This is a genomic window from Cryobacterium zhongshanensis, assembly GCF_022760445.1.
GTDB lineage: Bacteria > Actinomycetota > Actinomycetes > Actinomycetales > Microbacteriaceae > Cryobacterium > Cryobacterium algoricola.
This window is the reverse complement of record NZ_JALGAR010000006.1, coordinates 1-113,223: the sequence shown is the minus strand read 5'-3', so window position 1 is coordinate 113,223 and position 113,223 is coordinate 1. Positions and strand designations below refer to the sequence as shown.

The following is a 113,223-nucleotide window of genomic DNA, read 5'->3' as shown; positions in this document are numbered from 1 at the left end:
TACACGCAGCAAGGAAAGAAGCCACCATGACGCAGCTTGACGCCACACTCACCCAGATCAAGACGCTCCTCGAAGACACGACCCTCGACGCAGCTGCCAAATCGGCCTCAATACACGCGCTGACCGACCCCGCAAAGATCGCAGCCCGCGCGCTGCGCACTGACATTGTGGCCGACGGCCTCGGCGACGCTCTATCGGTTCTCGACGCGATAGGCAGCGCGTCGGGCCTGTCGCCGGCTGAGTGGTACGCCGAGGTCAAGGACGAACTGACCGGCCTCGCCGACCGCTATTGGAACTGGCTCGACGCCCCCGACGCAGATGCCAAATGGGACGTGACCATTTCCGCACGCGAGGCAGTCTTCGCCACGCTCCCGGCTTCCGGTGAGGCCGTCGAATTCAGCCAGCTCGCGGCGAAGCTCAGCAGCCTCTCCGCTGCGGCGATCAGGGCTGGACTCATCGCCCTGAACGAAGAGGGTCTCGCCGACCTCAAATACGGATCCGGCTGGTTCCGCGTCATCGCTACCGGCAAGATCCCAACCACCTAGACCGTCTCACAGAGGAATCCCTCATGCGCTTAAGAAAGTCGCGTCGAACGACGCAGCCGCAACCCCGGCTGCTACCCCTCGACGCTTACCCGGACACCATCGACGAAGAAGGGCGTGATCGCATCGACCGGCGCCTGCGTCTGCAGCTGGCCTCCGTCCCGATCGAACCCGGCCCGTATCTTGACCCCGAGAACGAGCCGTGGACGCTCAACACCGACGGTTCGTGGACCGACAAGAACGGCACGACGCGCTCCAAGCTCTACGCCCCCATGCTGTCGATGTACGCGCCGTTCACGAGGGTGTCCCCCGAACCAGAACAGGCCCCGGCCAATGGGTAAAGCCGAGTTCTACGTTGAGGGTTACCTCGTCCGCCGCGTCAAGGCCGCCGGCGGAATGTGCCTGAAGTTCCTCTCCGGCATCACGGGCGTCCCCGATCGAATCGTCATCCTTGCCGGCCGCACGCTCTTCGTGGAGACAAAGGCGCCCGGAGGGGTCCCTAGCCCGCTCCAGCGCGTGCGTATCCGGGAGATGCGCGAAGCCAGCGCGGACGTCCGCGTCATCGACACCCGCGAGCAGGTCGACGACCTCGTTACGGAGCTGCTCGCTAATCAACAACTCAAGACAGAAGTGGAGGCCGCCTGATGGCTGCACAAATTACCGCTGAACCCGTGACCGCGAGAACGTTCCTGGCCATGCATTCGGGCACCTGCTCAATCTGTGAAGAGCGGTACGCCGCGGAAACGCCGATCATCTCCACCCCCTACGGGTGGGCGCACGACGTCTGCCCCGAACCCAAGCCGCTGGGTGCTGTCTGCGCCGGCTGCTTCACCGAGATTGCACTGAACGGAGAATGCCTCTGTTGAACCTCGGCCCACCACTCCCTGAATAACCACCTCGGGCTCCAGCCATTGCTGCGCACCGTACGAAAGGCATCTCCCCAGTGTTCTGCATCGCAGCATTCATCGTTCTCCTGTTCATGGCGGCCGTCTCCGCCCGCTACCGCAAATACCTCGCGAAGGCGTGGAACTGCACCTTCCGCCGGATGACCTTTCGGCCCTGTGACACCACCTTCAAACAGGACATGAAGGATCACCTGCTGGCCCCGATCGCCGCGCGCAGGCCCGGCCTGGTCAAGCCCGCGAGCATCGGCCTCGAGGTCGTCGCCGTGCTGATCATCCTGACGACCATCTGGAGCGGGTACGAGGTCGTCAAGAGCGGCGTCAACCTCTACGTCTACGGAACCTGCAACAAGCAGGACTCGGCGTCCTGCAGCCTCGGCGCGGAGGCGTGCTCAATCCCCGACCAGACCCCGGGCTTCGGCGATTCCATCGCGGCCTGGGACATCGTCGGTGCCTTCGGCAACGAGTTCGCCAGCCTTGGTGAGACCTTCTCCGCCATCCCGAGCCGGATGCAGAACTGGGGCGCGACGACGTACCTCCCGGCCAACGCGAGCTACCTGAACGGTTTCGACTCGGGCAAGGAGACAGCGCTCGAGGTCATTGACCCCGGCTGCACCTACTGCCTGCAGCTGTTCCAGAACATCGAGGCGAGTGGCTTCGACAAGAAGGAGAACCTGACCTACATCGCATACCCAATCCAGTCGGCGACCGGCTACAAGTTCAAGAACTCGCTGCTCGTCACGCAGTACCTCGAAGCGCTGCGCCTGAACCCGCTGGACAGTGCGGCCACCCCGGTCGACTGGCAGATCCTCAAGCGCATCTACTCCGAGAAGAACGACGCGGGAGTTTCCTGGCAGAGCGTGATCAATGAAGCAGAGCCGGCGGCGGCCGACGCGCTACTCCAGGGCTGGTCAGCCGAGTTCGGCCTGAGCCCGGCGCAGGTTGCCTCGATCACCTCCGTCGCGGCATCCGACAAGATCACGCAGATCATCGCGGCCAACAAGAAGACGGTCGAGGAGAGCATCCACACAGTGAAGATCCCGACGATCATCTTCGACGGCCGCCGCCACGACGGCCTCGTCTCCGTCGGCGACCTGAAGTAAACCAGCCGGATACCGCACGCCGGCGCCGAACCCGATGAAAGGACCCGTATGAAGACCCAAGAGGTCTACTCCGCCGCCATGAACGAATGGCTGTCACACAACGGGAGCGCACCGATGCTGGTGGGCTCCGGCTGGGAAGCGCACGCCGTCGGCCTGGCTGCCGTCGCGTCGACCGCAAAGGCCGAGGTGCTGGCTGAAGTCAGAGCCAACCTGTCCAGAACAATCGGGCCCGTGAACTGCGACGCCAATGAAACCGGCACCTTCCTGGACGGAATGGTCCGGATGCGCGAGCACATCGAAGCAGAGCTCGACTCGCGCGTCGCCGAGTTCCGCGCGGCTTCGACCCCAGCCTGATCGTGACTCGTAAAATGCTCGTTTACGAGTAGATAGACTCGGTGAGCAGGAAATCCCTGCATCCACCATGGAAGGAATCATCTATGACTGCCGACACCGGCGTCACAGTGGAGGCACCCGCCATCACCGTCACCATCTTCAGCAAGAACGACTGCACGAACTGCACCAACACAGAGAAGCAGTTGGACCGCCGCGGCGTCCCGTACAGGGAGATCAACGTCCAGGAAGACACGGCACCCCGCGAGGAGTTCGGCGGCCGGACCCCGTTTGAACACGTCGTCGAGACGTACGGCCGGCAGATGCCCGTCGTTGTCGTCAATGACCACGCACGAATTGACTGGTGGGCAGGAGCCCGCATCGACAAGATGCTCGACCTGGTCAAGCAGTTTGACGAGGTCGGACAGCTGATCCCCGAGGACCAGCGCGTCGCCCGATGAGCGTCGAGCGACTGAGTGACGGGCTGATGCCCGCCTAGCAGTCGCTCGCCCTCCGTCTCACGCGCTAGACCCAAACAGCCAGACTGCTGCGCCGGGCACTCCCCTCAATACAGGGAAGCGCCCGGCGCTTTTTCGCGCCCAAAACCCGTCCCACCGTGCGCCCCGTGCGCGGCACCTTCAGCGCGCCCAAAAACCGCCCACTCATCACATCTGACCCGAGAGGAGTCGCCGCATGGCATTCACCATGCCCACACTGATGCCTCACCAGGAGGTCGTCAAAGACTTCATCATCCAACATCCGAAATGCGGGATCTGGCTCACCATGGGCGGCGGGAAGTGCTTGAGCACCCTGGCGGCGCTGGCCACCGTCCGACCAACCGGTCACATCCTCGTCGTCGCCCCCGTCAACATCGCGCGGTCCACCTGGGTCGACGAAATCCAGAAATGGGGGTTCCCACTCCGCACGCGGAGCCTGATCGTGAACGAGCGAGACAAGAAACTCACCCGGAAAAAACGCCTTGAGCAATACGAGCAGATCTTCTCAGATCCGCCGACGATGTATTTCATCAACGTCGACCTCATCGACGACCTCATCAAGGAGTTGCCGCGACAGAAAGTTGGCCGCGACGAAACCATACTCTGGCCGTTCCAAACGGTGATCATCGACGAGTCTCAGACTCTCAAGGGCTATGCAGGCGTCCGGTTCAAGGCTCTCGCACAGGTCGCGCCGGCCGCCGTCCGCATAATCGAACTCACCGGAACGCCGACGCCCAACGGGTTGATGGACCTGTGGAGCCAGATGTACCTGCTCGACGGTGGCCTCGCGCTAGGCAAAAACATCACCGCGTATCGCGAACGGTTCTTCTACGAAGTGCCCATCCGTGGCACCACGCGGGTCGCGTACGAGCTCCGGCCGGGTGCCGACGAGTTGATACACGCGCTCGTCAAGCACAAGGTGATGAGCGCCGAGAACACAAAGATCCCGATGCCCGTCGTCTCCATCGACGACGTGAATATCACCCTCGACGCCGACACCATGGACGCGTACAAGGACTTCACCAAGCAACTGGTGATCGACCTGGCGAGTCCCGACCCGAGCAACCCGGGCACGGTGACGATCACGGCCGACAACGCCGCGATTCTCTACGGCAAGCAGCTCCAGTTCGCCTCGGGGACCATGTACACCGACGCAATCCACAACTATGCGGTCATCCACGAAGAGAAGCTCTCCATGGCGGAGTACCTGATCCGTAACAACGGCGGTTCACCCGTCATCATCGCCTACAAGTTCAAGTCCGACAAAGCACAGCTGCTCAAGTACCTGACGGCCGCCGGACACAACGTCCAGGGATTTGACGGCAGCAGGGACATGATCCAGCGATGGAACGCCGGGAACATCCCCGTCATGCTGCTCCAGCCCGCCAGCGCGGGCCACGGCCTGAATCTTCAGGACGGCGGCCACACGCTGATCTGGTACACCCTGCCCGACTCGCTGGAGCACTACCAGCAGACCAACGCGCGCCTCGCGCGCATGGGTCAGCTGCACCCGGTGCAGATATGGCGGCTCATCACGAAGGGCACCCGCGACGCGAAGATGCCTGGCGTCCTCGCTCGCAAGAAGCTCGTGCAGGACGGCCTGCTCGATGCGGTTCGTGTCGAGATCTACGACTTCGACGACGACATCCGGGAGATCCTCGGAGACCTTGACCTCAGCCCGGTGTAGGCGGCTCAACAGGCCAAATCCGCGCGCGAGAACCCACGACGGCGCCACCTATCAAGGTGGCGCCGTCACCGAACCATCAACACGTAGAAGGGCATTCATCATGACTGACACCGCCACGAACCAGTACCTCGTCCGCGTGAATGGAAAGAAACGAGGAGGGCCTGTCGACCGAAGCACCGCCGAGAGGATGGCCGAAGCGGAAGCCGCGAACAGACCTGACGCCAGCGTCACGGTCCGACCCGCCAAGGCGTAGGTCAAACGTGCACAGTGCCCGCCACACCAGCGCCGATGACGACACCGGAATCGAGATCCTGCCGGGTCTCGTCTGCGTCGATCTCACCGTCGCCGACGTGTCTGCCCTGACAGTTGGCGCCTTGGGAGACGCCCTCGCCGAGGCAGACGCCCAAGAACACGCGTCGAGCCTGGAAGCCACCGAGCTTCTGGGAGATCTCGACCTCAACCCGCTGTAACCCGCCCGAACATCATTCGACAGACCGGCACCAGCAGAACCAGGAGACACCGATGGCCGAGAGGCTCATCATCGCCATGACCGGGCTTGCCCAATCCGGAAAAGACACCGTCGGCGAGCACCTCGCCGCCGTGCACGGCTTCACCCGCGAGGCCTTCGCTGATGACATGCGCAAAGCCCTGTACGCCATCAACCCACCGGTGATCAGCACCGGCAACCCCTCCGGCGCGCCCTTTGAGATGCTCGCTGATTACGTTGATCGGGTCGGCTGGGACGAAGCACGCAAGCACGCTGGCGTCCACGGCCCTCTCCGCCGCACCGGCACTGAGGGCGGCTGGATGATCCACGGCGAACGCCTCTGGATCGACCGCGTCGAAAAACGAGTGCAAGCCCTGCGCCGCGGCATCCCGGTGGTCATCACCGATTGCCGCACCCCGCAAGAAGCCGCGTGGGTGCGAGAGCATGGTGGATTCATCTTCCGTGTCGACCGGGCCGGCCAGGCCTGCGAGCACGGCGAACTCGCCGTGCACAGCGCGGAGATCACCGCAATCGGGCACGATTTCCTGATCGTGAACAACGGCTCGCTCGCGTCACTACACGCGCAGGTCGACGCCGTGCTGAGCATGACCTCTGACCGGCACAAGGGGCGCCGCTGAGCGCAACGCCCGACACGCAAAAGCCCCCTTCCCCGCTGTGGCGGTGAGAAGGGGGCGGCTGCTGATCTGCGACGAGATCAGCTGGCCGGGCTACCTGCCGCCGGTGGAAGGTAGATGAACGGCACCCTCAGAACAGCTCCTTCGGAGATGACATTGACATCGCGTACTGCGTTGTAGTTGGCGATGTAATCAATGCTCATACCAAAACGAGCGGACAGCGACGTGAGGGTGTCGCCGTCCTGGATGTAGTAAACCTGATCCGCTTGTGCGGGTACCCCGGTCTGATCGCTACCGCGATCCGGGGGTGTTACGGGAGCATCCGTCCCCGGTACTGCGGTCCCGGGAACAGTTGTCGGCGGAGCCGTTGTCTGCGACTGGGAAGCCGGTGTTGGGGCTACGGCGGTCATCGCGCTCGTCGCGCCGACCCCGCCCAGAATCAGTACCGGAATCAGGACAGCTGCGACGAGAACGCCAGCCACCAAGGGGCCTTTTCCGTATCCCAGTGAGCTGCGTGTGCGGACTGGTCCAACCGGCTGTACCTCGGTGTTCAAGTCGTTGGCCATCTGCATCCCCATGCTCTTTCAGGAAGGAGCAAGACTGCCTCGTTGACACTCGATTCTGCTCGTATTCCAGTCTAATACACAATATGCTGGCATGGTGAGCCCGCAATAGTAAACCCAAAAGTAAACCCAGCAAAGCCATATCTCGCAACCACTTAGAAACCCAAAGAAAGCAGGCTCACAATGAGCATCCCCGCAGAGCGCCTTCGCGAAGGCCAGCAGATTCTCGTTCGCGGCAAGGTCTCCTTCTCGCGCCTCGCCCAGCTCGTCGACGGCGACGCCCTCCTCAGGAGCATCGAACAGGCCAAGCAGCGCGGCCAGCTGTACCCGACCAAGGTCCCGCACACCACGGTCAACCTCGTCGACGTGCAGGTCCTCGCCGCCAACCCGGCCGCGCCGACCACCGAAGAGCAGTTCGTCCAGGAGAAGACGTACACCGTCAAGAGCGGCGACAACGCCGGGAAGACCGGCTACAGCCTCGACAACAAGTCGGCCTACCTACCGACCGTGCTCGAGATGGACCCGGAGAACCCCGGCCAGTACCGCCAGCTCGTGCTCGAGCGCGACCTCGCCAGCGGCATCGAGGTGACCCTCGTGCTCCAGGTCTTCAAGAACGGCGACTACGAGAAGCGCGGCATCGGCCTGCAGCAGATCGTGCTCTCCGAGCCGGTGCGCTACTTCGCCTCCGCGGGCCTGGACGTCCCGGCCCTGGCGGCCCGTGGCATCGTCGTGAACGGCCCGATCCGCGCCATCGCTGGTGCGGACTCGACCGCCGTGGCCGCCGCGTTCCCGTCGAACGACGCGTACCCCGAAGCTGCCGTCCCGGCCAACAGCCAGGCAGACAGCCACGGCTACGCCGTTCCGACCGCCGGAGCGCAGGGAATCGTTCCCGTCCCGAGCCTCTCGGCGCAGGCGTTCCCCCTGAGCGCGCCGGTTGCCGTTCTGGCACCCGTCGCCGCGGCCCCGGTCGCAGCGCCCGTCGCCGCGCCGGTGGAGACCCCGCAGCAGCAGATCGCCCGTCTCCAGCAGCAGATCGCTGAGCAGGCAGCTGCCCAGAACGGCTCCGGCGGCGGTTCGCCGTTCGACGCACCGGTGCCTTCCGCGCCGGTCGGTGCCGCGGGTCCGTGGGACGTCCCCGGACAGGCCGCTGCCGCGTACCAGGGCTAGCACACCCGCATCACCATGAAACACTGAAGGGTCCGGGGCATTCGCCTCGGGCCCTTCTTCATACCTCACTCCAGCGATGAGCCGGGTGCGACGAGAAAGAGCCACGCAACCATGTCGAAAGAACCAAGCGCCGATGCCGATCCGCGGATCGCTATACCCCTCAGGGTCGCCCTGTTTGCCAGCAAGGAAATGGTTGCAGTAGTCGGATTGCTGGGTATCACCACCGTGATCTTCTTCGCCATGTTCGTCTACGCGGCCAGCTTCCTGCCGCAGGCGTCTTCTCAAACACCCCATCGGCTCGTCCTCGCGATCGCCTTGTTCACGGCCGTCTGCTCGCTGGCAACCGGCGCGACCATCGCCCAATATGCAATTCGGAAGAACATCGCGACCTACTGTCGCGACCACCCACTCCCCGTCTAAACAGGCCCTCACTTACCTCTCACACCAACGTCCCGGTCATCACGGCCGGGACGTTTTTTGCGCATTGCCTGGGCGAACAGGCGGCCACGCTTGCAGAAATCCCCGCGATGAAGCGGGTGACTCTGCAGCCGAATACACTCAATAAACACTCGAAAACCAGCAAACAACGGAGGCACGACCATGGTCGACATGAAAGAGGTCTGGACGAGCATTATCGTGTCATTGCTACTCATCTGCGGAATGATTTGGGCGCTGACGCTTCACTCAGCCCAACTCTCGCACAGCCAGATTTCCGATCCTTTCTGGTTTGCTACCAGCATTACGTTGCTCGCCCTTATCGGAATGATCGTTCTCGGTCTCGTGATCCTGTGGGCCGTGACTAGGAAACCGAAATTCCGATACACCAGCGTGACGACAACTGATGTTGATGGCGTGCTCAGTGTCTACGGACACCGCAACAAGCGCTCCAAGTTGATCACCAAGATCAACCTACGGGGGGTCGGCTTCATCAAACCGGACGTCGACTACCGGAATGGTGATGACTTCTTGGCCCTCTGGACGGCCAACCCACAGCTCGAATCAGATGACAGACTCGTCAACCCACGAGCTAAATATCTCAGGGACGCTGAGCTGCCGTGGCTTGAGCGTGACTTGGTTGACGCCGCAATTGTCGAGGCGCTCGCGCCATATCTTCGGTCCGGCCAAGTGGCCGGGCTAGTCGAAAACCAGTCACTCAGGTGGGTAGCCGCGCCGACGACGGCCACGCCCCCGATCGCCGCCGCCTGATCGCCACTCTTCGTCCCCTCACCCACCAACCACCGACCCCTCACACCAACGTCCCGGCCATCACGGCCGGGACGTTTTTCGTACCCCGAACGACCCACCACTCAGACCAAGGAGTCACCCTCGTGAACGACACCATCAAGATCGAGGACGCTCTCAAGGCGGTTCTCGACGAAGCGCTCGTGCAGGGCTTTCACGTCTTCGTGACTCGACCCACCGGCGCGGCCGCAACGCGCTTTGCCTACGTCTGCCGGGACCTCGACGGACCGTTCGCGGTCGTCAACGCGCCCCAGTTCTTCGGGCCGCCCTCGATTCAGGCGCCGATCAAGCCCTCACGCAAGTACGGGTCGTCGGTGCAGGTCAACTACGACGGCACCATCGCTGACGCCCTGCGCGCGCTGGAGCAGGTATGCGCTTCCGAGAACGTCACCGTCCTCTACAGCGGCCTCCCCGCGCCCGTGGTGCCCAACCACAGGGCCCGCAGCATCACTTCCTGGCCCGGCGGCGCAGACCGCTTCGTTGACCTCGCTGCGTGAACCCGCACCCACTCGCCCCACCTCACAATCAACCTCTTCCAAGGAGCCTCGAAATGACGACCACGACCACCACGAAGCCGCTCTCGATCATCACCATCGCGATGACGCAGACCATCACGACCACCTACCGCCTCACGGAGGCGCAGCTCGAGGAAGCCGGCCTGCCGACGACCGTCGAGGAACTCTCCGCGCTCGAGACCGACGTCCTCGGCGTCACGCTGCTCGACGAGGTCAACGAGCAGGATTATGCCGTCACCGAACGGGACATCGAGATCACCGCCGAGACCCTGACTGCCCCCGAGGTCTTGGCCGGCGAGTAGTCCGCACTTCCGATCACAGCGAAGGGTCCGGGCACACCTCGGGCCCTTCGCAGACTCTCCCCCGGTGTGGACAACGCACCGCCACGCCAGAAAGCAACCCCGCTCATGCCAAACACTCTGAAAATCCGCGACACCGCAAAACCACTCGTGCCTCTCAAATTCGCACTGTTCGGCAATGCACTCACCCTGACCGGGAACCTGTTCCTCGTCAGCCTCGTGGCATATATCGTCCTCAACGGTTACGCCGGCGACCTGGAATTCTGGGACACGCTTCCCGCTATCCTCCCGGTCATGATGGTGATCTTGCTCCTCATGATTTTCGCCAGCTCATTTGGCTTGATGATTCGAGAGAACGTCGACAAGTACCGTCGCGAGCACGTGCTCGCACGCCGAACTGCACACCCGGCGGGAACCCGGTGACCGATACCCGCAGACCAAGAACGACGTCCTGAACGAAGCGGACGAGGCAACGATCACTATCGTGGTCTACGAGGAGACTTTGGCGACCTATCGGTTCCCGTGGTGCTCCCCCGCGACGTGAGGCTTCCCACGACGAGCGAAGATCTCCCAATCGCTGTAGTCGGGCATCGTCGAAGACATCGACCTGTCCTACTACGCCGTCCAAGAGCGTCGGATCAGCCTCCGCACCGACGCAAAGCAACTGAAACGAGAAGGCCCATGCCAGACGAGAACACCCCTGAAAACACGCGGGCCGCCTTCCCGGAGTTCTACAGCAACCCCATCATCAACGCGATCGCCGACATCCCCCGATGGACCGTCTCGGACAACGAGAAGATGCCCATCAACATGCGCGAACTCATGAAGACCGGGCGCATCTGGGGCGCGCACGAGATCAGCGACGAGTGCCTCGTGACGCTGGACAACATGGTCGACTTCCTGCCCGCCGCGGCGAACAACGCGTTCTACCTACGCGCTCAGACCGATGGCTTCGTGGTGCTCGACATCGAAAAGACCTGCCCGCCGGACATCGCCCTGGAGCTCCTGAAGCTCCCCAACTTCTACTCCGAGCTGTCGATGAGCGGCAAGGGCTATCACCTGGTTCTCCCACTTCCGACGAACTTCTGGGAGTACCCGATCGCCACCGGCAAGAAGGTCCTGAAAGAAGAGCACGGCTGGTACGAGATCCTCCTCGACCACTGGGTGACCTTCACCCGAGTCCCCGTCCCCGCCGGTCGGCTGCACCCTGACCTGGAGCCCGGCGCGTGGGAATTGCTCTACGCGACGCTGGCCGAAGGCGCCATCGAAGCGCCCACGTCCGAGTTCGACCTCTCGGCCGAACGCCCGGAGATCCCGCGGCTCGAACAGATCCTGGACCTGATGACGCGCAAGCCTCTGGAGAAGTCTCTCGAGGACTTCAACTCGGACTACTCGCGGTTCGAGTTCTCGGCCCTCGGCGTGCTCTACAACCGCATGAGGCCGATCCTCGTTGCCATTGCCGACGCCGAACCTGACGCGGTCCTCGATGAGTCAGTCAAGTCCTGGCTGATCTACGAGGCTGCGACCCGCATTCTCCCGCACCGTGAAAAGCACGACGAGATCCGTAACGGGCTACCCCTGCTGCTCAACGCAGCGGTAGCTCTCGTGGCACGTCGCCTCGGCGACCAAGCCGCGGAAGACGCTCGCGACTAGCCCCTTGAAAGGAGGCGCCCCTTGGACCCCATCACCCGCGCCATCCTCATTACAGCCATTGCAGTCGGCATCCTCATCATCGTGACCGTCGCCGGCTCGCTGTGGATGCTCAAGGGCGGAGCGCAGCGGCAATCGCAAGCGCGCATGCCGCAAGCAACCCGCCGAGCAGCACCCACTCACCGGTCCCCCCTGCCTGATACAGAGCCACGTGTCTTCCCGTCTGCCCCACGGAGACCTCGCCACTAGGCAAGCGGACAAGCCGGTACCGCCCGAGCGGATAGAAACGCGCTCGACCCGACGCGCTCAGCCCATCCATCGCGCAATGCAGCCACGCCCCGAGCCAGAGCCAGACGATCAGCCGGGTCGGCGGGGCGAGCGCTACGACGAAGAGCGCAATCAGCGCCCAGTCCGTGTGCAACAGGCCGCGATGCGGCCCCGGCATGCCAAAAGGCAGCCAGCGACCGAGCATCGAATGCTTCGAGTCGAGATCAGGGACCAGCGTGCCCAAAGCGAGCAGCAAGACCGCAGCGACGAGGTAAACGACCCCGCCGGCGCCCTCATGGGGAAACAGCCATGCCCAAATCCATTGCGCTGCCCCACTCACCGGGTGATCGCCCACCCAGGCGGGGATCCCCTGCCCGATGATGCTCGTCGGCCAAGACGCCACCTCGCGGATCCAAGCATCTGAGGTGACGGCCGTGGCACTCGTCTGATCGCGCAGCGCGCCGAGCCAGACGAATGCGGTCGCCGCGATCGCACCGTTCGCCACTAGGTGGCTGTGCCCCATCATCCAGATCAACTCTCAATCACTGCGTATGTGCTCGTTTACGAGCATTTACCTAATCCTATCTGAGGAGGCTCCATGCCTATCAGCACCGAACTCGAAACCCCCGTCGCCGCGACCGCCGCCGCAGAGCCGGAAGGAGCGCTCGAGCCCGAACTCGACGCCATCAACGCTGTCGTCTACGTCATCGAAAGCAGCTACAACCACCGCGACCAGGACAACCGCCCCGCGTCTGAAGAGGCTCTCGTCGTCGACGAGGGTTGGTTCGCGGACCATGCATCCGCTGACGCTCGATGCGTGCAGCTCAACGCCCGGAACCGGGCGTACTACGACACCTCTATGGCGACCAAGGAACGCAACCACAACGCCCTGATCCGGGTTGCCGAAAAGAAGAACCTCGAAGCCGCCGCGATTCGCTCGGCAGGGTTGCCCAAAGCCGACGTGGCTGTGCCGCCGGCCTTCGCGCCCGAAACCTTCGAGAAGTTCTTCTCCGGTTCCAACCACACCACCTACGCGCCGATCCCGATTCGTCGTTCCGACCACGACGGCATTGCCCGAGCGGCAACCGTCTAGGCCACGCGCTACGCGCTACCACCCGCTCACCTGAGCGACCAATTCTCAAAGCTCGGGCTCCGGGCAGAACGGACCATCATGACCGCAATCAACGATGCGCTTCCCACCAACGAGCGTGAAGCCCGGATCGCCTGGTCCCTGCTCACGGAGCCGGGGGACGTGATCGCCCACCGTTACCGCAACCACTTCGACACCACGCTGGAGTCTGTGCTTTCGGTCATCGAGCCGAATCTTCAGGGCTGGCCGTGGGTCTCCGCACCGCGCGCTGACGGCCTGGTCGATGCCGTGCTCGACGCCGAGGACCTCGAGTACCGCGTCGGCATGGCGCGCTGGCTTCCTCGCCACGGTGCCGCCGAGTTCGCCGCCGTGCTCGCGCAGCTCACGGTGCACAACATCCAGACCGTGATCCCCGGCGACGACAACTGGCCCGGCGAACGCTTCGAGTCCCGCCTGGGAGAAACCGTGCCGGTGATCCTCTACGTGCGCGGTGACGCTGAACTGCTGAACCAGCAGCGCAACATCGTCGGTCTGACTGGAGCTCGCGCGGCCACCGGGTACGGCGAACACGTAGCCATGGAGCTCGCAGCTGGGCTGGTCGACCGCGGGTACGTTCTGACGGCCGGAGCCGCATACGGCATCGACGGCATGGTTCACAGGACTGTGCTCGCGAGCCGTGGCAAGACCATTGCCGTCCTCGCCGGCGGAGTGGATCGCTCCTACCCGTCGGGCCACGAGGCCCTGCTGGAGCGAATTGCAGACGACGGCGCAGTCGTGTCCGAGATGCCCCCGGGCACCTCGCCGACTAGATGGCGCTTCATGTCCAGGAACCGCATCATCGTGGCGCTGGCTGACGCCCTCGTCGTCGTCGAGGCCGGATTCCGATCGGGCTCTCTCAACTCGGCCTCACATGCCTCCGCTATGGGCGTCCCCCTGGGCGCCGTACCGGGGCCGATCACCTCACCCGCCAGCGCGGGATGCCACCGCTTGATCCGGGAGTCTGGTGCGGCCTGCATCACGTCCGTCGGCGAGATCGTCGAGCTGACCGCATGAGCACGCCCGATCTCTAGACGCTGACCGCGCACCTGTCCCCCAACACCAACCCACCAGAGGAGCCCACCATGGCCCGAACCACCCGAACCACCCGAACCACCCTCGCGTTCACGCTCCTCCGTACGGGAAACGAACGTGAAGACCTCTCCGTCGTCGCCGCCAAGGCCGGCGAACTCCACAACGAGCTCCTGGACGGCAGCGGGCTGTCGGAAGGCGTCATGCGAGATGACGACGGCTTGCTTGCTGTCTGGGAAATCCGCACCGACGACACTCCCTAATGCTGACAGCGGCCGAAACGCGCTGCGTTGCCCGTGCCCGCACAGCGGACCCCGGGGATGACCAAGGTTTCGTGGTGAAAAGCAGCACAAGAGAGGACGCCGACAGAGGCTCGGCGTCCTCCACTGCGTGAGCATGGCGCGAATGCGCTCTGCCCTCGTTGCGGCCAGAGCAGCTGCGCAGGGCGCAGCCGGGGGAGGTTGCGACTGCCGGTGCAGGGGCGTGGGCCCTGCCCGGCCTGCCGCTAAACGAAGGCTCTTCCCACTCCTGTGGGTTCCGAGCCGATACCGGTGACCCAAAAAAACACCCCGAGAACACCCACCAGACCCTGAGGAGAGATCGTGACCAGCAGAACCGTCATGGCTGCCCGTGTGAGCCACGCATCGCTACGCAGCGGCGGCCGGAGCGTATATATCTGCGCCCCGGTGGCCCAAGCCACCAGCCCGGAGTACGAGTCGCGAATCGACGCCGTGCTGGCGAAACTCATCCGGTTCGACGACCGGCTGCTCTACCCGAGCCAGCCGGGAGACACCCTCAGCGCCGACTCCGTGGTCGCGTTCGGTGAAAAACACGGCCTCTTCACCTACCCGATGAGCGGTGAAAACTCACCGCCCGATCTCGTGATCGTCATCGTCGACCCCCTCGGAGGGAACCCGCTCAGCGCCGCCGCCCGCTTGCTCGCGATGTACCAGCGCGCAGACCTTATCGTCTCCGAACTCCCCGTCCACTTCGACTGAGCCTCGCTCAACGACCACCCATTCACCGGTAGCGACAGCGCCGCGAACAGACAAGGAAATTACCGTCATGAAGTTCAACGAAACCCTCACCGAGATCATCCGCATCGACCTCGAGATCGGCTCCGTTCCCGCCCTGATGGGCGAGCCCGGAATCGGCAAGTCCTCCTTCGTCGAGGCCCTGGCCCTGGCCATGGACACGAAAGCGTTCGTGCTGCCGTGCAACCAGCTCGCCGACAAGGCCGACCTCACCGGCGCACGCCTCGTGCCCACCGATGACGGCAAGAGCTGGAACCAGGTCTTCTACCCGCACATGGTCGTCCAGCAGGCAATCGAGTATGCCCGCCTGAACCCGCGCGAGTGGCCCGTCCTGTTCTTCGACGAGATCAACCGCACGACGCCGGACGTCACCTCCGCGGTGCTGACGATGATCACCCTGCGCCAGCTGGGCAAGGAGATCCTCCCGGAGAACCTGCGCATCGTCGTCGCCGGAAACGACAAGGGCAACGTGGTCGCCCTGGATGACGCCAGCGTCTCGCGCTTCTCGATCTACCACGTCGAGCCCGAGGCTCAGACGCTGATCGCGATCCTCGGCGCAGAGCTGAACCCCTACGTGAAGAACATCCTGGTGCGCTTCCCGCACCTCGTCTTCGAGAAGGGTGCGCCCAACGCCATCTTGGTCGACGGAACCGACGACGACGATGACGACGCCACCAAGGCCAGCTACAGCGACCTGCTCGACTCCGGCGAAGAGATGCTCCAGCTCACCACGCCTCGCACGATCCAGAGCATCAGCCGCTGGCTCAATGCTGTGGACCCGACGAAGCTCCAGGAGTACCTCCAGACCCAGATGATCACCAACGGTCGCGAGACCACGATGCTCAACGAGGTCATCGAAGCGCACATCGGCAACACCGAGTTCGCAACGCACCTCGTTGCGGAGATCGCCACCGGGATCAACTCCGGTGCGGCCGCCCAGATCCAGTCCCTGACGGCCCCGAAGCCGAACTGCTTCGCGAGCCTGAAGCTGGCCCAGTCGGTCACCGACCTCGAGGACCTCATCAGCGGTCTGACGCTTCACGAGAAGTCCGGATCACTGCTCTACGCACTGTACGAGCACGCCGACAACAAGGTCATCATCGAGCAGCTCTCCCAGCAGACTCCGACGATTGAGGGCGACCACCTCCGCCTTCTGGTGCAGCTCGCTGCACAGTCAATGCTCGACGACACGAACGTTCAGGCGCTCTTCGGCACGACCACCACGGTGAGCGAGTCGACCAAACTCATGCTCAGCGCATTCATGCCGTAACCAGCACTCACCGACGGAAAGGGATCCTCTGCAACCTGCAGAGGGTCCCTTTTCTACACCCACACGAAATTTAGGAGGAGCCGTGGCTCTCACGCTCGGCGGGCAGAAACCCGCCATCATCAATCCGGTGCACACCCTCCCCATCAACGGGGACTACGACCCCGTCGCCGCCATTTTCAAGTCGATCGTCGAGCCACTCTTCGAGCCCCTCACCGCCGGAGGCACCGTCTCCGTGACGGACCAACGGAACCACGCCGTGGCCGACACGGACGTCCTCGGGCTCATCCTTCGCGCCGTGGGTCCCACTGTCGATGCGCAGGCGGAGGGTGAGATCAAATCACTCCTCCAGCAGGGGCTGGTCAACTATGACCAGAACACACCACTGCTCGTGAACGAGCTCTTCGTCGTCCAGGCTGGGCACTCGCACCGACTGCCCAACCCCGGACCGCGCACGATCTACACCGCGGCTCACGACGTGATCCCCACAGCCAAGAGCCTCCTCGGCGGCCACGCCAAGGACGACGGCGAATTCTTCGCCAGCATCGCCTACACGTACTCGCCGGAAGCCCTGGGCTTCTGGTTCCAGACAGCCGGCGCCTTCGACGACTTCACCGCCTGGCTGATGCTGCAGACTGCGAACCTGTCGGCCGTCCTGCCCGGAGCTACCCTGAAGCTGCTCAACGACTTCGCCCAGACAAACCTGAAGGGCCTCGCCGAGGGCTACGTCCTGCGCAAGGACGACTCGGACGCCAATGAGGAGTACTCGTTCGCCCGGATCATCGTTCACATGCTGATGCAGTACCAGCAGCAGAACGCCACCGTGTGGGGCAACCAGCCGTTGGCCGGCACCCTGCCGTTCGTGATCTCGGAGCTCTACCTGCCGCGGACGATCATCCTCGTCAACGTCGAGGCGCACGCGCGCGCGACGCCGAAGAAGGTCGATAACGAGTGGAGGCTCATCAACGCCTCCGTCGCCTCGCCCATCAAGGTGATCTCGAACAGGGCGCTGAGCAAGCTCACCGCGATGCCCCGCGCCATGGCGAAAGCCGCAGCGCGAGCAGCCAATGCCCAGAGCAACAAGGGCGCGCTGACCGGTCGTTCGGCCAAGATCACCTTCCGCAAGCAGGCCCCGACCAAGGTCGAGATCGAAAAGGGTCTCCTCCGGGTGCTTCGCCGGATGAAGGAGGTCAGCCGCTCGCAGAACGTGCTGAAGAAGACCAAGACGACTTTCTCGAAGGCGAATCGTCGCGATCCGCTGGACTTCAACCGGCCCGGCAAGATCACCTCCACGCACTACCTGCCCGACCTGCACATCTACATCGACACCTCGGGATCCATCTCCGAGGCGAACTACCAGCAGGCCGTCCTGATGCTGATCAAGCTCGCCAAGAAGCTCAACGTCGACCTGTACTTCAACTCGTTCTCGCACGTCATGTCCCAGGAGATCCTTCTCCGCACCAAGGACAAGTCCGTGCTGCGGATCTGGGAGGAGTTCCGGAAGCTGCCCAAGGTCACCGGGGGCACCGACTACAAGCAGATCTGGGAGTACATCAACGTCTCAGAGAAGCGCAAGCGCCGGCTCTCCCTCGTCGTCACTGACTTCGAGTGGTCACCGTCAACGCAGCGCGAGCAGCATCCGGCGAACCTCTACTACGCGCCGTGCTCGAGCATGAACTGGAAAACCATCGTCCAGTCCGCCGGGTACTTCTCGAAGTCGATGCGTCACATCGAGCCGGCCATCGCGCAACGGCTCATCGGTCTGGTCGCCTGACCTGTCCGAATGACTAGGGCGTGCCTCGACGCGAATTCCATCAGGGATTCAACTCGCGTCGAGGCACGCCCCGTCACACTCACTCGAACTACGAGAGGAAATCACCCACCATGGGACTCAGCGACTACACGAACCCGAACGACGACGACACCACCGGCAACGGCGGCGGCAACGGCGGCGGCAACGGCGGCACCGGCGGCGGCAACATGCCTCCCTACCCCGGCATGGGCGGCGTCACCGGGCAGCTCGACGACATCAAAGAGATGCTCATCGACTACAACGAGCGTTTCAAGAACGCCGACCCCACCCTGTTCCGCGATGCGCTCATCTCGCAGACAGTCTCGGTGCTCATCGGAAAGAACAAGCCGAACCCGCTGCTCGTCGGCCCCGCCGGCGTCGGCAAGACTCGCATTGCGGAGGAAATCGCGCGGCTCATCGTCACGAAAAATCCCCTGATTCCGGCGCAGTTGGCCGGGTACACCGTCTACGAGCTGCCGCTCAGCAACCTCGTCGCCGGAGCAGGCATCGTGGGCCAGCTCGAGGAGCGTCTCGCAGCGATCGTCGACTTCGCCACGAACAAGAAGAACAAGGTCATCTTGTTCATCGACGAGATCCACCAGCTCCTGGACAAGCACGACCCCACCCTCAAGAAGGTGTCGCAGATCCTGAAGCCCGCACTGGCCCGCGGGGACATGCACTTGATCGGCGCAACGACGATGAACGAAGCGCGCGCCTTCGACAACGACCCCGCCTTCCAGCGACGCTTCTCCCGCTTGATCGTGGACGAGCTCACTCGTGAGCAGACGGTGGCGGTCCTGTTCTCCGCTCGGGCCTCGTACCTGACCCACTACAAGAACAAGGTCTCCGTCTCCGACGACGTGCTCACCAAGCTCGCCGTCATCGCTGATGAGAACTCCCGTGCGTCCTCGCACCGACCGGACAACGCCCTCACCCTGCTCGACCGCGCGATGGCTGACACCGTCGTTGCGCACAGCACCGCGATCGCGAAAGCGACTGCCATGGGCAACCTCGCCGCGGCGCAGGCCATCCAGAGCGTAGCGACGATCCCCCTCGGGGAATCGAAACTGCGCGCGGTGGCTGTGCGGCTGATGACGGGCCTGGCTGCGAAAGAGTCCTACGACGAAACCCGCGTTCTCACCGAACTCGGGCGTATCAAGGGGCAGGACGAGATCGTTGCCGAACTGATCGACGCGCTGCGGCGTGACGACCTGGGTGCGTTCCCGCGCAAGAAACCGATGGCCTGGATGTTCGCGGGCCCTTCGGGTGTCGGCAAGACCGAGGTCGCGAAGATCATCGCTCAGGAACTCACCAACCAGCCGCCGATCATGCTCAACATGGGCGAGTACCACAGCGAGTACGACGCGTCGCGTCTGATCGGTGCGGGGCCCGGCTACGTGGGCAGCGAATCCGACAAGGAGCTGCCGTTCGACACGCTGGAGTCCAACCCGTACCGGGTGATCCTCCTCGACGAAATCGAGAAGGCGCACAAGGTGATCCACCGTCTGTTTCTGACAGCCCTCGACGAGGGCTGGATGCGGATGGCCAGTGGAAAGGTGATCGACTTCTCCAAGACGATCATCATCTCCACCACCAACGCCGCACGCGAGTCGATGAACAAGCCGCTGATCGGATTCACGGCTTCAAACGGTCCCCGCCGCCTCACGGCGCAGGAGCTGACCAAGGCCCTTCAGGAGAACTTCGACCCGGAGTTCCTGGGTCGGTTCTCCAAGGTGATCGCCTTCGCCCCGCTGTCGCGGGAAACCTACGAAGAGATCCTCGTCGCGAGCTACACCCGCGAGCGTGAGCGCATCGTCGAGTCAGACCCTCTGACTGCGATGCTCATCCCGACGTCGATCGACGCGGACCTCCTGGCCCGCACTGTGCAGGAGACCTTCCTGGTCGACCAGGGCGCCCGCCCGGCAGAACTTGCCGCGCGTCTGCTCATCGAAGACGCGGTCCTCGCCGCGCGCTTCCCGACTGCACCGGCCATTCCGGTCGTAGGCACGGCGGCGCCGCTGGATGAGGATCTCGTCACCGCATAACGCGTCCCGTTGGGAAAAGAAGGGGAGGGGTGAAAACTCCTCCCCTTTCGCGTCGAATTCGCCGTATCAGCCGCGCCGTACCACGCAGCGCAGCGCCATCCCCAACGCAAAGCCATCCCGCTCGCACCCCTCCGGTGCAGAGCGAAAATAACCAGAGAGAAGCCAGACGATGCCTATTCAGCTCGATGACCTCACCACACTGTCCTCGGCCACCGCGGTCAAAGCACTCACCCCGAAATACTTCAGCAGCGAGCTCACCGGTTCGGGCAAGACCGTCGGTCTCCTGAACCAGTACGTCCGCCCGAGCCGCTACCAGTTGGGCTCCAGCGCACGGACCATGTCCACGACCGCTGTGACGGCCAAGACCAAGAGCTCCGGCAGCAACGTGACCACCTTCACGATCCCGATGGGTCTGCTTGCGCAGTACTCGGTCGAGCACAACGCCGCCAAGGGCCTGGGCTACGCGGTGCCGTTCGACACCGACCGCTACGACGTCACGAACAACGCGACGACGCTCGACTACGACGTGTTCCTCGACATGACGCCCCAGGGCATCGTGCTGCACAAGGACGAGAACGGCGACAAGATCAGCAAGGACCTCAACGTCCTCTACCGGATGGAGATCTACGTCCTCGCCAAGGGGTCGACCACGCAGAAGGTCCGCATGGTCTCCTCGGCGCCCTACAGCCACGGGGCGTTCAAGAGCACCGACGAGTTCTCGATGATGCGGTGGAGCTACGCCCCCCTCGACGACATCGAAGAGTTCATCAAGGACGCCACCCACAACATCGCCGCCAACGGCGCCAGCGTTTTCGTCGACATCGACGAGATGGCCGAATGGATGAACGACTACGACGTGTACGAGCGCATCTGCCGGCTGGCAGATGCCTGGTCGGGCGATGGCGTCGCTGACGCCCTCTCGGGTCACATCACCGAACTGTTCGCCAACGGACAGCCCGACGACCAGACGCTGCATCACCTCGCGATGCAGCTGCGCTACCTCGAGACCTACAACGTCTCGCTGGCCGCGTACCGCTCCATTCATGCCACCATCAACGGTGTGTGCCCGCCGGCCATCGCCAGCACCCTGAGCAAGCAGAACCTGAACCTGCTCATGTCGCACACCCTGGAGCACCTCAACTCCATGAAGGGGCAGCTCTCGACCCCGCCGGCCGGGCAGAACAGCGCCTGGGTCATGCCCGGTCACTTCTCTGCTCAGCAGCGCGCAGCGATCTCCACATCGGAAGAGCTCACGCTCGTGCAGGCCGGGGCGGGCACCGGCAAGTCCACTGTGATCCTGGGGCGCATCGAGCACCTCACGTCGCAGGGTGTGGACCCGCGGGACATTGCCGTGCTGTCCTTCACCAACGCGGCCGCGGACAACATCACGGAGAGGAACCCCGCCGTGAAGTCGATGACCATCGCGCGCATGATTCACGACATCTACTCGCTGAACCACTCGACGCACGAACTGTCCTCGATCGACACGATCTTGAACAGCATCGACATCTTCTACCCGAACAGCGACATCGCACGCTCCTTCCGGCGCGTGATGATGGACGTCGACAAGCTCCAGCCCGGAGCGACGACGCTGCTGAACGCGTTCATCGAGAAGTACGAGACCGAGGTCATGGAGATCCTTGACCGGATCGGTCAGACCTGCCTCGAGCTGGAGATCGTGATCGCCTACCAGCAGATCGACACGATGGTCGAGCCACCGCACGTCCATAGCAAGTACCTCATCATCGACGAGGTGCAGGATAACTCGATCTTCGAGTTCATCTACCTGCTCAAGTACGTGGCCAAGCACCGCGAGAACATGTTCATCGTCGGCGACGCTTCGCAGACGCTGTACGAGTTCCGTGCGTCGAACCCGAAGGCGCTCAACGCGCTCGAGGAGTCCGGCGTCTTCGCGACGTTCCAGCTGACGACGAACTACCGGAGCAACCAGGAAATTCTGGACTTCGCAAACGTCCACCTGGCGGACATCGAGGCCAACGCCGCGGCCCAGCTGCGTCTTCAGGCCAACTCGCTGGCAGTGCCGACCGCAGCCTCCTTCCAGGAGAAGGTGACGGTGAACTACCAGCACTTCCAGTACCTCACGAAGTTCCGTGACGAGCTGGCTGGCTTTATCGCGGTGGACGTGCGTCCGTACATCGAAAAGTGCCTCGCGCGCGGGGAGCAGGTCGCCTTCCTCGCGTATGCCCGCATGGACATCAGCATCATCGAGAAGAAGCTCCAGGAGATGTTCCCGAACGAGAACGTCGCCAACCTCGTCAGCGACAAGACGTACGCCACCACGGTGTTCAGCCAGTACATCAAGATGTTCTGGAACGACGTCCTCCAGGTCGACCCGTCCGACGCCGCCTTTGTGATCCACAAGGGCATCAACGACAACCTCGACCAGCTCACCAAGAACGCTGCGAAAGCAGCTCCATCGGTGGCCCGGATGACGTCGGAGTGGTGGATCGCCAGCGCCAGTGACATCAACGGATGGCTCGGTCTGTTCCAGGCCGGCCAGATGACGGCTGACGCCTTCTTCGGGCTTCTGCGCGACAACGTCCTCGGCTACGAGATCCGCCACAACGGGGTCAAGCAGTCGCTGATGAACCAGAAGAACCGTGAACGGAAGGAGAAGAACCTCAAGGCGAAGGCCAACCTCGTTGTGAGCACCATCCACGGCGCCAAGGGTCTCGAGTTCGACAACGTCGTGGTCATCCACAAGTTCGACCCCCAGATGAAGGAGGCCGACAAGCGCATGTTCTACGTCGCCTTCACTCGGGCGATGAAGAGCATGTACGTGCTCTCCTACGGCAACGCCAAGAAGCCTCGCATCGAGGCTGACTACGAGATGCTCGTCGGCGCGCTCGAAAAGCGTGACGCGCTGACCGTGCTGCGTTCGCAGGGCGTGAACACCGACATCATGTCGGACGACGAGGTCGAGGCCGCGCTGGCCATCCTCATGGGGGCAGCGACGTCGAACGACGACGCCGTCCAGGGCGACGAGGAAACCGCCGACCCGAGCGGACACGTCGAGGCATTGGCACGCCTCGACAGCGAGCTCGAAGCCGGTATCTCCGACGACGAGTCTGACTCCGTCACGGACGACTCGGCGTTCACCGCGGTCACGGTCTAACCGCTCGCCAGCACCACCGCACCACCAGCACGACAGCGCCACTGAGTGAGGGGCGATCCATACGGGTCGCCCCTCTCTTCTCAGCGCGCCCAAATACCTGAAATGAGAGGAAAGTCATGCCCACGTATCGCATCGTCGTGCAGACGAAAGTCTCCCCCGGCGCCAAGTTTCGCTCGCCCCGCTCCACCCCGCTCGGGGACACGGAAACGATCGAGATCGTCTCGACCAGCCTCACCACCGCCCTCCTGAAGGCTGGCATCCAGTTCGGCCGCGAGAATCGTTCACCGCGCATCGTCTCCGCCGAAGAACTTCTCGAACTCGATACCAGCGAGATCACCGACGCGGACATCACCCACGCCCTCACTGTCGGCTACGAAACGCTCGAACCCAACGACTATGCCGGCCTCAATCTGTACGACCAGAACGACTTCGAGTGGACCGTCAACAAGGTCGTCGAAGCCCTTCGCGAAAACGGCCTCGTGCCGGGCCTCAACCTGTCGATTCTCATGAACCCCGAGGGCTACTGCGACTACACCATGGTCGAAATCCGTGACAGCGCGAGCAACACGTACCGATCCGTGGGCCGCGACCCCAAACGGCTCATGAACGACCGGTCCTTGACCGGGTGGGACGGAATCCTGTCCATCGCGCGCGCCCTCATTGAGGTTGTCGCCGTAGAAAAGCTGCTCTGAAACGGGCTGCGCCGCACACGCCGACCACACCAAGAGACTCTCGGGCTCGCCCCAACCAACTGAAATCAGAAGGAGAACCACCGATGACTGCGAACAAGACCACCGTCGCCAGCGACGAGACCCCCGCCCGCGTCTACGAGACGGCCTACACCGCGGTTGTCTTCGACGACCTCGAGGCCGTTCTCGATGAGAGCTACGCCACAAAGTCCGAACGCCGCGACGCGGTCGTTGGACTGCTGCTCGTCAACCACGACGAGGTGCCCCGCTTCTTCGTCGACGACATTCTCGTGCCCTTCGGCGGTGCGAATGCCGACGTGGCCCTGGCCCAGGTCGTGGAGCTCTACTCCGAATGCGGCGTGGACGTCCACCTCGGTGAGCACCTCCGTGATGCCGGCCCCGCTGTCCTCTACAGCGCCTTCACCGATTACGGCGACGGCACCACCTTCGCCGAGCACTACGGCTCCCGCGGCGAACGCCTCAAGGAGCTGCGCCAGCGCGCCGCGAACCTCGCCGAGGGCTACCCGGGCGAGTTCTTCGACAACGCGGACGAGGAAACCTGCAAGAAGGTCATCGAATACCACCTCGCACCCACCAACGGACGACTCCACCTGTTCGACGCCAAGCGTCAGGACGTCGGAGACGTCTACATCACCCACGCACCGGAGGCATAACCATGTACAAGCACCTGCTGATCATCGCCGACGCTGAACTTCTGGAGAATACCCTCCACACGAGTGTCCGCACCCGCGCCGAACGCCTCATCGTCCTCCTGTCGGACGGCACGATCACAAAAGAGATCTCCGACGAGGTCGTAGAGGCCATGCGCGAGGCCGACCTCGAAGCGGCCCAGGCCGACTATCCCGAAGGCACGCGCATCCACCCCCTGGATGCCGAGGATTACCTGGACACGATTCGCGACGTGCTCGCGAACAACGACATCGAGATCTACCTCGACGAGTTGGAGACCCCGGACGAGATCGAAGCCGCCACGCAGCGGGCCGATCGCGAGAGCGAAGCGATGCGTGCAGCATGACGATCACAGCGCCCAACCCCGCCACCATCATTCGGTCGCCTGAGCCGCCACACGCGTCAGCGCGCCCGAGAATTACACCCGAGCTGAGGCACCGTCGCGGCGACATCTGGATGGTCGCCGCCGATCCCGGCAAGCCGGCCGTCGGAACAGAGATCTGGAGCGATCGACCTGCAGTGATCGTCTCGAACAACGTGCTCAACGCGCGCTCGGGATTCGCGCAGATCGTGTACCTGTCGACCGCCGCACGCAAGCGCAGCGGCCCGACCCACATCCCGGTTCCAGCCCCGGACGGCAAAGGCGACGCCATGGCTCTGTGCGAACAGATCCACACCGTCGACGCCTCACGCCTGCGCCGCAAGATGGGCGCCATCCCCGAGGATCGCACCCGCGAAATCGACGCGGCACTCTCGCTCTCGCTGAGCATCGGACGCAATCCCGACACCTACAGCGCCTTCCACAAGTGGGAAGAGCACATCAAGCTCCACGGCATCGACATGGCTGAGGAGATCCGCGCCCTGGCCGGGCAGACGACTGATCAGCGGGTCGAAGCGCTGACCCGGGCACTGGAACTCATCACCATCGAACGCGATTCCTACAGGAACCTCTTCGAGACGTCCCAGATTCGGCCCGCCGCCATGCGCGAGGTTGCCGATGCCCTCGAAACCGGCGCTAACGCCTAGTTGGCGCTCGTCAACTGACAGCACGACCTTTCCCGCGGGGGTGGCCACGCGCCACCCCCGCATCCAAATCAGAAACGGCGGGGCCCCATGGACAGCGGCGACAACACCCCCGCGCGACACCAAGAAACTATCCGACGTCGGCTCGTGGATGCGACCGGCACAGTCCGCCGTCTTCGGGCCCTCGTGGCCATCGGGTACTCGCAGACTGACCTCGCATTGCGCCTTGGCCTCTCACCCGTGGATCTTTCGGCATTGATCAACGCGAAACGAAAGCGGGTGCCCGAACGGACATTCTCATCCACGTGCTTGATTTTCGCTTCGCTCTGGGACATCCCCGTCTTAGATCCTGCCGGCGAACGCCTACGCAGAATCGCCAAGGCACGAAAATGGGCTGTTCCGTTGGCCTGGGACGACATCGACGACCCCGCCGAAACGCCCAACGTGCGCGGGGTCAAGTCACACGACCTCGATGAGATAGCCATCGAACTCGCGACTCGCGGCGAACGGGTACGACTCACGCCCGCCGAGCGCCGCGTCGCTGTCGCCCAGCTCCACAGCCGGCGGTGGAGCGATATGCGCATCGCTGTCACCCTCCACATTACCGATCGAACGGTCCTGCGTATCCGGCAGGAACTGGACCTCCAGGCTTTCGATTTCGGACTTCTCAGACAGGCAAACGCAGCATGAAAAAACTACTCGAAGCCAACGCGTCCTATGGGCGCCGGCGCATCTCGCAGGTGTTCGCGGACTTCTGCGAACTGTCCGCCCTAGCGATTCGCAATAGCGTCGACCACGACGGCTGGGACGAACGTGAAGCGCAGTACCTGCGCGTCATCAGCGGCTACACCCCTGAAGAGGCCGACCGCTTCGCGCACCTTCTCGCGAAGCTCAGCCTCGAGTTCGAGGACGACTTCTCGGACGTCCTCGGGAAGCTCTACATGAGCTTGGACCTCGGTAGCGATCACCTCGGCCAGTTCTTCACCCCGTACGAGGTGAGTTCGATGATGGCGCAGATGACCATCGGCAACTACACCGAGAAGCTCGAGGGGCAGGAATTCATCACGGTCAACGAGCCCACGTGCGGCAGCGGCGGCATGATCGTCGCTCTCGCCGCTGCGCTCCGCGGAGCCGGAGTGAACTACCAGCAGTCGATGCATGTCGTTGCTCAGGACATCGAAGCGACGTCGGTTCACATGGCCTACGTGCAGCTTTCGCTACTCAACGTTCCGGCAATCGTGATCCACGGCAACACCCTCACCCTCGAACAGCTCGACGCCTGGCCGACACCCGCACACATCCTCGGTGGATGGGACGCGCGCCTTCGCGACAGGGCCGCCGGCGTTCTCCCGACGCCAAAACCAACAGAGGCTTCGGTCACCTCGATCCACTCGCCCGACATCGACATTGAAGGAGCAGCATGAACGCCACAGACAAGAGCGTGACCCTGGCCGAGACGCCCGCAGGTGTCCCGTCCCACACCCCCTCCAGCACCTACGACCGCCAGAGCCGCACGATCACGACCCGCTATTTCAGCAGCGATCGACTCTCGGCCCTGGACGTGGTGACCTACCACGACGCAGCTGCCAAGGAGTACCGCACCCGCGTGCAGGCCGTCACCAATCACCTCAACGGCGGTGAAGGTTACATCCACGACAAGCGCCGGTGGAACTCGACTCCGATTGCTCGCCACTCCGAGAAACTACACCTGGCAGTCGCCGGTCTCGTGCTCCTCGCCTTGACGCCGGAGCTGCCTGCACTGCTCGTCTGGGCGGGCGTCGACGCGGAGCCCTCGAGATGAGCTACAGCGAATACGGCCTGGCCAAGATCCCGGGCACCCTCGGGATGACCAAGCTCAAGAACGCGTTGGTCAAGATTGACCCAGCGCTCACCGTTGCGTTGAAGAACGAACGCGTGAACGGCCAGCTCCAGGGCTGCTCCGGCTTCGTGACGAACCCCTCTACCGGGAAGATCGTCTACATAAGCACCGACTGCAACCACGGCACAAGCCGCGGCGCGCTCTACCGAACCGCCACAACCACCCGCGACTTCAGCGGGGGTGCGAATCGCTTCGCGGCCTACGACGAGCTGCCGCGTGCAGTCGTCGAGCTGTTGGCTAAGTAGCTCGGCCGTGTCGAACAACCAGCGCAAAATGATGCGCAGCATGAGGGCCGCCAGCGGCGGAATGCACGATGCGCCTCTCGCCCGAGGGCTACGCAACTCCGCCCAGATGCGTGCCACCAAACGCGCGGCCAAGAAGCAGATCAAGACCCGCGAAGAGCGCGCCTGGCGCGACGACTCTTCCCCCGACCCGAAAGAAGCGCAGTCATGACCACCTCCCGATACGACGCCAAGGACGACCAGCCCTACGGCACCTGCCAGACCTGTGGCATCGAGATCGCGACCGAGACGATGAAGGACGAGCACTTCGCCTCGACCATGAAGGACGACGCGGGCAAGACCGTGCGTCGCAGCCACAGCATCCTGATCACCAACCCGGGGCGCGCCGACCGTGTTGAGAGTGCTGTCGGCGACCTCGTCGACACTGCCATCACCGACGCTCTCGACGAGCTCGAGGGCCTCATCGCCGACGAGCACATCACGCGCGAGGAGGCCACCGCCGCCATCGCCCGCTGGTCCGAATTCGCCGACGAGTGGAGCCGGGAATAGACCGGCCGAGTCGCATCGAGACTCTGGCCGGTCGCACACCCGGCGGCCCGTAGTCTGAAATCATCTCGAAGTATTTGGGGCGGGATTACTGCAATACGAGAAGGAATCAACATGTCGGATGAGACTCAGGGGACCCAGCGTCCCGAACGTGCGCGCGCAAACCGCTTCGCGGGGCTTGTGGCCAACACTCCCAGACCCACACGAATTGCTGTAGCCATCACCGTGGTCGCGGTCATGGTCGTCGGGGTAACGGCCGGAGCATCGGGTATCGTCCAGGCCGTCAACAAAGCCGCGCACTCCAGTGCGCTGACGGCCAACGACCAGGCAACCGTGGCCCTGGCGACGGCCCGCGAGACCAACGCTGCCACCAGCACGACACTCTCCGCTGGGATTGTGGCCGGAGCGGCCCTCAGTGCCAAGGTGACCGCCCTGGTGGGCGCCGCCGCGGGTCTCGCTGACCCCGGTGCTCTGACGGCGCTCGAGGCTGCCAGCAAGCGCCTGGGCGACACGGTGGCGAGCATTGCCGCCGACCGCCGCCTGGACCTTTCGACGGGCGTTTCGATCGTCACCGCGGTTGCAGACACAACCGTGCCAGCCCTCCCGCCAGACGCCGAGACCGACGCCATCGCGTCAGCCACGTCGTACATCAACCGGCTGACGGCAGACGCCAGTGGTTCCGTCAAAGGCAACGCCTACCTGACGGCCACCATCGAGAAGGCGACGAAGGCTGTTCATGATGCCTTCGCACCCGTCGTCAACTCCGTCCCGGCCGGCGGCCAGGCCCGTCTAGATGCGTCCGCGTCAGCAGGCACTCCCGAACGCGATGCCCTGACTGCAGCCATCGCCGCGGTCAACAACGACGACTCTGCGCTTGACACGCTGTGGGCGTACACGCAGGCCGGTATTGCCGCCAAGTCGTCCCACGACGCCGTCGAGGCGCAAAAGGCGGCTGATGCGGCCGCAGCGGCCCAGAAAGCTGCCGAGCAAGCCGCTGCCACCGTGCAGGCCAAGAGCCGCTCTTCGTCTGGCGGCAGCGCAAAGTCCGGTAGCACCAGCGGCTCGTCTTCGTCTGCCGGCGGTTCGTCGTCCAGCGGAAGTTCATCGTCGTCGGGCGGGTCCGCGTCTTCCAGCACCGCCCCAAAAGACGGTTCCCCAACGTGGTACCCACTGCAGATTCATGCTGGCGGCTCGGACTGTCAGGGTGCAGGTGGCGGCCAGCAGGTCAGCTACGGCAGCACATTGCAGCCGCCGGCCAACGCGTTCAGCGTCAACACCTACGAGATTCCAGGCTACGGCTGGGGCGTCAAGTGGACCTGCGACACAGGCTGGTAACCGACGCGGTACCTGCGGTGCCGCTACGGGGTCTATCGGCTCCGCCGCAGTGCGCGGATCATCGCGCTCTAGACGAAAAACCTCGCCGTCAACAACGCCCCTACTCGCGACGCTCAATGCGTCCGGGTGGGGGCGTTTCTGCATTTCCCCAGCCACGCACAACCGGGCGCCTCACCGTGTCCGCTCACTCATCAACCGCGAGAAAGCGAAAATCATCATGACCAACTTCCCCACCACCGCGCCCGCCACCCTCGATGAGCCTGAAGCGCCCATCGCACCGACAGCGGCCCCCGCCGCGCCGCGCGCCAAGCGCGACAACGAGTACGCCGGCGCCTACGCCAACTTCATCGAACAGACCAAGAACCACGTTCTCACCGTTGGCATGGACAATGGCCTCAACCGCCAGATGCGTGTCGGAGCGCCCGGCACCGGCATGTGGTCCTGGAACGTCATCACCTGGCCCCACTACCTCGCCACCGTCGGCGACATTGCTGACGGCTTCACGTTCTCGCGCGTCACGGACATGATGGACTTCTTCGATCGCGAAGGCCACGGCGACTACTACTCCGACGGCGCGCCGAGCATCGACTTCCGCTACTGGGCCGAGAAGCTCAGCGGCGGCCGGTCGCAGGAAGTGCGCGAATACTCGGACAAGATCTTCATCCAGCACGTAAAAGACCACCTGGAGGAGGACGAGGATCTCGGCACCGAAGCCCAGGACGAATACGAGAAGGTCGTCACCGTCTCCAAGCGGGTCTGCGCGCGTCACGGCGTCGACTACGACGAGTGGCTTACCGAGCTCCGGAAGAGCAACCCCGCAGCCACGTATCTGGAGATCAACGAAGACGACGCTGAAGAGATCGAATTCTTCGGCATGCCCATTCCCGAACGCTCGCCGGCTGAACGCAGTGCAGAGATCCTCGAGGAAGCGCACAGATACGCCGACAACGAGGTCGAAGCCCACGACTGGCTTCGGGAGAACCAGGTGACCTTCGGCCAGGACGCCTACTGGGACTGGTCAATGAAGGACTACAACGTTCACTTCCTGTTCGCATGCTGGGCGATTGAGCTCACCGTCAGGCTCTGGCGCGAGTACGAGGCATCCCCCGAGGCCGAGGCTCACCGCAACCCCGGTGACGGCTATGTGCTCGTCGAGGGCGGCCTGGTCCAGAACAACCCGGCGCTGCCGGTGTTCGACCTCGACGTGCTCGACACCGATGCGCCCGATGAAGAGACGGCTCATGAAGTGCTCGACCTCTACGAGCGCATCAACGCCCACCCGACAGCCCGCATCGAACGAGCCAACATCCTCGTCGGCGCGGCGAAGTTCGTAGCGAGACACGGTTCCGCCGCGGACAAGGCCGCCGTCGCGACCCTCGAGACGGCCCGCCTGGCCGAAAAGCCGGCGGCTCCTCGGCCCATCGAATAGTCGACGCTGCGACCCGGAGAGTAGGAATCACCATGTCCAAGGCTCATTCCCAGTACAACCCTCTTCGCCTTCCCAAGACCCCGGCCGATTTCGAGGCGATTCGACGCGACAAGAAACGCCCCTCACTCGGTATCACAGGGACCTCGTTCGCCGCCGAAGAGGCCACAGTTGTCATCTCCACGGAGACGACAGGCTGGCACTACATGGACGTCGAGTACGCCACGTTCCTCCACAAGATGCTGGGCGATTCAATCAAGTCCGCAAGACGGCACAACCGGTCGCTCTCCAAATAAGGGTTCAGCGACCGGTTGGATGCCGGCACTCCCCCTGAGTGCCCTCTCCAAGCTGATCCCCCAATGAAGAAACGAGCGCCACAACATGCCAGCACCCGAAGAACAGCCGGTCCATTCGACACCGCGCGCCGACTACGGGCAGGCCAGCGTCGACGAATCTCACCCCGCCTTCGGCGTGGCGGTTGTCAGCCGCGGGCACGGATCGTCACGCTCGCTCTTCCAGAGCGACGTACTGCACCACGACAGCATCACCTTGTCCATCCAGACCGCGACGCGCGCCCGTTACCTGAATCATGACTCTGTCTTTCCGAGAAAGACTCTCGTCGAGGTGGAAATGAGCCTCGCGCAGTGGGGTGCCCTGGTGTCCTCCATCGGCATCGGCTCGGGCATCCCGGTGACCATCCGTCGCACCGAGAACGAAACATTCGTGCCCACTATCCCGTACCAGCCGCGCATCAAGGAGAGCCTCGCTGAGGTGACTGGATCCATCAGCAAGCTCTTCGCCCAGGCCCGAGAAACTCTCGCTGTGCTCGAGGACGCTTTCGAGACCAAGAAGGGCGTCCGCGCGATGCGTGACGCGCTGCGAAATCACCGCGGCTCGATTCTCCACGCATCGGCCAACAGCGAATTTGCGGTGGCCTCGCTGGCCGCAGCCGGGGAGAAAGTCACCTCGCAGGTCCGTGCCGACATCGAGTCGCAGATACTCAACGCTTCGAGGCTCACCAGCTACCAGGGCGCGATCAGCGCCCCGGAGATGCGCTTCGACGAGATCTCGGCGTCGGGTGAAAAAGCGGCTCCGGAAACGGAGCATGACGACCACGACGCCTGAACAATCCGAATTCGAGTCGCCCCACCTACGGTTCCTCGTGCGCGACAAAGAAAGTGAGACCGTATGACCATCCAAATCGAACTGAAAGTCATCGTCACCCTCGAGCACGTCACGGGCAAGTTCGCTTCCCGTGACGACATGATCGAGAAGCTCATCGAAGAACTGGAGGGCGCCGAGCTCTCGAGCTTGGACGACCTCGGCGAAGACGGAGTTACCTCGTACGAGGTGGCCTCTTGGGAAATCGAAGAGATCGAACGCCCGGCGCCGGTGCGACGTCGTCGGGGCCAAGGCTCTCGCTCCCAATGACGCTTACACCCCGTCACCCAGAGCTGCAAGGCACGTGCCGCGCGGCGGCCGAGAGCCTCGTCGCGGCCGACCACTCGCTCGCACTCGTGCGCGGATGGTACATCGACGTCGTCTGGGGCCCACGCGAACACTGGTGGTGCACCCGCACTACCGGCGAGATCGTCGACCCCACGGTCGAACAATTCCCGACCGGGCATATACCCGAGCTACGGGAATATGTGCCGTACGAAGGCATCCACCCCTGCCCTGGCTGCAGCGTCGCTGTGCGCGAGGGGGAAGGCTACGAGGGCTTCTGCTGCGCCGAATGCTACGGCTCCACGGTAGGCATCCCCATCGGCCGTTGCCGGTGCTGAGCACCAGCCCGCCATCGCAAGAGAGACACCTAGAGCCCAGGAGGCTGCCCGCATGACCACGGAATCAACCGCTCCAAGCAAGACGCTGCCCGCCGGGTCGATGAACGACGGCGAGCCGATCAAATTTCCGCTCGCCCTGCCATCGACGTTGGGCGCCGACGCGCTCTACATCTACAAGCACAGCCAGGGGCAGAAGAAACTCGATCGGGACATCTTCGATCCGTCCTCTGCGCGGTTCAAGACGGGCGAAGAGCGCGACGCTTTCGTGCCAACAGAGCGCATGCTCACGGCAATCGCCGAACTCGAACGAGCCCATCTGGCCACCTACAACCTCCGATGGAGGACCCTCCGTGTTCACAAAGTGCACGAGCACTACACGTTCGCCCAGGGTCGTGGCTCGCAGCTCATCCGTGTGAGCGTCTTCGACGAATACCAGGACGAAGCGCAGCTGCTCGCGGTGCTGGTGGGCGGAGACTTGGAGAGCCGCACCAGCGACCGCGGTCGCAGCGAGATCGCCGTGCGCGCCCGCCACGAGGACGCGACCGACGTCGAGCACGACGCTAGCAGCACCGCTTTGCTGCTCGTGCGGAACGCCTCTGAGCCGGTCTTCACGGGCTACGGCACGATGTCCTTCACAGGCGTGCTCACCTCGGCTCAGCTCTATCCACTCGGCGTTGATCCGCTGGCGGCAGACGGTGACGAGACTCGCCCCGGCGAGATCTGCACGCAATGCGAGACGCCCCACCCCTTCGCGCCGTATCAGCCGCCAACCGTTGCCGGTCTCGGGGGCCTGCACTTCGTCACCATCGAAACGCGCCCCTTCCGGCCGTACCTCGTCGCTGCGCCGTAGGTCGCTGGCTCGAGCACCAGTCACGACGGCATCCGCCCCAACCCGAAAGGACACCACCTCCGTGTCAGGAACTAACTACTCGGGCGCCGCCCCAATCACGAACCTCTGGGTTCTCGACAACGGAGGTGAGCTTCGATACTTCCTCAGCGTGGAGACTATGGCTGAGGCAGTGCTCAATGGCTATGCCCAGTCCGCCGAAACGATCTACCAGCTGCGACCGGCGAGCATCCTGCACTTCTCCGATCGAGGACTCGCAGACTGCTCGGCATTCATCGACCTGGCGGTGCCGGCTGGCAACCCAGACCCGAATGAACACTTCGGCGCCCTGCAGAACTATCTGGCTGGCGACAAAGCCGAATGGCTGGGCCTACTCAAACAGGCCAAGACTCAGCGCCGAGTCGACAAGGGTGTTCTTGCCGAACGACTCCACGAGTACCGCGACGCCGTTCTGGCTAAGACGCCCCTTCCGCCTGTGAACCCCTGGGCGGCTACGCGCCCGCTGATCGACAGAAAAGAGATCCGCCGATGACAGTCGAAACCATCACCATGCACCACGCCCGTTGCGACGCTCCCGGCTGCAAGATGCTCTCGAGCGACTACGAGAACGGCAATCACCAGGTCTACGACACCGTCGACCAGCTGACTCAGCAGTTCATGGACACGCGCGAAGGCAGCCTCAGCGACGACTACGGTTGGCTGCGCGTTCCTGCCAACGAGCACGACGGCCCCGATGCCGTGGACAGGCACTACTGCGGCGAGCACACGACCTGGGACGAGAACTTTGATCAGCGTGTTCCGGCGCTCGACGCGGCGGTCACCGCCGACGTCGCCTTAACCACCACCATCTAGGAGATACCGTGACAATGGCAACCAAACCCGGCGAGAAAGACGCAGTTGTATTGCAGGCCGAGGTCCTGATGAACGCGACCATGAAACGGTGCGTGAACGCACCTGAGACGACTCTCCCCGTCCTGAGCATGATGCTTATCGCCGCCGGCTATGCCCTTCAGGTAGCCCGCGGCGACGAAGACATCCAGCCGCCTCAGGCGGTGAGCACCACTAAGGCTGAGGGCCTCCGTGCCGTAGGCCTCGGCTTCATAAGGAGCTGAGAAACACACACTGCCGTGGGTGAGCCCCGCTCCTGAAATGCGCCCACCGCGACCGACTCTCCCCGAAACGAAATCACCGAAAGTGAGACCGCATGACCACCCACACACTCGTCGGCTACACGCTGCCCATGCAGCGAGATGTAGCTCTCTTCCACGACGCCTTCGGCCACCCGAACCTCATCGCAACACCCGGGCCCCTGCCGCTCGATCGCATCGAACTGCGAATCGGTCTGATCAACGAAGAAGGGGTCGTCGAACTCCGCCAGGGAATCGAGAACAACGACCCGGTCGAGATCATCGACGCACTCATCGACACGATCTACGTCACGCTCGGCGCACTCACCGAGATGGGCGCCGACGCCAGTGGCATGCTCAGCCTCGAACACGACATCCACCACGCGGTGCCCGAGGCATCCCTCCTCGTCACCGCGAAGGACAGCCTGGCCGCGAACAAGGTGTTCCTCGTCATGCTGGTGAAGGCTTTCAGTCGCCAGCAGACTGCGTACTCCATCGAGATCCTCCGTGCCATTGCACTCCGCGCGCTTCTCGCGCTGACCCACGCGGGCATCGACCCACAGCCGTTCTTCGACGAGGTACAGCGCGCCAACATGTCCAAGCTCGGTGCCGACGGCAAGCCGGTGCATTCTCGCGGCATGGAGCTCGATGGCGCCCCAGAGGGCAAGGTCCTGAAGGGTGCGAACTACTCGCGCCCGGACCTCGCCTCGGTGTACACGCGCCTCTACGCGTGAGCGCTCGGGCACGCGCCCGGCGAAGCAACAGTCATCGACCAACCGGTCGATGACCGCACCCACTACCTGAAACGGAGACCATCCACATGGCCACGAAACCCAGCCGACCCGCAGCACCCGCCGAACAGACCGAGCCCTCGATCAAGTCCGATTCCGACCTGGCGATCGCGCCAGAAACGGCCGTTCAGTCGCTCGCCTCCGTCGAGTTCGCAAGAGGCGTCCGCGCCGGAGCCGAAGCGATGCGCTTCTACTTCCTCAACGAGGACGAGGCCCCGATCTACGACGTCTCGGCCAACGAGCTCGAGAGCTTCGAGAAAAGCGCCGTCGAGGACTCCCTTCGCGACGAGGGATACCGCATCAAGCGCGACGGAATCTAACCCGACGGCGAACCGCTCGCAATCAAAAGGAGATCCAGAAGTGACACACGGCCAGCACCAACCGACCTCTGATCGCGGTCATTCGTGACTGATCCGGGCGCCGAGACCCTGAGGGCATGGGCCGAGCGTGAGGCGGCCAAAGCGCCGCCCCTCCGCCCCGAACAGGCGAAACTCATCGCTGACCTCCTTCGGTCGGCCAAACCCGAACCAACGGACCAGGAGACCTAGGCCATGACCATCCCTTCCACCACGCTCGCTGGCAGAAGCGCAACCGACGAAGCCGCAATGACTCAGAAGGCCGCGGACCTATCGGCGGCAGAGGCTGCCATCCACGACGCTGTCGACGAGTACCGCCGTGTACTGCTCGAAGGGCCCGTGCTCGACAGCAGCGAGATCATCTACCGAAAGTCGAAATCCTTCATCGACAGCAGCACGTTCGTCATCGACGTCGTCAACACCATGGGGCCGTATGCCCACGACGGTGTTCTTGCGAACGCCGCGAACGCGGAACTTCCAACTCTCGAGGTCACTCTGCTTTCGTTCTCCCCGCATTGGGAGGACCGAATCCGGGCCGCAGCTCTGAGGGCCTCGCTTCGTGATGAGGTCACGATGCCCGACGGCTTCCCGTGCATCTTTGAGCCGGCTGACTCACCCAAGAAGGCCGACGTCTTGAACCCGCAGCCGTTCGTCTGGGTGGCCTCCCCGGACGAACGAATGCTCCATGAGCTGCTGCCGCTCTACCGAGAGCTCTGGGGTGCCTACGAGAACCAGTGGCCCCACAGCCCGCATCGCACGTTCGAGGTCGGTCTCCTCGACGGGGTCGCGACGCACGGCGTCTGCCGGCCAGGAACAACGCCCGCCCAGGTGATTGGCCAGACGATGCTCACCCACCCCGATATGCAGCGCACCGCACCCGCGCACCTCCGTGCGATGCACCCCCTTGAAGGGAGGCGTGCCGCCACGCGCTAAATCAGAAAGGTACGACATGGCTCTCGCCAGAATCCACGCTAGAGCCGACCCGCTGACAACGCGCAAAGCACGTGGAGCGCGTAAACGGCTCCGGCGTCGAACGCTGAGGCTGATCGCCGCGGCGGCCGCCGTCGCCGGCCTCGCGGCCGCGGGCCTCGTCGTAGCCGATGATGCGCGCGCGTCCACTCTCGACGCTGCTGTTGCACGCTACGCGACGGCCGTGGCCATCGTCGCCGCATCCGAGGTGCACGCGGTCGGCACGATCACCGAGGCCCAGCTGGGCATCGTCACCGCCAATGCGACGTTGGTCAACAGCGTCGGACGAGTGCTGGGCGAGGGCGAAAGGGCTGAGCTGTCGGCCGGGCTTCACAGCCTGACCGCGAACGTCGCGAACGCCGCCGATGAGCTGAGGCGCGCACGTCGCACGGTTGTCGACCAGACGCCCACGTATTCGCCCTTCGGCGAAACCTACGACAGCTCGGCCGCCGACCTCGATGAGATTCACTTCGCCGCGGCTGCGCTCTTGCCGACCGGAACAGCCGACCTCGCTGCGGCCGGTGAGCGGGTAAACGCGGCTGTCGCAGCATGGCAGGTCGAACAGGACCGCCTGGCCGCGGTGGCTGCCGCTGAGGCCGCAGAAGCGGCACGAGTCGCGGCGGAGAAAGCTGTAGCAGCCACCGCGGCCGCGCAAGACTCCTCGTCGGTCCCAGCCGCCAAGGCTTCAGGCTCCGACGCCGGCTACCACAAGAACGTGTGGACGTCCGGATTCCAAAGCGAGATCGACCGATGCAATGGCGCGGTCGACGTCTCGGCGCACTACGGTCCTCGGACCATCGCCGAACACTGGTCCTGCGGCGGGAGATCGTTCCCGACAAGCGTCGGCGCCGTAATCACAATCACCGGCCAGGACGCCGGCGTCTATCGCGTCGTCGGTGTCGTCGCAGTTCTGAACGTGGACGTCAACGGAACGGGTGATGTCCCCTCCGGCTACGACCTGCTCTATCAAACGTGCATCAACGGGTCTAGCGCCCGTATGTCGTTCACGGGACTCACCCGCATCACCTGACGCGAGTATCCGAGTAGAGATAGTCGCGCGCGGACACTAAGAAGCCCCGGGGGTCATTCCCTCGGGGCTTCTTTTTTCCCAAATACAAGACCTCTGAGCCAGGTCAAACCTTCGTGGAGTCGACGCCGACTTTTCGATTCACGGAACGCGTCGCGGAGAACTTCAAGACGGCATAGTCGTCAATTTCCTCCTTGCCGTTTTCATCGGCAAAGCGAACTCGGTGGCCTTTGTGTTCTTGCGGGTAGAACTTGCCAAATCCGGTGAGCGTTAGTCGATCGCCGTTGCCAACAATTGAGAGAAGTTCCTCAATTATCGCTTCGTAGAGGACTGAAGCCACACGGACGGGTACTCCGGCGCGACGAGCCACGCGGCTCACGAATTCACGCTTGCTCACGCGCCCCTGCACGCGTTCAATGCTGTTACCCATTCATCGACCTCCACTTGCTTTCTTTTTTGCTCATAAACGAGTATATCTAGCAATGCCCCAACCGGTCAAAGTTGACAGGTCAGGGCATTGGTGGAATCGAACCGATTCTATTGCGTTAGAAGCCCATCTCATGTCCACTGGCACTCGTGGTGCCGGCCGAGTCCTTATCGAAGAAGCGGGTGCGCTTTCGCGTCTCAGTGACTTCCACTTCCTCCTCGCCTTCCTTCCGACGCCGTTCACGGTCGGCCATCTGTTCACCATGCATCTGCGCATTGATGGACTTTTCGGCCATGCTGATCGCGGGAGCCGCCGACTGAGAAGCCAAGCCCCTGGCTGTCAAGCCATTCCGAGAATTCTCAATCTGCTTGTCCGATGATGCCTTCATTCGCGCCCACTTGTCGCGATCTTCATCGGTGACGTATCCCATCATCGAAGAAAGTTCAGTTTCGCTGGGGAAGCCCAGAATGCCCATGTCGCGCTTCTTTCATTGTGCTGTTCGTTGACTCTGATTTGTTCAGGCGACTTGTGCGTTTTTTACTGGTCTACCTGTAGATTACACCGGTTGAGGCTTATTCAGCCAAGCTCAAAATCGACGTCCTGCAGGGGCTCGGCAGCGTCGCTGCCGATACCCGTGATGCCGCCGGTTTCGATCTCGTTGTAGTGCTGATTCACCCGTGCACGACGAATGCGCGACGCGGTGCTCTTCAGCTCGACGCCCCGCTCGTAGTCGGACTGTGGTGAGGTGCTGCGCACCCCGTCGACGATCGTTTCTCGAGCGCGTCCAGACTCAAGTGCAGGGTCGTCGATGAACTCGCCGTCGATGACCTCGCCCTCCTCGGACGCGTCCTTCGGCATCACGAAGCCGTCATCAACCGTGAAGTCCATATAGTGCGCGTAGTCGTCGTCGGCCGGCTCGGCCTCAACGGTGTCACTAGAACTCTGTGCATTACCTGCTGAGTTCCTATGAGCGTTCGGCGTCGAACTGAAGTGCGTTTCCGAAGCCGGCTTTCCCGACTTCGGATGCTCCGCCTGAGCACCCATATCGTTGTACGCCTTCATCGACTCAGCGACCTTCTCGCGCCACTGATCGCCGTACTCAGCCGCCCACTTGTTGCCGAGCTCGGGGTTCAGGCGCTGCACGACCTCGACCGCGTCGACATACGCCGCGCTGTACGCGAACTGCTGCTCCTGAGGAGACAGACCGTCCGCCGACATGGAATTGAACATCGTCTTGGCCTTGGCAAAACGACCCCTCGCGGCAGGATCTTCGATCTGGTCGACCACGTTGGGATACTGGGCCACAGCGGAGGCCACCACGTACTGCGAGAGCACGTCGTTCAGCTCACCCACTGACTTCGCCGAGGTCATGTCTGCGGACAGGGTCTCGGCAGCCATCATGCGGTGCTCGCTCACACCCACGACCGGCCGAAGCCGGAAGGATCCCTTGGAGATCGTCCGGTCTTCGTAGGAGTCCACAAAATCGCCCGTCCAGACCGTGGCCCGATCCGTGGTCCCGTTGATGTAGACCTCACGCGGCTCGCTCTTGGTGAACCGTCCGTGGCCCAGCTCGGTGAAGACGTTGGCGAGCGTCGGATCCTTCTCCAGACGCTGACCGACGATGACGCGCATGGAGCGAGACACGTCCTCACGGTTCAGCCCGTCGGCGTCGACGAATTCGTAGAGCGCGGACAGCGCTGAATCGTAGCGATCCTGCACCATGCCACGATCGGCGCCGGGTCGGCGCATATCGGCATACGCGGACTCGGCCAGGGCGACCTCGGTCATTGCCGCGCTCTGGGCCGTGAAGGGCAGACGGTGCCCGCGCTCGGCGTGCTCGATCTTGTCCAGACGCTTCTGCCAGCGACTCGCGAGCTGATCGGACTTGCCCTTGCTCGCGAGAGAGTCGAACTTGTCCTGCGCCTTGAGGTCCTTCTTCGTGCCGCGGCCGTCGATCTTGGACTGGATCGCCTCGCGCATCTGGCCGGCAAACGAGCCGGCCTGAGTGCGGAAGTTCGGTGAGAGCATCCACATCGACGCGCCCATGCCGAGCACGGAGGCAATGTTCTGACCGGTGAGACCCTGCTGGAGCGGCTGCACGCACTGGAGAACCATCATCGAGGCGTACACCTGGTGCATGCCGCTGAGCTGCTTGCGCTGGGTCTCCTTGGTCTCGCCCGCGTCGAGAATTCCCGACATCCGCAGGCTGTTCATGTAGCTCTCACCGGCCTGCACCGTGTCGAGCTTCAGCTTGGCCAGAGGATCGAGCTTGGCCTCGCGGTGGAGATTGTCCCGCGCGGTCCGAGACTGCTTCGTGGCCGAGGCCTGTTCTGAACGAGCGCGTGCCTGACCTTCACGTCGAGCGCGACCTTCCTGGCGCGCACGGACGCCCGCGCTGCCGGCGCCTCGAGCCTCCCGCGCTGCATCCGCCGGCTGGGTGAAGAAGGCGTCCTTGACGCCGTTCGCACGGACATTGCGAAAGGTGCCCGCGGCCGCTTCTGCATCACGCGTGGCCCGCGACCTCACCCGTTCACCCAGATTGGGTCCGGCGTCGATCACCTCCGCGTCGATCAAATCCTCACCGAGGAAGGCCCCTTCGGGAGCCAACCCCTCATAGACCGGGATGTTCAGGTTGCGTTTCGGCTCTGCCATGTCGTTGTCCTCTACTTCGTCTCTCGTGGCTCTAAGCCACTTCGGGCTCAGCAGCAAAATCCTGCGCTGCGTCACCTGCGGCTGGATGGTATTGCGTCAAGGCGTCGATAACCCGCCCCTGCGATCGAACTGCTTCACGCCGTGCTCGAGTCGATCCTGACGACGACTCCCGACCCGGTTGACGAGCCTCGGCATCACGAGAGAAATCGACCAGGCGTGGTGCCATCTGAGTCAAGACAGGGTTCGCTCTGAACGACGTGCTCGTGTTGACGCCCATCGACTCGCTCAGGTATCCGTCGTGGTCCAGAGCAATCACCCAGGCGCACGTCTCCGGCACCAGCGGCGCCTTCGTCGACTCCTGGGCCGCGCGCAGAGCACTCGCGAAATCGGTACGACCGAGGTCGTACCGGTCCGACATCGTCTGAAGAATCGCGTCGCGCTTCCGGGCTGCGTCCGTCGCGCCGACAGGGTCAAGCCCGTTCGCCGCGTGGTTGGAGCGAACCCGCCATGCCTCGGCCGTTTTCAGGCCGTCAGCGCGTCCCTGCCAAATGTCGACGGCCTCGTTTTGCAGTGCCGCATTGATGTAACGTGCGACGTCCTCGTCAGAGAATCCCGCCTCGTTATCGAGGAAGCCGTGCACCACGGAACTCATCGTCGACTGGTCACCAAAATGGGTGGAATCCGGGAAACCCGACTCCCCCCCGAGCCTTTCGGTGAGCCATGACTGTTCAAGCATCTGTAAAACGTCCCCCCTCGCTTTTGTTCGTATATCAGTCAATTCTATGTGTTTATTCGATCCGAGAGGAGCAATTTCCCTGCGTGTATGCCCCGCATCAACGGCGCAGAAAAGCCCCACCCCGTAACGGGGTGGGGCTTCTTCTCTTGCGGGCTACAGCTGGTAGTCGTCGACCAGCTCAGCGTCCGCCGCGTCGTCCGGCACCTCGACGAATGCCGGGCGCGGGCGCGGGGCACGAACCGTTGCAGCGACGGGCGACTTGCGGCCTTCACCACGGGCGCGGGCACGGGTGTCGCTCTCGGCGAGCACGTCCCGGTTCACGAGCAGCTTGACCTCGGGGGCCTCAACATCAAGGCCCGCCTCCGTCGCCTTCTCCCACTCGGCGATGGCGTGCTGGTTGCTGCGCACCGCGTACGGGGCGAAGTGCCCGTTCTCCGAGCCCGCGAAGATGTTCTCGCGAGTCGTAGCCGCTGCCAGCACATCATCGAACGTGCCGCCGTAGGCCAGGCGGTCCATGGTGGATCCCATGGTGTCGAGGCTCGCGTCCTGCGGGTCCTCGATGTCGATGATCAGGCCGGTCGGGCCGGTGAGGGCCGCCGCGACCTTGTCGACGTTGCGCAGGTTGACCGTGACGTTCAGCCCGTCCTTCGAGGTGTACAGCTCCACGAACTGGCGCTTCCACGTCTCGACATCGGCCTGGATCTCCTTGCTGTTCTCGTCGCGGGCGACGGCCCAAGTACGCTCGCCGTCCTCCCCCACGATGGCCTCGAGCTTGCGCCCCTTCCAGAGAGACCGCGCCGGACCCATGAGCATGTTGTACTTCTGACGGGCCTCTTCGGGGTCGTGCTTGGCCTGCAGCACCGACTGCGTCACCGGGTAGGTGAGCTCAAGAACAGCCTTCAGCTCGGCGTTGCGCAGTGCCTTGACACCGCGCTGGGAGAACGTCCCTGCGATGCCGGTACCGTGCGACTTGACGGCCGTGGCCATCATGACACCCTCGTCCTCGAGACGGGTGTGCTGGGTGTCGCCCAGGTCCGCCATCGTGACCGGGTCCACGCCGACGTGGCGGCAGTAGTCTCCGATCTTCGCCATCGAGCCCTTGGCCTCGGTGTCGATGCATGCCTCGATCACGCTCTTGACGTGGTCGCCGGCCTCGCCGAAGCGGAGGATCGCGTCGCCGTACTGACCCTCCATGGCCTCGCGGTAGTAGTTCGAGAGGTCGCCGACCAGTTCGGTGCGCGACTCCCACGCCTCGAAGTCGTTGATTGCTCCGTCCTCGAGGTCGCTCTGCACCTCGTTCGCCCGCATCTTGAGGTTGGCGAACTGCTCCGCCAGGCGGGGCGCGATGTGCTGGGACACCTTCACGTCGAGTGAGTCCTGCATGGCCAGCGGGTGCAGCGAGTCCTCGCCGAACTGACCGAGGTCGAGCAGGTTGGCCTCGACCGACAGCTTCTTCAGCGCCTGCTCGCGGGCCCCGTCGCTCGTGAGGCGCACGACGGCAACAGAGTCGCCGTCGAAGTCGCCGTCGAAGCACTTGTCCATCGCGGGGTTGATCGCCACGCCGGTGAGGCGCTCGTCGACCTTCACGCGGAGGTAGCGAACACCCGCGTCGCGCAGCACCGGGTCACGCCAGACCAGCGCGTAGTCGTTGTCCTGGAGGCCCAGGGCTTCGGCCATTGCCGGCCCCATGGCGAGCTGGTCGATGTCCAGGCGCGGGTCGCTCGTCCACACGGCCGTGGCCGAGTTGGGCAGACGCGACGACATCAGGCCTTCCTTGAAGACGTTGCGCTTGCCGGAAAAACGCTTCTGCTTCAGGTCGTCCGTGATCGTGTCGAACGCGGCCTGCGCGCGGCGCGGAGCCTCGGCAGCCATGTCCTCCAGGTCGCTGCGGCGCTTGGGCGTGAGGGCCTCGCCGTTCTTGGTCAGCTCTTCCTTCGCGGCCCGGTAGCGAGTCGCCATCTCGTACACGGCGAGGTACTGGTTCGTGTAGTCGTGAGCGGTGCTCTGACCATCGTCCAGATCCTGACCGCTGCGGAGGTGGGAACTCATCACCGGGAGCTTCCAGGTGGAATCGCTGGCCGTCGGGATCCGCTCGCCGGTCGGGAAGCGCAGCGGGAACGGCAGTTCCAGGTCGCCACCGCGGTCTCCGATGAGCTGACCGAAGTCGCCCTTCATCTTGCCCGCGTTCAGCGTGCCCTTGGACGTGAACGACAGCTCGGGCATCGGGAACAGCCGGCGCTCGGAACCCTCGGCCATGTCGTCGTAGCCGACGCGCATGGTGCCGTCCGCTTCCAGGTCGAGACCCATCGTGACGAGCATCTCGCGGAAGTTGGCCACGGCCGAGTTGTTCGGGCCGTAGAACTCGCTCATCACCTCGTCGCAGCCCTGCGAGCCGAGGGCCCACGCCAGCTGTGAGGAGGCCTTGCGGCCGCGACCCTCACGAAGAGCAGCCTCGTCGTAGACGCGCGTGCCGCGCTCGACGTCCTTGTGAGTGACGACGAGACGCATCTTGCCCATCGTGTTCTCGGTCATTCCCTTCCACGGCAGGGCAAGGTCTCCCGGGTCCTGCATCAGTTCGCGAGCGGTGCCGCCGTTGAAGCGCGACACGGCGCTGAAGGGGCTCATCACCACGTCCAGCTCGGGGTTCATCTTGAACACCTGAACGGCGTAGTTCATGCTCTGGTCGTGGGCGTCGAAGTCCTCGCCGATGACCGCGTCGCGGTCCACAACGAGCGAGATGACGCCCTTGTTGCCGTGCATGTCGCTGAGCTTGTCGCCGGGGACCAGTGCGCGTGAGCTGCCGTTGGCACCACGGATAGCGTGCTTCTCGGCGAAGTTCTTGCTCACGACCATCGGGTCGTCGGCCGTCCAGCCGCCGAAGGTCATCATGGCCACGCCGACCGGCTCCGTCACCGCAGCGGCGTTGAGCAGGTTGGATGCGGACATCTGCTGGCGGTCGTACGGGTCGTACTTCATCATCTCGGTCTCGGGCAGCTTCATCAGCGGGGCCCGGTCCGACAGGTCGGCGCTCCGGATGATCTTTCCGGTGGCGGGGTCAACGCTTGCACCCTCGACGAGGTAGCGCGTGATGCCCTGGTACACGGCACCGTTGGTCATCACCGGGTCGAAGAAGCCGTCGGCCTGGTTCGTCATGATGGCCATGTTCCGGCCACCCGTCAGGATCCACGGGTCGAAGCGGTTGTCGTTGGCGGGGTCGGCGGCCAGGGAAGAGTTCTCCGCGCGCCAGGCGGCGTGGACGGTTGATCCCGACGCGATCTCGCTCGGGTAGCGCACCCTGCGGGACTCGGTGGAGAGGATGGCTTCCACCCACTGGCTGTCCAGGCCCTCGTCGGAGGACCGGTCGATGAAATCGACGTCGTGACGCACGTCGTACAGGCGGCGGTAGACGCTGTTGAGTGAGGTGGGCTCGCCGACCTCGGTGCGCATCACGAGCATGTCGTTGGCGATCTGGTACTCGACCTGGTCACCCATCGTCTGCTCGTAGCCACGCAGCAGCGTGCGCTCCTCGACGCTCAGGTCGTCACCGGCAGTCTGCGACGCGATGCGCGCCTCATATCCGGGGGCGAACAGGTAGTTCTCGCCGCCCGCGAACCGGGTCACGACTTCGCCGTGCTCGCCGCGGCCGAAGAGCTGGCCGATCTGACCCTTGACGGATTCAGCGACGCCGGTGCGTCCGTACCGATCGGCCTCCCAAGACGCAATGCCGTTCTTGTCGATGAGCAGGCTCGTCACCTTGCCACCGTTGCGTTCGATCGCGTAGCCGATGACGCTACCCATCCTGCTGACAAATGCGTCCTCGTGCATGCTCGGCTCCACGGCGCTCGCCTCGTCGAAGCGCACGAGACGGTCCTTGACGGCGGTGGCGTAGAAGCTCGAACCCATGAGGTCGTCGCCGTCAATACCGGTGACGCGCAGCGCCGCGACGATGTCGGCGTTGTTGCGCCAGGTGCCGAACTCGCTGGTCATGTGCTTGGCCACCCGCACCGGGTCGAACCGGCGCATGACGACTTCACCGTCAGGCAGGGTCTGCTCGTGCTGGTCGTAGCTGCCGATCAGTTCGTCGACGACGTCGCCAGCGTGGTCGTGGACCTTCTGCTCAGCGGAGCCGACGTAGGCGAGGTCTTCCACGAGCATGTCGTGGTAAACGCGGGCCACATCCGTGTCGACCTGAAGCTCGCCGATCACGCCGACCTTGGCCTGGTACTCGTCCTCCGTCGCGCCGGAGCGCAGCAGGGTCGTCTGTGCGTCGCGCAGCACGTCCCAGTAGGAGCGCTGGATGGCCGCGACCTCAGCGTCACCGCTGAACTCGGGGAACCAGTCGCCGTCCTTGGCCTCCTCGACGTGGGCCTCGTGGTCGGCCACCAGGCGTTCCACGTCCAGGGATGCCACGAGGTTCTCGCGGGCGCTGTCTACGGACTCCCGAAGGTAGGCCTCGCCACGCTCGGCGTTGAGGAAGAACAGTGCCGTCGCGGTGCGGGCCTTCGCCGAGCGGCGCACGAACACCTTCGCGCCCGGTTCCGGGATCTTGCCGTCAATGACCAGGTCGCCCATGACGGACATCGAGGTCCGGTCATTCTTCGTGTGGTACGAATCCTGCACCTGGATCGGGACCCGGCGGCCCTGCTCGCGGTTCCACTCGCTCTCCGCGTGGGCGCCGACCTTGCCGACGAGGCCCTTGCCGTCGAAACGCTCAACGGGCTTGCCCTGAGCGATGCGCAGCAGCGACACCGCCTCCGCGGCGGTCGGGGTGTACGGCACCGTCTTCAGCGAGCGATCTGCGGCCTTGACGTTCGTCGAGTAGTGCGTCGAGACGCCGTCGTCGTAGACGCGTCCGACGAAGTGTTCCATGTGGCGCGGTTCGGTCAGTCGGACGGAGATCTTCGTGCCCTCGAGCTCGACCTTGATCTGGCCAGGGTTCCGATCGCGACGCACGGTGTAGCCAACGCCCTGAGCACGCAGTTCGTCGAGGATGGCCGCCGAACGGCCCAGCGCCTCGTCGCTCATGAACGCGCGGGGGTTCAGCTGGCCGTCCTGGCCGCGTGCGCCGTCGATGACCCAGTCGCGGACGTTGCGGTATTCCTGCTCGCTCATCCGTCCCATCAGCTCGGTCATTCCGCTGGCGTCGTCGTGGCTATATGCCTCGCCGGCCTCGACCAGCTTGGCTTCCTCGTCGATGGAGTACAGGTGGAGGTCCGTCGTGCGCAGTTCCGCGATCCGCGAGACGTTGCCACCGACGTACTGTTCGATGTCCTGACCGAGCACGAAGGTCAGACGCGACCCGGCTTGCTTGACCGTGCTGCGCACCGCCCAGCGCGGGTCGTACGGAGAGATTGGCAGCCGGGCGCCGGCCGCACCGGTGCGGGCCTGCACGACGGATGCCCCGTCCGCGCTCTTGCGGGCGAATCCCGCCATATCGAAGAACTTGTCCTTCATCTGGATGTACGCGGGAGAGGTGGGGCTGGTGTCGGTGAAGACACCCTGGTAGCCCGTGACGTTCTCCTGCATCGTGGATTCGATTGCTCGAAGCACAGGCGGGATCCCCAGATCCGCGTCGGCCATCGAGCGCCCTTCGGCGGCGAGCTTCTGCTCCACCTTCGCGCGGAGATCGCGCGCCGCGGAGACCATGATGATCTTCCCCGTGGCGTCCTGCGTCCGCTCGATCGTCTGCTGGAACAGGTGTTCGTACAGGTAGCGACGCATTCCTTGACTACGTGGATCCATTGCTGAGTCCCCCCTTTTTTCAGTAGGCCAGTTGAAACTGGCCTCGGTAAGTGTGTAAACTTTCTCTATCATGATAGAGGTTTTTGAGCCTCAAACACGAAAGGCGCGGCGACTTTTCAGTCTCCGCGCCTATTCTTTTTTGCTCGTGAACCAGTAGTTTATGCATCCTCCCTGTCGCGCATGGCCAGCATCATGGCCCGATCGAACTCTCCGCCGGCAAGGTCACGCCAGGTCTCCAGAGAGGCGAGGAATTCGTAGAATTCGCTCGTGACGTCGTAGCCGATCAGCCCGCTGATGTCTTCTTCCGCATAGACGCCGCTGGTTTCGCTCTGAGCTGCGTTGTTCAGCGCCTGCATCGCCGCGGACTCGTCGAGCTTGTCGATGTAGAGCGTCTGCCCGTCCGCTGAGCGCAGCGACCCGCCGGCGCCGACGCTGAAGTGCCGAGAGTCACGCTCCATGTAGGCCCGAGCAGCCTTGTACGCTTCCACGATCTCGCGGTCGAGCGTGTTCTGAAGTGCCCGCCCGTCTGCCCGCACGAGCATGTCCCGGCTGATCTGCTTACCTGCGTAGATCGGCTCCTGACGAACCGCGGCGTTGGCCTGGGCGGCCGCGGCGGCCTGCTGCATCTCGATGTCCGCTTCCCAGTCACCGTTGTCGTAGAAGCCCTCGGGGGCATCGTCGAGGTCAACGTCGTCGGCCTCGCCCCCGGTCTCTTCGGCGACGCTCTCGCGCAAGGACGCGTCGATGAGTTCCATGACTTCGTCGCTGTACACGTCGGGATCCAGGCGGGCGATGTCGACGTCCTTGTAGTCGTAGGCCACGCGATAGACCTTCTTGCAGTCCGCGGCGTTCTCGGCCTGCAGCACGCGCTTGGCGAGCATCTTCTCAAAGTCCGGCTGATTCAGCCGCACGTCGAACTCCAGCGCCGAGCCGAGCGTCGGGATTGTCTGGAGCGAGTACTCGTGGCCGGGGTGCACGATCGTGTCCTGGAACAGGCGGTAGGACATCGGCAGGATCGTCTCGTTGCGGTTCCAGACCGGTGCGTCGCCGGCCCGGAAGACGATGCTGTTGCGCTCGGAGATGAAGGCCATGTCGTTGTACGTGATGACCGGCTCCTCCTTGGTGTTCATCGTGTAGGAGACCTTGCCCTCCACGTTGAGCCCCTTGATCATCCGCTCGGTGTCTTTGGTCACCGTCTTGGAGTCGCGGTAGGTGACGTGGCGCGTGCCGCTCATCTTCTGGAGAGTGTCCAGCATCGAGTCGTCGGTGGACTTCAGGAACACGATGTTCGACGTGTTGCCCTGCACGATCTTGTCCACGGATTCGCCGTAGACGTCCCGCAGCTGCTGGAGCGTCTGGAGGATGATCGTGAACTGCTGCTCCTGGCCGAGGCCGATCGACAGCATCGTCTCGAAACCAGAGATGCCGTGCCCTTCGGACTGCAGGTTGCCGAGCTCGTCGAGCATGAACCGGGTCTTATAGAGCGGCTTCTGGTTGCTCTTGGTCATATATGACTTGTCGAAGTTCAGGTCGACGAGCTGCTTGACCAGGATCAGGATCAACTTGGCGTACTTCATCAGGTGCGGCGGCGTCACCAAGAAGACGACCTTCGGGTTCTCCGAGTAGCGCACCATGTTGGAGATGATCGCGTGGGCCTGACCCATCTCCTTGTCGGGCAGCCCGTTGGCAATGTTCGTCAAGCGCATCTGCGGGTAGGTGGTGTGGCCGGGTTCGTATGCCTTGACCACTGGCTCGACGGGGTTCCTCTGCCGGCCGGTCTGTCGTCCGATCGCGCGCAGATTTGACCGCTCGTCCGACGCGGTGGAGGGTCGGAAACTACGGAACAGGCCCTCCCCAGCATCGCTGCCAACGGTTTCAGCTCCCGCGTTCCCCGCCCCTGCGGCCTCGAAGTCTGCGTCCCACTGCTGGGCCGACGTAGCCTTCTCGTCAGTAACGGGCTTCAGCTCAACGAGGATGCCGTTCTTGACGATCTTCGTCTTCGTGATCGGGTCGCTAATGTACTGGCGGCCGTTGAGCGAGGTCTGGTAGTCCTTCGTGAAGCGGAAGTAGAACGTCCGGATGAGAGTGCCGGTCTGAGCGTTCACGAGCCGCAGCCGGATGTAGGCCACGTCGCCGTCGAACTTGCCCTGGAAGTAGTACCGGGCCCAGCCCTCACGAGAGACGATGTCCTCGTGCTCGAAGTCCTTGCCGAGTGAATTCTCGAACATCGGATCCCCGAAGGCATCCCACTTGGCCTGGGAACCGATCAGGTGATCGCGCTTGAGGTAGTTCATGCCGAACCGCACACCCATTCGCCGCGGGAACGAGAGTCCGCCGAGGTCGGTGTTCTGCGAGGGGGCGCCTGAGGTGAGTGTGGAGATGGTCGGGTCGGTGAAGAACGACATGGCCGTCAGCGCGATGCCGTAGACGGAGGCCAGCATCTTCTCGGCCGCGCCCATCGCGCGCAGCGCGTTGTCGGCGTTGCCGACGAGCGTGCGCATCGCGTTCTGCGGCAGATTCTGAGTGGCGTTGAAGAAGAGCGTGAGCAAATCCACCTCGTCCTTGTCTTCCCAGAGGACCGCCTTACGCAGAGCCACCTCGCGCTCTTCCTCGTACTCATCGGCACGGAAGTCATCGCCCTGGGGGTCGCCGAACTCGCCTCGCTTGGCGCGGGACTCCAGGTCCTTCACGGGGTTCTTCTTCTTCTTCGCCGTGAGCTGCACGAACAGCTGGTAGCAGTTGTAGAGCGTGACCTTGCCCCACATCTCGTCCAGGCGCTTGTCCAGGATCTTCGGGTCCATGTCGGTGCGGGCGGCGTAGGCGCGCAGCTCGCGCTCTTCCTCGAGGTAGAAGTCGATCAGGCCGTACGCGGCACGCTTGAACGCGTTGTTCGCGGCGTTGGGCCACACCGGGTCTTCACCGCCGTCGGTCGGGAAAAACACGTCCGCGATGTTCTCGACATACAGGGCGCACTTGGTTGCGTCGCCTTCGCGAGCCGCATCCGCCGCCATGCCGAGCGGGTTGTAGATGTCGGTCTTCATCGAGTTGATGAGGTTGAACTGAACGACCTGGAAACCGCGCATCGTGGCACGGACATAGTTCTTGACGAGCAGCTCGCCCTTGGGGTCGTTGATCACCATGTTGCTCGGGCGCTTCTCCCGCAGCCACATGTCGATCACGGGCTCGATGTAGGTCTGGCCCTTACCACCACGGGTGATGGCCAGCACCATCGTGTTCACCGGTGCGGTGTCCACCAGGTAGGCGCCGCCGGGGCGCTGCACTTCGTATTCGGGCAGGGTCCAGTCACTGTTGATCAGGTCGGCCACGGTCTTGTGCTTGCCGAGTTTGTCGCGGTCACTGCCATCTCCGTTGTAGGGGATCAGCGTGGTGTCGTAGGTCTTGCGCAAGGTCTTGCTCGCGGGGATGCCGGATGCGTCGAAGAGTGCGCTGCCGAACGCCTCGTCGATCATCGGCATCGGCTGCATGATGGCGTCCTCGTTCTCGTCGCGAAGGATCTCCCCCTTGAGGTAGTCGACGTCGCCGTCCTCGTCCAGCACGTCCTTGTCGGCACGCACGGCCGTCTGGATCTTCTTCAGGCCCTTGTTGGTGAGCATGACGTGGCTGATCATCGAGCTGAACTGCACGTCTGAGTGCGCTCCCACGTCGGGGAACCAGTCGAACTTGCGCATGACCTCGTCAGGGAGGGCGATGTGCTGGTCACCGGTGTACTGGTTGATGTCGCTGGTGTCATTCATCAGGTTCTGTGCGTCCAGGTTGCGCATCAGGACCGAGTAGAGAAGCGAGAACGTGCCCAGGCCGGCGAGGAGGGAGATGAGAAGCTTCCACCATCCGAAGGTCAGCAACTCACCCACGAATCCACCAGCGGGCGCCACGGACGCCGTGCCGCCGCCATCTGCAGCGGGCGCGTCAGTCTGCGCCGCGGCGGTCTTGTCCGTCCACCAGGCGGGCGGGTTGGCGATGGCCTCCGCCTCGGTGTCGTAGCAAGGCGTACCGGCCAGCGCCTGACCCGTCGAATCGTTGATCTGGTAGCAGTGGAAGACCGTGGACCCGTTGATCTGTTCGATCGAGTAGTACCCGTTTGAAGAGCTGCTCGTGCCAGCGGCGCTGCCCCCGATGCCGAGCATCCCGAAGACCATGAGCACCACGGAGACCACCACCCAGGCAACGAGCGTCACAACGGCACCGACGATGATTGCCACCGTCCGGCGGCTGGTCTTGGTCTGCAGCCCGTCGATACTGGACCGGTCGAGCTGCTGCCCCTCGAAAACGTCGCGGTTCTTCAGGGTCTGATCGTCGCTGCGTCCCGAGAGCTTTTCCCAGTTCGTCGCCTTCGGATGATTGGCCTTCTTCGCCACGCCGAACCCCTATCTGTGTGTGATTTTATGCTGGTTTACGAGCGTTATCTAACTACTACTCTAATGCAAAAAGAGCGGGGCACGCCGCCTCGAAAGGTGACATGCCCCGCTCTTTTTTAGACAGGTGAATGGGGGATCAGGTCCCCATCCATCCCGTCGGTCCAGTGAGGAACGAGCCCAGCACGGCAAAGCCGGCGGGTGCGGTTCCATGAGTACCCGCGGCGCCCCAGGCCCAGCCGGCGATGACACCGACGGCCAGAGCGGCGATTGCGAGGATGACTACGAGCAGGACCATCGTGCTGTTGGCCCGCTTCTGCACCTCGCTCGCGCGGTTCAGCTCCTCGACGTACGACTGCTTGTCAGCCTCAAGCGTGGAAATCTTGCCCCGGTACTGCTCGTCGTACTTCTCGCCGAGGGCAACCAGCTGCTGGGAGAGCTGGCTCGTCAGCGCACTCGTCGAGCGGGTACGCTCCTTCTCCAGCGCCAGGGAGCTGTCCCATTCGGTCGAACGAGCGTTCAGCTGAGCCAGCGCGTCTTCGCGGTTGCGGATCAGCTGCGAGTTCAGACGTTCTTCGCGATCCGCGTGCTCGGTACGCATTTCCTTCAGGCGAGCGGCATGCTCGACCTTCAGGGCGGCGACCTGGTTGTCGCGCGCAAGCTGCTCGGCCAGGGTCAGGGCCCGGGACATGTCGTTCTTGCGGTTCTCGTCGATGAAGCGGGTGAGCTGACCGTTCCAGTGCTCGAGCAGTTCACGCTCGTCTTCACGCTGGGCGGCCTGACGCTCGCGCAGGAGCTCGAAGATCCGGTTCGTGCCGATGTCCATGCGGACGTTGGCGTCCTTGCGGCGCATCTCCAGAACCGTCTGGCGGTCGTGCGCGTACTGCTCTTCGTGGCGACGGTCCAGGTCCAGACCGACCTCGGCGAGGTCGCGCTCCAGCTTGGGTCGGTTCTTGTCCTCGTACACCGCACGGGCGTGAGCAGCGGCCTGAGCCGAGCGGCTGACAGCTGCCGTCTCGAAGCGGGCGGTGATCTCCCGGCGCTGCGAGGACACTTCCTGAGGCGCGGCCGCGCGTTGGGCCTCGAAGTCCTTCTTCGCCCCCGCCATGAGACCGAAGTACTGCGACCCCTGCGCCTCAGTTGACACCACGGCCATCGTGTTCTCGACGTGCAGTGCCATGGTCTCGACGAACATCTCGCGCAGTTCGTCGGTGTTGCCCTGGTGAAGACGCGCCAGTTCGGCGTTGGCCTGTCGGCTGAGCTGGGCGACCTGTGAGCCGAGCCAGTCGGACGGGTCATCCGCGATCCCGATCGAGATTGCAGCCGCCTCGGTGGCGAACGTGCGATCGAACTCGGCCAGGTCGACCACAAGGTCGAGGTCGTTGCTCAGGAAGCGACGTGCGATGGTGTCGCGGACTTCCTGCTCGTCGACGACGCGGTCCTTGTTGTCGGTGACGTACTGGTAGTAGCCGGCGGTGGCTTCGTCGGCCGAGGCGGACTGCGCCGGAGCCTCGTTGGTGTCGATGCCCTGCCACGAGGGTGCCAGGTCGTCTTCGTCATCGTCCTCGTCGAGGGCCGAGGACGAATCGTTGAACTCGGCTTCGTAGCGGGCCGTGTCGAACTCGAGCTGCGGCTCGGGGTCCGCGTCATTCTCGGCCATGGAGGCGTAGTCCACGCCTTCATCACCAAAGTTGAACGCATCGCTCATCGGGTCGCTATTGACCGCAGGAGCCGACGTAGCGGCCGGAGAGCCCTCCGAGTAGGCCATTGCGCCTGCGAAGACCAGTTCGGGCTCTACGGGGGCGTGAGCGGTCAGTACGGGCTCAGTAGTCCCGCCGCCCCACGCCCAAACCTCGGGCAGCAAGGCACTGACGGTCGTCTCGCCGCGCGCCACGGAGAGGGCTTCTGCGTAAGAGGCCGTGGAACCCTGAACGGCGTCGGCCACCAGGTTCTGGCCGTTGTTCTCCGAGCGGAAGACCGCCCAGTAGTAGTGAGCCTCGGTCAGCAGGCTGTATTCGTTCATCCGGCTGAGCGTCTCCACGCTGGGGATGATGCCAAGGAACTCTTCGTCGAGCATGGCCTTGGTTGCGACGACCTGGATCTTGTCGGCTGCGATGAGTTCGATGATCGAACCCTTGGTCGCGTCGCCCTTCTGCTTCTGGCTGAGGCCGCCGATCTCGTCGGCGGAAAGGAGCAGTCCGACCCAAGCGGTCCCGTTCGGGAGAGCGAAAGAGGCGTTCTGCTTCATGAGGTCGATGGCGGCGCCGACAGCGCTCTCATTCACGACGCTCGAGAGCAGTTCTGCGGGCTTGCGCTTCTTCTGCTGTGACGGCTTGGTGGCCTGTGCTGCGACGACCTCGGCCGGTGCTTCCGCGCCTGATTCTTTGCTTTTCCTACGACCGAATGCCATGGGCTTGTCCTTTCCTGATCTGCTCGTTTACCAGCATACATGAATACTTGCGGGTGCTACATATTGGGGGTGATGTGTCTCAAAACACCATCTGTGGAAGTGACACCACGACCTCGGCATCGCTCTTGAGACGGTCCTTATCTTCGGTCTTCAAAACGCCGCGAATGTCGACCTGGAGAGCACGCTCGCCGGGGTACTTGTTGATGAACGCCGCGACGTTGGTAGCCACCTCATCGGTCAGCAGCGCGATGGCCGCACGGGCGCCGCCGGCATTCGATTCAGTGTCACCCCTGTCCTCCACCAGGAACTCGATCACGCGCTCGGCAATGAGGACGCGCACGCCGTGCTTGCTCAGCACCTCTTGGACGAACTTCTTCAGCTTGGACGTCACGATCTTGCGCTGAGTGCCACGGGTAAGCGGCTGGAAGGGCACGATCGCGTCGATGCGACCAAGTAACTCCGGCGGGAACTTGTTGTCGCCCTGCGTGCTCGTGATCGAGCGACGGATCTCCTTCATCTTGCCCAGCAGTTCCTTACCTGAGCCGGTGTCATCGCCGTTGTACTGGGCGATGGTCTCGAAGATCTCCGAGCCGGCGTTGGTGGTCAGCACGATGTAGGTATTCAGAAACGACACCTGGCGCCCGTTGGCATCCGAGAGGCGCCCGTCGTCAAGCACCTGGAGCAGCATGCGCGTCACCAGGGGCGATGCCTTCTCAATCTCGTCGAGCAAGAGAACCGCGTGGCTGGTGTGCCACACGCGGCTGGTCAGCTCGTTGCGAAACAGGTCCAGGGACTCGTCGCGCGCGTACTCCGACATATCGAAGCGGATCAGGTGCTGCTGGGCGTCCCCGAACATCAGCAGGGCCAGCTGCTTCGTCAGCTCAGACTTGCCCACACCGGTCGAGCCGGTGAACAGAAACGAAGACGCCGGCTTGGTCTTGTCCTGAAGGTCGGCCACACAGAGCTGAAGACGCTTGGCGACGACAGAGGTCGCCCAGTCTTGGCTGAACACCTTGCTGTCCAGCTGCTCCTTGATCTTGACCGCATCGACGCGGAAGGCAACGTTCACGCCGACGGATTCGTAGAGCACGTCGGCGAGCAACGCACGGTCCATCGCGCGGTTGGTGTGCTTGTGCCAGCCGACCATCGAGTCGAGCACGAGGATCGACTTACGTGGCTGGGTGGAGGCGGGGATGTACCGCTCGGTGTACTCGTGGATCAGCTCGAAGATACGGTCGTCGTAGAACTCGTCAGCGACACCGTAGCGCTCCGCCATGCCCTTCATGATCTTCACCGTGGTCGCCTTGTCGGGCGGGCTCACAATGATGCGCTGAAGGCGCTCCACGAGCGGCTGGTTCGGTTTGATGAACGTATCGAACTCGTCGTTGGTTGTCGCCGCGATCACCCGGATTCCGCGAGCCCCGGACGCAGCGAGCACAGGCTTCAACGCCTCTACCGCAGCGGCGCTGAGCTGAACGATCTGGTGGAACTCGTCGATGAACAACACCAGTTCCTTGTGCTCGTCATGGCTAAATATCTCGGCCTCATCGAACAGCCCCTTGAGCAATGCGGCCATCTCGTCAGGGTTCTTCAGATTCGCGATCATGCGCGCGAGGTCGACTTCCATATACGTGCGGCCGGTGTCCTTGAGCGCCGCGGCCTGAACGAGAGCGGTCTTGCCCGAGCCGGGCGGGGCCAGCAGCAGTGCGTTGCAGAGCTCAGGTCGGCACATGGCCGCCATCAGCTGGGAGATCTCATTGTCGCGACCGACGATCTCTCGCTCGGGTGTGTTCAGGGGTGCGCTGTACGCGGCGAGGGTCTTGTACTTCTCATTGAGCTCGATCTCTGCGAACAACTGTGCCTGCCTCGAATGCTTATTGGATCAATCCCGGAACCCCGGAATCTGCTGGTAAACCAGGATTATCTTACCATGACGCCATGATCGCCAGACAGAAAAAAGGCCGCCCCGTCCGGATGGTCCGGATCGAGACGACCTTCATTCAGACGCGGATCAGCGCTGGTATCCGCCGTCCTCTTCCTGTTCCGGCGTGTCCGGTCGCGGGTCCGGCTCGGGCGGCTCCGCCAGCTCGGGGAAGCGCGCGGCGTTACCGGTGAGCACTTTCACGTTCTCCAGCTCAGGGAAGCGTTTCATGCGCGCGTCGACCGACTGAGCGTTCTCGGCGGCCTCCGCAACCATAGCCAGCGCGCTCAGAGGTGACCCGGCCGGCAGATCCAGGCCCGCAACACCTGCGGCGCCTGGCGCCGAGTCGGCCTCTGCGTCCTTGGTGGTCGAATCCCCCGCACCCGGACGAGTTCCTCCGGCCAGACCACCAACGAATCCGTTGGTGAAGCCCTGGGTGGACGCCTTGACGACGGAATCCTGGTCAACCGGCTGCGCCGGCGCCTGGTAGCCAGGCATGCTCTGCGCGTCGATCAGGCCCTTCACCGGGAGCTGGCGTGCGGCCGCCTGAGCGGCGGATTCCCGCACCAACGGGTTGCCGAGCGATCCCGGCTCGTTCCCGCTCTTCACGTTGGGGTTAGCCCGCGTTCCGGGCGCAGCGTTTTCACGTCCACGCACGATCGGGTTGCGCATCGACCCCGGCGGCGGGCTGATGGGCGGCCCGCCCAGGTGCGCCGGCAACTTCGGCGACTGAGACTGTGGCTTCGGTCGCGGCGGGGTCCCCGCTCCGGGGCGCATGGGCAGGTTCATGCCGATTCGGCGCACGTTCTCCAACCGCTTCGATTCAGCCCACTGATCGTTCTCTGCTTCGGTGTACTGCAATGACACGTCAATCTCCTTCTATCTCCCCCCGGACGAAGTCCGAGTCTTGGTCTCTCTGCGTTGGCTCCCCTTCCGTCCCCCGGAAAGGGAAAAGACCCCGCGCCGAAGGATTTCTCCTCCAGCACGGGGCCTCTTGATGACTGACTAGCCCAGTTCGGGCTCGTCGGACGAGACGGCGGTCTCGGCTCCGACGCTGACCAGTTCAGGCTTGACGGCCGCCTTGGGCTTGCGTGCGGCCTTCGCCTTGGCAGCCGGCTTCTCCGCGGCGGGTGCGACCTCGACCGGTGCGACCTCTGCAGCCGGAGCCTCAACAGCCGCGGCTTCGGGGGCGGCGGCGGCGCGCGCGTCCTTGGCCTCCTTCATGCTGTCGAAGATCTGAGTGCGGATGTCCTTGCCCGCGGCGTCATCGCCGACGGACAGCTCCGACGCCTCGAGGGTCTTCGTGTTGGCGATGACGTCGCCGTTGCTGATCAGCAGGTCGGCCTTGACGCCGTAAATCTTGCCCACGACCGTACCCTCCTTGTTGGTCAGGTCGGTGACGTTGGTGCCAGCGGCTTCCTTGATGGCCTCGAACTGGCCGGCCGAGTAGCGAGCCGAGTTGTTGTAGCCGGTCGGCGACTTCGCGTCCTTCTTGGAGACCAGGGCGAGAGTGGTCTGACCCGCGGCACGGTGGTCACCCGGGTGGATGCGCGCGTCGAGGTAGTGAGTGGTGACAACGTCGTCCTTCTTGGCGACGCGGTTGTCGTACGCGATGACGGCGAGGTGGACGCCCTTCATCGAGCCCGGACCGTGGGTTTCCTTGCGCAGATCAGCCATGTGATTCTCCTTGTTGCGTTCGAGCCGGAAGGCTTTCGCCTCGCCCGGCCATGAGTTGTTTATAAGTAACGCGTCCCCAGCGGAGAATTCCCCCCCCGTTAGTTCTCTCTTACTCTATGGAGCAATAGAGACTTTCGATAGCGTATCACCCCTTCCTAATCTGTGAATTGTCTGTGAACCTTTTTGTGGCCATAAATGGGCCACAATCGGGCCAAAAGGTGACCAGAAAGCGGTCACTTCACGCCCACAATCGGCTATTCGCCCGGCGCAGTGACGCCCGACCCGATACCCGCTTCTGCCTCGTCTTCGAGCACAGACGTGAATGCCACCTGTTCCACCTGGGCGGTCAGCTGGAGTGCCAGGTCCGTACTCAAACGCACCGTCCGACTGCGCCGAAGAATTTCTCGTTCGCGAGCCAGTTCAGCGACATGGCTGGGCAGCATCGCCTGAGGATTGGAAGCGATCTCGGCGGCCAAACGGGCCATCATTCGCACGTCGTTGACCGGGAGCTCAGCCACAGCCTCGCCTTGACCGGAGTCCTCCAGATAGGCCACGGCCGCTTCCAGTGCGCCGGCCCGTCGCCCAGCGGCCGTGGTGAACGCTGCCAGCGTGCGCTTGCCGACCTCCACGTCCTGGGCGAAGTCGTAACGCATGTGATGCAGGTCCAGACCCTTGACATCCTCGAATGCATACTCGGCGCCGGCTCTGACGGCCGCCACATCCCGGCCTGTGGCCGGGTCAGTAACCAGATCCAAGCGCAATCCCTGACCGGCGAGCTGGACCCGGAGGTCGTCGACCTTCCCGGCATAGGTGGCCCGCATCCGGCGCACCCGTTCCTCCAGCGTCTGTGCGGAGGCCTGGTCGCCGCGAGCAACGTAGCGCCCGCCGGACTGGCCGTAGATGTCACGGCCGATGCGCTCGGCCTCGTTCTCGTCCTTGGTCTTGCGCAGTGCCTGGTCGCGGCGCATCGACTCGAGGGAGATCACACGCTCGCCGTACTCCGAGACCTGCGTCCAGTCCTTGTACCAGACCGCTGTCGACGGGGTGAAGGCGAGGAAGCTCCGATACTTTGACCCACAGCGTGCGTGGTACTCCTCCTCCTCGAGGTAGAACTCGTACAGCGCCCGCGAGCCGGCGGATGCCTGGCCCTGGTCGTCAGCTGCTTCCCAGTTCCGAACCAGGTCGTGATACTGCTCGCGCTGCTCGGTGTGGTGCTCCAGCCTCGCTGCGAACGAGCGCAGGCGGAATCCGAAGCCGACGATGTCGGCATCTTCACCCTCCGCATGGGCCCGCTGGGCCATGGCCTCGTAGTCCAGCCCCATCGCGTCCAGCATCGGCGTGCGCACGCGCAGCGAGTCCTCGGGCAGCTGACGGAGAAGGCTGTACACGGCGTTGACGCCGCGCTCGACGATCCGGTCTCGGCCGGTGGTCACCAGGCGCTCCCACTGTTCGATGCCGAGCCCCTCCGTTTTCCGGCGGTGATCCGCGTAGGCGCGGACCTCGACCATGGCCTGGGTCATCGGTGAGCCCTCACGCTCGAGGACTTCCCCCACAATCTGATGCACGATGCGGTTGGGCTTGCGCATCGACTCGTGGTTGGTGCCCGAGCGCCACAGCCGTCGGTCTTCCGGCAGGCACGCGAGCAGAAACTGCGGCAGGGATTCACGGAGCATCTGCTGATGTGCCCAGCGCTTGACGAAGGTGGTGACGTTGCGTCGTTCGTAGCCCACGGCGCTGGAGAGGTGCTTGACGATCTGCTTCTGGTCCAGCCAGGCATCGACACCGCGCCGGAGGAAGCTCTTGGCGCGATCGCCGATCTTGCCGCGCTGTGTGCCGTCCTTGGCGAGCTGGCCGGGGCCGGCGTCGACCATGGCGAGGTGGCAGTGCACGTGCTCGGTGTCGACCTGAATCACACCGACGTAGCGGAGATCGTCGTAGAGAGCGCTGTTCATGCGCTTGAGACCGTGCATGACGGCCAGTCGAAGCTTCATTTGGTCCAGGTGGCCGCGGTAGTCGCCGCGTTTCTCGCAGACGAAATCCTCGGGGATGATCTTGTGCTTGCGCAGATACTCCTGGTCGAAGGACAGCACGGTTTTCATGACCGTGTGGCCCTCGTCGAAGAGCCGCTGGATGTCGGCGCTGGCACTGTGCAGCTGGTCGTGAGAGAGCGAGACCTGGCCGTAGCCGAACGCGACCCCGCCCTCCCCCTGAGCCTTGGACATCCGGCGCTTGAGCTGGCCACGGTTGTGCACCTCGACGCTCTCCGTGGCCTCTTCACGGGCCATGTAGCGCAGGATGAATGCGTCGGTGCGCTGACGGCGAATAGGTGCCAGCGACTCGGTCGCCATGTCGCGGGCCATGTAGCGGGTCACGTAGTCACCGGGCGTTCCGCCCCGGGTGCCCTGCTTGCCGCTCTTGTTGCTGGAGGGCAGCGGTACGGAGAACTCGTTGACGACGACGACGTCCTGCTTCAATCCCATGGTCCGGACCCTTCTGTTCACCGTGATGCGCTGTGCTGCGTCAATTTCTGAAACGAGGGGCCCGCGTCCAGAGCCTGTGCTCCGTGCGGGCCCCTCGTCGTGCGTTCACCGTCCTCCTGAGAGAGACGGTGAACGGGTCGTGCTTAGAGGTCCGGTCCGGCCTCGTCGTCGAACGGTGATGCAGCGTCGTCGTCCGAACTGAGCTCGGAACGGATGCGCGCGGTGCGGCGTTCGGCCGCGATGCGCCAGGAGTCCGAGACGCTCTCGCCCGTCTCAACCGGCCGCGGGGCCAGCTCGGCGTCGGTTTCCGGTTCCGGCTCGGTCAGGTCGAGGAAACCTTCCGGTGCGTGAGCGGTGTGTGCAGGCGCCTGCGCCTCTGCCAGCGCCGGGGCGTGCACTGCAACGGCAGCTTCTCGCTCAGCCTCAACCTCGGCTGCCCGTGCGGCGTCTGCCGCCTCGGCGGCTTCAGCAGCTTCTGCGGCCAGTGCTGCGGTGAGGGCCTGCTGAGCTTCCAGGACCGCCTGAGCGCCGGAGAGAACGCGCTCGACGCCGGGAGAGACGAGCGTGCGGTAGACGTCCTCCGGACTGCCAGCAAGGGTCTCGGCCGGCTCGGGCTCGTCGATGATCTCGGGCTCCACGACCCGCTGCGCCTCGATCTCGGAGACGAGGCGGCTGAATACGCCCATCGGAACATCGGCGCGCTGGTCCAACTCGTCGACGCCGCGGCGCGGTGCGACGCGCTCGGGCGAGTGGTTGTTGTCGAACGCCTCGTCAGCGAACACGTCAAGTCCCGCGCCGCTGTGCTCGGGGGCGTCAACGGCGGTTGCCGTGTCGGCCTGGGCCTGAACCTGCGCGACGTAGTCGGGGAAGTAGGCAGAGAGGTCGTAGCCGCTGTTCGCCTCATCGAGTCCAAGCTCGCTCTGGTCCTGAACGTTCATGAAGACCACCGGCGGCTGGTCGGCGAATTCCGGGGCGACGACGAGGAAGTCGGCCTTGCCCGGAAGTGCCCACGGGATGCCGGACATCTCGTCGGGAACCTGAAATGCTTCGGTGAAGTAGCCCTTGACGACCAAGTCGTTCAGCTGGCGCGGGTTGAAGTCGTAGAACGCGTCCACATTGAGGCCCGAGCCACGTCGGAGGACGAGTTCATCAATGCCATACGGCAGTTCAACGATCGGCTTGGCAGAGGTGAGTTCCCCGCGCAGGTGCAGGTACGGGCGGTAGTTGTCCTCGGGGCCGCCGTGCAGCAGCTCCACCAGCTCCATCTCCACGGTGCTCTCGATCGGCACATCGCGCAGGGTTTCAGCCTGAACCTGCCGGTTGGTCATCATTCGACCGAACCAGGGGTCGCTTACCTTCAGTGGTGCGATCTTCATCTGTTGTTCTCCTCGTCTCTCCGGCTGTCTGTTCTAGGCAGCGGACGTGCTGGTCTTGCGGATGTTCTTCGCGCCGAGCGGCGACGTGTGAGGGGGGCGAACGGTCATGCCCATGTCGGCCTCGCGGCCGCGGGCCCAGTGGGCGACCCCGGCGACGACCCGGGCACGCAGGCGCCACAGCGCCCGCATGGCGATCAGGACGAGGACAAAGATCAGGGCGACCAGGAACAGAGCGGGGACGATCCAGACGGAGAGAACGGTCTCCAGCGGCATGTCGAGGGTGACACCGGTGCCCGACTTGACGAAGCCCATGGTCATCGGCACGACCCGAACGGCAGCGAAGAACGCGAGGACGTAGTAGCCCGCCAGGACGAGCACCAAGGTGACCGTCTTCGTGGCCAGCAGCAGACTCACCGGTGTCATCCGGGCGAACAGGCCGCGTTTTGCGGGCGTGCTGACCGGGGCGTTGCGGGTCTTGGTCGTGTTCTGCGTCATGCGATACTTCTCCTTGAGGGGACCTGATTCCCCATCGGTTTATGCTCGTTTATGAGTAAATACTATCAGCACATAGCAACGGCCGCATACCCAAGAAGGGCATGCGGCCGTCGTGTCGTGGGAGGGATTCCCTGGGCTGTACCGGCCTAGCCGGAGGTGCGAGGCTGAGTCGTTGAGGCGAATCCGGTGATCGCCGTGGGCGCGCCGTCGCCGTTCAAAGTGACGAATACCGTTGCCACGTTCACCGAGGTGCCGAGGCCATCCGAGGACTTGGCCTGTACGTCTGCAAGCACCATGTAGTCGTAGTTGACCGCGTTCACCGAGAGCAGTTTCACCTTGAAGTCGCTGACCTGAGAATTCAGTCCCGCCGCGTCGATATATGGGTACTCATTGCCCCGACTGTCCAGGTTGACTGGGGCCTTGGGCAGGAATGACGTCATGAACGCCGAGTCCTCGGCGAGGCTGTACGTGCGCATCGTGCTGTCCCGCGCCTCGCGGTAGCTCGCGTCGCTGTCCCAGGTCAGAGCGCGCTTCAGCAGGCTGCCGATGACCTTAGTGTCGGCGGCTACTCGGCTGGCGTCCGCCCCTGAGTCCTCCAGCGAGATTGTCGTCTCCAATTTGCCGGTATCCGCGCGTGCAGCGTCCACCGTGGCGAGGCGACTGTCCAGCGCCGCCTGCTGAGCGTCCAGTGCCGCGTTCTGGGTGGACATGGTCACTCCACTAACCACGCTCGTGACCACCAAGAGCGCGCCGGCTACCAGCGGGAACACCCGGTTCTTGCGTGTACTGCTCATCTCACTCACCCGCTTTGCTGCTCGTGGAGGCATTGCGTTCACCGAGCGTGGTCTGGCCGACGGTCAGGCGCCCGAAGGCTCCGGGATCGACGTAGTAACTGGCCGTTGCCCAGGCGAACAAGTCGCCGGTGGTGGTGTTCTTATTCAGCCACGTTGCCTCGAGCACACCCCTGGTCTCCGTGGCCACCACGGAGGTCAGCGCCCAACCGGACACCGCAGGATCCACGACGATGCGCCCTTGGCTGCCCGGCTGATAGCCGACGTACCACGGGAAGCGAGGGTCGATCTGGTTGGCGTCGAACGGGAGAACCGATCCGGCCACGTACGCCTGCGCGTCGTCGACGAGCAATGCGCCCTTGACGAAGTACGGTGCCAGCAGCTTGCGGTGCTCGACCGAGTCTTGGAAGGCCGTGGTGGGGGCGCCGTTGCCGTTGGACGCGGTGTTTCCGCGGGCCAGGATGCTCGTGAAGTCCTGCTGGAGCGTCGCGATCTCCTGCCCCTTTGCGGTTGCTGCGGCAATCTGCTCCTTCAGCTCAGCAGCGTAGGTGGCCGTGCCCTGTTCATCTGCCGCCGGAATCGCTGCGAGATCGCCCTTCGCCGACGCGAGACGCTGCTCATTGACTTGGGTGGAGAGGTTGAACGCGTCCGTGCTGGCCGTGGTCGTCACGGCGAGGGCGCCACTGCCAATGATCAGCGCAACGCCCAGACCCAGTGACACGATGCGTGCCAACTGTCCGGGAACGGCCCTTTCAGACCTCTTCGCCTTGCGCTCGGCGAGGCTCTTTTCGATGTCGTCGCGAGTGACCTTCGTCGCCCGCCGCACGCGGTTCTTTTCCTGCCGTACGGCAAAACGAGCGTCGAGGTCTTCCTTCGTCAGTTGCGGTTTCTTGACCTTCGCCACTGCCGCTCCCTTCCGTCTTGCGTAATATCCCTCCAGCCCTGCGCGGCACCCATTGCTATGCGAGGACTGGAGGGAAGAATATGTTCGTTTACGAGTATAACGCGCACCCTCGCGGGTGGTCGTCAGGCTGACGGTTGCTTCGTGATGAGGTCCGAAACATCGACGAACTTCCACGCGCCGCCCGTGAGCTCCGAGAGCGGAATCAACCTCGCACGGGTGTACTTGTGGTTGGAGCCGCACGAGGCTTCTCCGATCACGGCCTGATCGCCCTGGATACCCAGAACGACGAACGTGTGGCCCTCTGGCCCTGAGGCAGGTCCCGACGCCACGGAGTACACCGTGGGCGTCGTGCTCAAGGTCTTACCCATCATCGAGGCCATGGAACCGGCGGTATCAATGCCGTCGCCGTGTGCGTACTGCTGGAAGCTCGTGTATTTGTTCACGAAATAGGTCGAGAAGCCGACGCAGTTGTCGCTCTTGTCGCCGTTGCCGCAGTCCCCCGGGCCACCTGACCCGTAGCGCGCCTCGAGGAAGGTCCTGCCTTCAGTGCGGTACAACGCCATCATCGCGGTGGCTTCCTCGAACGTGAGGCCGCCCTCCTTGGCTGTGAGAACAGCGCCGCCGACACCGAGGCAGTCAGCGCGCACAGCCTGTGACCGTGAGCTGTTCGCACCGGTGACCGTGGTCCCCGACTGGGCGAGGATCGAATCGGCCAGGGCCTGGTCCTTGGTCCAGCCGCTGAACAGACCCATCCACTTGGTGGCGCTCACCCCGCGGCGAGACGCCATGGAGGCCGTGTCCGCTGAGCGCTCCCACGTCGAGTGGAAGTAGATCGCTGCTTCGGCCGGTGTGCCGTACGGGGTGGCGATCATGTCCTTCACGACTGCCGCGTCCGCGCCCTCAGCTGCAGAGAGCATGAAGCCGAGCTGCGTTTCGAGCGTCCACCAGTCCTTGGAGATCCCGGTCGCGTAGGCACGGAGGTTGGCGTTGCGGCCAAATGTCCACTGCCCCAGCCCGATGCCCTTGTCGGTGTTGGTGGCCGTAGTCTTCTTCACGTCGGTGATCATCTGGGGTGAGGAAAAGTCGTCCTGCACGCTGGTCGGGTCCACGCCAGATTCTGCATCCCAGTTGCCGATGATGCCTGCGATGTTCTCGTCGGGCATCCCCCACGCACTGAGCACCCCGTAGACCGTCTTCGCGTTCGCCAGCGTCATCGCGTCGACGCTTCCCGCTGAGCCGTCGATTTTGGCCAGCGCCGTCGTGGCCCCCACCTGGCAGTCAACCCGGCCATCCTTCAGGGCCAAGTCCGAACCGCCGGTGATGCCCACCACGGCTCCGACGATGACCATTGCCGTGACGGCTGCTGCGGCAACGGCGGAGGTGACGCCTGCTGCGGCCGCGCTGACTGCGCCGCCCACCGCGCCGCTGATCATCCCACCGAAGCCCATGATGGCTCCGACGACGGCCTTCCCCGCCGCCAGGGCCAGACCGACGGCCATTCCCCAGACGTTGGTAGCGAGAGCGGCCAAGGCCATCATCATTCCCTTGAGGAAGTTGATGAACATCGCCAGAATCATGATCTGGCCCGCGGCGCCGGCGGCCGGGACGGCTGCGGCTGCCCCCGCGACCTTGGCCGCACCGCCCTTGCTGCTTGGGCCGTTGGCTTCTCCGGATTCGGGGGCCGCCGCTGACGTGCCACCCGCACCGCGGGCGGGCGCCGACCCCTGCTCTGCCGCATCGCTCGTGTTGGCAGGGCCATCCGCGGCGGGCTGCTTCCCTGCCTCCGAGCGCGGCTTCTGCGCCTTGGCCATGTCGTTGCGATCGTGCTTGGGCTCTGACATCTGCGTCCGGTCAACGGAAGCTCCCGGTCCTGATGATGGACCAGTCGCGCCCGCTGCCGATCCCCCTGCGCCCGCAGACGAGAATCCGCCGGCCCCCCCGATGGGCATTTCAGCCATGTGGCTATCCTTCCGTTGTCATGCTGCTGATCGTTGTTGCTGTGCGCCGCCCCGCACTGAGGAACTCAGTACGCGAAGAGAGCCTTTGCCCCGTCGTTCAGCGACGCTCCCGAACGGACGTTGCGCAGGTCGACCTCGAGGTCAAGCAGCTTGCCGTACGCGTCCACCTGGTAATCGCTCTTGTGCGTGGAGTAGTCCTGGTACGCCTGCGACAGCCCGTTACGGATGTCGAAGAGGGGCTTCATCGCCTTGTCGCTGGTGCCGTAGTCCGTCAGGAGCCGACCGTTCGAGAGCGGCCACTCCAGATCGTTCACGCGCACGTCGCCTGTGGTGCTGTTCTTGGACAGGCTGGCCTTGTCGGAGATGTAGGTCACGTAGGACTCGCCCTTGGGCACGATGGCGTCGAGATAGCCCTTGGCAACACTCCCTGCACGCCAGTCAAAGTCGAATCCGCTCGGGCTGACCCACTCGGTCTTCAACTTCAGCGTGGAGGCCGTCGTGCCAACCGCCGGCGTGCCGGTGATCTGGTCGCCAGCGATCTGCACCGGGGCGGCGGGCGGAGTGATGAACACACCGTCGACGTTCACGCGGCGCATCTCGGACTCGAATTCGGCGATCTTGGTCAGATCAGCCTGCATCTGGCCGAGCTGATCCTCCATCGACGCGCGAACCGTCGTCTCCTCGGACGAGACCACGAGGGCGTCGTAGACAGCTCCAGCGTCGAACGAGTTGCCGTCCAACGTCGTGGTCGTCGTGGCCCCGGAAGCGCCCGGGTTGAAGAAGAGGCGCCACTGGTCGAACTGCGAGAAGGTGTCCTGGCCCTTCAAATCGTCGCGGACCTTGCGGCTCTCAGTCGGAAGGTAGACCAGCTCCGAGTTGGCGCGCATGGTGAGGTTGAGGATCTGCTGCTCGAACGGCTTGTCGCTGTCGATCACCATCGCCATATAGCCGGTAGAGCCGAACACCACGATCTGTCCGGTGAGGTTGGACTTGAGCGGCTGGTCCACCAGCGTCACGGAAGACCCTGTGACGAACGCCTGGTACTTCTTGGCGTTCGCGGACACTGAGCTCGGGTCCTTGAACTTCATCAGGACCATCGAGCGGGTGCGCGCGCTGTTCACGAAGATGCCGCTGACGTCACCGGCCAGCTGAGTCTTGGAGGTGTTGAAGCTCGGGGTGTACAGCGTGGTGCTGTCCATCTGCGCGTTGTCGTTCGTGACAGCGGAGACCGAGGCGCTGCTGAAGATCAGCACGAAGGACACTGCGACGACGGCGACGAAGATGCCGAAACGTTCTATCGCATGGTGCGAGCTCAGGTGCAGAGTCGCGACCATGCCCTTTGTCGAATCCTTCAAGCTCATTGCCAGGGCCTTTCTCGATACCGGGTGTGTGGTGATTTCGTGAGGTGAGCCTGCGGCCGCGTGTGGACAGCGGCGGCGAATGCGGGTAAGCCGCGAAGGAGTGGGGTCGAAGCCCCCTGAAAACGAGAAGGGGCCGACGGCTCCAGCCGACGACCCCGCATCCGCGTCTTGCAGTTCCGTACCGCTCGGCTAACCCCCGAAGCCGAAGAGGCCCTGAACAACGATGAATCCGCCGCCCAGTTCCTGGATCGTGGTCTGACCGCCAGCAGCGATGTCACTGATCAGGACGATGCCCCCGGTCATCAGCGCGCCACCCACGATGATCATGAGCACGACCTTGAACCAGGACTCCTGCTGGTTCTGGCCATTGCCGAAGAACTTCTTGGCGATGAGCACTGCGGCCCACACGACCACGACGAGTCCGAGAAGGGAGATCAGGACGCCGCCGGTGGTGCCGACGTACTTCTTGGCGTTGGTGAAGAACGAGACCAAGTCCCATGCCGCCGGAGGGAGATTCGTCGTCAGCGCAGACGATGTGGTCTCGAAAATTGACAGATTGCTCATGCGGTGTCCTCGCTATCAGATTGGGATTTATTGCCAGCGGGTACAAGAGCCCCCCCGCAAGAAACTCTACCCAAAATAGGGTGTTCGGAGCAACTTGACACGCCACTTTTTTTCTCGAATACGAGCAAAACCGGCCACCCCCGCCCCGCGAGTGCCGGGCGCATGGCAAAGGCCGGCAGCCGTGAATTTCTTCACAACTGCCGGCCTCAGACCGAGTTACGCTCTACCGGTTTTGAGGGCCTCCTCAGGACCCTTTCGGAGCGGACGAAGCAGGCTTGGCCTGCTGAGGGGCTTTCGGTGCGGGCCGCTGCGGGGCCTGACCGGCAGGTGCCGCTGCGGCGGGCTTCGGAGCCTGCTGACGCGGTGCCATCGGGGCGGCCTTGTGGGACTGCTGCACGTGCCTCTGCGACACAGCAGAGGGCGTAGACGCCGCCGGCTGAGACTTCTGAGGCGGCCGCGGAGCCGACTGCCGAGCGGGAGCAGGGGCGACCTTGCTGCGCTGGGCCGGCTTCGGGGCCTTCACTGCTGCCCCGCCCCCTGCGCCGCCGGACGTGCCTTTGGCGGCACCGGCAGCGTTTGCCACCATTCCACCGGCCTGGGAGACCTTCTGAGCCTGCCCCGCCCTCTGAGCGTGGCGCTGGTCGGGCTTATCGAGCGAGCTGCGACCAGCGTCGGCCTGAGCCTGTTTGGCCTGTTCGCCCGCTGCGACGGCGGAACCGCCGTGCTCGAGTGCACGACCACCGGACTCTGCAGCTCCAGCGCCGTCACCGGCGAGACCCCGGCCGACGGCGAGGCCCGCGTGACCGGCAGCCTGTGCCCCTTCCTTGCCCGCGTCGAGGGCCTTGGTGTCAGCCGCCTTGTAGCCCTCGGCGGACTTGTCCAGCGAGCTAGAGGCTGCGCTCATGGCGTCGTCACCGCCGACCTGCGGGCCACGGATCTCACCCTGCTTGGACAGCCCGTTGGTTTCGACGTTGCGGCCAAGTGCGACCTCGTCCGCAGCGGATCCGCCGTCAGTGCCGTTGGCGCCGTCAGTACCCGAGAGTGCGAGTGCAGATCCCTGGTCGCCGTTACCTGCAGCGCCCTCCGTGATGGCCAGCTGCCCGGAGCCGCCGCCGTCCGGGCCGGAGCCCATCTCAGTCGTGCCGCCTGCGGTTTCGATGCCGGCCGGTCCGCCGGCGGCACCCTTACCGGGAAGTGCAGCTGCGGCCGGTGACTTGCTCATGCCGCCGCTCATCATCCGGTTCGCCGCGGCCGCGCCAGCACCTGCCGCCAGGCCACCTGCGATAGCCGGTGCCATCTTGCCGCCGCCAGGCATGCCCACCTGTGTGTCCATGAACTTCTCGACCAGCTTGGTCACAGCCTCTTCGACGGCCTTGACGAGCGTCTTCCGAACCCGCAGGGCCATAACGGTGAACACCAGAACGCCGACGATGGAGAGCAGGGTGACAACCATGCCGAACGCCCAGCCTGACGTGAGGAAGGTCACGAATCCGGCCATCGTTCCGCCGGCGCCGTTGTTCATGATCTGCGCGAACGGCATCTCGATCAGCTGCGGCAGCGACGTGAGGAACTCCTGGACGATCCGGTACACGAAGATCGTGATGATGACCTCGAGGATCAGGGCCACGGAGTACACGACCACCTTGGCGATCGCCGCAAGCGCGCCGAGCGTTGCAAACGGCACCGCGGTGATGATCTGGAACGAGCGTCGGATGCTGGCGAACAGCAACGAGAACGCGTAGCCGAGACCGATGAGCACGAACGAGCCCAGCAACACGACCGCGTTGAACCAGTAGAGGAAGCCCATCGTGCCCGTGCCGACCTGGTTGACCGAGTTGTGAATCGACCGCGTCGCCTCGCTCATCACGTTCGAGGATGAGTACATCGTCATCGAGGTCGATCCGAAGTCGGTGTTGAGGTAGTTGTACATCGCCAGCGGGGACAGGTTGCAGGCACGGGCGGAGCCGTCATAGCTGGCGATGCTGGTCCCGGTGTACATGCAGCCGGAGACGCTGGAGGTGAGCTTGCGCACCCCGGAGCCGCTGCCCTGAAGACCCGTCCCCGTCTGGACTGCGATCAGCGGGTTGCTCGAGGGCGCCGCGTCGTCGGCATTGAGCGCATTCGCGTCCTTCTCCATGTTCTCGAACCAACCCTTGACGGTGGTGTTGGCGTTCGCCTGGTAATACGCCGACTGGGTCAGCTCGCCTTTGGCCGTGGTCTCGAATGAGGCTGCCGATACTTGGGCGTTGCCCATGAAGCGCATCAGCATGTCGACCGTCGTGCTGAAGGCGCTCGCCTTCGTGGAAACGTCGGCGCTCTTGCCCTCCAGGATCTGGTTGGACCAGGTCGCATCGTGAGTGGTTGCCGAAACAATCGGCGTCAGACCCAAGCTGAGGGACTGGTTGTTGATCGCTAGTGCGCTGTTGCGTACATTCGCCTGTGCCGCACCGCTGGCCTGCGCCGAGGACGGATCCCATTCGATGATTGCGCTAGCAGGGATCGCGAGGCGACTCTTCATCGCCCAGTTCTCGAAGTCAACGTATGTGCTCATGACCACGCGGGTGGAACCGGCGTTGCCGTCGCTGGACGCGTCGGCCATGGAGTTGACCATCCCGGTGTACATCGTGCCCAGCAGAGGAAGTCCGAGGCCGATGAAGACGACGCGGATCACGATCTTCTTCAGGGCCCCGCCCCGGTCCATCTTCTTGAACATCACCAGCGAGAACAGCAGGATGCCAATGAACAGCGGCACCATCACGGTCCAGGCCAAGGTGTTCAGCGAGGTGTACCAGCCGCCGATGAAGCTCGCCAGGCCACTGAGCGGCCCCACGTCGGCGGTGCCGTTACCGACCATTCCATTGGCGAACTCAGGGCTGATCGCCGCGACGCCGATGTAGAAGAGCTTGAACGGGTTGAGCACAGAGAGCAGGCCGACAAACGCGTTGAAGACGAAGTCGACCGCGCCGCCCAGGATGTAGAGCAGCATCACGAGCCCGCCGGACACCACATTCATGAATCCGAGCGAGAGACCCGTGCTCGTGCCGTCCAGGCCCATGCCCTTCAGCGCCGCTCCAAAGTACGCGTAGTCGACCATGCCCTGGAACTTCGATGCACCAAAACTCGACGAGTCGTCGGTGTTACTGCGCACCAGGAGCGTCTCGTAGCCGATGGCGTCTGAGGAGCCCGAGAGCTTGGAGGCCATCCAGCCCGTTACAGACGAGAAGTTCGGGTCGGCGTAGCCGAGAAGCGATCCCGCAGATCCGGGGTCTTGGATGATGGGGTTCCAGGACGCGTTGAATCCGGTGTGGTTATCCGGCTGCTGCACGTTGGAGAAGAAGGCCGTCGTCGAGGACGCGACCTTGTAGAACGAGAACTTCATGGCGTCGTCGTCCGTGGCCTGCGCGGCCGACGTGCCAAGGAAACCAACCAGAGGGATCAGAAGCATCATCCCGAGGGCGATGCTCTTCTTCACGCTCCACACGGGCTTCTTTCCGGCCGGCTCAGCCGGTACGGGCGTGCTGACTCGTCCCCCTCGACTTTCCCGCAGGAATGCCAGGAGGCTCCGCCGCGCCTTGTGGGCGATCGTCGTCTCCGTCATTGTGTTTCCTTCCTCGTCCTTCGTGGTTCTCAGCCTTGTCATCGCGTCGGCGCCATGCGCATCTGGAGTTCGTTCTGTGGTGACCGGTTGGTGCCAGCCGAAGGGAGCCGGCGCGGCAGCATGGCGGGCCGCTGTGGCTGCGTCGGTGCCTCAACTCGGCGAACGGCTGCACCCCGCGCTCCCCCGGCCTGGGCGGCTCGCGGGGCCTCTGTCTTACGCTCAGACTCGATCTGGGCCCGCTGCTCGGCCCGAGCCGGGTTGATACCCAGCGCGAGGTCGAGATCGAAGACCACGTTTGAGACGCCGCGGCGCAGGTACGCGAGGGTCCGGCCCTTGGTGGTCACCAGGTGCTCGAGGTCCGGCGGGATGTCTTGGGCGAGGTGCTTCTGGTACGTGGCAACAGTCGTTTCGCTCATCGACCCCAGCACCGTCCAGTCCGCCTTGTCGAAGTGGTTGAACGCTGAGTCAGCGAGCATCTTGTCGACGTCGTTGTACAGGTACGCCACACGGCCGCCACGGGCGAAGAGGCGCTCGAACTGGGTGTCGATGTACTCCTTGACCCGATTGTCGATGTTCTCGGTGCCGTGGATGATCACCGTGTCACCGAGGCCCAGGTTGTCCACTGCGAAGCCGACGGTGTTCACGAGCTGGGCCATGGCCACACCCTTGCCGCGGCGCAGGAGCTTGGAGAAGTCGTAGAGCACGCGACGAGCCTCGAAAACACCGTCGATCTCCTCGTTCGTGAAGGTGTTGAAGAGGTCGCCGTTGTTGTCCAGCAGATCCTTGAACAGGAGGCGGAGCACGTTGTAGGCGTGCAGGGCCTCCTCGTCACGGGCCACACTGTTGGAGAGTGCGCGATACTGCGTCTCGAAATACGTGACCAAGTCCTGAAGGCGCGGCAGGTGCTTGTGGTCCAGGTTGACCAGGCGCAGGCGCTTGCGGTTCTCTTTGGCGTTGCGCAGCCACATGCCCTTGTCGATGTAGAACGTCGTCAGGGTTTCCTTCAGGGAACCGCGGATGATCGAGCGGTCGTTTTCGGTGGTCTCGTAGGCCTGCTCGGCCATCAGGACGATCTTCTCCAGATGGGCCGGGAAGATCGAGAGCTCGTCATCACGCTCACCGAACATCTCGAACATGTTGATGTCGCCGGAGTTCATGTCCAGGCGGGCCGTCAGCTTTGAGAGCTTCGGACCCAGGACGTCGAGGTTCGCGCCGTCGAGCACCAGGTGGACGACACGACCGTTGTTCAGCAGGGCGCTCTGGCTCACTTTGGAGCCCCACATGTCGGGGACGTGCGCGCGGCCGAGGATGTTATTGATCGTGGAGTCGGCCACGACGACGTGGTGCCCGTAGTCGTTCACGTCAAAGAGCACAGCTGAGTTGTTCACGTCACCGAACATCGAGCCGACGTACTCCCCGCCCGTGTCGTTCAGGCCGTTGGTGACCAGCGAGTGCGAGCCGGCGAATTCCACCGAAGTGAAGTGCTGACCCTTGCCGCGCTTCTTGTCGTTCTTCTTGAACAGTCCGGCCAGCTCCTGCTTCTGCTCCCCGGGGTACGCAGCCACCTTCACGGTGCCGAAACGATCGACGTAGAGGCGCGAGATGCTTTCCACGGTTTCGTCCAGAATCACCAGTGTCGGAGCCTTCACGAGCAGGCGATTGTGAACGTGGAGGTAGCTGGCACCGTCCTGGAGCTCGGCGGTTGCCGTATCGACGTCAGTGGTGACCTTTTCAGCCTTGCGACGAGTGCTCGCGGTGCCCGAGGCGTCCTGCTCGCCGCTGTCGAGCTTGCCCAGCTTGTCGGAGGACGAGATGTGGTCGTCGATCCACTTTTCGCCCATCCGCCGCACCTGCTCGAATAGCACGACACTGACGCCCAAGTCGAAGTCCAGCGGGATGCGGCCGATACCCCAGAAAGCACCGAAGTCGTCACGGGCCGCATCGTCGTGGAAGAAGCCCAAGACGCATGCCAGGCTGCCGTCGACCTCGAAGTAGTCGCTGCGGAAGACGTAGCCCTCGCGGGGCTTCATGGCGAGCAGGTGAGGGTAGTCCTCAAACGCGCCCTTCAGACGGCGTGCGGCGCGCGCGAGAGCCTTGCGCTCCTTGGCACTGAGACCGGCGTACGGCCCGTCAGCGTCGGCAGTCTTGCGCCGATCCACGATCGCTGCAGCGTTTGCCTCGACAGCGGCGCGGCGCAGGCCCGCAAGGCCTCCCTCGCCGGTGCCGAACGTGCCGAACGGGGAAGCCGACGCCGAGGACGGCGCGAAGGTGGGCGTGCTCTTGTTCAGGCCACGGTCATCGCCGCGGACGGGGTTTGCGTCCCCGCCGGGGAGAGAGCGACCACTGGTGCCCGTTGAGCTATTGCCGCGTGTGCGGCCAATGCTCGTATCCGTTCCCGTGTTCATGCTCATGTGTCCTTATTGCTCGTTTATCAGTATAAAAGGGTATAGGTAGAGTCTACACAGAGACTCAGTTGGCACCCGCGTAGATGGCGGACAACATCTCCAGGCCGTCGGGCGCATCCAGCATCGTGAGCTGCTTGATCATCAGTGAGGACTCCTCTGCCTCGGCCCGAACGACGGTGTGTGCCCGGCGCAGCGCCTCGAGGTTGTCGGCCTTGATCACGAGGTACTGGTGGATCGAGGTGAACGATCCACCGACGTAGTTCTTGAGGATCGCGTACTGCTCTTCCATCAGCTCGGACAGTTCCGCATCCGGGGCTTCCATGTGGCGGTTGCGCATCTCGAGATTGGCCAGCTGTCGGTAAACGCGCTGCGGCTCCTTCGTGGTGATCCAGATGAACTCGGCCGTGGTGTCGACCTTCCGGTAGAACGCATCCACGCGGTCGAGGATCGAGATCTTGTCCTTGGCGAAGACCAGGGCCGACGCGGAACCAACGACGAGATACGCCTGGCCGACTGAACCGTCGCCCCAGGTGATGAAACCCGACTCCTCGACCTTGTCGACGCCGACGATCGCGTAGAAGGGACTCGGGTCTGAGCTCTTGCGAGTGACTACGCGGCGCGACGCCGGCGGGACGTAGTTCACCAAGGCCGGGAGGCTGCTGATCTTCAGCTCTTTGGTCTTTGAGTAGCGACCGAAGAACGCCGTGGCAAAGAGCCACCAGATGACGACGAGAGCCAAGATCCAAAAGTCCGCACTCTTGAGGAAGGTGCTCGAGAGCACCCAGAACATGGTGAAGATCGAAATCGCCCAGAACAGAAGGACCTTGATGGGCAGGGGCTTGACCTGCCAGCCGCCGCTGCTCAGCGCAATTTCGTGGTCTAGGAAGCTACGGCTCAAGGAGGCCGGGATCTTGTAGATGTTCTTGGCCATGGCCGGTTCCCCCTGCGTTGAATGAGGGCTCACATTCAGCCCAGGTCACTGACAATTGTACAGGAATTGACCCCGCATATTTCGCATTTCTGCTCGTTTTCGAGCAATTCTAGGACGGTTCCAATGTCGGCTGAGGCCATGTTTTTGCGGACGTCCCCATGCCTGCGGTCCGCGGCCGACTACCGGTTCCCGGCATGCAAAAACCCCCACCTTCAGCCGGGGGACGGTCTGAGATGGGGGTCTGTCTTGCGGGGTGCGATTCGAGGACGCCTTTGTCCTCTACCGACGCTCACCCTACGCCGAGAGGGTGACAACCTGTGCAGCCGGGCACGGTAACGGGGCCTACGCCAGGGTCACCAGCGCCGGATTCCACACAGTGATCGGCACGGTGCCGCCGTTGTACCACTGGTCCTGGGCCAGCCCCACGCGGGCTTCCAGCCCAAGCGACCGCACGAACACCGGGAAGCTCACCGTCTTGGGGTTGTCCCAGTCGAGGTACGGCGCCGTCGAGAAACCCGCCAGCATGCGCGGGCGACCGTTGCGATTGCTCCACGGCCGGATGTGGTCGATCAGGTCGTCGTAGCGTTCTTGCAGCACGACCCGGTCGATCGCCACCTGCGCGGCGCGGTCCTTGGTCCCGCTGAGCTTGATCAACGCCGGCGCCATCCGGCTCGTGACGTTGGGCATATACGGCCAGCCTGCGTTCTCGGCGAGACCGTGCTCCTTCATCCAGATCGTGAACTTGTTCTCGAAGTGCACCGCGGGAACGCTGTGGCCCCTGGACTCGTCAGCCAGATTCCGGCCGAGGCGGACTTGGCGAGGTGTCGCTGCGTCATCCTCGAATTCGGCGGCCGCGGCATTGAGGCTGATCTGGTTGAGCTCGGCGAATCGGGCGATCGCGTCAAGATCGTTCTCAGTCACGGAGTCTGCTTTCTTCTCGGGTGGATTCTCGGGTGGTGTGCCAACGCTCAGCAATCCCAACGGGACGGACGCGGCAGCTTGGCAACGAGCTTGCTCGCTCCCTGCACGACGCTCCGGGCCAGAGCGGTGTCGCTGTCGATGCGGCTGTAATCCTTCAGAAAGCGATCCACGGAGCAAGACCACCCGGCGGTGGCATTGACGGGGACCGGGTGCCTGGTCCAGCGCACCTCGCCGTTGCTGCGGTTCTCTTCGATGACCACGGCGTAGCTCGCCTGGTCGCAGTTCTTCACGAAGACATCGTTTCGCTTCAAACGCACCCTGCCAGTCAAGAGATTCCATTCTCGGCATGTGTCTCACGCCTACGTTCAACCTAGCGATGGGGGGTGTCAACCGCAGTGGGTGGGCAGCTGGCCCTCGGGTCGAAGGACTTCGATAGTGAGGCCTGATGCCGCCATGCTTTCCCGTGCAGCTTGGCCTTTGCGAAAAATCAGCCCAATGTCGGGGGTTCTGAAGACCCCGCCTTCAGCATCGTTGCCCACCATGCGTAGTCGGACAACAGACTGATGAACTCCCTTGGTAAACGCCATCACGCCGTGACAGTATTCGGTTGCGTTGCTCCTCAACTCGCCACTCGTCATTTCCTCGCTGTGCCGATACACAACGCGGTCATCATCCGTCGATTCAACTGAGGCATGGATGATGCTGTTGCGAACCTTCCTGAGACGATCACCCTCGTCTTCGAGGCCCACCAGCTGTGAATATAAAGGATGACGATCCTTGATCAGCCGCTTGCGCAGCTTCTTGAAGGCCTCGAGCAATCCGTTCTTGTTCTCTCGAATGCCCGCTACACCGGGCGTTTGTAACTGCGTGACCAAAAGCAAGAGGGCGGAGTCAAAAAGCGAACCGCAGAGAGCCACCTCCCCAATCAGGCTCAGATCTTCAGCGGAGACTGACTCGCCGGGATACAGAATGCCCATTTTTGGCTTGACCTTTCTTGTCAACTCGAATACCCGTCAGAAGTACGGTGTGCCGCCGATTCGACAGGGAGGCTTATCGGCCGCGGGTCTCGTCCCGGCCCTTCTCGCTGCTGCGACGGAGTGCGGCTAACAGCTTCTCCGACGGCTTCAGAGGGGCTTTGGGTGCAGGCGCCTTGCCGTCGGCACGCATCGGTCTGGACATTCTGGAAATCTGAGCAGGGTTGCGCCTCGACGGATTGTGACCGGTGCGCGACTGTGCTGTCGCTCCCAGTGACGAACTCAACGTCTTGCGAACTGCGTCAAACGCATCCAGCGGGCTCACGGTGACCGAAATTTGCCCCTTCAGCGCCTGCTCGATACCGTCGAGAAAATCGACGATCTGCGCGCCAGACAGCTTGTGCAGGCGTTCGGCTGAAATCCGTACGCCGAAAATCTCTTCTGGACAAATGGTCTTCACCACCAAGTCCTCGAGCATGTCAGTCAGCACCTTGGTGACCGCCTGCTGGATCTGCTGCGTCACGGGGTCCATTCCGATCGTCACGACGGCAAGGCCGTCTAAAAGGCCCAGACCTGTCGGACCGGAAGGCGCAGGCGTGAGCCTCTCGACGGTAATGGTGATGTCGCCAGGAGAGCTGTACCCGCTCATGTTCGGATGGACCTTTCGTTTGGATACGGTCAGCAGAAATGAAGCCGTGGCCGCACACTATTGCCCCGGTACGACAAAAACCCCGCCGCAGCGTGTGCCATGACGGGGTTTTCGGGTGGTGCTTCTGCGCCTACTTGTAGCCGATCACCTCGTGCGACACGGCACGCACCACGTCGGCCGAGACGTCTGCGAAGGCGAGGCGGTACACGATGTTCAAGCGCGGGTTGAAGATCCCGATGTACTCGATCTGACCGTACTGTTCCTGCCCCGAGCGGAGACCCATGAGCAGGTACATCAGCAGCTGCAGCGTGTGGACGGCCGTGGGCGGGGCCACCGACACCTTGAAGTCCCACAGCGTGTCCGCAGTCAGGAAGTCACCATCTCCCGAGTCCACGAGCGTCGTCTTAGAGAGCCGGTTGACCGGCAAGAAGCCGTCTTCCGTGACCGGCCCGAACTTGGTGAAGAACGCAACCGCCCGCTCAACCATGGTGCGGATGTGAGCGGTCGTCACGGCGTCCGGAGGCGTGTGCTCACCAAAGTAGGAGCCGGCGCCGCGGCGGTAGGCGATGTCGTAGCCGACCAGGTGTACCGCGGCGCGGATGGCATCGTCGTCTGGGATGACGCCCGGTCGCAAGCTCTTCAGCTGCGTGAGCACATCCACGACGTGCACCATCTCCTGTGTGGCCGTCTCGTCCCGAAGGTAGCCGACGTCGAGCACAGGCGTCAGCCGGCTGATGTCCAGCGTGCTCAGTACCTCGGAAAGGTGGAGCCGTACCGCGCCCTCGATCGAGATCAGGAAGGCGTCCTCCGGTGCGGCACCATTGGCGAGGCGTGAGAGGTAGTCCACGGCCGTCCCCACCGCAGCGGGAGAGACATTCTCCGCACGGTGGTTCAGGAGCTGAGGTGTTCCGTCTCCGAGCTGCATCCACGACATTGCCCGTGGATTGACGTAGCCCCCGCGCGGTTGGGTGACCTGCTTGATGCGCTGGGTGACGGTGGCCATTGTTCCTCCAAGACGAGGACTGCGCGAGGGGCAGTCAGGATCAACCTATGGGGCTGGTACGACAAAGCCCCCATCGCAGATTTCGCTGCGATGGGGGCTCGATGCATCGGTTTGAGCGGCCCAGCCCCTATCTTGCTGAGGGGCTACCTGTCCAGGGCACGTCTTCATACGCTGGGTCTGGTGTAAACAGCGGCGGAAGATGAATCGCTGACTGAAGTCGTGCCTCAGCAACCTCGGCGGCGGCCTTTGCCCAGGCAGCGTGGTTCGTGATCCGAAGCTTCTCGTCCCGGCGGGCCAAGACCTCGGTAAGGCGATTCTTCAGATTGTGAGCGTCGATGTAAGTCACCCAATAGGTGCGGCCGGATTGAAGGGCTATTGGGGAGCGATGGAACGGATCTGAATCACTATCGGCCAGGGGGCCCAGCTTCAAAATGAGCGCCTCGGCGGCGTGACGCGTGACGGCGAGCCGCGTATTCGCGGATCGGATCACAACATCATCGAATTCGTCCGGCTCTTCGGGGAAGGCATCCTCCGCGGCAATATCCCCATCGAGGGTCAGCGCGCGAGTCGACTCGTACCCATCCGCGATGCGATCGTCGACAGTCCATGACTCATCACCGGCACCACCTGCATCGCCAGCGTCCATCACGCGGGTGACGAAATCCCGCGGGGAGAGCGGTGTGCGGTCCTCGAGTGCGGCCTGAATGTCCGCAGCCTCGATCCGATCGCGCGTTTCGGGATACTCAATCATGAGGCGCTCTGCCGCCAAGATATTGGCGACGCGCTGCTGCTCGGCCGACTTGATGAGTGCCAGCGCAATGTGCCGGTTGAGGAGCTCTTCAGAGGTAATCGCGACTTCAGACATTCCGTCGTATGTACTCATGTGCTTTGGGGCCTTTCGATTGGCCGTGCTCGGTTTCACCCGGAAAGCCCCCGCCACAGCTTTCGCTGCAACGGGGGCGTCGTGACTACCGGGTGACCAGCCCGACTAGCCGAACTCGGGGATGATCTTCTTCCCCGGCTTGCCGTCCTCCTCTCCGAAATGAACCGTGGCACCGAAGGTCTTGCCCTTCTTGCTCACGAAATCGTCGATGAAGATCTTGTCGCCGGCCAGGAGCTGCTTGACCTCGGCCGCGGTGAAGACGTGATCGCACCACTTCGCCTGCGGCTGCTCGACGCCCTTGGCGTCCACCTTCGGGCCGAAGTCAGCCTTGAAGCCGATGTAGGGGTGATCCTTGCCGTCCTTGGTGAAGATCTGGTCGGCGAGCTTGCCATGGGCCTCGAACTCGTTGCCCGACTTGGCGGAGGTGGCCTTGAAGGTGATCTCGAGGCCGGCCAGCAGCTGGTCGACCTCCTTGTCGGTGAACTTGTGACCCGACCACTCGCGGTTGAACTTGGTCGGCTCTCCGGTGACCGCCCAGACGCCGTCGGCCTTTTCCTTCTGCTGTGCTACCTCGCTCAAACCCAGTTCCTTTCGCATGGACACAGCGTTGCGCTGCATCGTCTCAATGTCGTCGCGGACCCAGTTGGCGACGATCGCCAGCTCGGCTTCCGCAGTGGTCGTTCCTGCAGCGATGTCGCGCATGGTCGCGTAGACCTGCTCGGTGACGCCCAGGTCTCCGATCCGGGTGCCGGGCAGGAGCCGGTAGCTCATGTCGCCGTTCTCGGTCATGGTGATCTTGCCGCGCTTGTCGTTCAGCAGTGGGAACTTCGCCTTGTCGCTGGTGACATCGGCATAGGTGCTGGTGCGCGTTGCACCAGTGCCCACGTCGCGCTTCTCGAGCTGCTTCATCAACCACTTCATCGACGGGGCTTCCGGCCGGGGCGGGACGATCTCGTAGACGATCGGCTGACCGATGGTGCCGAGACCGGTCGTGTTCTCGGACGGGGCCTCGGTGCCTGCAGGCAGGTCGCTCTTGGCATCGTCCTGGTCGAAGAAGACCGCCTTCCAGCCCTGGCTCTTCGGGACGCTGACGCGGCCCACGAACAGCGGGTAGGTCTCCAGGTGGCCGTCCTGCGACTCGTAGAGGTAGTCCTCGGCGAGCATCGCCAGGTACGACCGGGCCAGCTCCTCGTAGATGAGCGGGGCGGCGGGGCCGTACTTGGCCTTGAGAGCGTCCAGCGAAGCCGGGACCTTCGGGCCGGGACGGTTGGCACCGTGGGCGCCGGAGTCCTTGACGTGGGTCTTCCGCGGGGCGCGCTGCGTCAGGAGGCTCGTGTCGACGTTGACCACGCCGGCGATCTTGTTGACGAAGGGCAGCAGCTCGTTGAACTGCTCGGTGGTGATCGTCTTGTCCTCGGTACGGGGGTAAGAGACGACCTGATCCTCGTACATTTTCTGGTACGTGGCCAGAACGTGGTCGGCTTTGACGCCCTTGCCTGAGAGACGGGCGGCGAGACCGGCGAGGTCGAGCAGCCGGCGCGGGGCCGTGCGCTTGTTGGTGCGGGAGTCGAGGATGACCTTGGACGCGCGGTAGCCCTGCGGCACCTCGGCCTGCGTGGCGAAACGCGGCTCGGCGGGGTTCGTGTAGAGCACGTCGTTCTCGTCACGGAAGCGGTTCTGGAACTCCGGGATCTTGACGTAGTTGAGGTGGGCCTCGAGCTGTGCGCCGACCAGGTTGACCATGACCGACTTAAGGCGCCCCTGCCGCAGCACAGCCTTCTGAGCCGCAGACACCGTCGCAACGCGCGTGAACTGCATGGTGAGGAAGTCGAACTTGTTGCGGAAGTCAGCCTTGCGGTAGTCGCCCTCGTCCATCATGGACTTGATCGCGCGGCGCTTCACGAACGCCTTCTGGATCGAGGCCGGGGCCTCGTCGGTGAACTCCATCCGGGAGAACTTCTTGCCGTGCAGGTGCAGCTCGTCGATGATGTTCCACGCGATCGCGTCACCCTCACCGGTCGGGTCGAGGTCGGTGGCGATCACAATCTCATCGACCTTGGACAGTGCGGCGCGCACCTGCGCGATGGTGTCCGACGTGCCCTTGATGGGAACCCGCGTCCAGGAGAAGTCCCCCTCGTTCCACGGCAGGTCGGCGAGGTTCCAGGACTTCATCTTCGCGACGTCGCTGGGCAGTGCGTTGACCAACTGGTCCTCCGGCTGCGCGAGCTCGTAGAGGTGGCCGCGCGCCGAGGTGATGACGTAGGCCTCGCCGTTGAAAGAGCCACTCGCGCCCCCCAGGGCCTGTCCGAATGCCCGGCCTTGGCTGGGCTTCTCCGTAAGGATCGCCAATGTCATATCTGTGCTCCTGCTCTTCATTGCGTGTTTTGGTCTGGGGTTAGTCTACATCCTTTTATGCTCGTAAACGTGCAAATATGACGTGCGCCAGAACCGGCTTTGAGTCATGAAATCACCCGCGGATTCAGGCCACAGAGACGGCGCCGGCACCGGTATCCGGGCCGTTCCAGCCCGTGCGCATTCGGGTTTGGGCACCTGTCCAAAACGACGCGCATAGAGGTAATTGCGGAAGCCCTTCCGGGGCCGCCGCGGAGTGGTGTTCTCGAGGGTGGTTGCAACTGTCAGCAGATTGGCAACGAGCAGCGCAGCTGCTCCCGAGAACACAAGCGAAGCGGAATTTCCTGCTTCGCCGCATATCCAGTAACTGGAGGGGTTTCCCTCCACCATCACCCAACGAAAGAGGCACTGAAATGAATTTCCAGAAGGACCGACGAAAGACAATCCTGCTCATCGCCGGCTGGTACATCGGCATCAGTCTTGTGGAAGGCGCGATTCTGTCAGCACAGGGATTCCCCGCACTATTCGTCCCGACGTTCGTATTGAACGCCGCATGCTTGGCGGGCATCTACTGGCTCCACAAGAACGGGTAGCGGCCTGACAAGGCGGTGCTCTGTGTGTCCCACGCATGCACGAAGAAGCCCGAGAGGCTATTCCTCTCGGGCTTCTGTCTTCTCTCGCAGATGGGCTTTGCCTGGGCTCGTCGTCGCCTCTAAGCGGTCCCAAAAACGGCTTGGATCCGCTGGCCGTATCCGTCAGTAACCTCCCCCAGGTACACGGTGACAGGCACCGGAGTGATGTGGTGACATCCGTCTGGGCCTGCCTTCCCTAGAGAGGTACGGAGATAACGCTCCGCGGCGAGTTCTTGATTGAAGGCCTCCTGATAATCTGAACGCCCTCGCTTCCCTCGGATTTGACGCAGTATTTCGTCAAAGCTTGTGCCGAGGTCGCGGATGCCGTCGGGCAGGTTCGGACTATCGCGCCGCGCCTGATATTCCACAATGATGCTCTTGCCGCTTCTCGGATCGGCGTACTGGAGCCTCATGCGCACGACAGGCCGGCGGCAATTGCGCTCAGAATCGGTCTGCCGCATTATTCCTATGATGGAGCCCGTTGTCCTTGTGCCTGTGGTGACATTGGTGACACCGCTCCGCCGCGGGTTCGACTTGGTCAGTAAGTTTCGTACCCACCCTTTACGCATCAGTACTTCCTCCCCGCCGGCGCCTCGCGCAACACCGCAGCCAGCTTCAACCGGTAGACGCCAAGCACCGCGAACAGGGCGTTCGCGTCGAACTTGAGACTCAGCGGATCCTCGAGCTCTTTCAGGCGGATGGGCCTGATCTTCGCGACCTCAGCGACCTGCTTCAGCGTGGCATGCCCGCGGGACTTGACCAGGAGATCACTCAGCGCCTCGCGGTCACCGAGCACCCGATGGGACTCCCTCGTGAGGTCGATCCGGCTGTGGCCGATGTGCAGCGACCCACAGTGCCCGCACCAATACCAGGAAGTCGAAGGGTCCTCGCGGAGGTTGTTCGGAATCTCGCTAAAGCTGCGGTAGCGGCGCTTGAACTCCCAGTGGCTATTGCGCTCCGTCTTGCATTCGCGCGGCGCGGTGGCGGCGTCCTGGTGCGGCTCAGCGAGTCCTGCACAGCGCGGTGAGCAGTGCAGGCCGAGATAGACCGCCACACCCGGGCCGCCGAGCTTCTTCGAGCACGTCTTGCAGCGCTGCCTGGTCGGGAAGAGTGTCTCAGCCATCAGGCGACCACCTGCAACAGGGTCTCCAGTCGAGCGTCCCCGGGATCCCGAACACGCCCCGGATACCCCAGCACGCTCAGTCGCGCGTCCCGCGCTGAGCGAAAACTCTCCAGCGTCCGTGCGCCGGCGTCAATCGAGTCGTCGGCGATCCTCTCAGTGAGATCCAGCTCGGTGAACAGCGCGTGATTGACCCGCATGAGCAGTCCCTCGTCGAACCCGACGTGGCCGCCCACCGCAGCCAATTCGCGGCCCATAATTCGAGTCGCGACATGAAGGGGTTCCTCCACCTCGACCGCGTCAGCAAGCGCGACGTAGCGCACGTCCACGGCGTCCGTGACGTAATGCCAGCCGTCTCGGCTCACGTAGGTCGCCGGATCGAAGTCTGAGACCAGATACGGCACCTTGGTGCCGAACTGGTCGAAGCTCGCGTCAAGTAGGAGCCCTGCCGTGGGGCACGCTACGACGGCGTGGCCACCATCCACCCAGCAATGAGGTGTGCGCCCAACATACGTGTGGTCTGCAATAGCGGCCTCGACGACGTCGCTCTGCTTGATGAACGGCGCTACGGGCACGACGGAGTTCTGAATGCCCAGGACAGTCAGCGCCTCCGAGACCACGCTTGAGGCCACGACGCAGGTCTTGTCGCGCGCCTGGCGCCAGACGGCCAGGGTCACCCAACGAGCTGCGGTGCGCTGCCGGTCAAGCTGAGCAGCCGAGAGGCCGACAGGGAAGTCCGGTGCGGCGGAACGTTCCACCCGCCACGATCGAAGCCCGCCGAATCGAGAGAACTTCCCCATCAGAGGTTCACCCGCGGCCGCAGCCGTACGGAAACGTCTCGGACGATGTCCAGAGCGTTGACCAACGCGTCGATCTTCGCTTGGCTCAACTGACCGGTCTTGTCGAACTTGAGACCCATCGCCGCCATCACCGCGATGGTGTTCGCCTGGGCCAGTGCCCGCGCCGTCTCGAACTGCGCTCGAGTCATCTGCGCCTGCGCCTGAACCAAGTCCGTTTCGCTCGTGAGACTCTCGTCTTGTTCCTTGATCATCCGGCTTCCCCTCGTCCGCGCAAGCGCGTGACTGAATATCCTCGTAGGGGCCGAGTCTATCAGTTTCGGCTGATAAACGAGCAAATCCATCGTGCCGAGGTCAAGGTTTCGTCGGACGCCCGGGAATCAACGCTCGAGCGTCAGGTCTACTCCGGCCGCCCCATCAGAACCCGCGTTCGTCGAGGTGATTGCTAACAAACGCAGCTGCCTTGGACCGCTCGCGAAAGTAGATGTGGATACTCGGCCGAAGAGGGTCTTCGCCTTCGTCGCTTCGTGCCAGGACCCAGCCGTCGTCGTCAATCAGACCCTCAAAGACCGCATCGAACAGGCGTGAAGAGCCCACGGCGACGCAATACAGCTTCCCGACCTGCGTGATCTCGTGCGTCCCGCCCTGACCGTACGCGTCCGCCTCGATTGCATAACGTTGTGCGTTGAGATCCCCGACGTACTCCGAGCAGTCGTTGTACTCACTGAAGGTGAGGCGCAAGCTTCCGTTGCGAACATGGTTGCCGTACGGGCTGAGTGAAATGAGCCATCCCCGGTCCAGAAGCTTCTTCAAGAAGGGCCGGTACTCGGGTTCCAGCACGTACGGATACGACACGAACATAGGCTCATGACCCTCGTCGTAAGCCTCCAAGAAGCGGTGATCGAAGACTTTTGCCGCAACACGGTTGTCCAACGACTGGCTGTATCGGCGCCCGGCCATGTCGGGGCGATAGAGGTGCCGACTGCCCCATCCGCGGAAGACGAGGGTGTCCTTGACAGCCGCACCCGCGTTGGGGTCATTGAGGTGAATAACGTCGACGACCGCAGCTTCGTCACCATCACCGCGACGGCCCTCTGGGACAACCCCGATCTCTCCAATGCGGGCGGCGACGATACGGGCACGTTCCTCATTGCCACCGAGCCACTCCGCGAGACTACGCGATCGAGTTCGATAGAAGCCCCTGCCCTGCTCGAACCCCGAGGCCCAGTGGCTATCCACCACGACGTCGTCGTGGGAAGCCCCTGCATCGAGCCGGCTCGTCGCTCCCGTCGTCTTTTCGCTCGTCATCTGTTCGCCGTCTTTCGATCCGCGGCCATCGGTCGCATAGCTGTTTCTTCTCGTATATCAGTAAATATACCAGAGCAGCGAGAGTCAGATCGAAGTGCGAAGCTCCCGGCAACGCGCACAGGTCACGAACGCGAGGTTCTTCTCCCAGCGCGTCTCCGCCCACGACATGTCGAGGCCTGCCGGGGCGCCGCACAGGGTCTCGCGCTGCGGATCCTGATCATCCCAGCCCGGCTTGTAGAAAGAACTCCCCCGACGCGCCTTCGCAGCCTGCCGCCGGATGTGGACGGCGCGCTCTGCGGTGCCGTCCACCACGCTCAGGACCTGCGGCCTCGCTGTGCCAGCGCGACCTCGGCGGCATGGCCCAGCCGCGTCACCAGCGGCTCAGTGTGAGCCAGGCGCCGCGCCTCGGACCGGTATCGGTCACTGAGGAGCGACCGCGGCACCGTCGACGAGGCCAGGGCGATCCCATTCGGGCCGCGCGAGGACATCGTCGCCACAACGATGAAGTCGATCCAGGGCAGCGCGCCGTGACTCTGCCGTTCCCATTCCCCGAGAACCGACCGTGCCACGGCGACTTCCTCGTCCGAGAGGCTGAGCTCGACAAACTCGTGACCCTGGCCATCGCTGAATCCCGCGCCGAACTCGCGCTTGCCTGCGTCGTCCTCCCACGCCAGAAAGCAGATCGTGCCATCACGCTTCCCGGTGCGCATTGCGGCCCGCACCATGGCCGCGGCGATCACCATCGCATATTCGTTCTTCATCACGCGTCCACCAATTCGTCGCGTGCAGAGTCCTCGCGGGCCTGATCTTCCGGGCCACCGCCGGCTACGCCTGAGCCGCCCGCTGCGCCGCTGGCGCTGCTGCCGAGAGGCATCCGGGTCACGCCGATGTAGAACGTCTTCAGCGCCGGGATGCACCGCTTGGCGGGGTCCGTGCCGCTGTAAGACGGGTTCATCCAGTCGTGCAGGTCGTACTCCGCGATGAGCGGCTCGAAGTCGTCCATCTTGTGACCGGGCCGGTGCTTCTTCTGGGGATCGGTGTACACCCACTGGCTGTCGCTGGAGAGCACCTCGACCAGGTTGGAGGCGAAGTCGTTGCGGTTGACCGGCACGCCGGCGGGGTGGGTCTTTCGGAACCAGGCGACGAACAGGTCGTAGAGGAAGGCCGTGGGCAGCAGGCCCCACACGTACTCTTCCTCGAACTCCATCCAGAAGTCCCGCACGGGATTGTTCTCGCGCTGGAACTGAGCGAGCAGCTCCTGGCACGCGGCCGGGTTCGAGAACTGGGTGTGCTGCATCGCCAGCACCCGGCGCAGCACGTACCGCAGCACGTCTGGGCGCTTGAGGTAGTCGCTCTTGATGTAGCCACGCTCGGTGTCGCCAAAATACTTCTTGAACGGGATGAACAGCTGCCGCCGAGTGTACGACGCGCTCTTGTCGCGGCTCTTCGGGAAGTCGTTGACGCACTGCACGACCATGCCCGAGAATGACACGCTGATCGGGTCTTTATACTTGCGATCCAGTGTGAAGATGTCCCCGGTCACGATCGCCTTGAAGTCGCCGAGGTCCTTGGCGAACGCGCCGACCGAGTTCTCGTCGGTGATGATCGCACGGGCGTGCACCAGCTCGGTGAGGGCGAAGGGTTTGCCGAAGTTGGCGATCGGCACCGAGGCGTGACCGTCCGGTCCCACCAAGCCGCGCATCAGCTCGCACAGCGTGCCCTTGCCGTTGTTGCCGCGGGACGACTGGAGGAACGCCGCTTTGTTCCAGCGGACGCCGGGGCGCACCACGGCGCTCAGCAGCTCCCACAGCAGCTCGGGCACACCTTCGTCGTCGCTGAGATCCCTGATCCAGCTCTCCACGTCCCATTGATCGCCGTGAGGAGTGTCGATGATCGGGCTCGGCGCGAGTGGGTCGTAGTCGACCGGGGACTTGGCCAGGAAGACCCAGTCCGGTGAGAAGTCCAGCAGCACCTGCTGGTCGTGGTCGAAGACGCCGTTGGCGACAGGGATCAGGTGTGCGTCGATGGTCTTGCTGACCACTGGGGCGTGGATGCGCAGCCGCTTGAGCAGCGACTCGATCGCATTGCCGGAGAAGGAGGGCCGAACGTCGCTGGCCAGCTGGGCGATGGGCGCGTCGCTGATGACGTAGAGCCCCTCGTCCGGTCCCATCTCGCAGAACATGGCCAGCACTGTGTCGTCGGCTGCGCGGGCGCCGGACAGGCTGATTGCCACGATCCGTCGGCGAGCCAGGAGCACGCGCACAACGGTCAGCTCGTCCAGGACCTGAAGCTTCAGCAGCGGCGGGGAACTCGAGTACGCGTCCTTGCGACCCTTGTTCTCGAGCTCGATCTCGGCGTTGATGCGCTGGAGCAGCGCGTCGCGGATCTGGCCCAGTTGGACCGAGGGGTCATCCACGATCGTGGAGAGGTATTTGGAGACAGTGCGCTCGGTGAGCGTCTCCGCCGAAGTGGGCGTGTGCGGCGTGGAGCGGGCTGTCTGCCCCGCCGAAGAGCCGGGATTACCGCCGGCGTCCATCGTTGATCCCATAAGGGTTCCTTTCAAGGCTTTGCTTGCCCCGCGCAGGTGCCTGGTCGGATAACCGGGTGGTACCAACTGCATGGAACGTTCGCTCAGCCTAACACCCAGAAGTGTTGTACCTGCTGGTGTACGTGCATAAACGGCACCTCCAGGTACACCTGTAAGTACATGCGATCGGCGGAATATCAACGGTCTCGGCGTTCAAAAGCTATTTGTACTTGGTGTACCTACTACTTTCAATAAATGACTAAGTAGGTACCTTTCGGTATGCGTACGCTTCATGTTTGCCTTGTGTATAGAGGGTTGAAAACATGCAGGTACACCAGGTACATTCACTGTTTCCCCCGATCAGCGTACAAATAAGTGTTCCGAGAGTATTTCTCACGGTATCCGATAATTGCCGTTTGACCGGCTCTTTTGCCCGAATCGATTGTACTTGGTGGGGTGTAAGTACATGCAGGTACATTTGCTCCCGTGCGTATCCCGGCGAGCTGGCGTGGCCGTCGCCTGGTCAACTGCTGGCCAATCCGAGGTCAGGACCTGACCATTTGCTGGCCACGCGGATTTCGTGGACCGTATGACCAGATCCTGCCCCACGCCGTACCCTAGACACCGTCCCGCATCCCACCCGAGCGAGAAAGACAGGCACAGCCATGGCCGACCAGGACGAACCCGGCACCACCTTCAAAGACGACATGGACGAACTCGCCCGAAGGATGACGGCGATCGCCCGGCGCACGTACGAGAGCCGCGATGGCCACTCGGAGCGCTATGACTTTGGTGAGATCCTGACCCGCCTGGTCACCACCACCGCGGCGAACCTCGGCAGCGTGGATGCGCTCCTCGCCGGCCGTCCCGGGTCCTGGGAAGCTGACTTCGTACGCCAGATCGTGGCGAGCTCCGTCCCCGAGGACCAGCTGCACCTCTACCGAACCGAGCCCGTGAGGCTGATTCTGGACCCTGAAAGCGTGTTCGAGGACCTCGGCCTTCGGGCCCTCTTCGACGACGCGGACAACCAGCTGAGCGACGGCTACGACGACGGCACCGGACCGGAAGACGACGGCGCCAACGATGACGCGATCGACCAGAAGCGTGAGACGCTCGAGGCCAAGTACCGCGCCGACGTCGACGCCTACTTCACGGCCTACGCCGAAATGCTCACAGTCATCGCTTCGGAGCGCGCTTTCACCGTGCCGGTGGAGCTGGAGCGCGTCACGAATTACCGCCACGAGCCCGATTGGGACACCCTGGCCCAGAGCCTGCACGACGAGACACGTGCACGGACGCCGGCACCCGGCGACATCAACGCGTAGACCCGGGCGAGCTGCCCATCTCCCCGGGTTAAGCACCGGTCGCGTCACGCCGCACTCCCCCGGACTCAACGTCCATGATCCGCTGATAGACCTTCGGAAACCGCGCCGGGTCGGCACCCATCGGGGGGGGGGTGTGAGAAGGTGGACTACGGCACGCTGTGACGGGACCCAACGAGGGGCCGCCCATAATGGATCGACCTGTACGTGCGCAGGTGAGCGCACAGGGGGACCGACATTGGGTGTGAAGACCACGACTGGAGACCTAACCAGGGTGTCCGAGTATGACTGCTAAGTCGCAGGCCGGGGCCGCTGCTCCGGACGATTCCACTGAGTCCGCTCAGTCTGCCGACCCGTCCGCAACGGTCTCAGCTGAGCTTGCCGTGCCCGGCGGCTTCGACGCCGACGCCACCGCGATCGCCAAGCGCGACGGCGAGGTCGAAGCCGCCGGCACCTGGTCGCCGCTGTCAATCCCGCGGTCCCGGCTGAAGATGCTCAACTTCGCCACCTACCAGGAAGCCAACCCCGAGGACAGCAACATCGGCTTCTCGGCCCGGCTGTTTGCCCAGGTCTCGGTGCCGCTGCGGAACCCCGGCGCCGTCGAATACTACGAGCGGCGCAACGGCAACGTGGTCCTGACCATGAGCCCCGCCCTGATCACCGAGAAGGATGGCTCCCGGGTCCGGAAGTACCCCTTCGGCATCTATCCGAGGCTCGCGCTCACGTACGTCGCCACCGAGGCATTCGTCACCAAGAGCCCGGTCGTGGATCTTGGCCGAAGCATGCGCTCCTTCCTGACCAACCTCGGCGTGGACTACAGCGGCCGCAACGCCAACATCGTCAAGGGCCAGCTGGGAGCCCTCTTCGGCGCCCAGCTCACGGTCGAAGGCTTCGCCGCCACCGAGGACGGCTACGGCACAGTCGCCGAGTACTTCCAGATCGCCAAGAGCGTGCACCTGTGGTGGGCCAACCGTGAAGATCCCGGTGACCAGGCGCTGTGGGCCTCCGAGGTCCGCCTGTCCCAGGAGTTCTATGAGTCGATCATCAACGCCCCGGTGCCCATCGACCTCAAGGCGCTGCGGGCCCTGGGCGGATCGAGCCTACGTTACGACGTCTACCTCTGGGCCACGCATCGAGTCTTTTACCTGACCAAGCCGACGCGCATCAAGTGGGTCGACCTGCACAACCAGTTCGGAGCCCAGTACGCTCGCATCCGAGCGTTCCGGACGGCCTTCATCAAGGTCCTCCGGGAGGTGCAGATCGTGTATCCCACGCTGAACGCCGAGCCCACGGACGACTACCTGATCCTCCGGCCGTCACTGACCCACGTCACGCCGAATAAGCCGTTCAAACAGGTCAGCCAGAAGCCCCCAGCCAAGTAGCACCTCCTCCGCGGGCGTAGCACCGGAGGTCGTGGGGTCATTTGGTGGCGCCCCCTCGGAAGTGTCTCTTTTCGAGCCTCGACCTGGGGCCGTATCTCGCGGCACGAAATTTGCCGAGCTAAAACCACTTTTGCTCGTTTCTGAGTCGACCCGGTGGGGTCATTTGGTGGCGGCCCTGACCCTCATATCGCGGGGCACTCCTTCGGGGGCCATGCTCACCGATGCGGCTGGGGTGTTTTGGTGGCGCATACCTGACCCGATACGCGTCCAGCGGAGCCCATTCAGGACCTTGGATCAAGCCCTGAAACGTGGGGTCATTTGGTGGCGCAAGATGCTCGTTTTTTTGAGGCCTAAGCGCCACCAATTACCCCCACAATTCCTGGGGGGTTCTGGTGGCGCTCTGGGGTGATTCGGTGGCGGCCTTGGGGTCATTCAGTGGCGGGTTTGGGGTCAATTGGTGGCGGACCGAGCTCGGCGAGCACCCTCGGATGCCAGTGGGGACAAGGGATGCGCGGCCGCGCAGACAGCTCCCCCTGTAGTTAATCCTGTAGTTAACCTGTTCAAATCTCAGTTCTTAACGCAACCACAGAGGGAATTGCCGCCTGTGATCGCCGATCACCACGAGCATTTTTCCGGTTTGCGATAGCTCTGGGTGGTGAGAAATCGAACCCTGCAGGACCTCGAGCGAAGAGCGCCAAAGACCGAAAAAACCAGCTGCGACAGGATTGCGCAGACGACCGAAGACTGCTCCGGCATCGCGTACGAACTGCCTGAGCGCTGTCACTCGTCCGCGTTCCAGGGCGAAGAATTGCTCAGCAATCCTTTGGTAACCGGAGGTCAGCGCACGAAAATCTCCGCGCCGATTTACTCAGCCCTGGTGCGACACGCCCGCCCAGATGCCAATAACAGTTACTGATATGGACTTGACTATGCCCATGCGAACTTCAAGTGGTGGTCGTCCGTCAAAGGGTCAGCGTGAGCTTCTGGGCACCCGTGCCCTCGCACCGCTTGCTGACGCAGCCCGCAACCGTGCAGATGACCTGGGCCTGACCATGAACGACTATCTCGCGACGCTCATCGCCCTGGACATCAAGATGCCCGAGTTCGCACCCGCCGGCGCAACGCTCACCCGCTTGGAGCTGCCAATCTCAGACGTCGCCTAAAAGCAAGAAGCCCGCCGCTTTCGCGACGGGCTTCTTCAAGTCTCTTAGCTCAAACCCTCTCAGCTTCCCGGCACCGAGGTTAGAGCTAATCCGAATCGCCAGCCCTCACGGGAGGTTCTTCTATGCCACAGAGCATAGCTCAGTTCGATCGCAATGTGCCAACCCTTTTTTCCGGCGTGTCCCACGAAGCGTGGACGCCCTGGTCGCTGACGCGCCGTCTCAGCCCCCGCGACCAAGTCCGGGTCATGAAGCGCGACGCCTACGGACGACTCGACGAGAACAACTACCCCCTGATCCACCGGGTTGGCGCCGTCGAACCCACGACACCGTGGGCGATGAATCTCGCGGACGAGCACGGGGTCTTCTGGTTCCTCTGCTTCGACTTCGACGGCAAGATCAAAGGCACAGTCGACGCCGAGCTCATGGAGCAGGCGCAGGACCAGTGCAACGCGCTCTCGAGGGCCCTCACTGAACTTGCTGTCAGGCACGTCGTCTGCCAGTCCTCCGGATCCGGGGGCCGGCACCTCTGGATCGCCCTCCGAGACGGGGCGGGCCGGGACGACGTCGCGGCCGTGGCCAGCGCAGCCCAGGTCTCCTACAGCCAGCTCGACTTCGGCATGCTGAAGAACCCCGTGACTGGCGCCGCCCGCCCGCCGCTCTCCCCGCACCGCGACGGGAGCGTCTCTACCGTGCTCCGGGGCGATCTCGATGACCTGGCCTTGCCCTCGACCACTCGCGCGGACCTGGTCGCCCTCGCGGCCCTGTTGGACGAACGGAAACCCGCCCTCCGAGCGCAGGAGAGCCGCCCGTCGGGGCCACTAGACGAACGCCACCGGGTGCACCGGGAGCTCAGCGCGGCGGGCACCGCGCACATGGCCACCATCGACGGCGGCAGCAACCCGAGCTGGACCGGGTTCATGTGCCTGCTCTCGGCCGCCAACGCCGGCTGGACCCTCTTGGACGTGCAGCACGCTGCGAAGACCGCTCCGGGGATGGAGCACTACCGGACCAAGAACAACGGTCGCGGCGGCCGTCGACGTCGTAGCTCCGGTGAAGCCCGCGCCCGCCTCGAGCGCCAATGGGACAAAGCCCTCCAGTACGCAGCCCTACAACGCCCTCTCCCGGCCCGGAAGACCCCGGAGGACCTCTCGGTGCTGGACGGCCTCGTCGGCGCCGTGGCTGACCTGCTGGACCGGTTCAGGGTCAATCCTGGGCGTTGGGGTGCAACAGAAGCGGCGTCGAACCAGCAGACGATTCTTCGCGCTGTGGCGTATCTCACTCTGCAAACCGGAAAGCCCGTCGTCGCCGCGGCCATCCGCGACCTTGGCCCGATGGGTGGTCTCGGCCGCACCACTGCCGCCAACGCGCTGATTGCCCTTGTCGAGGCGGGCTACCTCGAGCGGGTCAGTGCCACCGACGAGGGCAACGCGGCCGAATGGCGACTGGTCTCGACGTTGTCCACAGGTCCTCGTACAGTTCGGTCACATCTACTGAATAACCCCCGCCCCCCGGCAGGGGATTCTTCATCTGACCTGCCTGAGAACTCACCTGCTGACGCTGGCTCCCCCGCTGCGACTCGGGCTGCGACTGCGCTATTCAACGCGCGCGCTGCGCTGATTGCACAGCTGGAAGCGGAGCTCACAGACCAGCGGCACGACCTGTTCACGCGCCGTGGACTCGGGGCCCTCGCGGGGAAGCTCTACGCGCTGCTGAAGCAGCATCCCTCGCTCACCGTGGAAGCGTCTGCACGGCTTCTGGGTGTGTCTGCCAGGCATACAGCGACGATCCTCAGCCGGCTACGTCTGCACAAGCTCCTCGTTCGACATAGGGACGGCTGGGCAAGAGCGAAGAGAGACTTCCGCGACCGGGCAGCGCAGGCTCTCGGTGTCGACGGGACGATGGCAGATCGTGCGGAGAGGTACAGGGTGGAACGTGAGGTGTGGGAGTGGTGGCAGGCAGAGGTGATCACGATGAACACCTCCCCCAGGAACCGCCCGAGGCGGCCCTATGCGTCGAGCCGGCCTCTCTTCGCCGTGACGGCGCCGGGCGAACGCGTTTGGCCGCGGTATCCGAGGGATAGCTTCAACCGAGCTGACCACCGTGCTGCACGAGAGCTCGTGGCCGCTGGTCTGCTCAACCCGGAGAACCGTTGGCAGTACCTGGGCGATGTTGCGTAGCGGAGATGCGCAGTGGGTATCGGGCCGGCAGTCAACGCGTCTGTCGACTCGGGTCGCGTCGGCGTGCGCGCCGCTGCCGCTGCTCAGGCAGTATCCCGGCACTCCCCCGGTGTCGAGATCTGTGTACCTCGTCGTTGAATACAAGCCTTCAATGTCATTCAAGACAAACAACCCTTGCAAGACAAACAACCCTTGCAAGACAAACAACCCTTGCAAGACAAACAACCCTTGCAAGACAAACAACGCTTGCAAGACAAACAACGCTTGTATTTATGGTGTTGAGGGTGTTTATCGTGTTTGTCCGGCCGTTCGGTGGGCGAGCGGCCTCCTGACCAGGTCGTCGACCGGCAACCAGGGCCCGAGCGCCTCGCGCATTGAATACAAGACTTACAAGCCTTTGAACACATACAAGTCTTGCAATACAAACAACCCTTGTATTTATGGTCTTGTTTGCGTTCATGGTCATTCTCCCGAGGATGCTCGCGCATTCCCAAGGGTTTGGCTCATCGTGTGCAGAAGACCGGAGGGAGAGGGTCGAACGGGAGCATCCCGGGGCACACGCCGCGAGGGCGAGATACCCGGTTCGACGCGGGTACGCGAATACAATCTATTCAAGGCAAACAAGCCTTGTGTTTATTGGCTTTTACCTACCTATTGCCAGCGGGTGCCCCTCTCTGCGAGGGTCACAAGTAATGCAAGACAATTAACCCTTGAAACACAAACAAGTATTGTGTTTATTGGTTTCCCCGACTTCTCAGGAGAGGCTCAAATCGTGGCCCATACAGCTGTCATCTCGAACAACAAGGGTGGCGTGGCCAAGACGGAGTTGACCGTGCAGCTCGCCGCGGCTCTGGCCCGCGCCGGCAAGAAGGTTCTGGTCGTCGACATGGACCCACAGGCCAACGCCACACGGCGCCTTGGCATCGAGTGGGACCCGAAAGAGCCGATTGCCACGATGTCTGAGGTCATCAAGGCCGACCAGGCTGGCGCGGGGGAGGGGGCAGTCGTTGCCTGTGGCTGGGTTCTGCCCGACGGGACACCGACCCTGGAAGCCGACAACATCGACGTCCTTCCCGCTCGATTCGACCTCATCAACCGCGAAACCGAGGCGGGTGTGATTGGCGCCGTGCGCCGGCTCCAGAAGGCACTCGAAGGGTGGACGAGCGAATACGACGTCATCCTGATCGACACCCGACCTGACCTCGGGCACCTGGTTCAGATGTCGATGGCCGCCGCCGACACGATCATCATTCCCACCGACCCGAACTACGACTCAGTCGAAGCTGCGATCCGGGTGAAGGACTTCGTTGCCCGTCACGCCATGGACATCGCCAACCCGACGCTTGCCGTGGGCGGCGTCGTGGTCACCCGGCGGAAGACCACCCTCGAGCACGACTTCCAGATCGAAGGTCTTCGCGAACACTTCGGCGATCTGGTCTGGAACCTCGGTGGGGTAGTGGTTCTGCCCGACAGCACCGAGCTGCTGAACCCCTCGTACATTCCCGAATGGTCGCGGTTCGCCGAGGCCGACGCCGCTGCGGTATCGCTGTCCGACTGGACCGATCGCAACGGCCGAAAGACCGTCGCCTTGTACGACGCCGTCGCACGCACCTACCTCGCCCGGTTCCTGGGCACCAAGGAGAAGGCAGTATGACCGCTCACGCCCGTCGTCGACCAGGTAGCGCCAGCCCGTTCAAGCTTGTGCCCGACGTCGAAGAGGTCCGCACGTCCCCGGTCACGGCGCCAGCCGAGGTTTCAGTGCCAGTCGAGGTAGCAGTTCCGTCCGAGCCAGCCGTCCCCGCAGAGCCAGTCGCTGAGCAGGCTGTTGCGCCGGTCGCGCCCGTTCCGGCGCCCGCCGTGCCCGTTGCTGTTGAGTCAGCACCGCCGGCTGTCGCTGCGGATCCGGTCACCCTGATGGCAGCGCCTACACCTGAGCCGGTGGCGACCCCCGTGCTTGCCGCTGTCCCCGCCCTGCAGCCGGAGGTCGTTGCGGCACCGGCGCCGGTTATTGCCCCTGTTCCCGTACCCGTGCAGGTCGAGAGCGATGAGAAGAAATCCGTCACGTTCGGCCTCCGCATGTCGCTGAAGAAGCGCGCTGAGACCGCTGTGCTCCGGACCGCCGGCTACGAGGGCGGCTACACCTCAATGACGGCTCTCGTTGAAGGCGCCCTCGAGCGCGAGATCGAACGCCTGGCCATCGAGTTCAACAACGGCGAGCCGTTCCCGCGCAACAACGGCGGATTCCGTCAGGGCCGGCCTCTCGGTAGCTGAGCTGAACCCGGGGGAGGGCTGCGGTTCTTCTTCGTCACCGCGCGCGAGCTTCCGGGCAAGAAAAAACCCCCAGGTACCACGCCGGGGGAGTTCTCTGACCTCATTTCCGGGGGAGAATGAGGATCCAAGTTCGCAAAGCCAAGCAACCAGGGACGTTTCTCAGTGTAGCGCACGTTGAATAACCAGCAGAAAACGCACTTCTGCGTGGTCCGTCAGCTCATCGCTCGCTTCACCGGCCTCACCGGGTGGACGGCAGCGGAAACGGCGGGAACCAGAGCTCATGGGGCAGCCAATCGGGCGGGGTTGAGATCCCCGGCGTGGTCCACAGCAGGCCCAGATAGATGAGAAACCCGGCCAGCAGCGGTACGACGACGATCGCGACCACGTACAACACGAGGCGGATCGTGGAACGCCGCGGCCTGGTGCTCTCGTCGTCGAGGATCTCGCGGGCCTCGGACATCTCTACCGCCCACGACGCCTCTTTCGAGGTGGCGTAGCCCTCGGCAAACACCACAGCATCGAAGGACGACCCAGCGACGGCGACCCCTGCCTCTGCAGACGGCGACAGCGTATCCACGCGAGGTGATGCCACCAGTACCGGTGCAACCAGCTCCGCAACGTGCTCGGCCCGTTCCACGCGCTCCTCGGAAGCGCGACTGCGCAGCTCTGTGAGACTCATGCCCTCGAACGGTGAGAGGGCCACACCCGCACTCATCTCAGGCCATCCTGCGGCCGTCACGCTGACGCTCAATGGTGCGCTGGGCCTTTGCCCGCTTCCGGATGCTCTCACGAGCGACCAGCACCTTCTTCTGCGTCACGTCGACAGTGCTCTCGTCAGTATCCGTCGTGGTCAGGCCCGCAACCCGGTCTGCGACGAGGTAGGACATCGCGAAATCGAGGATGTCGACCACGTCTCCGGTCTCAGCGATCCGCTTCAGGCTCAGCTTCATCGCCCCGGCCAGCCGGGACACATCGCGCATCGTCTCGTCGAGTTTGTCCTCGACAGCCAGCAAGCGCGGGTCCACCTGACGGAAGACGTCCACGGCAACCGCGGTGTTCGCGTCTACGTCCAGCTCCACGCCGGTCTTGGCGATCAGGAACGCGGTGATCAACGCCGTCGACGACAGTGCCTCAGCGAACTCGCCTCCGACAGCGGGTGCCAGCGAAAGCCTGAGCCGGTCGACCAGCGTCAGCGGAAACCGCGTGACCGTGAGCGTCTCAGCCCCACCGGCGGAGAAGCCGGTCTTCTGGAATTCGTGCGGGACACTTCCGGTGATACCGGCCAGCGCCTGCTTCATTGTCACCGGCTTCTCGGTCACAGTGGGCTCTTCGTCGAGGTCAGTGGCCTCGTCCTCGCGCGACTCGGCTGCAGGGGAATCCGGGACGGCTGTGGGCTCAGCTGCGTCGTCGGCAGGCTCGTCTGCGGCTACTGCTGCTGCGGCCGCTGCAGCGGCTCTGGTGACCACGTCCTGCTCGGTGGAGTCCGTGTGCTCGCCGTCGTCGGGTTCGTCACGCTGCGGCACCGGCTCAGCCGCGCTGGCTGCGCCCCCTGTGCTTCCACCTACCGTGTCGGCCGGTCCCTGGGAGCCGTCTGCTGCACCGCCGTGCTGACCCAGGTCACGCGGCTCACCTGAGTCCGCTGCTTCCTTCTTCGGCTCGCGCCGGGCGGGCAGTGAAATCTCAAAATCTTCGGCCGCGGGCGGCTTGTAGGCACCCATCGCTTCATCCAAGAACCCCATTCGGTGATTCCCCTCGTCCTTCTCGTCGTGTGGCGTGCTGTGTTCGCGCTCGTATGGCGCGGGTGGTACTCGTGCTGGTTGGGCCGGCTGTGCAGGGCGGAGGCTTAGCCGCCGGCCATAGCCGAAACGTTGTCGGGAGCGCCGAGCTCGCCGTCTTCGTTATCGAGCAGGTAGGAGTCGCCACGGGTCAGGCCGAGCAGCGAGTCGAAGCCACTGGTCACGACAGCCTCCAGGTTGGCTGCGTTCGTGGATAGGGCCTTCATCTCGTCGATGATCTGATTCAGCCGGAACTGTTCCAGAGTCGGCAGCTCGTAGTCGCCGTTGGCGCGAGCGATCTTCTCTTCGATCGCGAGCACCATGTACTCGTTCTCGGACAGGCCCTCTTTGTCGGCCCAGTACTTGACCCGCTGCGCTGTGTCCGGGTGAAGCCGGACGGGCTTCCTGATCCGGTCGGGAGCCTTCACTGTGCTCGGATCGCTCATGCATGACTCCTGGTCTGGGTTGTAAATTCTGCTCGATTACGAGCATAATCATACCATTGAGTTCTGTTGTGGTGCCATGTTCTGGGGCTTTGCCCTCGCCCATGTCTAGACCCGAAACCCTCGCGCGCCGCTGCTGTGCAGCACGGCGCTGCTCGTCTCACGGCACAGCCGTGTTCGGGAGGCGCAGTGAGACTCAAGCCCCGATGTAGGTGGTCCTGTTTGTGTCCAAGCCACGTCCGGCGCGGCAGCTCTTTGAGCGCCTCGCCACCCTTCCCATTGCGTTGCCAACCATCCGCAGGAGCGATCATGACCATTCCCCTTAGCGACGTCGCTGCATCCACCTCAGGCGACCTTCCGCAGCTATTCTCCGGCGACCTTCGCCCCTATCCGGGAATCCCGGATGACTGGTCCGAGGCCAAGCGTCAACTGGCCGTCAACATCCTTTTTGACGTCTCGCACTCCTTCCCCCACATGCGCACCGAAACCGATCCTGATGCCGACGTCGAAGACTTCTGGGAAGACGCGGCCCGGCTCTCGGCCGCCTGGTACGCCACCAACGGGTCGCGCCTCGTAGCCAAGGCCCCCGGTACTGCCGAGACCCCCTGGACCGCCGACGAGATGTCGCGCCGCCTGGGCCCGGTGGATCGCGTTGAAGACGGTGGCCGCCACGCGGTAGACAAGCTGGTGGGCCACCCCCTCGTTCGCAAGTACGGCGGCCGGGGCATGCTCCTCGGCTCGATCGGCGGCGACCCGGCGACAGACATCATCACCTGGATGGTCGCGCGGCACCGGAAGTTCGGCGTCGAGCGAGCGATCGTGAAGGCGACGGCGCTCAAGGGCGGCATCTGGTCGATCAAGCTCGACCTCGACCCCACAGTTGTTGAAGAGCGCCTGCTCGAGGCGCTCGGGTGGGACTACGTGCGCCTCGAGGGCCTGGCCGACGCTGTGTTCGTTCAGGATCAGCTCGAGCTCGCCTACGAGTACAGGCTCTTCGTCGTCGACGGAGAAGTCATCTCCGGCGCCGGCTGCATCGAAGAGTTCACACCCCTCGACCGCAACATCGACGACGGCTCGTTCGACACTCGCGTCCGCAAATGGCGGGGCCCCCTCGCCAGCTATGGCCGCGACGCAACGCCGTCCCCGGTCGAGTACCGCATCGGAACTGTTGCCGAGCTGGTCAAGTTCGGCCGGAAGGTCGCGAGCGAGCACGGCGGCACCGTCGTCATCGACGTGGCCTTCGACGGCGGGACCCGTGGTAACGCCCACAGGGACAGCGGGCACCCCGTCGTCATCGAGCTGAACACGCTCCCGAACTCGGGGCTCTACGCCTCGAACCCCTGGCTCGTCGCCGAGAAGCTCATGACCGCCACCGATCGTGGCTACCTGCTGTAGCCGCACCACCGGGCCGGGTTGGGCCTTCAGCCCCACCCGGCCCAGCCACGCACCTCGCAACACCCCTCGAACCACTGACTCCAAGGAGAACCTCATGACCATGAGCACCGAAATCGGGGCACTCGTGTCCACGGCCGAACGCGACCGCATCAGCCAGGTCATTCACGAAGCCGCCGACCTTGCATTCCGTGCCCGTGTGCAGCATGCCTTGGCTCTCCGCGTTGGTGAGCACGGCCTGGCTGACCTCTGCCGGAGCAAGAACGCAGCGGGGATCACCCTCGCCCGCTGGGATGCCCTCTGCGCATCGACCCGCAACGCGGCGTCCCCGAAAGAGTTCATGGCCTTCGCCCGCGTGTTGCGGGTCTCGCCGCGGTGGCTCGCCATCGGGGGCGGGGACGATCCCTTCGAGGCCCCGCCCGCCGGCTGGGAGGTCTTCGGCTCGCACGCCGATCAGCCGGGCGTCCAGCTCGAGTTCTCGAAGCGTCTCGACGAGGGCCTCATGCCCAAGTGGGAACGAGCCATCGCGTGATGGGTGCGCCCGCCCGCATCCTGATGACTGGCAGCCGCAGCTGGGCCAACCCGGAGATCTCATCGGATGCACTGAGCGCAACGCTGGCGCTCCTGAACGCGCCCATCATGGGGTCCGTCCTGGTGCACGGGGCAGAACCGGGCGCGGACATGGTCCTGGCAGGGGAGGCCCGGAAGCTGGGCATGAGCACGGAGGCTCACGCCGGCCAGTGGAACCAGCACACCCCTGCATGTCCTGATTGGGACAAGGCGAACGCCGTCTGCCGGTTAGCCGGCAACCGCCGGGACGCAGAGATGGTCCACATGGGTGCAACCATCTGCATCGCGTTCCCGACGCACGGATACGCGCTCGCTCCCGGTGAAGACAGAGCGGAAACATCCCGCGGCACCTGGGCATGCGCCGAGGCGTCCCGGAAGGCCTGCATCCCGACAATCGTCGTCTGGGGCAAGGACCTGTACCCGTTCGGGAATGAGGCTCTGGCCATGCTCCAGCGCGACGCTCAGCTCAAGCGCGTCAGCCTCGGCGCCCAGGGTCAGCTGTCGATCCTCAACACCTGGCTGCCGTTCTGAGCCGGGCTGGCAACAGCAACAGAGAAGCCCCCAGTCGCGTGACTAGGGGCTTCTGCGTTCTCGCTGGGTTTCTCGGATGAGCTCTACGCGCAGGTTGCCAGATCTCCCTCCGCAGCCTTGACGAAGTCCGCCGAGAGGGCCTGCACGGCCGTTTCTGAACCGATGCTCGCTGGGTTCGCCAGGAGATTCGCGTAGCCCATATACGCGGTCTGGTTCGGGCTGGCGATCGCGGCGAGAGCTTCCGTGGCCGCCAGCAGCTCCGGTGAAACCGACTTCGAGGAGGCTGCCTCCCCTCCGACTGACACGAAGCTCTTCAGAGCCGCGCACAGCTCGGGGCTGACGGTGTGGCCTTCAACGGATCCGCCGCCTGCAGCTACGTTTGCCGCTTCTGCGGTGTCTGCTGCAGAGGCCGGCGTATCGGTGGACGATGTGCTCGAGCCGTCGCCGACGACCGGCTGGAGGCCATCGACAGTGCTGGAGTACACCGCGGTCGCCGCGCTGATCGTCGCGACGATCATGACGATGGCGATCGCACCGGAGACGAATCCCACGTAGCCGATGATCACACCCGCCAGGGCGAAGCCTCGCCCATCCTGCCCCGTGCGCTTGATCTGCTTCAGCGCGATGTGCCCGCAGACGATGCCTACCAGCGAGACGAAGAACGATCCAATGAACGCCACCAGCGCCAGCGTGTTTCGCTGACCGCCGCGGTCTGATTCCGGCTCCGGGGCCGAGGCTGTTCCCTGAACGTGACTGGGATCAGCTGCAGCGCCCAACGAGGGTGCGGCCCACGACGGCGCTCCCCGCGAGGGAAGGCCTCCGAGAAAGCTGGGCTGCGTGTCGTCGCTCATGTGGGCCTTCCTGAAGTGAGTAAGCGCCAGCTGTACCAGTGGCGCCCAAACCAGCTTACCGGAGAACCCGGCTGGGACTTATTAGATTCTGCTCGAAAACGAGCATTTAGAGCGGCGGCCAGCGGCCCCCCGGGAGCAAATCCAGATCATCTTCTCGCCACAGTAGAAAACCACATGAAGGAGACATCCGTGTCCTCAGACGACATCTAACTCAGCCAACCGTTCGTTCATCATCTGCTTCACCGACGCCCCGAAGGAGGCTGCGCTCATGTCCACATCCACGCATCACCAGACCTCCCTCACGGAGGAAGTTGCTACCGAGAAGCAGCAGGCCTTCGACGCGATCGTCGCGGGCATGGTTGCTCGTTCCGAGGCTGTCGCTGCGCGCAGCTCGAAAGCCGAGAAACGCTACATCACCGTCTTGGTGACCATGCCGCACGTCAAGAAGTACGGCCAGAAACCCACTATGAGCCTCACCTACGGGTGCTCGTTCGCAGTCGAGGTCGGGGATGCGGTTCTCTGCCCGCCGACGCGGCTGCACACCAGGTGGACGCGCGGCGTAGTCACCGACCTCGAGGGCAGCGGCTACCGCGGCCCCGTCAAGTACGTTGCGCCCTTCGGCGCCAAGAAGCAGCAGAAAGGCTGACCACGATGACCGACGACGATATTCCCGAGGAACGGCACTCGTCGTTCGGAGACCAGGTGCTCGGCACAGCCGCGATCGCTGACGCAGATGGTGGCTTTCAGGCTCACATTTCTGAAGGTGGCTGCTGCATCTTCTGCAACGTGAGCAACCTCGATGACGACGTCTACGGGCCCTTCGCCTGCATCACCCGTGGCCAGTTCAGCTACACCTCCGAGACACCCCAGAGAAAGACCTCGCGCTCATGACCGAACACGCCCACCACCAACTCGTCGACGCCGGCGTCGCGGCTGAGATCCCCACTGCTTCACATGGTGAAACCGCCGCGCCCGGTGAGACCGGCACGGTCAGCATTTTCGACGTGGCCGAGTACATCCTCGCTGAGAAGGGCGAGATGTCCACGATGAAGCTGCAGAAGCTGCTCTACTTCGCTCAAGCCTGGGCCATCACCTGGACTGGTGAACCGCTCTTCGCTGAGGACTTCGAGGCCTGGGCCAGCGGGCCCGTGTGCCGTGAACTCTACGAGATGCACCAAGGCGAGTATTCAGTCGGCCCCGGATACTTCACCGCGAAGCTGCTGGCCGCCAAAGAAGCGCTCGACCTCGCAGAATCATCCGTCCAATGAAGGCCAAGTACGCACGGCTCATCCGGATCGGCATCAACGCCCGCTGCGTGCCGTACACGAGCTTCGGTACGCCCGACGAACCTCAGAAATACGGCACCGGCATCGACAGCCGCAGGTTGTTGGAGTTCATGCGCTCCCGCGACATCGCGCGGTCGGCGCTGACCGAGCGCGCCTACTGGCGCACTGCACCATGGGTGTCCCGTCGGCTGGGTGCGCGCCGGTAGCGCTTCACCACCCCTTCACCCAGCAGTCCCTCTCACACCACCCCAGATCCACCGCGACCAAGAATCGAGACACGAACATGCTCACTCCAGTCCCCGTCGACCTTGAGACCACCGGTCGCGACGTCAGCACACACGTCATCCTCGAGTTCGCGATGCTCCTGGTAACGCCCGAGCTTGAATTCGTCGCTGACTTCGGCTCGCGCGTCCTGCACGCCAGCGAAGAACAGCTGGCGCAGATGAACGACTTCGTGACCAACATGCACACTGGGACTGGGCTCGTCGACCTGGTGCGGGCCTCCACCCTCACGGTCGAGCAGCTCGACCTCGAGGTCACCCAGTGGCTCGCCAGTCACGGACACCACGCACACGATGACCCCCGCGACCGCACGGCGATCATCCTCGGCTCCAGCTGCCGCCTCGACCTGAACTTCATCGAAGCCCAGATGCCGCTGCTCACCACGGTGCTGCACTACCGGATGCTCGACATCTCGGGCACCCGGGAAGCACTGCTGATGTGGCAGCCGGAGATGGTGGCGCCGGGCCCCTTCGTGATCCAGCCCGACGAGCACGGCGTGATGCCGATCGCGCATCGTGCCGCCAGCGACATCCGCTGGTCTCTCGAGGAAGCGCGCGGCCTCCGTGCCTCCGTCGCGCACAGCGCACTGATCCCCTTCTGAATCACCCACGCGTTGCGTGACCGTTCCCGCCAACCCCAAGAATCGAGAATTCACCATGTCCAAAACCCCCAAGCTCACCGACGCCGACGTCGTCAACCTCATCGACTGCGCCGGCTCCGGCATCGCCTACTGGGCCGCCTCCGGCCACGTCGACGAAGCCGCCAAGACGTACCGCGTCATCGAATCCAGCGTCGAGCTGGCCGAAGGCGATGCGCCGGCGGACAAGACGATGACCTTCGACGACCTCCGCAAGGCCTTCGTCGCTCTGGCCGCAGCGGGCACGTTGCCCGACTGGCAGATGCGCGAGATCGAAGAAGACGACCTGGGCTTCGACGCCACGGTCGGCGACCTGGTGGTCCAGCGGGCCATGTTCGGCGAGATCGTCTTCGGCTGAGTCAGCATGCCCATCACCGGATCATCAACTCCTGAAGTTACGCCCGCCACGGCTGAACTGATCGCCGATCTCAATCTCCTTCCCAAGCACTTCACGGAGACAGGAATCATCGAGCGACTCGTCGCCCAGCTCATCGAGAAGGATCTTGCACTCACTGTCGCGCGGGCTGAACTCGCGGGTCGTGGCGAGGTGTTCGTCGAAACGCAGTCGATTGGCGATGGGGTTTCTCCGCAGCTCGACGCCATCACCACACAGCTGGCGGCCTGGCTGGCCGCGCGCGGTTGGACCGTCGAGACCGGAGGTGACCGCGTCGCATTCAACAAGCTCGTGCTCAAGCTCGTCGACACGAACACCTTCATCGACTCGTTCGACAGCGTCGACGAGATCATCGACGCATTCATCGCGGCCAACCCTCCTCGGGCGTAGTCCCCACCAGCCCTTCACACTCAGAAAGAGACTCACCATGTCTGCTGAAATGCTCATTGCAGTCTGCAACGCGCCCGTCTACAACACCCCGCACCCGGAAATCGTCACCGACCTCGAGCTACTGCTCACCCGTGCCACAGACGAGGCGCTCGACCAGCTCACCCTCCTGATCCGCTCCCGCGAAGACGGTGACGCGGCAATTTTCGAGGGCCACCTCACCGAAGCCGAGCTGGAGTTCTTCAGCTACGACCGCGACGCCGGCGCCGACATCACGGCGATCCGCCGGGCCCTGGCGCGCTGTCTGTTCATGGGCGTGCTCACGTCAGTCTTCAAGCCGGGCACCAACGACGAGAAACCGTCACTCAACCAGGAGATCACGTGGATCACCGCGTCTTTTGGTGAGCAGAAGCGCACACTGCTGGCCACGGGGGGCCTGTCCTTCGGCGACGAACCGACAGAGGCCTGGCCTGCGATCTACCTGCTGGACGCGCTGAATCTCTTCGAGATGCCGTTCGAGAAGCCGGACGCTGAAGGGGCCACGCCCGTCGAGGGTGTTGTCGTCAGGGCCGGCGTTCAGGCCGCGGCCTGGCTTGCTGCTCGTGGCTGGGTCGCCAAGACGGCCGCCGACCGCTCAGCCCTCGAGGAACTCGCCTACACGCTCGCTGAGCCGGCGAGCTTCCTGGACGCCTTTGACAGCGCCGAGGACGTCATCGACGAGTTCATCGCCGCGTCCGCCCCAGCGGCGTAACCTGGCAGGCCGCGTTCACGATTGGCTGACGCCGACCGTAGCGACCACCCTCGAGACCCCGTCACACTGAGTGTGGCGGGGTTCTCTTCTTCTGTCGGGTCTAGTTCCGGTGGGTTACTGAACCACCGGTACTTTTCTCGCACAGAAACACAGCACAGCCGCTAAACGCGGCTCGGGGATGATCTCGACAGAGAAAACCTCTTGCACTGCACGCCCGTCACATCAACCAGGAATTGAGCTCTCACATGTCCACCGACGTTCCCCTCTCGCCCCACGAGCTGCTCACCAACGATCTGTCGAAAATGCTGTCCGCGCGCGGCTGGGACGCCGAGTCCGAGGCTGACTATTCAGCTCTCAACGACGTCGTGCAATACATCTTCGACACGAACATCTATCTCGAAAACCCTGCCAGCACCGAAGACCTGCTCAGCGAGCTCATGCTCAAGACTCGTCTCCCGGAGCCGCGCTACTCGATCGACGCCCAACTTGCTGCGCAGCTCGCCGCGCGCAACTGGATCCCCCGCACCGCGGCGGACGTCGCCGCTCTGGATGCGCTGAGCCGCGAGATCTTCGAGACGCGCATCTCCGTCGAGCCGGTGCTCAGCTTCGATGCGATGCTCGCGCAGTTCATCGACCGGACCACCCCGACGGCGTAACTGCCCGCCCCACGAGACCCCGTCACACTCAGTGTGGCGGGGTTCTCTTCTTCTCATCCCACCGTCGTGCGTTGCGCGATCGAACCAAGGAGTCAGCGCCATGCGCCGCACCAAGACCTTCATCACCGCGGCCGCGGTGCTCACGCTCACCCTGTCCCTCACTGGCTGCCAGGCGGCCACGCAGGCCGTCAGCGACCTCGTCGGCCAGGCCCAACAGCAAAGCGACACGCAGGCAGCGTCCCCGTCAGAAAAACGCCCGGCGACGCTGCGGCGCATCGTTGATGGCGACACGATCACGGTTGAGCCCAGCACTGACTTCCCTGCCACCGACAAGAACGGCACCGAGCACACGATCCGCCTGCTGGGCATCGACACCCCGGAGCTGAACAAGATGAGCGGCGAGGAACCCGAGTGTGGGGCCCAGGAAGCCGCCAACTACCTCGGTGACATCGTTCACGCCGGTGAGCAGGTCACAGTCGTCTTCGATGCACGATCCGACCACACCGACCGCTTCGGTCGATCTTTGGCCTACCTCGAGCTGAGTGACGGCACGGATCTCGCACACACGCTCGTCGTTGAGGGCTTCGCTGAAGCCTGGTACCCGCCGAGCGAGCCGGCGCCCGAGCGCTACTCGAGCTACGCCAGTGCAGAGCAAGCATCCGTGGCCGCCAACGTCGGCCAGCACGCCTTCTGCGCCACGATCGGTCGGTGAGATTGCACCACTGCTGGACACAGAAAAACAGCACCCCGTTTGCTCTTGGAGCAGCGGGGTGCTGTTTTTTCTTCGGCCGAGAGTTAGTTCGGTGCAGGAGGGGGCGTGCCTGTCACAACGGGTTCAGTTCTGGTGATTGCGTCTGCGCTACCGGTGCCAGTTGCGGCGCTCGTAGCGTCAGAGGCTGCGGCAACCATCAGGACCGCGTGCCCGTCGTCGGTGGCGACCGAAGCGTAGCCCAGGTGATCGGTCTCGAAGAGGACTTTGCGCAGTGCAGCACGTTCCGCTTCGTCTGGTGCGTACTGAGCGTGGAGGTTCAGGTCGTGAACCGACGTTGAATAGCCGCCGTACATCACCGCCGCCTCACGGCCGCACACGTTCTTGACCCCGGAGAATGCAGTACCGACCACCGTCGGGAGCGTGGTCTTCGCCCAGTCGAGAAGGCAAGCGTCAGGGTTGAGCGTTGCATTGGTGTTCTTGGTCGCAGTGAGCAGTCCCAGCAGGGGCGCCGTAACCGCTGTGGTGTCGAGCACCATGGTTCCGGCCTTCACCTCGGCAACGGGCAGAGGCTCATCTGCTGAACGCTTCTCGTCTGCCTGACCGGCGGGGATGATCGCGTCTCCGTTGGCATCTCGCGGGATCTCCGGTTCGCCAATGGGCTTCCCTGCAGCGTCGACCGGCAACGCGGCCCAGTCATCAGCGGCCGCGGCATTTGCAACTGCAGCTGCCTGGCCAGTGGGCCCCTGCGGGATCGGACGTGTCAGGACGAAGCCGGTGACGGCGACGGATGCCACGAGGACACTCGCCGCCGCACCGATCAGGAGCTTGCGATGCTTCTTGATGAAATCCTTCACCGCTACCACCCCCAAACCCAGATCATGGTTTCGCCAGAGACGCCCGAGTTCGGGCTGGTATTGCCCCACGGCGTCTTGCAGGTATAGACGGCACTGTTGTACCAGACCTGCTGATTCGCGCCACCGGTTTCCCAGCCGTCCAGGGTGTCGAACGTGTTGTCCCACTGTCCGCCGGACCACGAACGAGAGTGAACATTGGAGGCTGCCAGAGTCGAGCCGGATGGGCAGAAGTTCCGGTAGACCAGCTGAATTGACCAGTTGTAGCCGGGGTGCCGGGTGCACGTCACCGTTCCGTGGTTACGGCAGACGTCGTAAACGGATCCAGCTGGCTGTTCGACCTTCTGCCACTGCGTGTAGGCGTTGTATTCGGGTGTCCGGGGGCTATCCCATGTGTTCCAGGTGGTGGCCGACTGTGTATAGGCGATTGCTGATTCGCTGTACGGAGAAGCGCACTTCGTGTGCACGGAGAACTGGAAGGGGTATCCCTGCCAAACGTCAGTGGCCGCGTGATCCTCGAATTTGTCAGTCGACCATGCGCTGACCAGGTAGTCGGCCCAGTTCAGGTTCGTGTTGGAGTCCCACTTCGCGTTCAGGTCTGAACGCGTCTGCCGCGTCGTACCTGCAGGGCACGCCGCCCCGTTGGTCCAAACGTACGAGCCAACGCTGGGGCTGCCCGCCCAGTACCACAGCCCCGTCGCCGGCGAGGCCGCGGGCCACGGTGTCGTGATGTTGCCATACACCGAAGGGGCGGGGGTGCTGTCGACGGTGGCGACTAGCCAGTAGCTAGTCTGCAGGCCGAAGGTGGAACCGACGACCTGTGTGGTGGTCATGCTGAGCGCGGACGTTGCCGGTGGATTGGTCGTAAGAGTACCGTTCTGGCTGTACCACGAAACCTGGAACGAGGTCGGCAGGCTTGATACGGCGGTCCAGGAGAGGTTGTGCTTCTCAGGGGCCGCATTCTGCGTGACGGTCAGCACCGTTGCGGGGATTGACTGCGTGTAGCCGGTGCTGTCCTTCTCCGCCACGCCGCTGTCGACGCACGTTGCGGAAACGTCAACAGCGCCGCTGGCACCGTTGGCGACCGAGCCGAGCTGAACGGCCGAGCTGGATCCGGTCAGAACCTGGTTGATGACGGTGCTGACGGCGGGCGCAGCCGAAGGGCCCTGCTGCGTGTAGGACACGCTGACCTTGGTGGGTCCAGCGGGGCAAACGCCACCCGCAAAGCTCACAGACAGACCCTCGTGAACGCCTCCGACGAGTGCCCCTGTGGTGGACGAGCGATCGACGCCGGTGATGTGAAGCGGTCCGGGAACCGGGTCAGTGCTGGGAGCGGGAACGTAGCGCAAGTCATCCGCCGCGGCGGCAATGTTGACCACGTTCGTGAATGCGGACAGCACAGCCTTCTTTGTGACCGCGGCCGCGTCGGTGCTCAGCGTCTCGAGATTGAGCGCCACCTTGTAGGGCCGGGTGTCGTTCCAGTCGGCGACCGTGACGCTAGTGGGCATGGTGCCCGTGGCCAGGACAGCGGCCCCAGTCGCACCGAAGGTGATCTCCCGTCCACCGAGGTTTGAGTACGTGAACAGCGGAGCCTTGATGCCTGACAACAGCTCCTGCGACGCAGCCCCCGCGCCTGCTGCAATAAGTGCCGTCGTCGACGTGCACACGCCAGCCACAGTGGTGGTCTCAACCCTGAGGGTGATGTCCCCGCCACGCGAACCGCCCTCCCACGTTGCGACCTGGCACTTGCCGTCTGTCGTGTCCGTGAGGATGCCGACACGGTTGGTGTTCACACCAACGACCACGTCGGACGCGCTGACCGCCTTCTCGAATCCGAGGTTCGCGGTCTGGAAGCTTGCTGAGGTGTCGGCCGTGGCTGACGTCACAGCCCAAAACACGATGAGCGTGACCAGCAACCCCCCGACCATGACCATCGTGATGGTCTTGAGAGACAAGGCTCCGAGCGTCTCTACGATGCTCGTTGACAACCCGCTCTTGTCTCTCAAAACGTCCTGGTGGGCGCGTCTACTGGTCCTCATGTGAGTATCCCCTCTCCACGTCCAGCCTAGTGCATTATTTCCACGTATTCGTGGAGAAACCGTCCGGCACGGGCATGCGGATGGGCTGGTTATTCGCCCCTGAATAGGTCATCGGCCAGAGCCCTGGAGCAGCTGTTCCCATGCCATAAACGTTGCCCGCCGTGTCCAACAGGGCGACGTCGGTGTCGTGGTTGTTGGCAGCGACTCCCCAGAAATTGCTGCTGGTCAGAAGCTGCGTGGGCACGTTGACCGAAGGCAGGTCGGTACCCCCCACTGACCCGGAAGGCGTCTTGCCGAAGTAGTACAGCTTGCCCGACACGTCCACTGCGAATGCGCTGGTCTTTCCGCCTGACACCGATGCGAACAGAGTCCCGGGCATGACCTGCGTTGGTGTGGCTGCTGAGGTGATCGGCCCGGTCGTTGAGGCCGGCGTATAGGGGGCTGTGTAGACCTGAATCTCGGACAAGCCAATGTTGTAGGTGCTGCCACTCACGGCCGTCACAGTAAATCGAACGTTTGTCGTCGCACGAGCACTAAACGTGACTGTCGTCGCGCTGCCGTTGTTGGCCAGAGCGGGCACGGCGACAGTGCTTCCGTCCGAAAACGTCAGCGTGCCACTCGTGACCTGATCATCGGCGTTGGGTCGGTCATAGAGCACCACCTTGTTCAAGGTCTGAGCGCTCGACCACGCCAAGTTCAGGTAGGTACCCGCTTTGCCGCCTACGGTGGCCCATTCCCTGGTCCAGTCGCCCGGGGAACCGTCGATGCTGCCGTCAATGGCCTTCGTCGCATACTGACCGTCCGCGGGGTTCTCCGAGCTCGCGGTCACTGTCGCGCTCCCCGCGATCTGCGCGCTCGGGACTGTCGCCGGCGTCGTTGTCCCTGACCCCAAGCCGAGCTGGCCGTCGGCGCCCTGGCCCCACGAGTAGAGGTTGCCGCTGCCGCCGATCGCGTAGCCCCCGGTCGCGCCGAGCGAGACGCTGGTGTAGGTGCCGGGCCTCGGCGTGAACGTGGAAGCCGCGCGCTCGACCTCGGTCAATTGACCTGCCGTGTCAATGAGCGCGACGGCTGCAGAGGAGGCCGACACGGCCTTGTACTTGGTGCCCGCTTTGAGCGTCTGCCAAGTCAGGGTCTGACTGGGGTAGAGCCCCGGCTGGTCGTTGCCGACCATTACGAGGTCGCCGGCCATGGTGATGCCAAAGACGTTGTTGTCCCCAATCGACAAGGTCATCATGCGGAGCCCGGAGATCTTGGTCGGTGTCATGACATTGGTGGTGGTCCCGAGTCCGAGCTGGCCGAAATTGTTCTTGCCCCAGGCCCATGCGGCCCCGGCGGAATCAATCGCGTAACCACGGTCGTCGCTGGTCACGACTGAGCGAAAGCTGGTCGTCCCCACGATCTTCTTCGGAACGACGGCGGCCGCGCTGATTGAGCCGATGCCCGCCTGCCCGATGTCGTTCTTGCCCCAGACCCAGAGCGCTCCGGTGCTGTCGATACCCGCCCGGTCGGTGACGCTCACCCAGGTGGCCCCACCGGTGGGGCCGACCATGTCCGCGGCGGAAACGACGGTCGGCACCCCCGCAGCGAGTGCCCAGACGTTGTAGTGGAGCCCCTCGCCAGAGAGTGCCCAGGTCTTGTTGCCCTTGGCGTCAATCGCGGTGACGTGGGTGACGGTCTGAGCCACAAGGGTTAGGTCTTTGGTGAGTGACTGCCCGAGACCCGAGACGGTATCTCCCTGAATGCGCAGAACCTTCTGACTGCCATCGGCCGAGAGGGTGGATGAGAGAATCATCGTGCACATGGCAGGAACACTCGAGCACTCGCGTGAGCCTCCGCCCACTGTTGGCACCAGCGGGTTCACGAGGTCTGTATTCAGTGTGGTGGCGTACCGCTCGGCGCGGTTGGTCATCTCCTGGGACAGCGTCTGGAGCTGCGACGCCTGTTTGGAGACGATTGCGTAGTTGGTGACGACCATGCCCGCGCCGGTCAGCATGGCCAGACCGACCATCGTGATGCCCAGCGCCTCGGCGATGCCCTTCTTGCTGTCGAGAACGTTCCTGATGGACAGAATCACGATGTGCCTCCGGCGCGGTAGAAGTAGACGGTCTGAACGACGACGTTTCCCTGAGTGATGGTCGCCGTGACCGGAACGTTGAGAGCGGCACTGAACGTGCCGAAGTAGTTGCCGTTGGATGAAGAATCAACGGGGATGAGAGCGAGCATCACGCCGCCCTGAGTGATGCGCATCTCACCGACTGGTTCGATTGATTGGGCGTTGATCAGGTAGCGCCAGACAGTCGCTTTCGCGTCGGTGCCTGTAGCAAAGACCGTGCCCTGCGGAATTGCGGTGGCTGTGCTCACACGCGAATCGACCGTACCGGTGGGCGCGGCGGGCGCTGTGCTGGGGTCTTTGCTAATGATGGCGTAGGGCGCGATGGTGCCCAGATCGCCAGCGTGGAATCGAGCGGCGTAGATGCAACCGTTCTTTTCGACAGCGGACGGGCCCGAGCAGTTCGCGGCATCCGGTCCGGCGCTGATGGCCGTGACCGCTGTGAGGGTCGAGCCGCCTGGTGTCACGTCCCGCCAGAGCGTGACGGGAACATTGCGGCCGTTTGGCAACGTGATGGTCTGCGTGCTCGGAGCGGCCTTCGTGCCCCAGGTAGCGCCCTCGCGCTTGTCAGCGACGAGAGACGTGACCAACGCCTGTCGCTCGGCTTTGACGCTGAGGGTCTGCACTGCATTCATGTCAGTGGTGATGCCGAGCGTCACGCTCAGTGTGAGGATCATGAGGATGGCGATGCCGCCCAGGCCCTCAGCGATGCTGGTGCCTGTCTTGTCCGACAAGACCTGCATGATCGAGCGCGTGCTCGCCGTGCTCGGCTTGTCATGAAACGCTGAAAACACTGGGATCCCCCGTCTGAACGAACTGCGTCAAATGCCTGGTGTGCCTAGAGCCCAGACGAGCCGCCTAGCGAGAATTCACTGGGCGGCTCGTCTGACCTACTTGGTTGCCCGGGTTACGGGACAGTGGTCGGGCAGGTGACTGCCCCCGTGACGCCCGTGAGAGCAGGGGCCGTCCCCCCTGATGTGATCTTGCTGCTCTGCGATGTGATCCAGGAGAAGCCTCCGAACATTGACCCCGACTTGACGATGGCGCAGTAGGAGGTTGCGTTGCTGGCGATTACCACGTTGGGTGCAGACGCGCTCAGCGCCGGGTCCGTACCTCCGGTGAGTGCCGTCACGTCGCCGAAGCTGGCGTTCTTGGCCTGGTAGAGAACCTGCGCGGACTTCACGGCCTCGAGGCTGGACTTCGCGTTTGAGTCCTGCGAGTAGTT

Annotated in this window: 116 protein-coding genes; 69 read left to right on the top strand and 47 right to left on the bottom strand. The window is 63.7% G+C overall.

All coding sequences use genetic code 11. The annotated features are described in order from the left end of the window. Positions 1–26: 26 nt before the first annotated feature. The 10 genes from MQH31_RS17750 (at position 27) to MQH31_RS17705 (ending at position 6,186) form a co-directional block, all read left to right on the top strand. Positions 27–545 (top strand): hypothetical protein, encoded by a 519-nt coding sequence (locus tag MQH31_RS17750; protein ID WP_243013142.1) that lies wholly within the window; start codon positions 27–29, stop codon positions 543–545. Positions 546–568: 23 nt separating this feature from the next. Beyond that, on the top strand, positions 569–883 hold the full coding sequence (locus tag MQH31_RS17745; protein WP_243013141.1) for a hypothetical protein: 315 nt from the start codon (positions 569–571) through the stop codon (positions 881–883). Continuing rightward, the gene (locus tag MQH31_RS17740) at positions 876–1,187 is read left to right on the top strand and encodes a PDDEXK family nuclease (RefSeq protein ID WP_243013140.1); all 312 of its coding nucleotides are present in this window, start codon (positions 876–878) and stop codon (positions 1,185–1,187) included. Before MQH31_RS17745 ends, MQH31_RS17740 begins: the two co-directional genes overlap by 8 nt. Continuing rightward, a complete protein-coding gene (locus MQH31_RS17735; protein ID WP_243013139.1) occupies positions 1,187–1,408 on the top strand; it encodes a hypothetical protein in 222 nt (73 codons plus the stop codon). Before MQH31_RS17740 ends, MQH31_RS17735 begins: the two co-directional genes overlap by 1 nt. Before the next feature lie 77 nt (positions 1,409–1,485). After that, positions 1,486–2,547, top strand: coding sequence for a DsbA family protein (locus tag MQH31_RS17730; RefSeq protein ID WP_243013138.1), 1,062 nt, complete (start codon positions 1,486–1,488; stop codon positions 2,545–2,547). Between the two features lie 48 nt (positions 2,548–2,595). Further along, positions 2,596–2,901 (top strand): hypothetical protein, encoded by a 306-nt coding sequence (locus MQH31_RS17725; protein ID WP_243013137.1) that lies wholly within the window; start codon positions 2,596–2,598, stop codon positions 2,899–2,901. An 83-nt stretch (positions 2,902–2,984) separates the two neighbouring features. Beyond that, positions 2,985–3,338, top strand: coding sequence for a glutaredoxin family protein (locus tag MQH31_RS17720; RefSeq protein ID WP_243013136.1), 354 nt, complete (start codon positions 2,985–2,987; stop codon positions 3,336–3,338). A 232-nt stretch (positions 3,339–3,570) separates the two neighbouring features. Next, a complete protein-coding gene (locus tag MQH31_RS17715; RefSeq protein ID WP_243013135.1) occupies positions 3,571–5,061 on the top strand; it encodes an SNF2-related protein in 1,491 nt (496 codons plus the stop codon). 260 nt (positions 5,062–5,321) lie between these two features. Beyond that, positions 5,322–5,531, top strand: coding sequence for a hypothetical protein (locus MQH31_RS17710; protein ID WP_243013134.1), 210 nt, complete (start codon positions 5,322–5,324; stop codon positions 5,529–5,531). A gap of 52 nt (positions 5,532–5,583) precedes the next feature. Then, a complete protein-coding gene (locus MQH31_RS17705; RefSeq protein ID WP_243013133.1) occupies positions 5,584–6,186 on the top strand; it encodes a nucleoside/nucleotide kinase family protein in 603 nt (200 codons plus the stop codon). A 77-nt stretch (positions 6,187–6,263) separates the two neighbouring features. Here MQH31_RS17705 and MQH31_RS17700 read toward each other — a convergent pair whose 3' ends face one another. Beyond that, the gene (locus MQH31_RS17700) at positions 6,264–6,755 is read right to left on the bottom strand and encodes a LysM peptidoglycan-binding domain-containing protein (protein ID WP_243013132.1); all 492 of its coding nucleotides are present in this window, start codon (positions 6,753–6,755) and stop codon (positions 6,264–6,266) included. 174 nt (positions 6,756–6,929) lie between these two features. Between MQH31_RS17700 and MQH31_RS17695 the strand changes: the two genes are divergently transcribed. The 7 genes from MQH31_RS17695 to MQH31_RS17665 all read left to right on the top strand — a co-directional run bounded on the left by MQH31_RS17695 (position 6,930) and on the right by MQH31_RS17665 (position 11,622). Beyond that, positions 6,930–7,913: a hypothetical protein gene (locus MQH31_RS17695; protein ID WP_243013131.1), complete on the top strand. Its 984-nt coding sequence runs from the start codon at positions 6,930–6,932 to the stop codon at positions 7,911–7,913. Positions 7,914–8,024: 111 nt separating this feature from the next. Further along, positions 8,025–8,333, top strand: a complete 309-nt coding sequence (locus MQH31_RS17690; RefSeq protein WP_243013130.1) for a hypothetical protein — start codon at positions 8,025–8,027, stop codon at positions 8,331–8,333. A 180-nt stretch (positions 8,334–8,513) separates the two neighbouring features. Next, on the top strand, positions 8,514–9,119 hold the full coding sequence (locus MQH31_RS17685; protein ID WP_243013129.1) for a hypothetical protein: 606 nt from the start codon (positions 8,514–8,516) through the stop codon (positions 9,117–9,119). Positions 9,120–9,241: 122 nt separating this feature from the next. Then, positions 9,242–9,652, top strand: coding sequence for a hypothetical protein (locus MQH31_RS17680; protein ID WP_243013128.1), 411 nt, complete (start codon positions 9,242–9,244; stop codon positions 9,650–9,652). A 53-nt stretch (positions 9,653–9,705) separates the two neighbouring features. Then, on the top strand, positions 9,706–9,972 hold the full coding sequence (locus MQH31_RS17675) for a hypothetical protein (protein ID WP_243013127.1): 267 nt from the start codon (positions 9,706–9,708) through the stop codon (positions 9,970–9,972). Positions 9,973–10,038: 66 nt separating this feature from the next. Next, the gene (locus MQH31_RS17670; protein ID WP_243013126.1) at positions 10,039–10,392 is read left to right on the top strand and encodes a hypothetical protein; all 354 of its coding nucleotides are present in this window, start codon (positions 10,039–10,041) and stop codon (positions 10,390–10,392) included. A gap of 258 nt (positions 10,393–10,650) precedes the next feature. Continuing rightward, positions 10,651–11,622, top strand: coding sequence for a hypothetical protein (locus tag MQH31_RS17665; protein ID WP_243013125.1), 972 nt, complete (start codon positions 10,651–10,653; stop codon positions 11,620–11,622). 109 nt (positions 11,623–11,731) lie between these two features. Here MQH31_RS17665 and MQH31_RS17660 read toward each other — a convergent pair whose 3' ends face one another. Next, positions 11,732–12,412, bottom strand: coding sequence for a metal-dependent hydrolase (locus tag MQH31_RS17660; RefSeq protein ID WP_243013124.1), 681 nt, complete (start codon positions 12,410–12,412; stop codon positions 11,732–11,734). Positions 12,413–12,484: 72 nt separating this feature from the next. Here MQH31_RS17660 and MQH31_RS17655 point away from each other — a divergent pair, with 72 nt between their 5' ends. The 32 genes from MQH31_RS17655 to MQH31_RS17500 all read left to right on the top strand — a co-directional run bounded on the left by MQH31_RS17655 (position 12,485) and on the right by MQH31_RS17500 (position 38,052). Beyond that, the gene (locus MQH31_RS17655; RefSeq protein ID WP_243013123.1) at positions 12,485–12,979 is read left to right on the top strand and encodes a hypothetical protein; all 495 of its coding nucleotides are present in this window, start codon (positions 12,485–12,487) and stop codon (positions 12,977–12,979) included. Between the two features lie 78 nt (positions 12,980–13,057). After that, complete coding sequence (gene dprA, locus MQH31_RS17650; RefSeq protein WP_243013122.1) at positions 13,058–14,029, top strand: DNA-processing protein DprA; 972 nt, start codon at positions 13,058–13,060, stop codon at positions 14,027–14,029. A gap of 68 nt (positions 14,030–14,097) precedes the next feature. Next, a complete protein-coding gene (locus MQH31_RS17645) occupies positions 14,098–14,307 on the top strand; it encodes a hypothetical protein (RefSeq protein ID WP_243013121.1) in 210 nt (69 codons plus the stop codon). 339 nt (positions 14,308–14,646) lie between these two features. Then, entirely contained in the window at positions 14,647–15,042 is a 396-nt protein-coding gene (locus MQH31_RS17640; protein ID WP_243013120.1) for a hypothetical protein, read from the top strand. A gap of 67 nt (positions 15,043–15,109) precedes the next feature. After that, entirely contained in the window at positions 15,110–16,348 is a 1,239-nt protein-coding gene (locus MQH31_RS17635; protein ID WP_243013119.1) for an AAA family ATPase, read from the top strand. Between the two features lie 82 nt (positions 16,349–16,430). Further along, on the top strand, positions 16,431–18,119 hold the full coding sequence (locus MQH31_RS17630; protein WP_243013118.1) for a vWA domain-containing protein: 1,689 nt from the start codon (positions 16,431–16,433) through the stop codon (positions 18,117–18,119). A 110-nt stretch (positions 18,120–18,229) separates the two neighbouring features. Then, positions 18,230–20,182 carry an AAA family ATPase gene (locus tag MQH31_RS17625; RefSeq protein ID WP_243013117.1) on the top strand — a complete coding sequence of 651 codons (1,953 nt, stop codon included), beginning with the start codon at positions 18,230–18,232 and terminating at the stop codon, positions 20,180–20,182. Between the two features lie 169 nt (positions 20,183–20,351). Then, the gene (locus tag MQH31_RS17620; protein WP_243013116.1) at positions 20,352–23,318 is read left to right on the top strand and encodes a UvrD-helicase domain-containing protein; all 2,967 of its coding nucleotides are present in this window, start codon (positions 20,352–20,354) and stop codon (positions 23,316–23,318) included. A gap of 116 nt (positions 23,319–23,434) precedes the next feature. Beyond that, complete coding sequence (locus tag MQH31_RS17615) at positions 23,435–24,010, top strand: hypothetical protein (protein WP_243013115.1); 576 nt, start codon at positions 23,435–23,437, stop codon at positions 24,008–24,010. A gap of 83 nt (positions 24,011–24,093) precedes the next feature. Continuing rightward, positions 24,094–24,681, top strand: coding sequence for a hypothetical protein (locus MQH31_RS17610; protein ID WP_243013114.1), 588 nt, complete (start codon positions 24,094–24,096; stop codon positions 24,679–24,681). Between the two features lie 2 nt (positions 24,682–24,683). Further along, complete coding sequence (locus MQH31_RS17605) at positions 24,684–25,043, top strand: hypothetical protein (protein ID WP_243013113.1); 360 nt, start codon at positions 24,684–24,686, stop codon at positions 25,041–25,043. After that, positions 25,040–25,723 (top strand): type II toxin-antitoxin system PemK/MazF family toxin, encoded by a 684-nt coding sequence (locus MQH31_RS17600; protein WP_243013112.1) that lies wholly within the window; start codon positions 25,040–25,042, stop codon positions 25,721–25,723. The genes MQH31_RS17605 and MQH31_RS17600 overlap by 4 nt, the downstream gene beginning before the upstream one ends. 87 nt (positions 25,724–25,810) lie before the next feature. Continuing rightward, positions 25,811–26,410 (top strand): hypothetical protein, encoded by a 600-nt coding sequence (locus MQH31_RS17595; protein WP_243013111.1) that lies wholly within the window; start codon positions 25,811–25,813, stop codon positions 26,408–26,410. Beyond that, complete coding sequence (locus tag MQH31_RS17590) at positions 26,407–27,144, top strand: N-6 DNA methylase (protein WP_243013110.1); 738 nt, start codon at positions 26,407–26,409, stop codon at positions 27,142–27,144. The genes MQH31_RS17595 and MQH31_RS17590 overlap by 4 nt, the downstream gene beginning before the upstream one ends. Further along, positions 27,141–27,521: a hypothetical protein gene (locus MQH31_RS17585; RefSeq protein ID WP_243013109.1), complete on the top strand. Its 381-nt coding sequence runs from the start codon at positions 27,141–27,143 to the stop codon at positions 27,519–27,521. Before MQH31_RS17590 ends, MQH31_RS17585 begins: the two co-directional genes overlap by 4 nt. Beyond that, positions 27,518–27,844: a hypothetical protein gene (locus MQH31_RS17580; RefSeq protein ID WP_243013108.1), complete on the top strand. Its 327-nt coding sequence runs from the start codon at positions 27,518–27,520 to the stop codon at positions 27,842–27,844. Before MQH31_RS17585 ends, MQH31_RS17580 begins: the two co-directional genes overlap by 4 nt. A gap of 7 nt (positions 27,845–27,851) precedes the next feature. Then, the gene (locus MQH31_RS17575) at positions 27,852–28,052 is read left to right on the top strand and encodes a hypothetical protein (RefSeq protein ID WP_243013107.1); all 201 of its coding nucleotides are present in this window, start codon (positions 27,852–27,854) and stop codon (positions 28,050–28,052) included. Beyond that, a complete protein-coding gene (locus MQH31_RS17570; protein ID WP_243013106.1) occupies positions 28,049–28,390 on the top strand; it encodes a hypothetical protein in 342 nt (113 codons plus the stop codon). Before MQH31_RS17575 ends, MQH31_RS17570 begins: the two co-directional genes overlap by 4 nt. 111 nt (positions 28,391–28,501) lie before the next feature. Further along, complete coding sequence (locus MQH31_RS17565; RefSeq protein ID WP_243013105.1) at positions 28,502–29,722, top strand: hypothetical protein; 1,221 nt, start codon at positions 28,502–28,504, stop codon at positions 29,720–29,722. Positions 29,723–29,939: 217 nt separating this feature from the next. After that, positions 29,940–31,151 carry a hypothetical protein gene (locus MQH31_RS17560; RefSeq protein WP_243013104.1) on the top strand — a complete coding sequence of 404 codons (1,212 nt, stop codon included), beginning with the start codon at positions 29,940–29,942 and terminating at the stop codon, positions 31,149–31,151. 32 nt (positions 31,152–31,183) lie between these two features. Further along, a complete protein-coding gene (locus MQH31_RS17555) occupies positions 31,184–31,444 on the top strand; it encodes a hypothetical protein (protein ID WP_243013103.1) in 261 nt (86 codons plus the stop codon). Positions 31,445–31,529: 85 nt separating this feature from the next. Continuing rightward, complete coding sequence (locus MQH31_RS17550) at positions 31,530–32,273, top strand: hypothetical protein (protein ID WP_243013102.1); 744 nt, start codon at positions 31,530–31,532, stop codon at positions 32,271–32,273. Between the two features lie 63 nt (positions 32,274–32,336). Continuing rightward, positions 32,337–32,579: a hypothetical protein gene (locus MQH31_RS17545; RefSeq protein WP_243013101.1), complete on the top strand. Its 243-nt coding sequence runs from the start codon at positions 32,337–32,339 to the stop codon at positions 32,577–32,579. Next, the gene (locus MQH31_RS17540) at positions 32,576–32,932 is read left to right on the top strand and encodes a hypothetical protein (RefSeq protein ID WP_243013100.1); all 357 of its coding nucleotides are present in this window, start codon (positions 32,576–32,578) and stop codon (positions 32,930–32,932) included. The genes MQH31_RS17545 and MQH31_RS17540 overlap by 4 nt, the downstream gene beginning before the upstream one ends. A 52-nt stretch (positions 32,933–32,984) precedes the next feature. Then, a complete protein-coding gene (locus MQH31_RS17535) occupies positions 32,985–33,782 on the top strand; it encodes a hypothetical protein (protein WP_243013099.1) in 798 nt (265 codons plus the stop codon). A 157-nt stretch (positions 33,783–33,939) separates the two neighbouring features. Continuing rightward, the gene (locus MQH31_RS17530) at positions 33,940–34,311 is read left to right on the top strand and encodes a hypothetical protein (RefSeq protein WP_243013098.1); all 372 of its coding nucleotides are present in this window, start codon (positions 33,940–33,942) and stop codon (positions 34,309–34,311) included. Continuing rightward, positions 34,308–34,631 (top strand): hypothetical protein, encoded by a 324-nt coding sequence (locus MQH31_RS17525; protein ID WP_243013097.1) that lies wholly within the window; start codon positions 34,308–34,310, stop codon positions 34,629–34,631. The genes MQH31_RS17530 and MQH31_RS17525 overlap by 4 nt, the downstream gene beginning before the upstream one ends. A 14-nt stretch (positions 34,632–34,645) precedes the next feature. After that, positions 34,646–34,891, top strand: a complete 246-nt coding sequence (locus MQH31_RS17520) for a hypothetical protein (protein ID WP_243013096.1) — start codon at positions 34,646–34,648, stop codon at positions 34,889–34,891. A gap of 92 nt (positions 34,892–34,983) precedes the next feature. Beyond that, positions 34,984–35,640 carry a nucleoside triphosphate pyrophosphohydrolase family protein gene (locus MQH31_RS17515; protein ID WP_243013095.1) on the top strand — a complete coding sequence of 219 codons (657 nt, stop codon included), beginning with the start codon at positions 34,984–34,986 and terminating at the stop codon, positions 35,638–35,640. Between the two features lie 86 nt (positions 35,641–35,726). After that, entirely contained in the window at positions 35,727–36,017 is a 291-nt protein-coding gene (locus tag MQH31_RS17510; protein WP_243013094.1) for a hypothetical protein, read from the top strand. A 231-nt stretch (positions 36,018–36,248) separates the two neighbouring features. After that, positions 36,249–36,986, top strand: coding sequence for a hypothetical protein (locus MQH31_RS17505; protein ID WP_243013093.1), 738 nt, complete (start codon positions 36,249–36,251; stop codon positions 36,984–36,986). A gap of 16 nt (positions 36,987–37,002) precedes the next feature. Continuing rightward, positions 37,003–38,052, top strand: coding sequence for a hypothetical protein (locus MQH31_RS17500; RefSeq protein WP_243013092.1), 1,050 nt, complete (start codon positions 37,003–37,005; stop codon positions 38,050–38,052). Positions 38,053–38,155: 103 nt separating this feature from the next. Here MQH31_RS17500 and MQH31_RS17495 read toward each other — a convergent pair whose 3' ends face one another. The 28 genes from MQH31_RS17495 to MQH31_RS17360 all read right to left on the bottom strand — a co-directional run bounded on the left by MQH31_RS17495 (position 38,156) and on the right by MQH31_RS17360 (position 81,635). Continuing rightward, positions 38,156–38,479, bottom strand: coding sequence for an HU family DNA-binding protein (locus tag MQH31_RS17495; protein ID WP_243013091.1), 324 nt, complete (start codon positions 38,477–38,479; stop codon positions 38,156–38,158). A 115-nt stretch (positions 38,480–38,594) separates the two neighbouring features. Next, entirely contained in the window at positions 38,595–38,951 is a 357-nt protein-coding gene (locus MQH31_RS17490; protein ID WP_243013090.1) for a hypothetical protein, read from the bottom strand. Positions 38,952–39,052: 101 nt separating this feature from the next. Beyond that, positions 39,053–41,128 (bottom strand): hypothetical protein, encoded by a 2,076-nt coding sequence (locus tag MQH31_RS17485; protein ID WP_243013089.1) that lies wholly within the window; start codon positions 41,126–41,128, stop codon positions 39,053–39,055. Between the two features lie 31 nt (positions 41,129–41,159). Continuing rightward, on the bottom strand, positions 41,160–41,864 hold the full coding sequence (locus tag MQH31_RS17480) for a hypothetical protein (RefSeq protein WP_243013088.1): 705 nt from the start codon (positions 41,862–41,864) through the stop codon (positions 41,160–41,162). 153 nt (positions 41,865–42,017) lie between these two features. After that, positions 42,018–47,585 (bottom strand): hypothetical protein, encoded by a 5,568-nt coding sequence (locus MQH31_RS17475; RefSeq protein WP_243013087.1) that lies wholly within the window; start codon positions 47,583–47,585, stop codon positions 42,018–42,020. Between the two features lie 179 nt (positions 47,586–47,764). Further along, positions 47,765–51,982, bottom strand: coding sequence for a type IV secretory system conjugative DNA transfer family protein (locus tag MQH31_RS17470; RefSeq protein ID WP_243013086.1), 4,218 nt, complete (start codon positions 51,980–51,982; stop codon positions 47,765–47,767). A 136-nt stretch (positions 51,983–52,118) separates the two neighbouring features. After that, positions 52,119–54,389 carry a coiled-coil domain-containing protein gene (locus MQH31_RS17465; protein WP_243013085.1) on the bottom strand — a complete coding sequence of 757 codons (2,271 nt, stop codon included), beginning with the start codon at positions 54,387–54,389 and terminating at the stop codon, positions 52,119–52,121. A gap of 79 nt (positions 54,390–54,468) precedes the next feature. Next, complete coding sequence (locus tag MQH31_RS17460; RefSeq protein WP_243013084.1) at positions 54,469–56,244, bottom strand: AAA family ATPase; 1,776 nt, start codon at positions 56,242–56,244, stop codon at positions 54,469–54,471. Positions 56,245–56,400: 156 nt separating this feature from the next. Then, positions 56,401–57,177 (bottom strand): hypothetical protein, encoded by a 777-nt coding sequence (locus MQH31_RS17455; RefSeq protein ID WP_243013083.1) that lies wholly within the window; start codon positions 57,175–57,177, stop codon positions 56,401–56,403. 138 nt (positions 57,178–57,315) lie between these two features. Beyond that, entirely contained in the window at positions 57,316–57,987 is a 672-nt protein-coding gene (locus MQH31_RS17450) for a hypothetical protein (RefSeq protein ID WP_243013082.1), read from the bottom strand. 254 nt (positions 57,988–58,241) lie between these two features. After that, entirely contained in the window at positions 58,242–60,467 is a 2,226-nt protein-coding gene (gene mobL / locus MQH31_RS17445) for a relaxase MobL (protein WP_243013081.1), read from the bottom strand. Between the two features lie 143 nt (positions 60,468–60,610). Continuing rightward, complete coding sequence (locus MQH31_RS17440) at positions 60,611–61,843, bottom strand: hypothetical protein (protein WP_243013080.1); 1,233 nt, start codon at positions 61,841–61,843, stop codon at positions 60,611–60,613. 33 nt (positions 61,844–61,876) lie between these two features. Continuing rightward, positions 61,877–62,338, bottom strand: coding sequence for a hypothetical protein (locus tag MQH31_RS17435; protein WP_243013079.1), 462 nt, complete (start codon positions 62,336–62,338; stop codon positions 61,877–61,879). A 146-nt stretch (positions 62,339–62,484) separates the two neighbouring features. Next, positions 62,485–63,048 (bottom strand): hypothetical protein, encoded by a 564-nt coding sequence (locus MQH31_RS17430; RefSeq protein WP_243013078.1) that lies wholly within the window; start codon positions 63,046–63,048, stop codon positions 62,485–62,487. A gap of 85 nt (positions 63,049–63,133) precedes the next feature. Beyond that, positions 63,134–64,033, bottom strand: a complete 900-nt coding sequence (locus MQH31_RS17425; RefSeq protein WP_243013077.1) for a hypothetical protein — start codon at positions 64,031–64,033, stop codon at positions 63,134–63,136. 122 nt (positions 64,034–64,155) lie between these two features. Continuing rightward, positions 64,156–65,874: a phage tail tip lysozyme gene (locus MQH31_RS17420; RefSeq protein ID WP_243013076.1), complete on the bottom strand. Its 1,719-nt coding sequence runs from the start codon at positions 65,872–65,874 to the stop codon at positions 64,156–64,158. 182 nt (positions 65,875–66,056) lie between these two features. Further along, positions 66,057–67,352, bottom strand: coding sequence for a hypothetical protein (locus MQH31_RS17415; protein ID WP_243013075.1), 1,296 nt, complete (start codon positions 67,350–67,352; stop codon positions 66,057–66,059). A 189-nt stretch (positions 67,353–67,541) separates the two neighbouring features. Continuing rightward, positions 67,542–67,916 (bottom strand): hypothetical protein, encoded by a 375-nt coding sequence (locus MQH31_RS17410; RefSeq protein WP_243013074.1) that lies wholly within the window; start codon positions 67,914–67,916, stop codon positions 67,542–67,544. Positions 67,917–68,160: 244 nt separating this feature from the next. Then, entirely contained in the window at positions 68,161–71,514 is a 3,354-nt protein-coding gene (locus tag MQH31_RS17405) for a hypothetical protein (protein WP_243013073.1), read from the bottom strand. Between the two features lie 38 nt (positions 71,515–71,552). Further along, a complete protein-coding gene (locus MQH31_RS17400) occupies positions 71,553–73,925 on the bottom strand; it encodes a hypothetical protein (RefSeq protein WP_243013072.1) in 2,373 nt (790 codons plus the stop codon). 58 nt (positions 73,926–73,983) lie between these two features. Then, on the bottom strand, positions 73,984–74,850 hold the full coding sequence (locus tag MQH31_RS17395; RefSeq protein WP_243013071.1) for a hypothetical protein: 867 nt from the start codon (positions 74,848–74,850) through the stop codon (positions 73,984–73,986). A gap of 342 nt (positions 74,851–75,192) precedes the next feature. Then, complete coding sequence (locus tag MQH31_RS17390; RefSeq protein ID WP_243013070.1) at positions 75,193–75,771, bottom strand: hypothetical protein; 579 nt, start codon at positions 75,769–75,771, stop codon at positions 75,193–75,195. A gap of 47 nt (positions 75,772–75,818) precedes the next feature. Then, positions 75,819–76,088, bottom strand: coding sequence for a hypothetical protein (locus MQH31_RS17385; RefSeq protein ID WP_243013069.1), 270 nt, complete (start codon positions 76,086–76,088; stop codon positions 75,819–75,821). Positions 76,089–76,157: 69 nt separating this feature from the next. Further along, on the bottom strand, positions 76,158–76,748 hold the full coding sequence (locus MQH31_RS17380) for a hypothetical protein (protein WP_243013068.1): 591 nt from the start codon (positions 76,746–76,748) through the stop codon (positions 76,158–76,160). A gap of 73 nt (positions 76,749–76,821) precedes the next feature. Beyond that, entirely contained in the window at positions 76,822–77,394 is a 573-nt protein-coding gene (locus tag MQH31_RS17375; RefSeq protein ID WP_243013067.1) for a hypothetical protein, read from the bottom strand. 130 nt (positions 77,395–77,524) lie between these two features. Further along, positions 77,525–78,397 (bottom strand): hypothetical protein, encoded by an 873-nt coding sequence (locus tag MQH31_RS17370; RefSeq protein WP_243013066.1) that lies wholly within the window; start codon positions 78,395–78,397, stop codon positions 77,525–77,527. Positions 78,398–78,524: 127 nt separating this feature from the next. Further along, positions 78,525–79,280 (bottom strand): hypothetical protein, encoded by a 756-nt coding sequence (locus tag MQH31_RS17365; protein ID WP_243013065.1) that lies wholly within the window; start codon positions 79,278–79,280, stop codon positions 78,525–78,527. A 105-nt stretch (positions 79,281–79,385) separates the two neighbouring features. Further along, positions 79,386–81,635, bottom strand: a complete 2,250-nt coding sequence (locus MQH31_RS17360; RefSeq protein ID WP_243013064.1) for a DNA topoisomerase — start codon at positions 81,633–81,635, stop codon at positions 79,386–79,388. 410 nt (positions 81,636–82,045) lie between these two features. Between MQH31_RS17360 and MQH31_RS17355 the strand changes: the two genes are divergently transcribed. Continuing rightward, on the top strand, positions 82,046–82,225 hold the full coding sequence (locus MQH31_RS17355) for a hypothetical protein (protein WP_243013063.1): 180 nt from the start codon (positions 82,046–82,048) through the stop codon (positions 82,223–82,225). 119 nt (positions 82,226–82,344) lie between these two features. On the opposite strand, the gene MQH31_RS17350 is transcribed toward MQH31_RS17355, so the two are convergent. The 8 genes from MQH31_RS17350 to MQH31_RS17315 form a co-directional block, all read right to left on the bottom strand. Further along, positions 82,345–82,725 (bottom strand): hypothetical protein, encoded by a 381-nt coding sequence (locus MQH31_RS17350; protein WP_243013062.1) that lies wholly within the window; start codon positions 82,723–82,725, stop codon positions 82,345–82,347. A gap of 107 nt (positions 82,726–82,832) precedes the next feature. Continuing rightward, complete coding sequence (locus MQH31_RS17345; protein WP_243013061.1) at positions 82,833–83,387, bottom strand: hypothetical protein; 555 nt, start codon at positions 83,385–83,387, stop codon at positions 82,833–82,835. Continuing rightward, positions 83,387–84,061, bottom strand: coding sequence for a hypothetical protein (locus MQH31_RS17340; RefSeq protein WP_243013060.1), 675 nt, complete (start codon positions 84,059–84,061; stop codon positions 83,387–83,389). Before MQH31_RS17340 ends, MQH31_RS17345 begins: the two co-directional genes overlap by 1 nt. A gap of 122 nt (positions 84,062–84,183) precedes the next feature. Then, on the bottom strand, positions 84,184–84,435 hold the full coding sequence (locus MQH31_RS17335) for a hypothetical protein (RefSeq protein ID WP_243013059.1): 252 nt from the start codon (positions 84,433–84,435) through the stop codon (positions 84,184–84,186). A gap of 163 nt (positions 84,436–84,598) precedes the next feature. Further along, positions 84,599–85,489, bottom strand: coding sequence for a hypothetical protein (locus tag MQH31_RS17330; RefSeq protein WP_243013058.1), 891 nt, complete (start codon positions 85,487–85,489; stop codon positions 84,599–84,601). Positions 85,490–85,573: 84 nt separating this feature from the next. Beyond that, positions 85,574–85,801: a hypothetical protein gene (locus MQH31_RS17325; protein ID WP_243013057.1), complete on the bottom strand. Its 228-nt coding sequence runs from the start codon at positions 85,799–85,801 to the stop codon at positions 85,574–85,576. Between the two features lie 2 nt (positions 85,802–85,803). Beyond that, positions 85,804–86,253 carry a hypothetical protein gene (locus MQH31_RS17320; protein ID WP_243013056.1) on the bottom strand — a complete coding sequence of 150 codons (450 nt, stop codon included), beginning with the start codon at positions 86,251–86,253 and terminating at the stop codon, positions 85,804–85,806. Beyond that, positions 86,250–88,037: a DNA primase family protein gene (locus MQH31_RS17315; RefSeq protein WP_243013055.1), complete on the bottom strand. Its 1,788-nt coding sequence runs from the start codon at positions 88,035–88,037 to the stop codon at positions 86,250–86,252. Before MQH31_RS17315 ends, MQH31_RS17320 begins: the two co-directional genes overlap by 4 nt. A gap of 644 nt (positions 88,038–88,681) precedes the next feature. On the opposite strand from MQH31_RS17315, the gene MQH31_RS17310 reads away from it, so the two are divergent. The 6 genes from MQH31_RS17310 (at position 88,682) to MQH31_RS17285 (ending at position 96,331) form a co-directional block, all read left to right on the top strand. Then, positions 88,682–89,341: a hypothetical protein gene (locus MQH31_RS17310; protein WP_243013054.1), complete on the top strand. Its 660-nt coding sequence runs from the start codon at positions 88,682–88,684 to the stop codon at positions 89,339–89,341. A gap of 281 nt (positions 89,342–89,622) precedes the next feature. Next, positions 89,623–90,720, top strand: coding sequence for a replication protein RepA (locus tag MQH31_RS17305; protein WP_243013053.1), 1,098 nt, complete (start codon positions 89,623–89,625; stop codon positions 90,718–90,720). A gap of 935 nt (positions 90,721–91,655) precedes the next feature. Then, positions 91,656–91,883, top strand: coding sequence for a hypothetical protein (locus MQH31_RS17300; RefSeq protein WP_243013052.1), 228 nt, complete (start codon positions 91,656–91,658; stop codon positions 91,881–91,883). Positions 91,884–92,059: 176 nt separating this feature from the next. Continuing rightward, positions 92,060–94,060 (top strand): hypothetical protein, encoded by a 2,001-nt coding sequence (locus tag MQH31_RS17295; RefSeq protein WP_243013051.1) that lies wholly within the window; start codon positions 92,060–92,062, stop codon positions 94,058–94,060. Between the two features lie 772 nt (positions 94,061–94,832). Beyond that, the gene (locus MQH31_RS20920; protein WP_243013050.1) at positions 94,833–95,714 is read left to right on the top strand and encodes a ParA family protein; all 882 of its coding nucleotides are present in this window, start codon (positions 94,833–94,835) and stop codon (positions 95,712–95,714) included. Between the two features lie 284 nt (positions 95,715–95,998). Beyond that, positions 95,999–96,331 carry a ParB family protein gene (locus tag MQH31_RS17285; protein ID WP_243013049.1) on the top strand — a complete coding sequence of 111 codons (333 nt, stop codon included), beginning with the start codon at positions 95,999–96,001 and terminating at the stop codon, positions 96,329–96,331. 238 nt (positions 96,332–96,569) lie between these two features. Here MQH31_RS17285 and MQH31_RS17280 read toward each other — a convergent pair whose 3' ends face one another. From MQH31_RS17280 to MQH31_RS17270, 3 genes are all read right to left on the bottom strand, one after another. Further along, positions 96,570–97,034: a hypothetical protein gene (locus MQH31_RS17280; RefSeq protein ID WP_243013048.1), complete on the bottom strand. Its 465-nt coding sequence runs from the start codon at positions 97,032–97,034 to the stop codon at positions 96,570–96,572. A gap of 13 nt (positions 97,035–97,047) precedes the next feature. Further along, positions 97,048–98,049: a hypothetical protein gene (locus tag MQH31_RS17275; RefSeq protein WP_243013047.1), complete on the bottom strand. Its 1,002-nt coding sequence runs from the start codon at positions 98,047–98,049 to the stop codon at positions 97,048–97,050. Positions 98,050–98,174: 125 nt separating this feature from the next. Continuing rightward, entirely contained in the window at positions 98,175–98,552 is a 378-nt protein-coding gene (locus MQH31_RS17270) for a hypothetical protein (protein WP_243013046.1), read from the bottom strand. Positions 98,553–98,858: 306 nt separating this feature from the next. On the opposite strand from MQH31_RS17270, the gene MQH31_RS17265 reads away from it, so the two are divergent. The 3 genes from MQH31_RS17265 to MQH31_RS17255 all read left to right on the top strand — a co-directional run bounded on the left by MQH31_RS17265 (position 98,859) and on the right by MQH31_RS17255 (position 101,042). Next, complete coding sequence (locus tag MQH31_RS17265) at positions 98,859–99,944, top strand: hypothetical protein (RefSeq protein ID WP_243013045.1); 1,086 nt, start codon at positions 98,859–98,861, stop codon at positions 99,942–99,944. 94 nt (positions 99,945–100,038) lie between these two features. Next, complete coding sequence (locus MQH31_RS17260; RefSeq protein WP_243013044.1) at positions 100,039–100,473, top strand: hypothetical protein; 435 nt, start codon at positions 100,039–100,041, stop codon at positions 100,471–100,473. Continuing rightward, a complete protein-coding gene (locus tag MQH31_RS17255) occupies positions 100,473–101,042 on the top strand; it encodes an SLOG family protein (RefSeq protein WP_243013274.1) in 570 nt (189 codons plus the stop codon). The genes MQH31_RS17260 and MQH31_RS17255 overlap by 1 nt, the downstream gene beginning before the upstream one ends. 83 nt (positions 101,043–101,125) lie before the next feature. On the opposite strand, the gene MQH31_RS17250 is transcribed toward MQH31_RS17255, so the two are convergent. Next, on the bottom strand, positions 101,126–101,893 hold the full coding sequence (locus tag MQH31_RS17250) for a DUF4190 domain-containing protein (RefSeq protein ID WP_243013043.1): 768 nt from the start codon (positions 101,891–101,893) through the stop codon (positions 101,126–101,128). 268 nt (positions 101,894–102,161) lie between these two features. Here MQH31_RS17250 and MQH31_RS17245 point away from each other — a divergent pair, with 268 nt between their 5' ends. The 10 genes from MQH31_RS17245 to MQH31_RS17200 all read left to right on the top strand — a co-directional run bounded on the left by MQH31_RS17245 (position 102,162) and on the right by MQH31_RS17200 (position 106,998). Next, positions 102,162–102,539, top strand: a complete 378-nt coding sequence (locus tag MQH31_RS17245; protein ID WP_243013042.1) for a hypothetical protein — start codon at positions 102,162–102,164, stop codon at positions 102,537–102,539. A 5-nt stretch (positions 102,540–102,544) separates the two neighbouring features. Next, entirely contained in the window at positions 102,545–102,784 is a 240-nt protein-coding gene (locus MQH31_RS17240) for a hypothetical protein (protein ID WP_243013041.1), read from the top strand. Beyond that, the gene (locus MQH31_RS17235; protein ID WP_243013040.1) at positions 102,781–103,161 is read left to right on the top strand and encodes a Panacea domain-containing protein; all 381 of its coding nucleotides are present in this window, start codon (positions 102,781–102,783) and stop codon (positions 103,159–103,161) included. Before MQH31_RS17240 ends, MQH31_RS17235 begins: the two co-directional genes overlap by 4 nt. Then, entirely contained in the window at positions 103,158–103,385 is a 228-nt protein-coding gene (locus tag MQH31_RS17230) for a hypothetical protein (RefSeq protein ID WP_243013039.1), read from the top strand. The genes MQH31_RS17235 and MQH31_RS17230 overlap by 4 nt, the downstream gene beginning before the upstream one ends. 77 nt (positions 103,386–103,462) lie before the next feature. Continuing rightward, the gene (gene orn / locus MQH31_RS17225; protein ID WP_243013038.1) at positions 103,463–104,062 is read left to right on the top strand and encodes an oligoribonuclease; all 600 of its coding nucleotides are present in this window, start codon (positions 103,463–103,465) and stop codon (positions 104,060–104,062) included. Positions 104,063–104,117: 55 nt separating this feature from the next. After that, positions 104,118–104,456 (top strand): hypothetical protein, encoded by a 339-nt coding sequence (locus MQH31_RS17220; RefSeq protein ID WP_243013037.1) that lies wholly within the window; start codon positions 104,118–104,120, stop codon positions 104,454–104,456. A 6-nt stretch (positions 104,457–104,462) separates the two neighbouring features. Further along, positions 104,463–104,882, top strand: coding sequence for a hypothetical protein (locus tag MQH31_RS17215; protein ID WP_243013036.1), 420 nt, complete (start codon positions 104,463–104,465; stop codon positions 104,880–104,882). A 37-nt stretch (positions 104,883–104,919) separates the two neighbouring features. Beyond that, entirely contained in the window at positions 104,920–105,630 is a 711-nt protein-coding gene (locus MQH31_RS17210) for a hypothetical protein (protein ID WP_243013035.1), read from the top strand. A 245-nt stretch (positions 105,631–105,875) separates the two neighbouring features. Further along, positions 105,876–106,286 (top strand): hypothetical protein, encoded by a 411-nt coding sequence (locus MQH31_RS17205; RefSeq protein WP_243013034.1) that lies wholly within the window; start codon positions 105,876–105,878, stop codon positions 106,284–106,286. 100 nt (positions 106,287–106,386) lie between these two features. Beyond that, entirely contained in the window at positions 106,387–106,998 is a 612-nt protein-coding gene (locus MQH31_RS17200; RefSeq protein ID WP_243013033.1) for a thermonuclease family protein, read from the top strand. Between the two features lie 83 nt (positions 106,999–107,081). Here MQH31_RS17200 and MQH31_RS17195 read toward each other — a convergent pair whose 3' ends face one another. The 5 genes from MQH31_RS17195 to MQH31_RS17175 form a co-directional block, all read right to left on the bottom strand. Next, complete coding sequence (locus tag MQH31_RS17195) at positions 107,082–107,852, bottom strand: hypothetical protein (protein WP_243013032.1); 771 nt, start codon at positions 107,850–107,852, stop codon at positions 107,082–107,084. A gap of 2 nt (positions 107,853–107,854) precedes the next feature. Then, positions 107,855–109,804 (bottom strand): hypothetical protein, encoded by a 1,950-nt coding sequence (locus MQH31_RS17190; RefSeq protein ID WP_243013031.1) that lies wholly within the window; start codon positions 109,802–109,804, stop codon positions 107,855–107,857. A 118-nt stretch (positions 109,805–109,922) separates the two neighbouring features. Further along, positions 109,923–111,962, bottom strand: a complete 2,040-nt coding sequence (locus tag MQH31_RS17185) for a DUF7402 domain-containing protein (protein WP_243013030.1) — start codon at positions 111,960–111,962, stop codon at positions 109,923–109,925. Further along, a complete protein-coding gene (locus MQH31_RS17180; RefSeq protein WP_243013029.1) occupies positions 111,959–112,732 on the bottom strand; it encodes a hypothetical protein in 774 nt (257 codons plus the stop codon). Before MQH31_RS17180 ends, MQH31_RS17185 begins: the two co-directional genes overlap by 4 nt. Before the next feature lie 173 nt (positions 112,733–112,905). Further along, a partial coding sequence (locus MQH31_RS17175) for a hypothetical protein (protein ID WP_243013028.1) occupies positions 112,906–113,223 on the bottom strand: 318 nt, incomplete at its 5' end.

What these genes read in the sequence shown, in the direction of transcription:
- MQH31_RS17750 (WP_243013142.1), top strand. Translation starts at nt 27, where the DNA reads ATGACGCAGCTTGACGCCACACTCACCCAGATCAAGACGCTCCTCGAA.
- MQH31_RS17745 (WP_243013141.1), top strand. Translation starts at nt 569, where the DNA reads ATGCGCTTAAGAAAGTCGCGTCGAACGACGCAGCCGCAACCCCGGCTG.
- MQH31_RS17740 (WP_243013140.1), top strand. Translation starts at nt 876, where the DNA reads ATGGGTAAAGCCGAGTTCTACGTTGAGGGTTACCTCGTCCGCCGCGTC.
- MQH31_RS17735 (WP_243013139.1), top strand. Translation starts at nt 1,187, where the DNA reads ATGGCTGCACAAATTACCGCTGAACCCGTGACCGCGAGAACGTTCCTG.
- MQH31_RS17725 (WP_243013137.1), top strand. Translation starts at nt 2,596, where the DNA reads ATGAAGACCCAAGAGGTCTACTCCGCCGCCATGAACGAATGGCTGTCA.
- MQH31_RS17720 (WP_243013136.1), top strand. Translation starts at nt 2,985, where the DNA reads ATGACTGCCGACACCGGCGTCACAGTGGAGGCACCCGCCATCACCGTC.
- MQH31_RS17715 (WP_243013135.1), top strand. Translation starts at nt 3,571, where the DNA reads ATGGCATTCACCATGCCCACACTGATGCCTCACCAGGAGGTCGTCAAA.
- MQH31_RS17705 (WP_243013133.1), top strand. Translation starts at nt 5,584, where the DNA reads ATGGCCGAGAGGCTCATCATCGCCATGACCGGGCTTGCCCAATCCGGA.
- MQH31_RS17700 (WP_243013132.1), bottom strand. Translation starts at nt 6,755, where the DNA reads ATGCAGATGGCCAACGACTTGAACACCGAGGTACAGCCGGTTGGACCA.
- MQH31_RS17695 (WP_243013131.1), top strand. Translation starts at nt 6,930, where the DNA reads ATGAGCATCCCCGCAGAGCGCCTTCGCGAAGGCCAGCAGATTCTCGTT.
- MQH31_RS17690 (WP_243013130.1), top strand. Translation starts at nt 8,025, where the DNA reads ATGTCGAAAGAACCAAGCGCCGATGCCGATCCGCGGATCGCTATACCC.
- MQH31_RS17685 (WP_243013129.1), top strand. Translation starts at nt 8,514, where the DNA reads ATGGTCGACATGAAAGAGGTCTGGACGAGCATTATCGTGTCATTGCTA.
- MQH31_RS17675 (WP_243013127.1), top strand. Translation starts at nt 9,706, where the DNA reads ATGACGACCACGACCACCACGAAGCCGCTCTCGATCATCACCATCGCG.
- MQH31_RS17665 (WP_243013125.1), top strand. Translation starts at nt 10,651, where the DNA reads ATGCCAGACGAGAACACCCCTGAAAACACGCGGGCCGCCTTCCCGGAG.
- MQH31_RS17660 (WP_243013124.1), bottom strand. Translation starts at nt 12,412, where the DNA reads ATGATGGGGCACAGCCACCTAGTGGCGAACGGTGCGATCGCGGCGACC.
- MQH31_RS17655 (WP_243013123.1), top strand. Translation starts at nt 12,485, where the DNA reads ATGCCTATCAGCACCGAACTCGAAACCCCCGTCGCCGCGACCGCCGCC.
- dprA (WP_243013122.1), top strand. Translation starts at nt 13,058, where the DNA reads ATGACCGCAATCAACGATGCGCTTCCCACCAACGAGCGTGAAGCCCGG.
- MQH31_RS17645 (WP_243013121.1), top strand. Translation starts at nt 14,098, where the DNA reads ATGGCCCGAACCACCCGAACCACCCGAACCACCCTCGCGTTCACGCTC.
- MQH31_RS17635 (WP_243013119.1), top strand. Translation starts at nt 15,110, where the DNA reads ATGAAGTTCAACGAAACCCTCACCGAGATCATCCGCATCGACCTCGAG.
- MQH31_RS17625 (WP_243013117.1), top strand. Translation starts at nt 18,230, where the DNA reads ATGGGACTCAGCGACTACACGAACCCGAACGACGACGACACCACCGGC.
- MQH31_RS17620 (WP_243013116.1), top strand. Translation starts at nt 20,352, where the DNA reads ATGCCTATTCAGCTCGATGACCTCACCACACTGTCCTCGGCCACCGCG.
- MQH31_RS17615 (WP_243013115.1), top strand. Translation starts at nt 23,435, where the DNA reads ATGCCCACGTATCGCATCGTCGTGCAGACGAAAGTCTCCCCCGGCGCC.
- MQH31_RS17610 (WP_243013114.1), top strand. Translation starts at nt 24,094, where the DNA reads ATGACTGCGAACAAGACCACCGTCGCCAGCGACGAGACCCCCGCCCGC.
- MQH31_RS17605 (WP_243013113.1), top strand. Translation starts at nt 24,684, where the DNA reads ATGTACAAGCACCTGCTGATCATCGCCGACGCTGAACTTCTGGAGAAT.
- MQH31_RS17600 (WP_243013112.1), top strand. Translation starts at nt 25,040, where the DNA reads ATGACGATCACAGCGCCCAACCCCGCCACCATCATTCGGTCGCCTGAG.
- MQH31_RS17595 (WP_243013111.1), top strand. Translation starts at nt 25,811, where the DNA reads ATGGACAGCGGCGACAACACCCCCGCGCGACACCAAGAAACTATCCGA.
- MQH31_RS17590 (WP_243013110.1), top strand. Translation starts at nt 26,407, where the DNA reads ATGAAAAAACTACTCGAAGCCAACGCGTCCTATGGGCGCCGGCGCATC.
- MQH31_RS17585 (WP_243013109.1), top strand. Translation starts at nt 27,141, where the DNA reads ATGAACGCCACAGACAAGAGCGTGACCCTGGCCGAGACGCCCGCAGGT.
- MQH31_RS17580 (WP_243013108.1), top strand. Translation starts at nt 27,518, where the DNA reads ATGAGCTACAGCGAATACGGCCTGGCCAAGATCCCGGGCACCCTCGGG.
- MQH31_RS17570 (WP_243013106.1), top strand. Translation starts at nt 28,049, where the DNA reads ATGACCACCTCCCGATACGACGCCAAGGACGACCAGCCCTACGGCACC.
- MQH31_RS17565 (WP_243013105.1), top strand. Translation starts at nt 28,502, where the DNA reads ATGTCGGATGAGACTCAGGGGACCCAGCGTCCCGAACGTGCGCGCGCA.
- MQH31_RS17560 (WP_243013104.1), top strand. Translation starts at nt 29,940, where the DNA reads ATGACCAACTTCCCCACCACCGCGCCCGCCACCCTCGATGAGCCTGAA.
- MQH31_RS17555 (WP_243013103.1), top strand. Translation starts at nt 31,184, where the DNA reads ATGTCCAAGGCTCATTCCCAGTACAACCCTCTTCGCCTTCCCAAGACC.
- MQH31_RS17550 (WP_243013102.1), top strand. Translation starts at nt 31,530, where the DNA reads ATGCCAGCACCCGAAGAACAGCCGGTCCATTCGACACCGCGCGCCGAC.
- MQH31_RS17545 (WP_243013101.1), top strand. Translation starts at nt 32,337, where the DNA reads ATGACCATCCAAATCGAACTGAAAGTCATCGTCACCCTCGAGCACGTC.
- MQH31_RS17540 (WP_243013100.1), top strand. Translation starts at nt 32,576, where the DNA reads ATGACGCTTACACCCCGTCACCCAGAGCTGCAAGGCACGTGCCGCGCG.
- MQH31_RS17535 (WP_243013099.1), top strand. Translation starts at nt 32,985, where the DNA reads ATGACCACGGAATCAACCGCTCCAAGCAAGACGCTGCCCGCCGGGTCG.
- MQH31_RS17530 (WP_243013098.1), top strand. Translation starts at nt 33,940, where the DNA reads ATGGCTGAGGCAGTGCTCAATGGCTATGCCCAGTCCGCCGAAACGATC.
- MQH31_RS17525 (WP_243013097.1), top strand. Translation starts at nt 34,308, where the DNA reads ATGACAGTCGAAACCATCACCATGCACCACGCCCGTTGCGACGCTCCC.
- MQH31_RS17520 (WP_243013096.1), top strand. Translation starts at nt 34,646, where the DNA reads ATGGCAACCAAACCCGGCGAGAAAGACGCAGTTGTATTGCAGGCCGAG.
- MQH31_RS17515 (WP_243013095.1), top strand. Translation starts at nt 34,984, where the DNA reads ATGACCACCCACACACTCGTCGGCTACACGCTGCCCATGCAGCGAGAT.
- MQH31_RS17510 (WP_243013094.1), top strand. Translation starts at nt 35,727, where the DNA reads ATGGCCACGAAACCCAGCCGACCCGCAGCACCCGCCGAACAGACCGAG.
- MQH31_RS17505 (WP_243013093.1), top strand. Translation starts at nt 36,249, where the DNA reads ATGACCATCCCTTCCACCACGCTCGCTGGCAGAAGCGCAACCGACGAA.
- MQH31_RS17500 (WP_243013092.1), top strand. Translation starts at nt 37,003, where the DNA reads ATGGCTCTCGCCAGAATCCACGCTAGAGCCGACCCGCTGACAACGCGC.
- MQH31_RS17495 (WP_243013091.1), bottom strand. Translation starts at nt 38,479, where the DNA reads ATGGGTAACAGCATTGAACGCGTGCAGGGGCGCGTGAGCAAGCGTGAA.
- MQH31_RS17490 (WP_243013090.1), bottom strand. Translation starts at nt 38,951, where the DNA reads ATGGGCATTCTGGGCTTCCCCAGCGAAACTGAACTTTCTTCGATGATG.
- MQH31_RS17485 (WP_243013089.1), bottom strand. Translation starts at nt 41,128, where the DNA reads ATGGCAGAGCCGAAACGCAACCTGAACATCCCGGTCTATGAGGGGTTG.
- MQH31_RS17480 (WP_243013088.1), bottom strand. Translation starts at nt 41,864, where the DNA reads ATGCTTGAACAGTCATGGCTCACCGAAAGGCTCGGGGGGGAGTCGGGT.
- MQH31_RS17475 (WP_243013087.1), bottom strand. Translation starts at nt 47,585, where the DNA reads ATGCGTCGCTACCTGTACGAACACCTGTTCCAGCAGACGATCGAGCGG.
- MQH31_RS17465 (WP_243013085.1), bottom strand. Translation starts at nt 54,389, where the DNA reads ATGGCATTCGGTCGTAGGAAAAGCAAAGAATCAGGCGCGGAAGCACCG.
- MQH31_RS17450 (WP_243013082.1), bottom strand. Translation starts at nt 57,987, where the DNA reads ATGGCTGATCTGCGCAAGGAAACCCACGGTCCGGGCTCGATGAAGGGC.
- mobL (WP_243013081.1), bottom strand. Translation starts at nt 60,467, where the DNA reads ATGGGATTGAAGCAGGACGTCGTCGTCGTCAACGAGTTCTCCGTACCG.
- MQH31_RS17440 (WP_243013080.1), bottom strand. Translation starts at nt 61,843, where the DNA reads ATGAAGATCGCACCACTGAAGGTAAGCGACCCCTGGTTCGGTCGAATG.
- MQH31_RS17435 (WP_243013079.1), bottom strand. Translation starts at nt 62,338, where the DNA reads ATGACGCAGAACACGACCAAGACCCGCAACGCCCCGGTCAGCACGCCC.
- MQH31_RS17430 (WP_243013078.1), bottom strand. Translation starts at nt 63,048, where the DNA reads ATGTCCACCCAGAACGCGGCACTGGACGCTCAGCAGGCGGCGCTGGAC.
- MQH31_RS17420 (WP_243013076.1), bottom strand. Translation starts at nt 65,874, where the DNA reads ATGTCAGAGCCCAAGCACGATCGCAACGACATGGCCAAGGCGCAGAAG.
- MQH31_RS17415 (WP_243013075.1), bottom strand. Translation starts at nt 67,352, where the DNA reads ATGAGCTTGAAGGATTCGACAAAGGGCATGGTCGCGACTCTGCACCTG.
- MQH31_RS17410 (WP_243013074.1), bottom strand. Translation starts at nt 67,916, where the DNA reads ATGAGCAATCTGTCAATTTTCGAGACCACATCGTCTGCGCTGACGACG.
- MQH31_RS17405 (WP_243013073.1), bottom strand. Translation starts at nt 71,514, where the DNA reads ATGACGGAGACGACGATCGCCCACAAGGCGCGGCGGAGCCTCCTGGCA.
- MQH31_RS17400 (WP_243013072.1), bottom strand. Translation starts at nt 73,925, where the DNA reads ATGAGCATGAACACGGGAACGGATACGAGCATTGGCCGCACACGCGGC.
- MQH31_RS17395 (WP_243013071.1), bottom strand. Translation starts at nt 74,850, where the DNA reads ATGGCCAAGAACATCTACAAGATCCCGGCCTCCTTGAGCCGTAGCTTC.
- MQH31_RS17380 (WP_243013068.1), bottom strand. Translation starts at nt 76,748, where the DNA reads ATGGGCATTCTGTATCCCGGCGAGTCAGTCTCCGCTGAAGATCTGAGC.
- MQH31_RS17375 (WP_243013067.1), bottom strand. Translation starts at nt 77,394, where the DNA reads ATGAGCGGGTACAGCTCTCCTGGCGACATCACCATTACCGTCGAGAGG.
- MQH31_RS17370 (WP_243013066.1), bottom strand. Translation starts at nt 78,397, where the DNA reads ATGGCCACCGTCACCCAGCGCATCAAGCAGGTCACCCAACCGCGCGGG.
- MQH31_RS17365 (WP_243013065.1), bottom strand. Translation starts at nt 79,280, where the DNA reads ATGAGTACATACGACGGAATGTCTGAAGTCGCGATTACCTCTGAAGAG.
- MQH31_RS17360 (WP_243013064.1), bottom strand. Translation starts at nt 81,635, where the DNA reads ATGACATTGGCGATCCTTACGGAGAAGCCCAGCCAAGGCCGGGCATTC.
- MQH31_RS17355 (WP_243013063.1), top strand. Translation starts at nt 82,046, where the DNA reads ATGAATTTCCAGAAGGACCGACGAAAGACAATCCTGCTCATCGCCGGC.
- MQH31_RS17350 (WP_243013062.1), bottom strand. Translation starts at nt 82,725, where the DNA reads ATGCGGCAGACCGATTCTGAGCGCAATTGCCGCCGGCCTGTCGTGCGC.
- MQH31_RS17345 (WP_243013061.1), bottom strand. Translation starts at nt 83,387, where the DNA reads ATGGCTGAGACACTCTTCCCGACCAGGCAGCGCTGCAAGACGTGCTCG.
- MQH31_RS17335 (WP_243013059.1), bottom strand. Translation starts at nt 84,435, where the DNA reads ATGATCAAGGAACAAGACGAGAGTCTCACGAGCGAAACGGACTTGGTT.
- MQH31_RS17330 (WP_243013058.1), bottom strand. Translation starts at nt 85,489, where the DNA reads ATGACGAGCGAAAAGACGACGGGAGCGACGAGCCGGCTCGATGCAGGG.
- MQH31_RS17315 (WP_243013055.1), bottom strand. Translation starts at nt 88,037, where the DNA reads ATGGGATCAACGATGGACGCCGGCGGTAATCCCGGCTCTTCGGCGGGG.
- MQH31_RS17310 (WP_243013054.1), top strand. Translation starts at nt 88,682, where the DNA reads ATGGCCGACCAGGACGAACCCGGCACCACCTTCAAAGACGACATGGAC.
- MQH31_RS17305 (WP_243013053.1), top strand. Translation starts at nt 89,623, where the DNA reads ATGACTGCTAAGTCGCAGGCCGGGGCCGCTGCTCCGGACGATTCCACT.
- MQH31_RS17300 (WP_243013052.1), top strand. Translation starts at nt 91,656, where the DNA reads ATGCGAACTTCAAGTGGTGGTCGTCCGTCAAAGGGTCAGCGTGAGCTT.
- MQH31_RS17275 (WP_243013047.1), bottom strand. Translation starts at nt 98,049, where the DNA reads ATGGGTGCCTACAAGCCGCCCGCGGCCGAAGATTTTGAGATTTCACTG.
- MQH31_RS17270 (WP_243013046.1), bottom strand. Translation starts at nt 98,552, where the DNA reads ATGAGCGATCCGAGCACAGTGAAGGCTCCCGACCGGATCAGGAAGCCC.
- MQH31_RS17265 (WP_243013045.1), top strand. Translation starts at nt 98,859, where the DNA reads ATGACCATTCCCCTTAGCGACGTCGCTGCATCCACCTCAGGCGACCTT.
- MQH31_RS17260 (WP_243013044.1), top strand. Translation starts at nt 100,039, where the DNA reads ATGACCATGAGCACCGAAATCGGGGCACTCGTGTCCACGGCCGAACGC.
- MQH31_RS17255 (WP_243013274.1), top strand. Translation starts at nt 100,473, where the DNA reads ATGGGTGCGCCCGCCCGCATCCTGATGACTGGCAGCCGCAGCTGGGCC.
- MQH31_RS17250 (WP_243013043.1), bottom strand. Translation starts at nt 101,893, where the DNA reads ATGAGCGACGACACGCAGCCCAGCTTTCTCGGAGGCCTTCCCTCGCGG.
- MQH31_RS17245 (WP_243013042.1), top strand. Translation starts at nt 102,162, where the DNA reads ATGTCCACATCCACGCATCACCAGACCTCCCTCACGGAGGAAGTTGCT.
- MQH31_RS17240 (WP_243013041.1), top strand. Translation starts at nt 102,545, where the DNA reads ATGACCGACGACGATATTCCCGAGGAACGGCACTCGTCGTTCGGAGAC.
- MQH31_RS17235 (WP_243013040.1), top strand. Translation starts at nt 102,781, where the DNA reads ATGACCGAACACGCCCACCACCAACTCGTCGACGCCGGCGTCGCGGCT.
- MQH31_RS17230 (WP_243013039.1), top strand. Translation starts at nt 103,158, where the DNA reads ATGAAGGCCAAGTACGCACGGCTCATCCGGATCGGCATCAACGCCCGC.
- orn (WP_243013038.1), top strand. Translation starts at nt 103,463, where the DNA reads ATGCTCACTCCAGTCCCCGTCGACCTTGAGACCACCGGTCGCGACGTC.
- MQH31_RS17220 (WP_243013037.1), top strand. Translation starts at nt 104,118, where the DNA reads ATGTCCAAAACCCCCAAGCTCACCGACGCCGACGTCGTCAACCTCATC.
- MQH31_RS17215 (WP_243013036.1), top strand. Translation starts at nt 104,463, where the DNA reads ATGCCCATCACCGGATCATCAACTCCTGAAGTTACGCCCGCCACGGCT.
- MQH31_RS17210 (WP_243013035.1), top strand. Translation starts at nt 104,920, where the DNA reads ATGTCTGCTGAAATGCTCATTGCAGTCTGCAACGCGCCCGTCTACAAC.
- MQH31_RS17205 (WP_243013034.1), top strand. Translation starts at nt 105,876, where the DNA reads ATGTCCACCGACGTTCCCCTCTCGCCCCACGAGCTGCTCACCAACGAT.
- MQH31_RS17200 (WP_243013033.1), top strand. Translation starts at nt 106,387, where the DNA reads ATGCGCCGCACCAAGACCTTCATCACCGCGGCCGCGGTGCTCACGCTC.